The organism is Saezia sanguinis, assembly GCF_963921665.1.
Lineage (GTDB): Bacteria > Pseudomonadota > Gammaproteobacteria > Burkholderiales > Burkholderiaceae_C > Saezia > Saezia sanguinis.
Genome location: NZ_CAWUGC010000018.1, coordinates 1 through 115,343, shown reverse-complemented (window position 1 = coordinate 115,343; position 115,343 = coordinate 1). Strand labels below are relative to the sequence as shown.

General features: G+C 50.8%; 110 protein-coding genes, 1 tRNA gene, 1 other RNA gene and 1 pseudogene (1 of these 113 running past the window's edge). 25 read left to right on the top strand and 88 right to left on the bottom strand.

Going from position 1 to position 115,343, the window contains the following annotated elements:
* The 12 genes from lpxD to rpsB all read right to left on the bottom strand — a co-directional run.
* On the bottom strand, nucleotides 1-6 hold the 5' end (the start) of the coding sequence (gene lpxD / locus AACY98_RS13250; RefSeq protein WP_423817576.1) for a UDP-3-O-(3-hydroxymyristoyl)glucosamine N-acyltransferase. The gene continues 1,053 nt to the left of window position 1, outside the view; 6 of the gene's 1,059 nt are visible here — the first part of the coding sequence; its start codon is at nucleotides 4-6; its stop codon lies beyond the left edge, outside the window.
* A gap of 40 nt (nucleotides 7-46) precedes the next feature.
* On the bottom strand, nucleotides 47-550 hold the full coding sequence (locus tag AACY98_RS13245; protein ID WP_126977828.1) for an OmpH family outer membrane protein: 504 nt from the start codon (nucleotides 548-550) through the stop codon (nucleotides 47-49).
* A 15-nt stretch (nucleotides 551-565) separates the two neighbouring features.
* Nucleotides 566-2,923, bottom strand: coding sequence for an outer membrane protein assembly factor BamA (gene bamA / locus AACY98_RS13240; RefSeq protein WP_126977830.1), 2,358 nt, complete (start codon nucleotides 2,921-2,923; stop codon nucleotides 566-568).
* Nucleotides 2,924-2,962: 39 nt separating this feature from the next.
* Complete coding sequence (rseP, locus tag AACY98_RS13235) at nucleotides 2,963-4,318, bottom strand: RIP metalloprotease RseP (protein ID WP_339805737.1); 1,356 nt, start codon at nucleotides 4,316-4,318, stop codon at nucleotides 2,963-2,965.
* A gap of 35 nt (nucleotides 4,319-4,353) precedes the next feature.
* On the bottom strand, nucleotides 4,354-5,532 hold the full coding sequence (ispC, locus tag AACY98_RS13230; RefSeq protein WP_339805735.1) for a 1-deoxy-D-xylulose-5-phosphate reductoisomerase: 1,179 nt from the start codon (nucleotides 5,530-5,532) through the stop codon (nucleotides 4,354-4,356).
* A gap of 86 nt (nucleotides 5,533-5,618) precedes the next feature.
* Complete coding sequence (locus tag AACY98_RS13225) at nucleotides 5,619-6,482, bottom strand: phosphatidate cytidylyltransferase (RefSeq protein ID WP_339805733.1); 864 nt, start codon at nucleotides 6,480-6,482, stop codon at nucleotides 5,619-5,621.
* A gap of 12 nt (nucleotides 6,483-6,494) precedes the next feature.
* The gene (uppS, locus tag AACY98_RS13220; protein WP_339805730.1) at nucleotides 6,495-7,205 is read right to left on the bottom strand and encodes a polyprenyl diphosphate synthase; all 711 of its coding nucleotides are present in this window, start codon (nucleotides 7,203-7,205) and stop codon (nucleotides 6,495-6,497) included.
* A 114-nt stretch (nucleotides 7,206-7,319) separates the two neighbouring features.
* Nucleotides 7,320-7,799, bottom strand: a complete 480-nt coding sequence (locus tag AACY98_RS13215; protein WP_339805728.1) for a hypothetical protein — start codon at nucleotides 7,797-7,799, stop codon at nucleotides 7,320-7,322.
* 88 nt (nucleotides 7,800-7,887) lie between these two features.
* Nucleotides 7,888-8,451, bottom strand: coding sequence for a ribosome recycling factor (frr, locus tag AACY98_RS13210; protein ID WP_339805726.1), 564 nt, complete (start codon nucleotides 8,449-8,451; stop codon nucleotides 7,888-7,890).
* A 14-nt stretch (nucleotides 8,452-8,465) separates the two neighbouring features.
* Nucleotides 8,466-9,176, bottom strand: a complete 711-nt coding sequence (gene pyrH / locus AACY98_RS13205) for a UMP kinase (protein WP_126977844.1) — start codon at nucleotides 9,174-9,176, stop codon at nucleotides 8,466-8,468.
* A 187-nt stretch (nucleotides 9,177-9,363) separates the two neighbouring features.
* Nucleotides 9,364-10,254, bottom strand: coding sequence for a translation elongation factor Ts (gene tsf / locus AACY98_RS13200; protein ID WP_126977846.1), 891 nt, complete (start codon nucleotides 10,252-10,254; stop codon nucleotides 9,364-9,366).
* A gap of 109 nt (nucleotides 10,255-10,363) precedes the next feature.
* Nucleotides 10,364-11,128: a 30S ribosomal protein S2 gene (gene rpsB, locus AACY98_RS13195; RefSeq protein WP_339805721.1), complete on the bottom strand. Its 765-nt coding sequence runs from the start codon at nucleotides 11,126-11,128 to the stop codon at nucleotides 10,364-10,366.
* 440 nt (nucleotides 11,129-11,568) lie between these two features.
* On the opposite strand from rpsB, the gene msrB reads away from it, so the two are divergent.
* The 8 genes from msrB to AACY98_RS13155 all read left to right on the top strand — a co-directional run bounded on the left by msrB (nucleotide 11,569) and on the right by AACY98_RS13155 (nucleotide 16,529).
* Nucleotides 11,569-11,979 carry a peptide-methionine (R)-S-oxide reductase MsrB gene (gene msrB, locus AACY98_RS13190; protein ID WP_126977850.1) on the top strand — a complete coding sequence of 137 codons (411 nt, stop codon included), beginning with the start codon at nucleotides 11,569-11,571 and terminating at the stop codon, nucleotides 11,977-11,979.
* A gap of 11 nt (nucleotides 11,980-11,990) precedes the next feature.
* Nucleotides 11,991-12,554, top strand: coding sequence for a septation protein A (locus AACY98_RS13185; protein WP_339805719.1), 564 nt, complete (start codon nucleotides 11,991-11,993; stop codon nucleotides 12,552-12,554).
* Nucleotides 12,555-12,566: 12 nt separating this feature from the next.
* Entirely contained in the window at nucleotides 12,567-12,836 is a 270-nt protein-coding gene (locus AACY98_RS13180; protein WP_339805717.1) for a BolA family protein, read from the top strand.
* Between the two features lie 77 nt (nucleotides 12,837-12,913).
* The gene (locus tag AACY98_RS13175) at nucleotides 12,914-13,702 is read left to right on the top strand and encodes a peptidylprolyl isomerase (protein ID WP_339805715.1); all 789 of its coding nucleotides are present in this window, start codon (nucleotides 12,914-12,916) and stop codon (nucleotides 13,700-13,702) included.
* Nucleotides 13,703-13,784: 82 nt separating this feature from the next.
* A complete protein-coding gene (locus tag AACY98_RS13170) occupies nucleotides 13,785-14,186 on the top strand; it encodes a YgiW/YdeI family stress tolerance OB fold protein (RefSeq protein ID WP_339805713.1) in 402 nt (133 codons plus the stop codon).
* 165 nt (nucleotides 14,187-14,351) lie between these two features.
* Nucleotides 14,352-14,735 carry an Mth938-like domain-containing protein gene (locus AACY98_RS13165; protein WP_126977860.1) on the top strand — a complete coding sequence of 128 codons (384 nt, stop codon included), beginning with the start codon at nucleotides 14,352-14,354 and terminating at the stop codon, nucleotides 14,733-14,735.
* Between the two features lie 119 nt (nucleotides 14,736-14,854).
* A complete protein-coding gene (locus AACY98_RS13160) occupies nucleotides 14,855-15,343 on the top strand; it encodes a peroxiredoxin (protein WP_126977862.1) in 489 nt (162 codons plus the stop codon).
* A 214-nt stretch (nucleotides 15,344-15,557) separates the two neighbouring features.
* Nucleotides 15,558-16,529: a DUF808 domain-containing protein gene (locus AACY98_RS13155; RefSeq protein WP_339805710.1), complete on the top strand. Its 972-nt coding sequence runs from the start codon at nucleotides 15,558-15,560 to the stop codon at nucleotides 16,527-16,529.
* 21 nt (nucleotides 16,530-16,550) lie between these two features.
* Here AACY98_RS13155 and miaA read toward each other — a convergent pair whose 3' ends face one another.
* From miaA to AACY98_RS13015, 28 genes are all read right to left on the bottom strand, one after another.
* Nucleotides 16,551-17,513 (bottom strand): tRNA (adenosine(37)-N6)-dimethylallyltransferase MiaA, encoded by a 963-nt coding sequence (miaA, locus tag AACY98_RS13150; protein WP_339805708.1) that lies wholly within the window; start codon nucleotides 17,511-17,513, stop codon nucleotides 16,551-16,553.
* Between the two features lie 86 nt (nucleotides 17,514-17,599).
* Nucleotides 17,600-18,457: an alpha/beta hydrolase gene (locus AACY98_RS13145; protein WP_339805706.1), complete on the bottom strand. Its 858-nt coding sequence runs from the start codon at nucleotides 18,455-18,457 to the stop codon at nucleotides 17,600-17,602.
* A gap of 159 nt (nucleotides 18,458-18,616) precedes the next feature.
* On the bottom strand, nucleotides 18,617-19,549 hold the full coding sequence (locus tag AACY98_RS13140; protein WP_339805704.1) for an electron transfer flavoprotein subunit alpha/FixB family protein: 933 nt from the start codon (nucleotides 19,547-19,549) through the stop codon (nucleotides 18,617-18,619).
* 16 nt (nucleotides 19,550-19,565) lie between these two features.
* Nucleotides 19,566-20,318: an electron transfer flavoprotein subunit beta/FixA family protein gene (locus tag AACY98_RS13135; RefSeq protein ID WP_339805701.1), complete on the bottom strand. Its 753-nt coding sequence runs from the start codon at nucleotides 20,316-20,318 to the stop codon at nucleotides 19,566-19,568.
* Nucleotides 20,319-20,623: 305 nt separating this feature from the next.
* The gene (locus AACY98_RS13130) at nucleotides 20,624-21,100 is read right to left on the bottom strand and encodes a DUF1178 family protein (protein ID WP_126977874.1); all 477 of its coding nucleotides are present in this window, start codon (nucleotides 21,098-21,100) and stop codon (nucleotides 20,624-20,626) included.
* 74 nt (nucleotides 21,101-21,174) lie between these two features.
* Nucleotides 21,175-21,738 (bottom strand): NUDIX hydrolase, encoded by a 564-nt coding sequence (locus AACY98_RS13125; RefSeq protein ID WP_339805699.1) that lies wholly within the window; start codon nucleotides 21,736-21,738, stop codon nucleotides 21,175-21,177.
* 155 nt (nucleotides 21,739-21,893) lie between these two features.
* The gene (nuoN, locus tag AACY98_RS13120; RefSeq protein WP_339805697.1) at nucleotides 21,894-23,402 is read right to left on the bottom strand and encodes an NADH-quinone oxidoreductase subunit NuoN; all 1,509 of its coding nucleotides are present in this window, start codon (nucleotides 23,400-23,402) and stop codon (nucleotides 21,894-21,896) included.
* A 15-nt stretch (nucleotides 23,403-23,417) separates the two neighbouring features.
* Nucleotides 23,418-24,905 carry an NADH-quinone oxidoreductase subunit M gene (locus AACY98_RS13115; RefSeq protein ID WP_339805695.1) on the bottom strand — a complete coding sequence of 496 codons (1,488 nt, stop codon included), beginning with the start codon at nucleotides 24,903-24,905 and terminating at the stop codon, nucleotides 23,418-23,420.
* A gap of 19 nt (nucleotides 24,906-24,924) precedes the next feature.
* Nucleotides 24,925-26,910: an NADH-quinone oxidoreductase subunit L gene (gene nuoL, locus AACY98_RS13110; RefSeq protein WP_339805692.1), complete on the bottom strand. Its 1,986-nt coding sequence runs from the start codon at nucleotides 26,908-26,910 to the stop codon at nucleotides 24,925-24,927.
* A 20-nt stretch (nucleotides 26,911-26,930) separates the two neighbouring features.
* The gene (gene nuoK / locus AACY98_RS13105; RefSeq protein ID WP_126977884.1) at nucleotides 26,931-27,239 is read right to left on the bottom strand and encodes an NADH-quinone oxidoreductase subunit NuoK; all 309 of its coding nucleotides are present in this window, start codon (nucleotides 27,237-27,239) and stop codon (nucleotides 26,931-26,933) included.
* Nucleotides 27,236-27,916: an NADH-quinone oxidoreductase subunit J gene (locus tag AACY98_RS13100; RefSeq protein ID WP_339805689.1), complete on the bottom strand. Its 681-nt coding sequence runs from the start codon at nucleotides 27,914-27,916 to the stop codon at nucleotides 27,236-27,238. Before AACY98_RS13100 ends, nuoK begins: the two co-directional genes overlap by 4 nt.
* Before the next feature lie 24 nt (nucleotides 27,917-27,940).
* Nucleotides 27,941-28,429 (bottom strand): NADH-quinone oxidoreductase subunit NuoI, encoded by a 489-nt coding sequence (gene nuoI / locus AACY98_RS13095; protein ID WP_126977888.1) that lies wholly within the window; start codon nucleotides 28,427-28,429, stop codon nucleotides 27,941-27,943.
* 27 nt (nucleotides 28,430-28,456) lie between these two features.
* Entirely contained in the window at nucleotides 28,457-29,527 is a 1,071-nt protein-coding gene (gene nuoH / locus AACY98_RS13090) for an NADH-quinone oxidoreductase subunit NuoH (protein WP_126977890.1), read from the bottom strand.
* A gap of 33 nt (nucleotides 29,528-29,560) precedes the next feature.
* On the bottom strand, nucleotides 29,561-31,906 hold the full coding sequence (nuoG, locus tag AACY98_RS13085; RefSeq protein WP_339805686.1) for an NADH-quinone oxidoreductase subunit NuoG: 2,346 nt from the start codon (nucleotides 31,904-31,906) through the stop codon (nucleotides 29,561-29,563).
* Entirely contained in the window at nucleotides 31,899-33,278 is a 1,380-nt protein-coding gene (gene nuoF / locus AACY98_RS13080; protein ID WP_126977894.1) for an NADH-quinone oxidoreductase subunit NuoF, read from the bottom strand. Before nuoF ends, nuoG begins: the two co-directional genes overlap by 8 nt.
* The gene (nuoE, locus tag AACY98_RS13075) at nucleotides 33,275-33,766 is read right to left on the bottom strand and encodes an NADH-quinone oxidoreductase subunit NuoE (protein ID WP_339805682.1); all 492 of its coding nucleotides are present in this window, start codon (nucleotides 33,764-33,766) and stop codon (nucleotides 33,275-33,277) included. The genes nuoF and nuoE overlap by 4 nt, the downstream gene beginning before the upstream one ends.
* On the bottom strand, nucleotides 33,763-35,016 hold the full coding sequence (locus tag AACY98_RS13070; protein ID WP_126977898.1) for an NADH-quinone oxidoreductase subunit D: 1,254 nt from the start codon (nucleotides 35,014-35,016) through the stop codon (nucleotides 33,763-33,765). Before AACY98_RS13070 ends, nuoE begins: the two co-directional genes overlap by 4 nt.
* Nucleotides 35,017-35,071: 55 nt before the next feature.
* Nucleotides 35,072-35,671: an NADH-quinone oxidoreductase subunit C gene (locus AACY98_RS13065; protein WP_339805680.1), complete on the bottom strand. Its 600-nt coding sequence runs from the start codon at nucleotides 35,669-35,671 to the stop codon at nucleotides 35,072-35,074.
* Between the two features lie 3 nt (nucleotides 35,672-35,674).
* Complete coding sequence (locus tag AACY98_RS13060; protein ID WP_126977902.1) at nucleotides 35,675-36,157, bottom strand: NuoB/complex I 20 kDa subunit family protein; 483 nt, start codon at nucleotides 36,155-36,157, stop codon at nucleotides 35,675-35,677.
* A gap of 6 nt (nucleotides 36,158-36,163) precedes the next feature.
* The gene (gene ndhC, locus AACY98_RS13055; RefSeq protein WP_126978532.1) at nucleotides 36,164-36,523 is read right to left on the bottom strand and encodes an NADH-quinone oxidoreductase subunit A; all 360 of its coding nucleotides are present in this window, start codon (nucleotides 36,521-36,523) and stop codon (nucleotides 36,164-36,166) included.
* Between the two features lie 127 nt (nucleotides 36,524-36,650).
* Nucleotides 36,651-36,735 (bottom strand) — tRNA-Leu (locus tag AACY98_RS13050).
* An 84-nt stretch (nucleotides 36,736-36,819) separates the two neighbouring features.
* Nucleotides 36,820-37,224: a preprotein translocase subunit SecG gene (gene secG / locus AACY98_RS13045; RefSeq protein ID WP_339805677.1), complete on the bottom strand. Its 405-nt coding sequence runs from the start codon at nucleotides 37,222-37,224 to the stop codon at nucleotides 36,820-36,822.
* A gap of 59 nt (nucleotides 37,225-37,283) precedes the next feature.
* Nucleotides 37,284-38,027: a triose-phosphate isomerase gene (tpiA, locus tag AACY98_RS13040; RefSeq protein WP_339805675.1), complete on the bottom strand. Its 744-nt coding sequence runs from the start codon at nucleotides 38,025-38,027 to the stop codon at nucleotides 37,284-37,286.
* A gap of 36 nt (nucleotides 38,028-38,063) precedes the next feature.
* The gene (locus AACY98_RS13035; protein WP_339805673.1) at nucleotides 38,064-39,065 is read right to left on the bottom strand and encodes an NAD(P)H-quinone oxidoreductase; all 1,002 of its coding nucleotides are present in this window, start codon (nucleotides 39,063-39,065) and stop codon (nucleotides 38,064-38,066) included.
* Between the two features lie 49 nt (nucleotides 39,066-39,114).
* Nucleotides 39,115-41,274 (bottom strand): polyribonucleotide nucleotidyltransferase, encoded by a 2,160-nt coding sequence (pnp, locus tag AACY98_RS13030; protein ID WP_423817572.1) that lies wholly within the window; start codon nucleotides 41,272-41,274, stop codon nucleotides 39,115-39,117.
* Nucleotides 41,275-41,501: 227 nt separating this feature from the next.
* Nucleotides 41,502-41,771 (bottom strand): 30S ribosomal protein S15, encoded by a 270-nt coding sequence (gene rpsO, locus AACY98_RS13025; RefSeq protein WP_126977910.1) that lies wholly within the window; start codon nucleotides 41,769-41,771, stop codon nucleotides 41,502-41,504.
* Between the two features lie 195 nt (nucleotides 41,772-41,966).
* Nucleotides 41,967-42,290, bottom strand: a complete 324-nt coding sequence (locus tag AACY98_RS13020) for a hypothetical protein (RefSeq protein WP_339805671.1) — start codon at nucleotides 42,288-42,290, stop codon at nucleotides 41,967-41,969.
* 46 nt (nucleotides 42,291-42,336) lie between these two features.
* On the bottom strand, nucleotides 42,337-43,653 hold the full coding sequence (locus AACY98_RS13015) for a branched-chain amino acid ABC transporter substrate-binding protein (protein WP_339805669.1): 1,317 nt from the start codon (nucleotides 43,651-43,653) through the stop codon (nucleotides 42,337-42,339).
* A 125-nt stretch (nucleotides 43,654-43,778) separates the two neighbouring features.
* Here AACY98_RS13015 and AACY98_RS13010 point away from each other — a divergent pair, with 125 nt between their 5' ends.
* Nucleotides 43,779-44,162, top strand: a complete 384-nt coding sequence (locus tag AACY98_RS13010) for an Hsp20/alpha crystallin family protein (protein ID WP_126977916.1) — start codon at nucleotides 43,779-43,781, stop codon at nucleotides 44,160-44,162.
* Nucleotides 44,163-44,311: 149 nt separating this feature from the next.
* A complete protein-coding gene (locus AACY98_RS13005) occupies nucleotides 44,312-45,295 on the top strand; it encodes a 2-dehydropantoate 2-reductase (protein ID WP_339805666.1) in 984 nt (327 codons plus the stop codon).
* Between the two features lie 29 nt (nucleotides 45,296-45,324).
* Here AACY98_RS13005 and tsaD read toward each other — a convergent pair whose 3' ends face one another.
* Nucleotides 45,325-46,362 carry a tRNA (adenosine(37)-N6)-threonylcarbamoyltransferase complex transferase subunit TsaD gene (gene tsaD / locus AACY98_RS13000; RefSeq protein ID WP_339805665.1) on the bottom strand — a complete coding sequence of 346 codons (1,038 nt, stop codon included), beginning with the start codon at nucleotides 46,360-46,362 and terminating at the stop codon, nucleotides 45,325-45,327.
* A 279-nt stretch (nucleotides 46,363-46,641) separates the two neighbouring features.
* On the opposite strand from tsaD, the gene AACY98_RS12995 reads away from it, so the two are divergent.
* A complete protein-coding gene (locus AACY98_RS12995) occupies nucleotides 46,642-47,124 on the top strand; it encodes a MarR family winged helix-turn-helix transcriptional regulator (RefSeq protein ID WP_126977920.1) in 483 nt (160 codons plus the stop codon).
* A 2-nt stretch (nucleotides 47,125-47,126) separates the two neighbouring features.
* On the opposite strand, the gene AACY98_RS12990 is transcribed toward AACY98_RS12995, so the two are convergent.
* A complete protein-coding gene (locus AACY98_RS12990; RefSeq protein WP_339805663.1) occupies nucleotides 47,127-48,335 on the bottom strand; it encodes an MFS transporter in 1,209 nt (402 codons plus the stop codon).
* 329 nt (nucleotides 48,336-48,664) lie between these two features.
* Here AACY98_RS12990 and rpsU point away from each other — a divergent pair, with 329 nt between their 5' ends.
* Nucleotides 48,665-48,877: a 30S ribosomal protein S21 gene (rpsU, locus tag AACY98_RS12985; RefSeq protein WP_126977924.1), complete on the top strand. Its 213-nt coding sequence runs from the start codon at nucleotides 48,665-48,667 to the stop codon at nucleotides 48,875-48,877.
* 171 nt (nucleotides 48,878-49,048) lie between these two features.
* On the top strand, nucleotides 49,049-49,498 hold the full coding sequence (locus AACY98_RS12980) for a GatB/YqeY domain-containing protein (protein WP_339805661.1): 450 nt from the start codon (nucleotides 49,049-49,051) through the stop codon (nucleotides 49,496-49,498).
* A 139-nt stretch (nucleotides 49,499-49,637) separates the two neighbouring features.
* Here the strand turns inward: AACY98_RS12980 and AACY98_RS12975 are convergent, their stop codons facing one another.
* The 9 genes from AACY98_RS12975 to ispD all read right to left on the bottom strand — a co-directional run bounded on the left by AACY98_RS12975 (nucleotide 49,638) and on the right by ispD (nucleotide 59,261).
* Nucleotides 49,638-50,060 carry a PaaI family thioesterase gene (locus tag AACY98_RS12975; protein WP_126977928.1) on the bottom strand — a complete coding sequence of 141 codons (423 nt, stop codon included), beginning with the start codon at nucleotides 50,058-50,060 and terminating at the stop codon, nucleotides 49,638-49,640.
* A 54-nt stretch (nucleotides 50,061-50,114) separates the two neighbouring features.
* The gene (locus AACY98_RS12970; RefSeq protein ID WP_339805658.1) at nucleotides 50,115-50,978 is read right to left on the bottom strand and encodes a 23S rRNA (adenine(2030)-N(6))-methyltransferase RlmJ; all 864 of its coding nucleotides are present in this window, start codon (nucleotides 50,976-50,978) and stop codon (nucleotides 50,115-50,117) included.
* Between the two features lie 50 nt (nucleotides 50,979-51,028).
* Nucleotides 51,029-51,787: a polysaccharide deacetylase family protein gene (locus tag AACY98_RS12965; protein ID WP_339805656.1), complete on the bottom strand. Its 759-nt coding sequence runs from the start codon at nucleotides 51,785-51,787 to the stop codon at nucleotides 51,029-51,031.
* On the bottom strand, nucleotides 51,784-52,890 hold the full coding sequence (locus AACY98_RS12960) for a glycosyltransferase (protein WP_339805654.1): 1,107 nt from the start codon (nucleotides 52,888-52,890) through the stop codon (nucleotides 51,784-51,786). The genes AACY98_RS12965 and AACY98_RS12960 overlap by 4 nt, the downstream gene beginning before the upstream one ends.
* A 33-nt stretch (nucleotides 52,891-52,923) precedes the next feature.
* The gene (locus tag AACY98_RS12955) at nucleotides 52,924-55,272 is read right to left on the bottom strand and encodes a Tex family protein (RefSeq protein WP_339805652.1); all 2,349 of its coding nucleotides are present in this window, start codon (nucleotides 55,270-55,272) and stop codon (nucleotides 52,924-52,926) included.
* A gap of 246 nt (nucleotides 55,273-55,518) precedes the next feature.
* Nucleotides 55,519-56,751 (bottom strand): hypothetical protein, encoded by a 1,233-nt coding sequence (locus tag AACY98_RS12950; RefSeq protein WP_339805650.1) that lies wholly within the window; start codon nucleotides 56,749-56,751, stop codon nucleotides 55,519-55,521.
* A 375-nt stretch (nucleotides 56,752-57,126) separates the two neighbouring features.
* Entirely contained in the window at nucleotides 57,127-57,918 is a 792-nt protein-coding gene (locus AACY98_RS12945) for a hypothetical protein (RefSeq protein WP_339805648.1), read from the bottom strand.
* Nucleotides 57,919-58,024: 106 nt separating this feature from the next.
* Complete coding sequence (gene ispF, locus AACY98_RS12940) at nucleotides 58,025-58,504, bottom strand: 2-C-methyl-D-erythritol 2,4-cyclodiphosphate synthase (protein WP_339805846.1); 480 nt, start codon at nucleotides 58,502-58,504, stop codon at nucleotides 58,025-58,027.
* 16 nt (nucleotides 58,505-58,520) lie between these two features.
* Nucleotides 58,521-59,261 (bottom strand): 2-C-methyl-D-erythritol 4-phosphate cytidylyltransferase, encoded by a 741-nt coding sequence (gene ispD, locus AACY98_RS12935; RefSeq protein ID WP_339805646.1) that lies wholly within the window; start codon nucleotides 59,259-59,261, stop codon nucleotides 58,521-58,523.
* 219 nt (nucleotides 59,262-59,480) lie between these two features.
* On the opposite strand from ispD, the gene mfd reads away from it, so the two are divergent.
* A complete protein-coding gene (gene mfd, locus AACY98_RS12930) occupies nucleotides 59,481-62,972 on the top strand; it encodes a transcription-repair coupling factor (RefSeq protein ID WP_339805644.1) in 3,492 nt (1,163 codons plus the stop codon).
* Nucleotides 62,972-63,559, top strand: a complete 588-nt coding sequence (locus AACY98_RS12925) for a DUF4291 domain-containing protein (RefSeq protein ID WP_339805642.1) — start codon at nucleotides 62,972-62,974, stop codon at nucleotides 63,557-63,559. Before mfd ends, AACY98_RS12925 begins: the two co-directional genes overlap by 1 nt.
* Before the next feature lie 112 nt (nucleotides 63,560-63,671).
* Here AACY98_RS12925 and AACY98_RS12920 read toward each other — a convergent pair whose 3' ends face one another.
* Nucleotides 63,672-64,628 carry a tetratricopeptide repeat protein gene (locus tag AACY98_RS12920; protein WP_339805640.1) on the bottom strand — a complete coding sequence of 319 codons (957 nt, stop codon included), beginning with the start codon at nucleotides 64,626-64,628 and terminating at the stop codon, nucleotides 63,672-63,674.
* A gap of 156 nt (nucleotides 64,629-64,784) precedes the next feature.
* On the opposite strand from AACY98_RS12920, the gene serB reads away from it, so the two are divergent.
* Entirely contained in the window at nucleotides 64,785-65,501 is a 717-nt protein-coding gene (gene serB / locus AACY98_RS12915) for a phosphoserine phosphatase SerB (RefSeq protein ID WP_126977945.1), read from the top strand.
* 126 nt (nucleotides 65,502-65,627) lie between these two features.
* On the opposite strand, the gene AACY98_RS12910 is transcribed toward serB, so the two are convergent.
* From AACY98_RS12910 to dnaE, 3 genes are all read right to left on the bottom strand, one after another.
* Nucleotides 65,628-66,983 (bottom strand): anaerobic C4-dicarboxylate transporter, encoded by a 1,356-nt coding sequence (locus AACY98_RS12910; protein WP_339805637.1) that lies wholly within the window; start codon nucleotides 66,981-66,983, stop codon nucleotides 65,628-65,630.
* A gap of 151 nt (nucleotides 66,984-67,134) precedes the next feature.
* A complete protein-coding gene (gene aspA, locus AACY98_RS12905) occupies nucleotides 67,135-68,538 on the bottom strand; it encodes an aspartate ammonia-lyase (protein WP_339805635.1) in 1,404 nt (467 codons plus the stop codon).
* A gap of 451 nt (nucleotides 68,539-68,989) precedes the next feature.
* Nucleotides 68,990-72,460 carry a DNA polymerase III subunit alpha gene (gene dnaE, locus AACY98_RS12900; protein WP_339805633.1) on the bottom strand — a complete coding sequence of 1,157 codons (3,471 nt, stop codon included), beginning with the start codon at nucleotides 72,458-72,460 and terminating at the stop codon, nucleotides 68,990-68,992.
* Between the two features lie 294 nt (nucleotides 72,461-72,754).
* Here dnaE and AACY98_RS12895 point away from each other — a divergent pair, with 294 nt between their 5' ends.
* Nucleotides 72,755-74,155 carry an RtcB family protein gene (locus AACY98_RS12895; RefSeq protein WP_339805630.1) on the top strand — a complete coding sequence of 467 codons (1,401 nt, stop codon included), beginning with the start codon at nucleotides 72,755-72,757 and terminating at the stop codon, nucleotides 74,153-74,155.
* 100 nt (nucleotides 74,156-74,255) lie between these two features.
* On the opposite strand, the gene AACY98_RS12890 is transcribed toward AACY98_RS12895, so the two are convergent.
* From AACY98_RS12890 to gyrA, 11 genes are all read right to left on the bottom strand, one after another.
* Nucleotides 74,256-74,942, bottom strand: coding sequence for a hypothetical protein (locus tag AACY98_RS12890; RefSeq protein WP_339805627.1), 687 nt, complete (start codon nucleotides 74,940-74,942; stop codon nucleotides 74,256-74,258).
* A gap of 122 nt (nucleotides 74,943-75,064) precedes the next feature.
* Entirely contained in the window at nucleotides 75,065-76,252 is a 1,188-nt protein-coding gene (gene lapB / locus AACY98_RS12885; protein ID WP_126977957.1) for a lipopolysaccharide assembly protein LapB, read from the bottom strand.
* A 22-nt stretch (nucleotides 76,253-76,274) separates the two neighbouring features.
* The gene (locus AACY98_RS12880; RefSeq protein WP_126977959.1) at nucleotides 76,275-76,550 is read right to left on the bottom strand and encodes a LapA family protein; all 276 of its coding nucleotides are present in this window, start codon (nucleotides 76,548-76,550) and stop codon (nucleotides 76,275-76,277) included.
* Nucleotides 76,551-76,881: 331 nt separating this feature from the next.
* Entirely contained in the window at nucleotides 76,882-77,190 is a 309-nt protein-coding gene (locus AACY98_RS12875) for an integration host factor subunit beta (RefSeq protein WP_126977961.1), read from the bottom strand.
* A gap of 26 nt (nucleotides 77,191-77,216) precedes the next feature.
* Nucleotides 77,217-78,929: a 30S ribosomal protein S1 gene (rpsA, locus tag AACY98_RS12870; protein WP_126977963.1), complete on the bottom strand. Its 1,713-nt coding sequence runs from the start codon at nucleotides 78,927-78,929 to the stop codon at nucleotides 77,217-77,219.
* Between the two features lie 234 nt (nucleotides 78,930-79,163).
* The gene (locus AACY98_RS12865; RefSeq protein WP_339805623.1) at nucleotides 79,164-81,173 is read right to left on the bottom strand and encodes a bifunctional 3-phosphoshikimate 1-carboxyvinyltransferase/cytidylate kinase; all 2,010 of its coding nucleotides are present in this window, start codon (nucleotides 81,171-81,173) and stop codon (nucleotides 79,164-79,166) included.
* Between the two features lie 26 nt (nucleotides 81,174-81,199).
* A complete protein-coding gene (locus AACY98_RS12860; protein ID WP_339805621.1) occupies nucleotides 81,200-82,171 on the bottom strand; it encodes a prephenate dehydrogenase in 972 nt (323 codons plus the stop codon).
* Complete coding sequence (gene pheA / locus AACY98_RS12855; protein WP_339805619.1) at nucleotides 82,168-83,259, bottom strand: prephenate dehydratase; 1,092 nt, start codon at nucleotides 83,257-83,259, stop codon at nucleotides 82,168-82,170. Before pheA ends, AACY98_RS12860 begins: the two co-directional genes overlap by 4 nt.
* Nucleotides 83,252-84,388, bottom strand: a complete 1,137-nt coding sequence (gene serC / locus AACY98_RS12850) for a 3-phosphoserine/phosphohydroxythreonine transaminase (protein ID WP_339805617.1) — start codon at nucleotides 84,386-84,388, stop codon at nucleotides 83,252-83,254. The genes pheA and serC overlap by 8 nt, the downstream gene beginning before the upstream one ends.
* A gap of 117 nt (nucleotides 84,389-84,505) precedes the next feature.
* Nucleotides 84,506-85,051 carry a DUF2059 domain-containing protein gene (locus AACY98_RS12845; RefSeq protein ID WP_339805615.1) on the bottom strand — a complete coding sequence of 182 codons (546 nt, stop codon included), beginning with the start codon at nucleotides 85,049-85,051 and terminating at the stop codon, nucleotides 84,506-84,508.
* A gap of 105 nt (nucleotides 85,052-85,156) precedes the next feature.
* Complete coding sequence (gene gyrA / locus AACY98_RS12840; RefSeq protein ID WP_339805613.1) at nucleotides 85,157-87,814, bottom strand: DNA gyrase subunit A; 2,658 nt, start codon at nucleotides 87,812-87,814, stop codon at nucleotides 85,157-85,159.
* A gap of 236 nt (nucleotides 87,815-88,050) precedes the next feature.
* Here gyrA and ompA point away from each other — a divergent pair, with 236 nt between their 5' ends.
* The 5 genes from ompA to AACY98_RS12815 all read left to right on the top strand — a co-directional run bounded on the left by ompA (nucleotide 88,051) and on the right by AACY98_RS12815 (nucleotide 91,469).
* A complete protein-coding gene (gene ompA, locus AACY98_RS12835) occupies nucleotides 88,051-88,662 on the top strand; it encodes an outer membrane protein OmpA (protein WP_339805611.1) in 612 nt (203 codons plus the stop codon).
* 205 nt (nucleotides 88,663-88,867) lie between these two features.
* A complete protein-coding gene (gene ubiG / locus AACY98_RS12830; RefSeq protein ID WP_126977977.1) occupies nucleotides 88,868-89,581 on the top strand; it encodes a bifunctional 2-polyprenyl-6-hydroxyphenol methylase/3-demethylubiquinol 3-O-methyltransferase UbiG in 714 nt (237 codons plus the stop codon).
* Nucleotides 89,582-89,607: 26 nt separating this feature from the next.
* A complete protein-coding gene (locus AACY98_RS12825; RefSeq protein WP_339805609.1) occupies nucleotides 89,608-90,261 on the top strand; it encodes an HAD family hydrolase in 654 nt (217 codons plus the stop codon).
* Nucleotides 90,262-90,280: 19 nt separating this feature from the next.
* Nucleotides 90,281-90,644: a transfer-messenger RNA gene (gene ssrA, locus AACY98_RS12820) on the top strand.
* Between the two features lie 462 nt (nucleotides 90,645-91,106).
* Nucleotides 91,107-91,469 carry a hypothetical protein gene (locus AACY98_RS12815; protein ID WP_339805607.1) on the top strand — a complete coding sequence of 121 codons (363 nt, stop codon included), beginning with the start codon at nucleotides 91,107-91,109 and terminating at the stop codon, nucleotides 91,467-91,469.
* Between the two features lie 443 nt (nucleotides 91,470-91,912).
* Here the strand turns inward: AACY98_RS12815 and AACY98_RS12810 are convergent, their stop codons facing one another.
* Entirely contained in the window at nucleotides 91,913-92,554 is a 642-nt protein-coding gene (locus AACY98_RS12810) for a hypothetical protein (protein ID WP_339805604.1), read from the bottom strand.
* A gap of 374 nt (nucleotides 92,555-92,928) precedes the next feature.
* Here AACY98_RS12810 and AACY98_RS12805 point away from each other — a divergent pair, with 374 nt between their 5' ends.
* Nucleotides 92,929-95,328 (top strand): phosphoketolase family protein, encoded by a 2,400-nt coding sequence (locus AACY98_RS12805; protein ID WP_339805602.1) that lies wholly within the window; start codon nucleotides 92,929-92,931, stop codon nucleotides 95,326-95,328.
* 151 nt (nucleotides 95,329-95,479) lie between these two features.
* Here the strand turns inward: AACY98_RS12805 and AACY98_RS12800 are convergent, their stop codons facing one another.
* The 20 genes from AACY98_RS12800 to AACY98_RS12705 all read right to left on the bottom strand — a co-directional run bounded on the left by AACY98_RS12800 (nucleotide 95,480) and on the right by AACY98_RS12705 (nucleotide 112,251).
* Nucleotides 95,480-97,117: an amidase gene (locus tag AACY98_RS12800; RefSeq protein WP_339805600.1), complete on the bottom strand. Its 1,638-nt coding sequence runs from the start codon at nucleotides 97,115-97,117 to the stop codon at nucleotides 95,480-95,482.
* Between the two features lie 249 nt (nucleotides 97,118-97,366).
* Nucleotides 97,367-97,603 (bottom strand): hypothetical protein, encoded by a 237-nt coding sequence (locus AACY98_RS12795; RefSeq protein ID WP_126978007.1) that lies wholly within the window; start codon nucleotides 97,601-97,603, stop codon nucleotides 97,367-97,369.
* 126 nt (nucleotides 97,604-97,729) lie between these two features.
* Nucleotides 97,730-98,284, bottom strand: coding sequence for a biotin transporter BioY (locus tag AACY98_RS12790; protein ID WP_339805597.1), 555 nt, complete (start codon nucleotides 98,282-98,284; stop codon nucleotides 97,730-97,732).
* 218 nt (nucleotides 98,285-98,502) lie between these two features.
* Nucleotides 98,503-99,279, bottom strand: coding sequence for a malonate transporter subunit MadM (gene madM, locus AACY98_RS12785; RefSeq protein WP_339805595.1), 777 nt, complete (start codon nucleotides 99,277-99,279; stop codon nucleotides 98,503-98,505).
* Between the two features lie 12 nt (nucleotides 99,280-99,291).
* Nucleotides 99,292-99,696: a malonate transporter subunit MadL gene (gene madL / locus AACY98_RS12780; protein ID WP_339805593.1), complete on the bottom strand. Its 405-nt coding sequence runs from the start codon at nucleotides 99,694-99,696 to the stop codon at nucleotides 99,292-99,294.
* A 64-nt stretch (nucleotides 99,697-99,760) separates the two neighbouring features.
* Nucleotides 99,761-99,973: a biotin/lipoyl-containing protein gene (locus AACY98_RS12775; RefSeq protein ID WP_339805590.1), complete on the bottom strand. Its 213-nt coding sequence runs from the start codon at nucleotides 99,971-99,973 to the stop codon at nucleotides 99,761-99,763.
* A gap of 18 nt (nucleotides 99,974-99,991) precedes the next feature.
* The gene (locus AACY98_RS12770; protein WP_339805588.1) at nucleotides 99,992-100,795 is read right to left on the bottom strand and encodes a malonate decarboxylase holo-[acyl-carrier-protein] synthase; all 804 of its coding nucleotides are present in this window, start codon (nucleotides 100,793-100,795) and stop codon (nucleotides 99,992-99,994) included.
* Between the two features lies 1 nt (nucleotide 100,796).
* Nucleotides 100,797-101,897, bottom strand: coding sequence for a hypothetical protein (locus AACY98_RS12765; RefSeq protein ID WP_339805586.1), 1,101 nt, complete (start codon nucleotides 101,895-101,897; stop codon nucleotides 100,797-100,799).
* A 65-nt stretch (nucleotides 101,898-101,962) separates the two neighbouring features.
* Nucleotides 101,963-102,832, bottom strand: coding sequence for a biotin-independent malonate decarboxylase subunit gamma (gene mdcE, locus AACY98_RS12760; protein WP_339805584.1), 870 nt, complete (start codon nucleotides 102,830-102,832; stop codon nucleotides 101,963-101,965).
* Between the two features lie 24 nt (nucleotides 102,833-102,856).
* Nucleotides 102,857-103,837 (bottom strand): biotin-independent malonate decarboxylase subunit beta, encoded by a 981-nt coding sequence (locus tag AACY98_RS12755; protein WP_339805582.1) that lies wholly within the window; start codon nucleotides 103,835-103,837, stop codon nucleotides 102,857-102,859.
* An 11-nt stretch (nucleotides 103,838-103,848) separates the two neighbouring features.
* Entirely contained in the window at nucleotides 103,849-104,184 is a 336-nt protein-coding gene (gene mdcC, locus AACY98_RS12750) for a malonate decarboxylase acyl carrier protein (RefSeq protein WP_339805580.1), read from the bottom strand.
* A gap of 20 nt (nucleotides 104,185-104,204) precedes the next feature.
* Complete coding sequence (gene mdcA / locus AACY98_RS12745) at nucleotides 104,205-105,869, bottom strand: malonate decarboxylase subunit alpha (protein ID WP_339805578.1); 1,665 nt, start codon at nucleotides 105,867-105,869, stop codon at nucleotides 104,205-104,207.
* Nucleotides 105,870-105,890: 21 nt separating this feature from the next.
* On the bottom strand, nucleotides 105,891-106,691 hold the full coding sequence (locus tag AACY98_RS12740; protein ID WP_339805576.1) for a biotin--[acetyl-CoA-carboxylase] ligase: 801 nt from the start codon (nucleotides 106,689-106,691) through the stop codon (nucleotides 105,891-105,893).
* Between the two features lie 55 nt (nucleotides 106,692-106,746).
* Nucleotides 106,747-107,955 carry a Na+-transporting malonate decarboxylase, carboxybiotin decarboxylase subunit gene (gene madB / locus AACY98_RS12735; RefSeq protein WP_126978031.1) on the bottom strand — a complete coding sequence of 403 codons (1,209 nt, stop codon included), beginning with the start codon at nucleotides 107,953-107,955 and terminating at the stop codon, nucleotides 106,747-106,749.
* 1 nt (nucleotide 107,956) lies between these two features.
* Entirely contained in the window at nucleotides 107,957-108,094 is a 138-nt protein-coding gene (locus tag AACY98_RS12730) for a hypothetical protein (protein ID WP_204250803.1), read from the bottom strand.
* A 350-nt stretch (nucleotides 108,095-108,444) separates the two neighbouring features.
* On the bottom strand, nucleotides 108,445-108,873 hold the full coding sequence (locus AACY98_RS12725) for a HutP family protein (protein WP_339805573.1): 429 nt from the start codon (nucleotides 108,871-108,873) through the stop codon (nucleotides 108,445-108,447).
* Nucleotides 108,874-108,896: 23 nt separating this feature from the next.
* Nucleotides 108,897-109,805, bottom strand: coding sequence for a triphosphoribosyl-dephospho-CoA synthase CitG (gene citG / locus AACY98_RS12720; protein ID WP_339805571.1), 909 nt, complete (start codon nucleotides 109,803-109,805; stop codon nucleotides 108,897-108,899).
* Nucleotides 109,806-109,919: 114 nt separating this feature from the next.
* Nucleotides 109,920-110,369, bottom strand: a complete 450-nt coding sequence (locus AACY98_RS12715; RefSeq protein ID WP_339805569.1) for a hypothetical protein — start codon at nucleotides 110,367-110,369, stop codon at nucleotides 109,920-109,922.
* A 355-nt stretch (nucleotides 110,370-110,724) separates the two neighbouring features.
* On the bottom strand, nucleotides 110,725-111,279 hold the full coding sequence (locus AACY98_RS12710) for a zf-TFIIB domain-containing protein (protein WP_339805567.1): 555 nt from the start codon (nucleotides 111,277-111,279) through the stop codon (nucleotides 110,725-110,727).
* Between the two features lie 102 nt (nucleotides 111,280-111,381).
* Nucleotides 111,382-112,251, bottom strand: a complete 870-nt coding sequence (locus AACY98_RS12705; RefSeq protein WP_339805564.1) for a D-amino-acid transaminase — start codon at nucleotides 112,249-112,251, stop codon at nucleotides 111,382-111,384.
* 392 nt (nucleotides 112,252-112,643) lie between these two features.
* Between AACY98_RS12705 and AACY98_RS12700 the strand changes: the two genes are divergently transcribed.
* A complete protein-coding gene (locus AACY98_RS12700) occupies nucleotides 112,644-114,329 on the top strand; it encodes a SulP family inorganic anion transporter (protein ID WP_339805562.1) in 1,686 nt (561 codons plus the stop codon).
* A gap of 50 nt (nucleotides 114,330-114,379) precedes the next feature.
* Here the strand turns inward: AACY98_RS12700 and AACY98_RS12695 are convergent, their stop codons facing one another.
* On the bottom strand, nucleotides 114,380-115,066 hold the full coding sequence (locus AACY98_RS12695) for a FadR/GntR family transcriptional regulator (RefSeq protein ID WP_126978045.1): 687 nt from the start codon (nucleotides 115,064-115,066) through the stop codon (nucleotides 114,380-114,382).
* A gap of 193 nt (nucleotides 115,067-115,259) precedes the next feature.
* On the opposite strand from AACY98_RS12695, the pseudogene AACY98_RS12690 reads away from it, so the two are divergent.
* Nucleotides 115,260-115,343, top strand: a pseudogene (locus AACY98_RS12690) (IS5/IS1182 family transposase); the annotation flags it as partial.

The following is a 115,343-nucleotide window of genomic DNA, read 5'->3' as shown; positions in this document are numbered from 1 at the left end:
TCGAATGGGTTGGTCAAGCGCTTTCACAACAGACTTACAGCCAGTATTACTTGTTCAAAATAGCCAAAACCTTATCTGTGATATCCAGTTCAGGTTTGACAAAGGCTGCTTCAGTCAGAATCAGGTCGAATTTCTCATTTGCAGCAATTTGACGCACAGCCGTATTGGCACGATCCAGCAATATCTGCAACTCCTGGTTACGGCGTGTGTTCAGATCACGCTGAAACTCGTCGCGCATTCTGTCAAATTTTTCAATCTCTTGTTGAATCTGTGCCTGGCGAGTTGCTTTGTTGGATTCTGACAAGGTGGGTGCATCTTTCGTGAAGGTATCAACCATGCCCTGCACTTTGGTTCCCTGCGCCTCCAAATCACGCTGACGAGCGGCAAACTCCTGCTCCAGCTTGGTCTGCGAAGCTCTGGCCATATTGGACTCAGACAAAATGCGCTCGGTATTCACAACCCCGACGCGGCTGCTTTGGGCATAGCTCAGCGCCGGAGCAGCAAGAAGGGAAACAGCAATACTGATGGAAATAAGGAATTGTTTCAACATAAAAGTCTTTATTTGTTAAAAAGAAGTACCTATCTGGAACTGGAATCTTTCGATTTTATCATCATCATTCTTCTTGATAGGAATCGCGTAACTGAATTTTAGCGGCCCTAATGGAGAAATCCAGCTAAAGCCAAAGCCGACTGACATACGCGCGTCACTGAACTGCCAGCCACTGCGCTTGGAATCAACATACTCGTAGTTTACGATTGAAGTCTCATAATCTGTCGCTACGTTACCATAATCCAGGAATGCAGACAGGCGCAAGGTCCGGTCGCTACCAGAACCAGGAAACGGTGCATACAGTTCCAGGTTGACATTATACGAGCGGGCCCCGCCGCTGTATGTATCAGTCGCTATATCATAGCGGCCAAAAGTGCCTGACTCAAAGCCACGTACAAAACCTTGCCCGCCACCATAAAAATTCTTAAACACAGGGAAATCCTTGCTCCCTATGCCTCTGCCATAACCAATTTCACCATTAAAGGCAAATGTGAAGTCACGACCAAGAGGAATCCAGCGCTGATACTGGTATGTGCCTTTGAAATAATGGGTATCACCCAGCAGGCTCAGCTCACCGTTCAAGCGGTGCAGTGTGCCCTTCGTTGGCACCAGCGAACTGTCACGCGAGTCCCTGCCCCAGCCGATTGTCAAGGGGAAATAGGTCGACCTTTCACCATACTGCTCAATATATTGCTCGTAAGCGCGCGGCAATTCCCAACCGGGTTTAATGCGTGTGGTTTCACCTCCCAGACCAAAGTAAACCTTATCCACTTCGCTGAATGGCACACCGAACCGGAAAGCCGCCCCTGCTGTTTCAATTGAATAATACTGGCTGCTGCTGGTACTGGAGTATGGACGGGTTGTCGTGTAGTACAAATCAAACCCTCTGGAAACCCCCTCCTGCGTGAAGTACGGATTCAGCGTACTCAAACGGAACTGCCTGTTGTATTTACTGCTGCTGATACCCAGGCCCAGATAGTTCCCGGTACCGAACACGTTTTCCTGGGAAATACCGGCATTCACAGACACCTTGTCATCACTGGAGAAACCTGCTCCCAGGGTCAGAGAGCCTGTAGGTTTCTCTGTCACCTGCATGGTGATATCAACCTGGTCATCGGTATTAGGTACCGGAGATGTTTCCAGATTCACCTCAGTAAAGAAACCCAGGCGGTCAACGCGGTCACGTGAGAGCTGGATCTTGTCCCAGTCATACCAGGCACTTTCAAACTGCCTGAACTCACGCCGGATCACTTCATCACGTGTTCTGTCATTTCCTCTGATATTCACGTGTCTGACATAAACACGCCTTTGCGGTCTGGAAACCACCCGCAGTGCAACGGTGCCGTTTTCTCTGTCAATGCTAGGCTGCGGCTGGATTTGTGCAAATGCAAAGCCGTAGGAACCGAATTTTTCAGAGAAAGACTTTACCAGCGCAGAGACTTCAGAAGCGTTATAGGGCTTGCCGATGCTCAGGTCAATGATGGACTTGAACTCATCTTCACGCCCCAGGTAATCCCCTTCCAGCTCAACAGAGGACAATATATACTGCGGCCCCTCAGTCAGGTCCACAATCAGGGCAATACTCTCTTTATCTGGCGTGATTTCAACCTGAGTTGAATTGATCTGGAAGTCCAGATAACCACGATTCAGATAATATGAACGGATTTTTTCCAGATCGGCATTCAGCTTCTCGCGCGAATAGCGGTCGTTTTTCGTATACCAGGTCAGCCAGCCGCCCGATGTCAACGACATCTCGCTCAGCAAACGGGAGGTGGAGACATCATGATTGCCGATGATGCGAATTTCGTTGATCTTCGCAACACTGCCTTCAGTGATGATAAAGTTCACATTCACCCGGTTATTTTCAATCGGTGTCGATGTGATCTCCACCGCGGCTGAATAATAGCTCTGGCTCAGATACTGGCGCTTGATTTCCTGCTCGGCCTGATCAGCCAGCGCTTTATCAAAAGGACGCCCTTCAGCAATACCTACGCTGCGCAAGGCAGATATCAGCGCCTGGTTATCAAAAGCCTTGGCACCGGTAAACGACAGCGAGGCAATGGTCGGGCGCTCCTGCACCGAAATAACCAGCACCCCGTTATATGTACTCAGGCGCACATCTGAAAACAGGCCTGTGGCATACAGCGATTGAATGGCCGTCGTACCTTTGTCATCATCGTACACCTCGCCAATCCTGAATGGCAGGCTGGCAAAAACCGTCCCTGGCTCTGCATGCTGCAAACCTTCAACGCGAATGTCTTGCAAGGTAAATGGCTCAACGGCTCGTGCCGGCAGGCTTAATGCCCCTAATAAAGCAACGGCAGCAACGGTGATAGACCGTTTTTTAAAGCATAGGCTCAGGGTAGATCGCATGTATAGACAAATAAAGGTTAAAAAATAAACTCAGATATTCTAACGCAACCACAGCCGCGTAATGTCATTGAATGTGGCCACAAACATCATGAGCAACAATAAAAAAATGCCAGCACGCTGCAGATTGAGCATCCACGCCTCTGAGACCGGTTTTCCACGAACGGCTTCATAAAGATAGTACATCAAATGTCCGCCATCCAGAATGGGTAATGGTAACAGATTCAGAACGCCTAAACTTAAACTTATCAATGCCAAATATCCCAGATATGGAATCCAGCCACTGCGCAACGAATCCCCTGCCACATCGGCAATGGTAATCGGTCCGCTCAAATTTTTGATATTTGCCTGGCCTACCAGCATTTTGCCAATTAATTTCAACGTCAGCCAAGAATGAGTCCAAGTCTGATTCAGCCCGTAATTTAAACTGTCTAAAATACCGTAGCGTATTGTAACCATTTCTGCCGCAGATCCAATACCTGCACCAATCTTTCCAACCCATGATCCCTGTTCCTCTACCCGGTCAGGCTGGACATTCAACTGCATTATCGTACCATTACGGTCAATTTCCCATGCAGATGGTTTTTCAGCGTTGGACTGGCGAATTAACCTGAGTAAAGCATTTCTATCTGTGACTGGGCGACCATCAACCGACATCACCAAATCACCAACCTGCATACCCGCCCGCTGCGCGGCTCCATCCGCAAGCACCTGCGTGATGACAGGAGGGGCGAGAACCCCGCTATAACCAATCTGAGCGAAAAACTCAGGGCCGACATTTTTGGAGCCGACCTGACTTAAAGGCAGTGAAACCAAACGGGTGCCTGCGCTTTGAGAACGAAGCTGTAATTGAACGTCTTTTTCAGAAAGGGCTGCTTCAATCAGTTTCAGGCGAAGATCCGAGGCCAATACAATCGGCCTGAGCTCGCCTTGCCCAACGATCATGCCCGTGACCTCATCACCGGACTGTATGCCGGCTTGCTGCATCACCGAGTTTTCGGCCGGCGCAGCCAGAATGGCCCGCGGCTCATCAAACCCCACAAAAGCAATGGCCGCAAAAAACAGCACTGCCAAAATAAGGTTCATGACCGGCCCGGCGGCCACAATCAGCGCCCGTGAGCGCAACGGCTGCCGGTTAAATGCACGGTGGACCTCAGCTTCATCAACAGGTGCCTCCCGTTCATCCAGCATACGCACATAGCCCCCAAAAGGAATAGGGGCAATGGCAAATTCAGTGCGATCCGGCCCATAACGCCACGTCAACAACGGCTTGCCAAAGCCGAGGGAAAAACGGAGAACTTTCACGCCACATGCCACAGCAACCCGGTAGTGCCCGTACTCATGCACAACAATCAATATGCTCAAAGCAACGATAAATGCCAGAATGGTCAATAACATGATGGATTCTTCATTTTATGTTTGCCCGCACAGGATCAGAGTGGCCCGATCCGCTGAATGAGGCTCAATGCGCCACTTCTGGCCTGCATGTCCAGGTCAAACAGATCATCCAGCGTTTTAGCCGCAGCAGAGCATGTGACATGCTCCAGCATCTCTGAAACCACATGATAAATCTGATCAAAACGCAATTGTTTATGCAAAAAAGCCTCCACAGCAACCTCATTTGCGGCATTCAGCACTGCGGTTGTCCCTTCCGGCGCCGTCAGGGCCTGCCATGCCAGTGGCAAACAGGGAAACCGCTTGTTGTCAGCAGCCTCAAACGTCAGCTCAGATAAGTGAGTAAAGTCCAGCCGTTGCGCGCCTGATTCCACGCGCTCAGGCCAGGCCAGGCTGACAGCAATCGGAACCCGCATATCCGGTACACCCATTTGTGCCATGACAGAGCCGTCAACGCACTGGATCATCGAATGAACCACACTCTGCGGATGGATAACCGCTTCAATGCGCTCTGGCTGCGTATCAAATAACCAGCGAGCTTCAATCACCTCCAGCGCCTTGTTCATCATGGTGGCCGAATCAACCGAAATTTTGCGCCCCATGCGCCAGTTCGGATGAGCACACGCTTCTTCAGGGGTTACGCTGGACAATGTTGACGGATCCCTGGTACGAAAAGGCCCTCCGGAAGCAGTCAAAATGATTTTCTCAATCACCTGTCCCCATTTTTGCCGATCCTGCGGCAAACACTGGAATACGGCAGAATGTTCACTGTCCACCGGAAAAAGCCCTGCCTTGCCTTGTTCAACCGTTCTCATGAACAACGCCCCGGCAACAACCAGCGCCTCCTTGTTTGCCAGCAGCAAACGCTTGCCTGCTGCCGCAGCGGCCAATGCAGGTTTCAGGCCAGCAGCCCCCACAATCGCGGCCATCACCGCATCGGCCTCTGGCGCACATGCAACCTCTTCCAAAGCATGCGCTCCGCCAAGTACTTCCGTTGTACTGCCCTTTGTCTGTAACAAAACCCGTAACCGTGCTGCTGCAGCCTCATCCGGCATGACCGCATAGCGTGGTTTGAACTGAATGCATTGCTCGGCCAGCAAATCGACCTGGCTGGCTGCCGTCAGGGCAAATACCTCATACCGCTCAGGGTGCTGTGAAAGCACATTTAAAGTATTGCGGCCAATAGAGCCTGTTGAGCCAAGAACTGTGATACGCAAACTACACCTCTTCTCTCAGAAATGAACTGCCTAAATAGTTCAATGGCATAGAAATAAATCCCCGTACCGTGGGTTTCATCATCCAACTAGATCAATGCGCTGAACTGCACCAATGCCATGCTCAATGGCAACACCGGCAACAACGCATCGGTACGATCCAGTATACCGCCATGTCCTGGCAATATCTGGCTGCTGTCTTTGATACCTACGCTGCGTTTCATCAAAGACTCCGTCAAATCGCCGACCACGCTCATTACCGTCAAAAAAATCACGGCAATCAATAAGCCCCACCACGACCAGTTCTGCAATAGCATCGTATACAAACTACCAGCCCCGGTCATCGGATAAGCGGCCAGATACCAGCGATCAAAATAAATCCACAGCGCAGCAACCAGCATGACAGCCAGCAGCCCCCCGATAGCGCCTTCCCAGCTCTTTCCAGGGCTGATCGAGGGAGCCAGTTTATGCTTGCCAAAAGCTTTGCCGCTGAAATAAGCGCCACTGTCGGCTACCCAGACCAAAACCAGCGCTGAAAGCAGGAAATTATTGCCAATCAACTTGGCTTTCCAAATTGCAGCCCACGCCATGCATAAAACAAATATGCCCAAAACCCAGCGTACCGTCTTGGGAATAGCCAGCCATGTTGAAGCGCCGCCCCGCAACACAATGGGAGCGCCAACAACCCAGACAACCGCAACGCCGATCCAGACCCAGCCATTCAGGTACACAATCCATCCGCCAAACCACAAAGCTGCGCAAAGCAGCGCCACCAGCAAAGCCAGCACATACGCACCGGCACCTGGGATACCATTTAACCGAGACCATTCCCAGCCACCGATAGCGACAAAAACCAACGTCAGCGCACCAAAAAACTCGGCACGGGGTGCCAGCAAAGCCGCTACAAAAACAATCAGCAGCACAATAGCGGTAATCAGACGTTGCTTGAGCATGGGTGTTCCTACTTAATCTAATGACAAGGCGCCAAAACGCCTTTCACGTTGAGCATAATCGCGCAATGCTTCCAGTAAATCCGCTTCAGAAAAATCAGGCCATAAGCGCTCGGTAAAATACAACTCTGCATAGGCAGCCTGCCACAGCAGAAAATTACTGATCCTCAGTTCTCCTCCGGTACGGATAATCAGATCCGGATCCGGGCCGCACACTGCTGTTGCCATACGCTCGGCCAGGGCTTGTTCCGTTATGTCCAGTCCGGCTTCAGCCAGTTGGCGAGCGGCTTGCATGATATCCCAGCGACCACCGTAATTCATTGCAATAATCAGGGTCAGCTTATTACTCTGAACATTCAACTGTTCGCCCTCTTTCATCGCCTGCAGCACATCGGAAGGCAAGCCCTGCTTGTCACCAATAAAACGCAGATTCACGCCGTTGCGATGCAACTCGGCCAGTTCCGTCTGGATCGCCTGCACAAACAAGGCCATGATGCCATTGACCTCATCAGCCGGCCGGCGCCAGTTTTCAGACGAAAACGCAAACACCGTCAGATAACGTATGCCGTATTTGACACATGCTTCAACACAGCGCCGCAATGCCTTGACACCTGCACTGTGCCCTATCAGCCTGGGCTGGCCATGCTCCTGTGCCCAGCGGCCATTGCCATCCATCACAATGGCAATATGCTGCGGCAAATCTTCAACCGGTATCAATGGCTCCATCTCTCTATTCATTCTCTGTTGTGCTCACTGGGTAGGTCAGCGCGGTGTTTCATGTTATTCATATGAGAAAGATAGATGTTTATTGTGAAAAAAGTATGAAGTCATTCAAAATAATCACATATCAGGATAAAACAGCAAATTATAGACAATATTGTTATGCTCAGTATCGATAAAATCGCTTGTTATGCTGATCGGAAGCTTCGTTTGCAGTATTTCGTCAGACAGTATTGTCACTCCCGCTTGCTGCAGATCCACCTGAAGCGCCGCCTCAAGCTCACAAGCCCGGGCATGATGCGCCTGATTTCTTTTCCAATGGTTAGACCGCCACGCCCCCAGCGTGGCATAAGGCCCGACCAGTGAAAGACATAACCCCCACCTTAACGCCTTGCTGTGTAATTCATAAGACAGGCACACATCATGATTCAGGTCTGTCACATCCTTCAGCTCAACATACTGCTCTATTTTTTGCAGGACAGGCTGATACAACCCGCATCGCACCCGGTCTGACACAAAGTAAAAACTGGGGTGCTGTTCGTCCAGATAACTGGCTTTGATGTGCTCGCAAATAGCCTGAATCAGCGGCTTATCACGCATGCAAGCCCTCCATTAAAAATGCATCTGTACCTGAAATTGTGGTATACAGATGCATCCTTTTAAGCCTGATTCAGAACCAGCGAGCAGCTTAAACCGCCATGACTTCCTGTTCTTTGGTCTGAGTCAGCTTGTCAATCTCCGCAACAAATTTATCGGTAGATTTCTGAATGCTGTCCTGCGCACGGCGCTCATCGTCTTCAGATATCTCTTTGTTTTTGAGCAGTTTTTTGACGCCTTCATTCGCGTCACGACGTAAATTACGCACGGCAACCTTCGCGTTTTCACTTTCGGAGCGGACCACTTTGGTCAGTTCACGGCGACGCTCTTCCGTCAAGGCCGGCATCGGCACGCGAATCAACTCCCCCTGGCTCGACGGATTCAACCCCAGGTCAGACTCCCTGATGGCTTTCTCAATTTTGGCTGCCATCGGTTTTTCCCACGGCTGCACACTGATGGTTCTGCTGTCGATCAGCGAAACGTTGGCCACCTGTCCGATCGGCACCATGGAACCATAATATTCAACCTGAACATGATCCAATATGCCTGTATGCGCGCGTCCGGTCCGGATTTTTGACAGGTTGTTTTTAAAAGCCTCAATCGACTGCGTCATTTTTTGTTCGGCTTGTTTTTCAATTTCAGCAATACTTGTCATTCCCACGTATCTCCTCAGACATGGACCAGGGTGCCTTCATCCTTGCCCATAACGACATTTTTGAGCGCACCGGTTTTAAAAATATTGAATACACGAATCGGCAACCCCTGGTCACGGCACAGCGCGAACGCTGTCGCATCCATGACTTTCAGGCGCTTGATAATCGCTTCGTCAAACGTTACTGTACTGTAACGCGTGGCATCCGGATTTTTAACCGGATCCGCATTGTATACGCCATCCACCTTGGTTGCCTTGAGCACCACCTCAGCGCCGATTTCAGCGCCTCTCAATGCTGCTGCGGTATCGGTTGTGAAAAACGGGTTTCCCGTACCACAGGCAAAAACCACCACCTTGCCCTCATCCAGGTACTGCAAGGCCTTCGGACGCACATAAGGCTCAACCACCTGTTCAATGTTGATTGCGCTCATGACACGCGCCGTCACCCCGGCCCGGTTCATCGCATCAGCCAGCGCCAGGCAGTTAATGCAGGTCGCAAGCATGCCCATATAGTCGGCCGTGGAACGGTCCATCCCCTGGGCGCCAGGCGCAACCCCTCTGAAAATATTGCCGCCGCCAATGACGACAGCAACCTGTACACCCAGATCGACAACACCGCGAATTTCTTGCACCATGGCGTCGAGTGTTTCGCGGTTAATGCCAAAGGCATCCTGCCCCATAAGGGCTTCACCCGACAGTTTAAGCAAAATACGCTTGTAAACAAGCACAGAAAACTCCCCATATCAACAATGGAAATCAAACATTGGCAAGTGTAACGGACATTGACAATTCTTGTTTCAAAAAATACTTAATTTGAGCAAAATACCTGCCTCAAAGTTAAGCAGATACAAAAAAACCGGGTGGTTCCTGCCAAAGCTGGCAGGATACCCTCCCGGTCTTCCAAGACCGTAAAAATCAGGCCTTTTGTGCTGCAGCCACCTGTGCGGCTACTTCTGCTGCAAAATCGTCAGATTTCTTTTCAACGCCTTCACCAACCACATACAAAGTGAATGCTTTAATTGACGTATTCGATTTCTTAAGCATTTCAGAAACAGTCAATTTGTCGTCTTTCACAAAAACCTGATCCAGCAAAGACACCTCTTTGAGGAATTTTTTCACTGAACCTTCCACCATTTTGGTCAGAATATCAGCCGGACGACCGGATTCAGCGGCTTTCTGCTCAGCAATGCGGCGCTCCTGCTCAACCAGTTCTGCCGGCACCAGGTCAGCAGACAGCGCCTTCGGTTTCATCGCTGCAATCTGCATCGCCACATCGGCAGCAGCCTGCTCATCACCTTCAAACTCCACAATGGCGCCAATGCGGGTGCCGTGCAGATATTTGGCCAGCTTGGTACCGCCATCATGGCGTTGGAAGCGGCGGATGCTCATGTTTTCGCCAATCTTGCCGATCAGGCCTTTACGTACATCTTCAACCGTCGGGCCAAATGTATCCATCGCCAAAGGCAAAGCGCTCAATGCAGCCACGTCAGCCGGGTTCTTCTCGACCACCAATTTGGCCAGACTTTCAGCAAATTGAATGAAAGACTCATTTTTAGACACGAAGTCGGTTTCACAATTCAGCTCGACAATCGCACCAACAGAACCTGCAGTGTAGGCAGAAACAACACCTTCAGCGGTAATACGCTCGGCGGCTTTACCAGCTTTGTTACCTAGCTTGACACGCAGAATTTCTTCGGCTTTAACGGCATCCCCATCAGCCTCGATCAAGGCTTTTTTACATTCCATCATGGGTGCATCGGTTTTTTCACGCAGTTCTTTCACCATGCCAGCAGTAATATTTGCCATATCCATTTTCTCCACTATGTCTGAATGCATCACAATGCTCGTGCATTCAAAAAATACCAGTTACAAAAAAGGGGCTTCAAGCGCCCCTTTTAACCATTAACGTCAAAAATCAGGCGCGCTCGGCTGATTCCTGTATCTCAACAAACTCTTCACTGCCTTCTGCATCCGGTGCAATGGCAGCAACCAGATCGTTCACAGCATTGGCTTTGCCTTCCAGAACGGCATCGGCAATTGCACGTGCATACAGCACCACAGCCTTGGCCGAGTCGTCATTCCCAGGAATGACATAATCAATACCTTCAGGCGTATGGTTGGAGTCCACGATGCCGATCACAGGAATGCCCAGCTTCTGAGCTTCTGCAATGGCAATCTTATGGTAACCCACGTCAATCACGAACAAGGCATCGGGCAAGCCGGCCATATCCTGAATACCGCCGATATCACGTTCCAGCTTGGCCAGTTCGCGCTCAGCCATCAGGGCTTCTTTTTTGCTCATCTGTTCAGTACCGGCTTCCACTTTAGCCTGCATATCCTTGAGCTTCTTGATAGACCCCTTCACTGTTTTGAAGTTGGTCAGCATGCCGCCCAGCCAGCGCTGGTTCACAAAAGGCATACCGGCACGTGAAGCCTCTTCAGCGATAACATCGCGGGATTGGCGCTTGGTGCCTACAAATAAGATGGTGCCGCGGTTGGCAGACAGATTACGCACAAACTTGGTTGCATCCTGCAGCAAAGGCAGGGTTTTTTCCAAGTTGATGATATGGATTTTATTACGCTGGCCAAAAATATAAGGGGCCATTTTGGGGTTCCAGAAGCGGGTTTGGTGGCCAAAGTGGACACCAGCTTCCAGCAATTCACGCATTGTCACTGACATGCTTTTACACTCCGTCGGTTAAATCTAAATACTGGCTTAAATCATATGGGGCAATTAACCCTATGACACCTCAGGCGAGCCAGATGCTTGTTACGTCCTTACAAAACCACGCGTGCGGCCTTGTTGAGCGGACTTCGATTCTCTTGCGTACTCTTCCTTCTTTATTCCCAGGCAATCCGAGTTTCTGAAAAACATCCTGTTGCCAGTAGACTCTCTAAAAAGGAATCCATACGAAAAAGACTGTCAATTATAGCACAAATCAACTCCCTGTGGAACTGCCTCCACTCCCCCGCTCTTCGCTACCCGTAAAGCACACAAGGCACGTCCCTGGCATTAATAAAGACGATACGGTATGACCATGCTCCCCCATGTCCGTAAGCACACATTAAAGTAACAATTTACAATAAACGCATCCCCTCCTCTGAAAGAGCAACTTTGACATGAGTGACGACTATCCGGTCCACAAGACTGAAGAACAATGGCGTTCTGAACTGACGCCAACTCAATACGCTGTCACCCGTCAGGGTGCCACGGAGCCACCGTTCAGTGGTGCCTACTGGGACACAGAACAGCCCGGCATTTACCGCTGCATTTGCTGCCACGCCGTTTTATTTGATTCGCAAACCAAATTTGATGCGGGCTGCGGCTGGCCCAGCTATTATGCGCCGATTGACGAAGAGCGCATCGAGCGCCGTATGGACTACAGCCATGGCATGGTCCGCGTAGAAATTCGTTGCAAGAACTGCGGCGCCCACTTGGGCCATGTTTTTGAAGATGGCCCCGAGCCTACCGGACTGCGGTACTGCATCAATTCAGCTTCTTTAGATTTTGAAGCATCCGATAACCCATAAGATATCCCTGCATGAAACTTTTATTTGATTTTCTCCCCATTATTCTGTTTTTTGCCGCATATAAGCTGGCAGGCATTTTTGTAGCGACCGGAGTCGCCATCGCTGCTTCATTGCTGCTGATCGGTTTCATCTATCTGAAAGGACGAAAACCCGACATCATGCAATGGGTCAGCATTGGCGTGATTGTCGTGTTCGGTGGCGCCACAATCCTGCTGCATAATGAAACCTTCATTAAGTGGAAACCCACGGTGCTCTATCTGCTCATGGGTCTGGCACTGGCAGGCGCCCAGTTGCTGTTCAAGCGTAATCTGCTGAAACTGCTCATGGGAGAACAAATCGCACTGCCTGAACCTATCTGGATCAGGCTGAACTGGATGTGGGTTGGATTTTTCATGTTCATGGCCGCGCTTAACCTGATTGTCGCTTACCAGTTCTCTACCGATATCTGGGTTAATTTCAAACTTTTTGGCGGTATTGGACTGATGATCGTATTTGTCATTGCGCAGTCCCTCTACCTGTCGCGCTACATACAGGAAGACAGTCCGGCAGTTAAAACATCATCCGATGAATCATGACTCACCACCAGCATGAACGCTCAACTCACTCCTGATCAAATGCGTGCGGTGCTGCAACAGACTTTTGCCCCTACCCTGCTGGAAATCATTGATGATGAAAAGCAGCATGCCTCACATGCGCACCATGGCGCCGGGCATTTCCGGCTGATGATCCGCAGCCCAGCCTTTCAGGGCAAAACTCGGATACAGATGCACCGCATGATCTATGCCGCATTGGAACCTTATTTAGGTAATGGAATCCATGCATTATCGATTGATGCCAAAGGCAGCTCTGACGCATAACCGCAGTCGCGCGTACACCTCTGTTGCCCAGACCATCATTCATTTTTTAACTTTCTTACACACATACAACCATGAACATGAAAAAAACCGCCCTCTCCATCCTTTTGGCCGCTGCCATGGTCGCACCAGCAATGGCACAAAACATTGCAACCGTTAACGGCAAACCCATTCCGTCTGCACGCGAGCGTGTATTGGTTGAGCAGTTGCAAAGGGCCAACCCCGGAAGCACCATTGATGAAAACCAGGTGAAAGATAACCTCATTACCCAGGAAGTGCTGTCGCAGGAAGCCATCAAACTGGGGCTGGATAAAACCGAGACTTACCGTGAACAGGTTGAAATGATGCGCCGCAGCCTTCTGATTGCCGCACTTTATGAAAACTATGTTGCCAAGCATCCCATATCCGACAAAGACATTTCGGCCGAATATGAACGCATGAAAACGCTGATGTCCACAGAGTATCAGGCCCGTCATATTCTGGTCGCCACAGAAGAGCAGGCCAAGGACATCATCAACCAGATTAACCAGGGCGCCAAATTTGCAGACCTGGCTACCCAGTATTCTTTAGACAAAGGAACCGCATCTGAAGGCGGCCTGCTGGACTGGTCGCCCGCCACCACCTATGTGCCCCAGTTTGCCCAGGCACTGCAGGACCTGAAAAAAGGCCAACTGACTGCCGCCCCGATTCAAACACAATACGGCTGGCATGTCATCAAGCTGGAAGACGTCAGACAGAATAACGCGGCAGACTTTCCTGCTCTGAACGATAACATCAAAGCCCAGTTGCGCGACCAGATGGAACAGAGAGGATTTCTGGAATATCAGGAAAAACTCATCCAAAACGCTGACATTAAACCCGTGCAGTAAAGTGCATTGGTACTTTCCCCATGCATCTCATCTGTTATTGTTTTAACATCCTCAGATAAACATCACAGCAAAGGGATAAATTATGCGTAAACCTATCGTTATTGCATCATTGATCTGCATGGCTTGCCTGGGCACTACCGCGTATGCGCAGTCATCTGCAGGCGGTTTTTCAGGCCCGAGCGCAGTCAGCAGCCAGGGCGGTTTTGTTGGCCCAAGTACTGCAAACAACGTCACCACTGTGGAACAGGCTAAAAACCTGCGTGACGATGCTCGCGTCGTCATGCGTGGCAACATTGTTCAGCACCTGGGTGGTGACAACTACCTGTTTAAAGATGCCACAGGCACCATCACTGTTGATATCGACGCCCATAAATGGGATGGCCAAACCGTGAAGCCTGAAGACCAGGTGGAAATACGGGGCGAAGTAGATAAAGACTGGAACTCTATTGAAATAGATGTGAAGTCAATCCGCATCATCCAGTAGCAGCGACCAAGGCAGGCCTGATACTGATACCCAGGCCTGCCAGCTAACTTCTTCGGGGGAATATTGATGAAAAAGGCTGCTTATTTCCCTTCCACCAAATCCAGTGTATTGATACCTGCACACCGCGCCATGCCGCGCTGCAAGCATATAATGGCTTTCTAGATTATGGACTTTCAATCTGATACCGCTTTTCAGCATCGCATCACAGCGTACGGCCCCGGCTGGATCGAGGTTGATGGTGAGCGCCAGAACAGCAGCCTGCTGCTCAGCTCCAAAACCGGCATATTGTCATGGCCATATCCCCGTTTTGACACGTTGGACGAACAGGCATTTTCCCAGTTGTTGCAGTATCGGCCTCAGATCATTGTATTTGGCAGTGGCAGCCAGTTGCGATTTCCTCGCCCGACCTGGATCAAAGCGCTGATTCAGCAGCAGATCGGCGTGGAAACCATGGATTTATACGCTGCCTGCAGAACCTATAACATCCTGGCAAGCGAAGGCAGAAACACCATTTTTGCCGCACTGATTGAATCTCCTGATACGCCCTAAAAAAGCCTATCTTGGACTATAACATCGTCATCTGCTGGGCTATCATAGCCAAAAATAGGTAATTTAGATTAAAATAGAGCTTTGCACGCCAATACAACTCTAAAACCTAAAGCAGACACATGGCCATTGTTTTAAATAAACCCCTTCCCGAGTTTGAAGCGCTCGCGACTGGTGGTATCAAGTTTTCACCGCAAAACTACCTTGGCAAAACCGTTGTCCTGTACTTCTACCCCAAAGACAACACGCCAGGCTGTACAACAGAAGCTTTACAGTTTCGCGACAAACACAAAGAGCTGGCTAAAGCCGGAGCTGTTGTGTTTGGTGTATCGCGAGACAACATGCAGTCTCATGAAGCCTTTAAGAAAAAACTGGGACTGCCGTTTGACCTGATTGCAGATACAGAAGAAAAACTGTGCCATATGTTTGGCGTGGTTAAAAATAAAATCATGTATGGCAAAAAAGTCAAAGGCATACAGCGCAGCACCTTTCTGATTGATACAGAAGGCATTCTGCGTGAAGAATGGCGCGGCCTGAAGGTACCGGGTCATGTGGATGAAGTGTTGAAAGCCATCAAGGCCATTAACAAAGAAGCCAAAAGCGCTGCCTGAAAACGTCATGCGTTCCGACTAAAAAGCATATCTTGTCATGGTATGCTTTTTTTATGCTGCTTTGCTGTCAGTACGCTGAAAAAGCACGTTGATTATTTTGCATGCATATCGATACGCCGGGATACCATCGGTCATAATCCTGTGCTAGGATTGCGCTGCTTTGCAAGCAAAGCAATGCGCTTACACCACCCCCATTACAAAGGACAGAACAACCATGGCAGGAGCAAGTCTGCTGGCTTTACTGGATGACATCACAACGCTTCTGGATGATGTCGCTACCATGACCAAAATCGCCGCCCGCAAAACGGCAGGCGTACTCAGTGACGACCTGGCTTTAAATGCCCAGCAGGTTGCCGGCGTCAGCGCCAAACGCGAGCTGCCTGTGGTATGGGCCGTTGCCAAAGGCTCCATGCTCAATAAGGCGTTCCTGATCCCTGTCGCATTGTTAATCAGTGAGTTTTTACCATGGCTGATTGTTCTGCTGCTCATGATCGGCGGAGCCTACCTGTGCTACGAAGGCGTGGAAAAACTGCTTCACAGTTACCAGCACTGGAAACAGAAAAAACGAGGTCAGCACTCAGAAGATGCCAGCGCACTGGCCAATACTTCAGTCAGTGCAGAAGACATTGCAGCGCTGGAAAAAAGAAAAATCCGCGGGGCCATCCGCACCGATTTTATTTTGTCAGCAGAAATCATCGTGATTGCACTCAATGTGGTACAGAACCAAACGCTGATGATGAAATTTCTGGTACTGGCCGCTATTGCTGTGCTAATTACCGTAGGTGTTTATGGCATAGTCGCAGCCATTGTCAAACTGGATGACATCGGTTACTGGATGGTTCGCGACAGTGAAGAAACCGCCCTTCGCCGCAAGCTGGGTATGCTGCTGGTCAACGCCGCACCTCACCTGATGCGCTTTTTATCCATTGTGGGAACCATTGCCATGTTTTTAGTGGGCGGCGGTATCATCATGCACAATGTGGCAGCTCTGCACCATATGGAGCTTGACGTTGCCAATTGGATAGCGACAACACCTGCTGTAGGCGAACTGTTTCAGGCCATTACCCCTTCCATCATGAGCCTGGTATTGGGATTAATCGTCGGCGCTGTGGTGCTGGCAGTTGTTAGTGGTATAGAGCACTTTTTCAGCAAAACAAACAAAGCGGATAAACCATCTGCCAGTTAAAACAGCTTGCACAGACCCGCTTCAGCCTTTTGCAAGCTGCGTTTCAAACCAGTGCTGCGCCTGCACCGTGGCTTCAGGCGCATCCGCATAGACAATATGCCTTTGCGGCATCGAGCGCAGCCAGGTGATCTGGCGTTTGGCCAACTGACGTGTCGCAGCCACGCCTGTCAGCATCAATTCCGCTTTGATGCGCTCATCATCATCGCCACTCAAGGCCGTGTTTTCCAAAGCAGCCCAGGCCTGCCGGTAGCCAACTGAACGTATGGCGGGCAAATCGGCATTCAGATCGCCTCTTTGCATCAAAGCCCGCACCTCATCCAGAAAACCCATTTGCAGCATTTGTGCAAAACGCTGCTCAATGCGCTGGTGCAGCCAGGCACGCTCCTGTGGCTCCAAAGAAAGCAGCGGCGGAAATGGCCTATTGCCCTTTGCTGTGAAAAAAGATGAAAGTGGTTGCCCACTGACCAGCCAGACCTCCAGCGCCCGTTGAATGCGTTGAGAATCGTTTGGCGCTAAACGTGCTGCGGTCACAGGATCAACCAGGCTCAGACGTTTATGCAGCGCTGGCCAGCCTAGTTCCGCCGCTTCAGCCTCCAGGCCTGCACGTACCTCAGGCGTTGCCACAGGCAGGTCATCCAGCCCGTCAATCAATGCCTTAAAGTACAGCATGGTGCCCCCCACCAGCAACGGTATTTTGTTGCGCAGATGGATTTCACTGATCAGCCTGGATGCATCTTTGACAAAATCTGCCGCGGAGTAAGGGGCGTAAGGTTCACGGATATCGATCAAATGGTGCGTTACCTCTGCCCGCTCCTGCACAGAAGGCTTGGCACTGCCAATATCCAGCCCGCGATAGACCAGTGCTGAATCCACACTGATAATCTCCACCGGCCAGCGGCGCGCAATTTCCAGTGCAACCGCCGTTTTCCCTGAGGCGGTCGGGCCAGCAATACATAAATAATGAGGTAAAGTATTGGTGCTCATAGACTTGTTGATTGTCCCATGAAGCGCTCATCTGATGTGGCGGGCTCACAGCAATGCCCGCATGGCAATCTGTGTGATGAAAACAATCAGTGAAAATCCATTAACTGCTGTAACGTCGCGCGCAAATCTCCGGCAGGAATGTTCATCATGGCATTGTGATGCGTACCATTTATCACCGGCAAATAGCGTTTCGGCTCGGCGGCCTGGTCAAACAGCCTTTGCCCCAGGTGAGAGGCAATCGTCTTATCCGCACTGCCATGGATAACCAGAACAGGAGAGCCGATGGATGCAATTTTGCTCCCCGCATCAAAACGCTGCGTCAGCAACGGCCAGACCGGTATCCGGCCCCATTTAGGCAATGTCACAAAGACTTCATACGTGGACGGGAAAGTTGCCTCCAGAATAACACCCTGCTCATCCTGCACCCTGGCCGCCAGATCGACAGCAATGGTTCCTCCCAATGAGTGACCATATATGAAACGCTGTTGTGCCGGGTGGTGTATTTGCAGCCACTGCCAGGCCTGTGCGGCATCTTCATATGCCATGGCTTCAGACGGCATATATCCGCTGCTTTGCCCAAAACCCCGGTAATCAATCCCCAGAACAGAAAACCCCAGCTCATTTAACCTCTGCATCCGCCAGATGCCCGATAACACAGGCCAGCGAGCGCCATGCAAATACAAAACCACTGGCGCATCTGCCCGTTTTGACGGCAGCCAGACGCCATGCAAAGACTCTTGCGCATTGGTTTGATGGGAGTAAAAATCAATCCATACATCCTGATACGCTATTTGCTGAATCAAGCGTTCTGCTGCGGCCAGATTCTCATGGCCGGGACGAAATATCCAGCTCCGCTGCTTTTCATCCAGCCAGGCAAAACCTCCCAGCAACGAGATCACCAGCACCATCAGTAAACAACAGCAGAATAAACGCAGTTTGCTCATACAAATTCAAATCATGTTCATTATGGATATGATGATGGCAAACCTCTGTGAAGTTTGTATGAATTCATTGTGAACTCTTGCAATCAAATAAACGTTGATTCCACCCAAAATAAAAAGGCGTTTAAAAATAAACGCCTTTTTATTCAGAAAAGAACGTGCTTACAGCGCGTTCACCAGTTCCGGTACTGCGGTAAACAAATCGGCAACCAGGGCATAATCAGCCACAGAAAAAATAGGAGCTTCCGGGTCTTTGTTGATAGCCACAATGACTTTGGAATCCTTCATCCCTGCCAGATGCTGAATGGCGCCTGAAATACCAACGGCAATATACAGCTCCGGGGCCACAATTTTTCCTGTTTGCCCAACCTGCAGGTCATTGGGTGCATAGCCTGCATCCACCGCTGCACGGCTTGCCCCTAAAGCGGCATTGAGCTTATCAGCCAAAGGAACCAGCACTTCATTGAACTTTTCAGCACTGCCCAGCGCACGCCCACCGGACACAATGACCTTTGCGGCCGTCAGTTCAGGACGATCGCTCTTGGTCAGTTCACGCCCGACAAACTTGCTTTTCCCGCTGTCCTGCACAGCAGCGACTGATTCCACTGCCACGGCAGCAGAGCCGGTCGCAGCCGGATCAAACGCCGTTGAGCGCACCGTCACGACTTTGACCGCATCTGCACTCTGAACGGTGGCAATGGCATTGCCTGCATAAATAGGACGCTCAAAAGTATCTGCACTCACCACTTTGGTGATTTCAGAGACTTGTGCAACATCCAGTTTGGCTGCCACGCGTGGCGCCGTATTTTTACCATTGGCTGTGGCTGGGAAAAAGATATGGCTGTAGTCTGAGCTGATTTTCAAAATCTGAGCTGCCAGATTTTCTGCCAGGGCATTTTCAAGGCAAGCGTCATCAGCATGCAAAACTTTAGCAACGCCTGCAATCTGGGCTGCCTGTTGAGCAACAGCCTGAGCGTTCAGCCCGGCGACTAAAACATGCACGTCTCCACCAACCTGCTGAGCTGCAGCAACGGTATTCAACGTTGCGGCCTGCAGTGTCTGATTGTTGTGTTCGGCAATTACCAGTGTTGTCATTTTTACATTACTCCCTTCAGATCACTTTGGCTTCGTTTTTCAGTTTTTCAACCAGCGTTGCAACGTCCGGCACCACCACACCCGCTTTACGCGCAGCAGGCTCGGCCACCTTCAGTGTCTTCAGACGCGGCGCAATATCCACACCCAGATCTTCAGGTTTAACAACATCCAGTTGTTTTTTCTTGGCTTTCATGATGTTGGGCAGTGTGACATAGCGCGGCTCATTCAAACGCAAGTCAGTTGTGATGACAGCAGGCAATGTCAATGTATCTGTTTCCAGGCCGCCGTCGACTTCACGTGTCACGGTCACTGCATCAGCAGCAAGCTCTACCTTGGATGCAAATGTGGCCTGCGCACAATCGGCCAAAGCCGCCAGCATCTGTCCGGTTTGATTGGCATCATCATCAATGGCCTGTTTGCCCATGATCACCAGCCCCGGCTGTTCCTTATCCACTAACGCCTTAAGCAGCTTCGCCACAGCAAGCGGCTGCAATTCTTCGGCGGTTTCAACCAAAATGGCACGATCTGCACCAATGGCCAATGCGGTACGCAATGTTTCCTGAGATTGAGCAACCCCGCAGGATACAGCCACAATTTCGGTCACGCTGCCCCCTTTTTCCTTTAAGCGCACAGCCTCTTCAATCGCGATTTCATCGAATGGATTCATGCTCATTTTGACATTGGCAATATCCATTCCGGAACCATCTGATTTAACGCGTACTTTAACGTTATAGTCCACTACTCGTTTTACCGGGACTAAGATTTTCATGCAGCTTCTCCTCAAGCATCGTTGAAAGTTAATCGTTATTGACCATCACAAATGACAGGCATAGCTTCGGATTTCATCATTACAATGAAAAATCCAAACAAATTCCTGGGCACCGCAAAAAGTGCATCTGCCAATTCTAAACGTGAATGCATATTGCCGGGGAGAAAAACAGGCTAAACCCATGTTTTTCATAAGCTTCATTTTGCCAGGAGAAACATATATCGTGCCCCTGCCCGACAATGCCACAACCTCTCAAATACCAGATATTTTGCGGTGCTCCGGCCCAGAAACTCTGCGCAAAATAATCACTGAAGCGACCCTTTCATCGCGGCAGGCAATGGCAGCGCCATCACCTCGATACCCTCCTCCTCGAGTGTCTGAACTTCCTCCGGAGTTGTTTGTCCCCGGATACCTCTTTCAGCTACCTCACCATAATGTATACGTCTGGCTTCTTCTGCAAAACGCTCACCCACATCTTCGGTATTTTTCATCACATGATCAACAACCTTCAGCCAAAGAGACTGCATGGCATCATGTGGTAAATGTGACGCACTGCCAGCCGGAAGCGTGTTATTTAGATGATTGCCTGTGTCTGCTTCGTCAGAATGTCGTCCTGATTTGAGATTTAAGCGCGGTGCGGCAGGCAGTTTGCTGATTTGCGTACTGCCACAGAATGGGCAAGACACCAATGCATCGGCATTCTGGCTCTGATAATCATCCTCTGAGCCAAACCAGCCTTCAAAAGTGTGCCCATGTATGCACTGAAGATCAAATACTTTCATAAAACGGTAAGACAACAAAATGCAGCAGCAAAAACACTGCTATTGTCATGATAGCAGGTAATCAGTGATACAGTTCAAACCGCCTGCCAATCAGGCTGCCACTCATCATGCAGCCAGGCATTCAGCCACCGCAGTGCACACAAAGTTTTGCTGTCCGTGATGGTCCCATCCAGACTCCACTGATTGACCTGTTGTACCGGAGCTGTAAAAACATCAACAAACTCCCCCTGGTCAAGCCTTTGCGCTCCTGCACTCAATTCTGTTGCCAACCAGATGTGAATGATTTCATCAGAGTATCCAATACACGGATAAATTTTGCCCGCATACGCCCAGCGCCGCGCCGTATAACCGGTTTCTTCGCGTAACTCCCGAACCGCGCACGACAAATCTGACTCCTGCGGATCGAGTTTTCCCGCAGGAAACTCAATCATCTCCTGCTGTACAGGGTAACGGTACTGCTTCTCAAGCACCAATTGCCCGTCTGGCAACACTGGAATAACAACTGCTGCGCCAGGGTGCACACAGTATTCGCGCGTGGCCTGCTTTCCATCCGGCAACAGTACAACATCGCGCCTGATTTCAAGAAAACCGCCCCGATAAGCGACTTGAGAGTCAATCGTCTTTTCTTTTAAAGACATGGCTTATGATGACTTCCATAAAATATAGGTTGATTCAAATTCAATGCAAAAGGTATGCATGAAGAAAAAAAGCTACCGATATGCAGGTGAAAGAATTCACCTGCCCCTTTGGTAGCTTTTCTATATGAAACGCCAATCCTAGCCAAGTTGCGCTACTAAGCCCAAATCGAGCGAATAGCAAAGATACAAGCAGTCATCAAAAACCCTGGGAAAATTCCCAGCAACAGGATAGCTAAGCCATTCAGCGACAATAAATAACGCTGCTCATTCCCACCGTGGGTGACAACTTTCGGCGCATTCTCTTCGGGAGCATCAAAATACATGACTTTGACCACTCTCAGATAGTAGTAAGCACCAATCAGAGACATGATCACCGCATAAACGGCTACCGCAGTAAACCCGGCATGTACCAATGCCTGGAGCACAAACAGCTTGGCATAGAACCCTACCAGCGGCGGAATGCCTGCCAACGAAAACATTGCAATAGCCATGACAGCGGCCATCAGCGGGCTATGCTGATTCAATCCTTTCAAATCATTGATCTTGTCAAACTTTTCACCGTTACGTGACAAATACAGCAATACACCGAACGAAGCCAGAGTCGTCAATACATAGCTGATCAGATAAAACAGCCCAGACTGATAGCCCCCACCCTGCAATTGGTTACCAACACTCATGGTCCAGCCGCCACTGAGCAAATCCAGCAATACAAAACCCATTTGAGCAATGGTCGAATAAGCCAGCATACGCCGGATATTGCTTTGCATGATGGCAGCCAAATTCCCAACCAGCAACGACAATATCGCCAGAATCATCAGCATTTGCTGCCACTGTACATGCATGATAGACAGCATATCCACCAGCAGACGCACCGCCATCGCATAAGCTGCCAACTTGGGCATACTGCTCACAAACAATGTAATGACTGTGGGAGAGCCCTGGTACACATCAGGCACCCACATATGAAAAGGCACGACCCCGAGCTTAAATGCAAGGCCCGATACAATAAAAACCAAACCGAAAATCAACACACGGTTATATTCAACCCCTGCATTCTGCCCTTCATACAAAGCACTGACAATTGCACTTAATTCCAAGTTGCCGCCAGAAGCACCATAGATCAGGGACATACCATACAACATGAAGCCACTGGCCAAAGCTCCTAACACAAAGTATTTCATTGCGGCTTCAGTCGCATTTTTATCGTCCCGCCGTAATGCCACCAGAGCGTAAAGAGACAGAGACATCACTTCCAGGCCCAGATACAACATCAGCAGGTTGTTGCCCGAAATCATGACCATCGCACCCAGTAAGGAGAGCAAAGCTAAGCTGAACAACTCGCCTTTGAGCATTTGGCGCGAGATAGCATAAGACCTTCCGTACGACAAGATCAACATCACTGCAATTGTCGCACAGAATTTCAGCAGACTGGCAAGCTGATCAACCACTACCATGCCATTCCAGGCCACCACTTTATAGCCATTGATAAACTGAATCAGTTCCAGAATCGCAATAGCAAGCAAAGTTATCTGCGACAGCACATAGGGTGCCGTCTGCTTCTCTGTCCGGTCTTTACCCAAACCAATCAATGTAATGACGCAGGCCATTACTGCCAGAATTACTTCGGGGAAAATCGCGCTCCAAATCATATTTTCACCATTCATTTGTCTCGCTCCCCATTACTGTACTGACGGAATTTTTGAAGGAACATTGACGTGATTATCAAGCAATGCCTTAATCGATGGCTCCATCACATCGGTGACCGGTTTTGGAAACACCCCCAAAGCAATCACCATGGCAGCCATCACCGCCAGTATGCCAAATTCGCGGCAGCCAATATCTTTCAGCGCTTTCACCTTGTCATTGCCTACAGGCCCAAAATACACCCGCTTGTACATCCACAGAGTATAAGCAGCAGCCAGAATCAATGAAGTGGCCGCCAGCAGACCAATCCAGAAGTTGAGCTTCACTGCAGCCAGAATCACCATCCACTCACCAATAAAGCCAGAAGTGCCCGGCAAACCGCTGTTTGCCATACAGAACAGCAACGCCAATGCAGCGAACTTAGGCATGGTATTGATCACACCGCCATAATCGGCTATCTCACGCGAATGCACCCGGTCATACAGCACACCAATACACAGGAACATCGCGCCTGCAACAAACCCGTGAGAAATCATCTGCACGATCGCGCCCGAAAGCCCTAAAGGTGTAAACAAAAAGATGCCCAGTGTCACAAACCCCATGTGCGTGATGGAAGAATACGCCACCAGCTTCTTCATATCCTTTTGCACCAAGGCAACTAGCCCGACATAAATCACTGCAATCAAAGACAGTGCAATGATGACCCAAGCGTACTCTTTGCTGGCATCAGGCAAGATTGGCAGCACAAAACGCAGAAAACCATAAGCACCCAGTTTCAGCATGATCGCTGCCAGCACTACGGAACCACCGGTAGGCGCCTCCACGTGGGCATCAGGCAGCCAGGTATGTACCGGCCACATTGGAATCTTGACAGCAAACGCAGCAAAAAAAGCAATAAACAATAGCGTTTGCGCAGTCATGGTCAACGGGGTCTGATACCATTTGGTCAATGCAAAGCTTTCTCCGGAGACGTTATACATATAAATCAACGCCACCAGCATCAGCAGTGATCCTGCCAGGGTATACAGGAAAAACTTGAATGCGGCATAAACACGCCGTGGCCCACCCCACACCCCGATAATGATATACATTGGGATCAGGGTTGCCTCAAAAAACACGTAAAACAACACGGCATCCTGCGCACAGAAGACCCCAATCATCAGGCCCGAGAGAATCAGGAATGCGCCCATGTACTGATGCACGCGCTGGGTAATCACTTCCCAGCCGGCGATCACAACAATCACGGTGATAAATGCTGTCAGCAGCACAAACCAGACAGAAATGCCGTCAATCCCCAGATGGTAGTTGATATTCAGCGCAGTAATCCAGGGTGCCAACTCCTGAAACTGCATTTCTGCCGTGCCTAATTGAAAACCTGTGATCAAGGGAATGGTCACCAGAAAACTGATAACCGCCCCTATCAGCGCCAGCATGCGTGCGAACTGCGGCTGCTGGTCGCGACCAGCAATCAACAGAACCACACCAAATAAGATAGGAAGCCAGATGGCCAAGCTTAACAGCATGTGAATTTTCCTTCTTCTACTAATTGAGCCACAGGAACCAGGTCATCAGCACAAACACGCCGAACACCATCGCCAAAGCATAGTGGTAGATATAACCTGTTTGGAACCTGCGTACCAATGCTGCAATGCGGCCCACAATTTTCCAGGATCCATTGACCAGTCCTCCGTCAATGACACCCTGATCTCCGGCCTTCCACAGCAAATTCCCCAATTTAACGCCAAGTCCGGCAAAGACATTAATCCAAAGCCAGTCCATGTAATACTTGGCATCCAGAATTTTGTACAGCCATGCAAAATTCTTTTTAATCCATGCCGGAATTCCGGGCTTGACCATGTACAGGAACCAGGCAACCACCACCCCGGCCAAAGCCAGCCAGAACGGCGCGGCCATCAAACCATGTGTGGTCATCGCCCATACACCATGAAAGCCCGCTTTCATTTCTTCCATGACGGCATGATTGCTCAGTGGCTCAACAATACCGTCAAAGAAATTACCGTATAACAAAGGCCCAATGATATAGCCTGCAATAACAGATGGAATAGCCAGCGCAATCAGTGGCAATGTCATTGACAGCGGGGTTTCATGCGGCTTCCCGCTATGCCCATGGTGATCATCTGCATGCGGGTCATGCGGCGCCTGGTCATAACGTTCCTTACCGTGGAATACCAGAAAATACACACGGAAAGAATACAACGCCGTGACAAAAACACCAGCCAAAACAGCAAATGAAGCAAAACCGGAGCCATAAAGATGGCTTTCCTGAACGGCTTCAATAATACTGTCCTTCGAGTAGAAACCTGAAAACAACGGGGTGCCGATCAATGCCAGGGAACCGATCAGAAATGTGATCCAAGTGATCGGCATGTATTTGCGCACGCCGCCCATATAGCGGATGTCCTGGTTATGGTGCATGCCAATGATGACAGAACCGGCGCCCAGGAACAGCAATGCTTTAAAGAACGCATGCGTCATCAGGTGGAAAATTGCAATCGGATAGGCCGACACACCCAGTGCCACCACCATATACCCTAACTGCGAAAGCGTTGAATACGCCACCACACGTTTGATGTCGTTCTGGATAATCCCCAGAAAGCCCATGAACAAAGCCGTAATGGCACCAATGATCAGCACAAAACTCAGCGCCGTATCAGACAACTCAAACAACGGCGACATGCGGGTCACCATAAAGATACCGGCCGTCACCATGGTTGCCGCGTGGATCAGTGCCGAAATCGGTGTCGGGCCTTCCATCGAATCAGGCAGCCACACATGCAACGGAAACTGTGCCGATTTACCCATGGCGCCAATAAACAGGCAAATACAAGCCACTGTGAGCAATTGCCAGTCTGTGCCGGGGAAAGCCATGGTAGCCAGCGAATCCTTCTGGGCAAAAATGTCGTTGTAATTCAGCGAACCCGTTGCTGCAGCCAGCAAACCTATCCCTAAGATAAAACCGAAGTCACCGACGCGGTTCAGCAAAAAGGCCTTCAGGTTGGCAAAAATCGCTGTCGGGCGTGTATACCAAAAACCAATCAACAGGTAAGAAACCAGACCAACCGCTTCCCAGCCAAAGAACAGCTGGAGCATGTTATTGGCCATCACCAGCATCAGCATGGAGAATGTGAACAGGCTGATGTATGAAAAGAAACGCTGATATCCCGGATCATCGTGCATATAGCCGATGGTATAAACGTGCACCATCAGCGACACAAAAGTCACCACACACATCATCAAGGCCGTCAGGTTATCGACCATGAAGCCGATTTCCATCTTCATGCCGCCAATCATGGCCCACTCATAAATGGTGTCGTTGAACGTGGCGCCACCGAGCGTCTGGGAAAACACGATTGCTGAGCAGATGAACGAAATCAGTACCCCCAGAATCGTAACCCACTGAGCCCCTTTTCGACCGACCTGCTTACCGAATAACCCGGCGACAATACAGCCTGCCAAAGGCACCATCGGTACGGCCAGCAATAAACTTTGTGAAATAGTTGTCGTCATAGTGTTCACTTGCTGGATGGTTACCCTTTAAGGGAATCAAGTTCGTCAGCATTAATTGACGAACGGTTACGGAATAGCAGAACCAGAATCGCCAGACCGATAGCAGACTCTGCCGCAGCGACCGTCAGGATAAAAAACACAAAAATCTGTCCGTTCAGATCGCCAAGGAAATGCGAAAACGCGACAAAGTTCATGTTAACCGCCAACAGCATCAGCTCAATGGCCATCAGCAGCACAATCAGATTCTTGCGGTTCATGAAAATACCCACGACAGACAGCGCAAACAAAATTGCACCCAGCGTCAGAAAGTGTCCCAGTGTCAATGTCATGCTTTTTCTCCTCCCTGTGCTGCGGGCGTCTCGCCCGATGCAGCAGCATCAGGTGCATCTTCTGCCGCTGCTTCAGCGCCGCGGTTCACCGCTTCAAGCTTCACAACCTTCAGGCGATCCGCCTTGTTCGCCTTCAACTGCTCAGATACTTCTATCGCCTTGTTGTTAGCCCTGCGGGGCCGGAATGTCAAAGCAATGGCAGCAATCATCCCCACCAGCAGCAATATGGCAGCAATTTCAAACGGATACAGGTAATCGGTATAAAGCTTCTGCCCGATATCTGCTGCATTACCTCTGGCAGAAACCTCGCTCGTCACACTCGCCAGCGTTTCAGAGCCAAACCCGCCCATCAACACAATCCCTGCTTCAACAATAATTACCACAGCAATCATCAGCCCAACCGGGAAATACTTCCAGAAGTCGCGACGCAATGTATCAATGTTGATATCCAGCATCATCACAATAAACAGGAACAGCACCATCACCGCGCCCACATAGACCAGCACCAGCACAATAGCCAGAAACTCAGCCCTGAGCAGCATCCAGATTCCTGCAGCATTAAAAAATGCCAGAATTAAATAAAGCACTGCATAAACCGGATTACGCGCTGTAACAACCCGAAACCCCGAAAACACCAGAAGTGCTGCGAAAAAATAAAAGAAAGCGGTTATGACCATGCTTGTTTGCCTTGCATCATGTTACTAGCGGTAACGTGCATCAGCCTCCTTATTGGCGGCTATCTCTTTTTCGTACCGGTCACCAATAGCTAAGAGCATATCCTTGGTGAAATACAGATCCCCTTTTTTCTCTCCGTGGTAGTCGAAAATATGCGTTTCCACAATGGAGTCCACCGGGCAGCTTTCTTCGCAAAAACCACAGAAAATACATTTGGCCAAATCAATGTCGTAACGCGTTGTGCGGCGGGAGCCATCTTCGCGCTCGGCACTTTCAATCGAAATGGCCAGTGCCGGACAAACGGCCTCACACAGTTTGCATGCAATGCAACGCTCTTCACCGTTTTCATAACGCCTGAGTGCATGCAAGCCACGAAAACGCGGAGACAGTGGTGTTTGTTCTTCCGGGTAATACACGGTAATGGTCGGAGACCAGAAGTGGCGCCCCGTTACCATGAGCCCCTGGAGAAGCTCCTTGAGCAAAAAGGTGTTAAAGAAATTTTTGATCGCAGACATTGCTGTCGTCCTTTGTCAACTGCGGGATCAACCCGTATAAGTCCAGATGTTCCATGGTGACATGATCCATATCCCTACCAGTACCAGCCAAACCAGCGTGACAGGAATAAACACCTTCCAGCCCAAACGCATGATCTGGTCATAGCGATAGCGCGGGAAAGTGGCACGTACCCACAGGAACATGGTTACAACGCAGAATGTTTTTATGCCCAGCCAGATCCAGCCCGGAATAAAGCTCAGGAAAGCAAACGGTGCATCCCATCCACCCAGGAAGAACGTGACGGTCAGGATGGAAACCAGGATCATGTTGGCATATTCGGCCAGGAAGAAAATAGCAAACCCCATGCCTGAATATTCAATCATGTGCCCGGCCACAATTTCCGATTCACCTTCGACAACGTCAAACGGGTGACGGTTACATTCGGCCAGGCCCGAGGTGAAATAAATCACAAAAATAGGCAGCAAGGGCAGCCAGTTCCATGACAGAAAATTCAGCCCCCAGCTGGCAAACATGCCCTGCTGCTGCCCCACCACAATCGTGGACATATTCAGGCTGCCGGAAACCATCAGAATGATCACGGCACAAAAACCCATGGCCAGTTCATACGAAATCATCTGTGCAGAAGCACGCATGGCACCGAGGAACGCATACTTGGAGTTAGATGCCCAGCCGGCAATGATAATGCCGTAAATTTCCAGTGAGGTAATCGACAGCAGCAACAACAAACCGGCGTTGACATTGGCCACTGCCATATCCGGCCCGAACGGAATCACCACCCAAGCAGCCAGTGATGCCCCCATGGTAATGGCCGGCGCCATATAAAACAGCACCTTATTGGCTTTGGCCGGCGTAATCACTTCCTTAAAAATCAGCTTGGTCGCATCAGCAATCGGTGTCAGCAAACCCCAGGGGCCCACACGGTTCGGACCGGGACGAATCTGTGTATGCCCAATCCCGACACGCTCCCACATGGTCAGATAGGCTACCAGGGTCAATAACGGAGCCAGCACAACGGCAATTTTGATCACTGTCCAAATCAGTGTCCAAAAGGAGTATCCAAAAACCCCTAATCCCCAGTTGTAAATGAAATCGATCATTTTTTATCCAGTCTTTCTCATCATGGCCCTGGCTCAGACCTTCACAATTGTCAGTGGACCAAACGCATTTCCCAGCGTTGCAGTCAATGGATGACCAACGGGAACACGTAACGTACCGTTTGCCTGTGCTGGTGCATGCACAGCTTGCAAAACAGCATGGGCTTCACCCTGCTGAACACGAACCTGATCGCCATCCTGCAACCCCATATCCTTCCAGATATGCGTAGGTACGCCCACAACCGGAGGCTTGGCGTCTCTGGTAGCCTGCAGTGCAGGTGCCCTGCGAACAAGTGCGTCTGCCGCATAAATCGGCACTTCTGCAACACGCTCATACTCGCCTGCACCCAGGTTCAAAGAGAATTCGGCGGGCACTGCTGCTTCGCTCTGGTTGGACAAGCCAGACTTCAAAAGCCCGGTTTCATCTGTTGCCAGATTCATCAATGCGGCTTCACGAACCTCCTGCGCGCTGTTGTATGCAAGGCCTGATAACCCCAGCATATCAGCCAGAACACGCAGCACCTTCCATGCCGGACGCGTCTCACCCAAAGGTGTTGTCACACCGTGGAACGACTGCACACGCCCTTCTGCATTGATGAACGTACCTGCTGTTTCCGTAAACGGCGCGATTGGCAGCAAAGCATCTGCATAGTCCATTGCTTTTTCGCTCTTGAACGCAGACATGCATATCACTGTGTCAGCGCCTTTGAGCGAAGTATAGGCACGTGCAGGGTTGGCCATATCCAGTTCAGGCTCGGTTGCCAGCAGAATATAAGCACGCAAAGATTTTTCCAGCATCTGCGCTGCATTTAAACCGCTGTTTTGAGGCATTGCCTTCACCAGTTGTGCGCCAACTGTGTTGGCGTCTTCCGTCAAATACCCAACGGTTGCGCCGGTTTGCTCGGCAATCCAGTTAGCGGCTGTCAGCAACTGAGAAGCGCGGGGGTGCTGTGCAGCCATATTTCCCAGCAGAATGGCTTTACTCTGGCCGGAAATCAGTGACTTGGCAATGGCTGTTGAAACCTCGTCAGCAGTACCGGCAAATGGCGACTGTGTTCCTTTTTCCTGTGCAACAGCCTGTGCCACATTGCACAGTGCTTTCAGCCACTGGGATGGTGCCACCACCACTTCACCAGCAATTGGCAAACGCCAATCGTCGGCCACCGCGTGGATACGGAACACCTCTGCGCCCTGCTTGTTGCAGGCCTGGCGGATACGCTGTGCAAACAGCGGATGATCCTTATTCAAGAAAGAGCCTACCACCAATGCACTGTTCAACGTGGACAGCGATGCAATGCTGGTTCCCAGCCAATGTGCGCCATGGCCTTGTACAAATTCTGAATGACGCAACCGGAAATCCACATTATCGGAACCGTACTCACGCATCAGGCTGGAGAGCAGATACAACTCCTCCACCGTAGAATGGCCTGTCGCCAAAGCCCCCACGCTGTCAGCACCATGCGTTTGGGCAACATCTTTCAGAGCACGAGCCACATAATCCAGCGCGGTCGGCCAGTCCACTTCATGCCAGCGCCCATCCTGCTTGAGCATCGGTTTGGTCAAGCGCTGGTCACTGTTCAGTGCTTCGTAGGAAAAACGATCACGGTCAGCTATCCAGCATTCGTTCACATCTTCATTTTCCAGCGGTACCACACGCATGACCTGCGCCCCCTTCACCTGCACCACCAGATTGGCACCGGTGGAATCATGCGGGCTGACGCTTTTGCGCCTGGAAAGCTCCCAGGTACGAGCTGAATAGCGGAAAGGCTTGCTGGTTAACGCACCGACCGGGCAAATGTCAATCATGTTGCCGGAAATCTCGGAGTCCACGGTTGAACCCAAAAATGTCGTGATTTCTGCGTGCTCGCCCCGGTTCACCATGCCCAGTTCCATAATACCGGCAATTTCCTGCCCGAAGCGCACACAGCGGGTACATTGAATACAGCGGCTCATTTCCTCCATGGAAATCAGCGGACCTACATTTTTATGGAACACCACCCGTTTTTCTTCGGTATAGCGCGAGCCGTCACTGCCATAACCCACAGCCAGATCCTGCAGCAAACACTCACCACCCTGGTCACAGATCGGGCAATCCAGCGGATGGTTAATCAGTAAAAATTCCATCACCGATTGCTGTGCTGCAACGGCTTTTTCACTCTTGGTATGAACAACCATACCCTGCGTCACAGGCGTGGCACATGCAGGTACCGGCTTAGGTGCCTTTTCAACGTCCACCAGACACATGCGGCAGTTGGCCGCAATGGAGAGTTTTTTGTGATAGCAAAAATGAGGAATGAACGTACCGGCCTTCTCAGCAGCCTGCATCACCATGCTGCCTTCTGTGACCTCAACCTTACGACCATCAAGTTCTATTTCAACCATGGAGTGCATCCTGCTGACGAGACGAGTGCGCACCAACCTTACAGGTCTTGTGCTCAATGTGATAGGCGAATTCATCGCGGAAATGCTTCAGGAATGCCTGTACCGGCATGGCAGCGGCTTCCCCAAGCGCACAGATGGTTCGGCCTTTGATATTAAACGCCACCGAATCCAGTAAATCCAAATCTTCAGGCTTGCCCTGCCCATGCTCAATGCGGTGAATAATGCGCCACAACCAGCCGGTACCTTCACGGCAAGGTGTGCACTGGCCACACGATTCGTGCATGTAAAAATAAGACAAGCGCAGCAAACTGTTAACCATGCAACGTGTTTCGTCCATCACAATCACCGCACCAGACCCCATCATCGAACCGGCCTTGGCCAGATCGTCATAGTCCATCGTGGTATTCATGATGATTTCTGCCGGCAACACCGGAGCCGATGAACCGCCTGGAATTACCGCCTTGAGCTTATGCCCATGGCGTACGCCACCCGCCAGCCCCAGCAATTGAGAAAACGGAATGCCCATGGGCACTTCATAATTCCCCGGAAACTCCACATCCCCTGAGATGGAGAAAATCTTGGTGCCGCCATTGTTTGGCTTGCCGCAAGCCAGATATGCCTCACCGCCATTGAGAATAATCCACGGCACCGCGGCTAGTGTTTCCACATTGTTAATGGTAGTCGGCTTGCCATAAATACCAAAACTGGCAGGAAATGGCGGTTTAAAACGGGGTTGCCCTTTTTTACCTTCAATGGACTCCAGCAACGCCGTTTCTTCACCACAGATGTATGCCCCAAAACCATGGTGTGCATGCAACTGAAAGCTGAATCCCGAGCCTAAAATGTTATCTCCCAAATACCCCGCTGCTCTGGCTTCCTCTATCGCCTGCTCAAATCGTTCGTAAACTTCGAAAATCTCGCCGTGAATATAATTAAACCCGACACTGGCGCCCATGGTGTAGCCGCCAATCAGCATGCCCTCAATCACCATATGCGGGTTGAACATCAGAATATCGCGGTCTTTACACGTGCCCGGCTCGCCTTCGTCAGCGTTACACACCAGGTATTTCTGGCCCGGAAACGCGCGCGGCATGAAACTCCATTTCAAACCGGTTGGAAAACCAGCACCGCCACGACCACGCAGGGCTGATGTTTTGAGCGTGGCAATGATCTCATCCTGAGACATGCCGCTGCCGCCATCTTTACCCAGCACTTTGCGCAGTGCCTGATAGCCGCCGCGCGCTTCATAGTCTTTCAACCCCCAGTTCGTGCCATCGATACCGGCATAAATCTGCGGGTTAATGTGGCGGCCATGAAAACAGGTTTCTTTGCCTGTTGCTGCAAACTGGGCCAGAACGTCTTGTACCTTCATTGCGCGTCCTCCGCTGACTTCAGGCCGTCAATGAGCTGATCCAGTTTGTCATTGTCCATAAAGCTGCACATGTTACGGTCATTCACCAGCATCACCGGCGTGTCGGCACATGCGCCCAGACATTCACATTCCTGCACAGTGAACAGGCCGTCCGCCGTCGTTTCGCCGACATTCACGTTCAGTTTTTTGCACAGATGCTCTACCGCTTCTTTACCGCCACGCAACTGGCAAGACAGGTTGGTGCATACATTCAGTTTGTATTTGCCAACCGGTTTTTGGTTGTACATGTTGTAAAAGCTGGTCACCTCGCGCACGGCAATCGCTGGCATCTCTAAATACTCTGCGACCTGCGCCTCAGCCTCGGGTGATATCCACCCCTGCTCCTGTTGCACAATGGCCAGACAAGCCATCACCGCAGACTGTTTTTGATCTGCCGGGTACTTTTCCAGTTCGCGTGCAAATCGCTGTTTGGTTGCTTCAGATATCATCGGTCAACATCTCCAAACACAATATCCATCGTGCCAATAATCGCCACCACGTCAGCAAGCATGTGCCCTTTGGCCATGACATCCATTGCTGAAAGGTGTACAAAACCTGGTGAACGCAGCCTGAACCGGTATGGTTTGTTGGCCCCGTCACTGATCAGATAAACACCCAGTTCACCCTTCGGATGTTCAATCCCCGCATACGCCTCCCCTTCAGGAGCACTCATCCCTTCAGAAAACAGTTTGAAGTGATGAATCAGCGACTCCATGGAGGTTTTCATTTCCACGCGCGAAGGTGGCGCCACTTTATGATCATCCGTAATCACCGGCCCCGGATTCACACGCAGCCAGTCCACACACTGTTTGATGATGCGTACGGACTGACGCATTTCCTCGACACGCACCAGATAGCGGTCATAACAATCGCCGTTGGTACCGATAGGAACATCAAAATCCATGCGGTCATACACTTCGTAGGGTTGATGTTTACGCAGGTCCCACAATATGCCGGAGCCCCGCAGCATCGGCCCTGTGAACCCAAGCTGCTTGGCCTCTTCAGGGCTGACCACACCAATACCCACCGTGCGTTGCTTCCAGATGCGGTTTTCTGTCAGCAGGGTTTCGTAATCATCCAGATTTTTGTGATAACGCCCGGCAAACTCATCAATGAAGTCCAGCAAACTGCCTTCACGTGGCTTGTTGCGGCGTTTGGTCGATTTGGCATTGTGAATTTTCGACTCTTTATACAAAGCCATGGAATCCGGCAAATCGCGGTATACACCACCTGGCCGGAAATAAGCCGCATGCATACGGGCACCGGAAACCGCTTCGTACATATCAAAAATATCTTCACGGTCACGCATGCCATAAATCATCATGTTCATGGCACCACAGTCAAGCCCGTGCGAACCTAAGAACATCAAATGATTCGCCAGACGCGTAATCTCAGAAAACATGACACGGATATACTGCGCACGAATAGGCACTTTGATGCCCAGCAGCTTTTCCACCGCCAGACAGTAGGCGTGCTCATTGCACATCATGGACACATAGTCCAAACGGTCCATGTAAGGCAGATTCTGAAGATAAGTACGGGTTTCTGCAAGTTTTTCCGTACCCCGGTGTAACAAACCAATGTGCGGGTCAGCCCGCTCTACCACCTCACCATCAAGCTCAAGCACCAAACGCAGCACACCGTGTGCTGCCGGATGCTGTGGGCCAAAGTTAAGTGTGTAATTCTTGATTTCTGCCATGGCTTACCTTGTGTATCTGCTACTAGCGGTTTGTACCTACTTTGGTTATCTGAAGTTAATGCCTGACGCCACCGTAACCATCTTCACGAATCACTCTGGGAATGATCTCTCGCGGCTCAATCGTGACAGGCTGGTACACCACCCTTTGCTGCTTTTCGTCGTAGATCATTTCGACATGACCAGAGATCGGAAAATCTTTGCGCTGCGGGTGTCCGATAAAACCATAATCTGTGAGAATTCTGCGCAAATCCGGATGACCTTCAAAGACAACACCGTACATGTCAAACACTTCGCGTTCAAACCAATTGGTGTTCGGCCAAACGTTAACCAGCGAAGGCAAAACCGGCATTTCATCATCGGCACAGGCCACTTTCACGCGGATACGCTGGTTCTGTGCAATGGAGAGCAACTGCAATACAACGTAGTAACGCGGCCCATCGTATTCGCCTTCACGGTAGGTTGAATAGTCAACGCCGCACAGGTCAATCAGTATTTCAAATTTACAGGCACTGTCGTCACGCAGTTTTTGACAGGCAGCCAGATAATTTTCCGGGCTGACTTCAAGCACCAGATCACCTCTGATAATCTGTGCCTTTTTGAGCAGAGATCCTAAAACTGTTTCGACGGTGGATTGAAAAGTTTCAACATAGCTCATCGCTCAATACCTCGCTATGGAATTAGTTCGGCGAATTTTTTTATGCAACTGCAAAATGCCGTATGCCAGCGCTTCAGCCGTTGGCGGGCAACCAGGCACGTACACATCCACCGGCACAATGCGGTCGCAGCCTCTAACCACTGAATAGCTGTAGTGGTAATAACCACCGCCATTGGCGCAAGAGCCCATGGAGATAACCCAGCGCGGTTCAGCCATCTGGTCATACACCTTGCGCAAAGCCATAGCCATCTTGTTGCACAAAGTGCCTGAGACAATCATCAGGTCTGACTGTCTGGGGCTTGGCCGGAACAGCATGCCAAAGCGGTCGGCATCATAACGTGCGCCGCCAAAATGCATCATTTCCATGGCACAGCATGCCAGACCAAAAGTCATCGGCCACAACGAACCGGTTTTAGACCAGTTCATCAAGGCATCCACCTTGGTTACTATAAAACCATCTTTTTTGATGTTATCGCCATCAGCCATGTGCGATTACTCCCAATTGAGCGCGCCTTTTTTCCATTCGTAGGCAAAACCCACGACCAGAATCGCCAGAAAAATCATCACTGCAATGAAACCCGTCATTCCCACATCGCGCATCACAATGGCCCATGGGAACAAAAACGCAATTTCAAGATCGAACAAAATGAAAAGGATGGCGACGAGGTAGTAACGCACGTCGAATTTGATACGAGCGTCTTCAAAAGCTTCGAAACCGCATTCGTATGCGGACCGCTTTTCTGCGTCTGGATGTTTCGGACCAACCAGATAACCCAGAAGTGGCAAACCTCCGCCAATTCCCAGTCCGATTGCAATGAAAATAATGACGGCAAGATACGGTTCTAAATTCATCGAGGTTTCTCCGTTAAGCCTTTTTATTTTATGCTGCGATGCAAAGTGTACCTTATTGGTGTAACACTTTCCACCATCAGCCTTCGTCTCCAGTACAGGATATAACTCCACCTGTACACTCTTTATTTGGTGCCGACGGCGAGACTTGAACTCGCACGACTTTCGCCACTACCCCCTCAAGATAGCGTGTCTACCAATTCCACCACGTCGGCTTTATTTTTTACCCGACACAGCATGCAACTGCTGCATCTGAAATTCATATCAAATGAAAGGAATAATTGTAACTGAAATTAAAGTCAGTTTGCAGGTATCTGATTCACTCCCTGGGTTGGGGTTGACTCTGGGTTCGGTTGTGTCGTAGTTGCCGCAGGAGCCTCATCTGCCGGGGTGCTTGTCACCGCTGCCGGCACTGCTGCAGGAGGCATCTGAGGATTGTCAAAAACGCTGCCGGAACCGCCTGTCGTTTTAAATCCAATATACGTCAAAGCCAATGTGGCGACGAAAAAAATCGTCACTGCTGTTGAGGTCATTCTGGAAAGAAAATTAGCACTTCCGCTGGAGCCGAATAGACTCCCGGCGCTGCCGCTGCCAAACGCAGCCCCCATATCGGCACCTTTACCATGCTGCAATAAAACCAGACAAATGATCGCAATTGCAGCAATGATTTGAATGACCAGAAGGACAATGGAAAATCCACTCATACCCATAATATACGCCTAACTCCGTCAACAATTCACAATAAACATGTCCGCAGCAAAACTTAAACTTCAATTGCTGCTTGAATAATCGCTAAAAAATCTTCTGATTTTAACGAAGCCCCGCCAATAAGGCCACCGTCAATATCAGATTCACCGAATAACTCGCGTGCATTATCTGCTTTTACACTGCCACCGTACAGAATTGGCACATCGCCCGCCCCTGATCCGATCAACTGTGCACGCAATTGTGCGTGAACCGCCTGCGCCTGCGCTGGCGTCGCGTTTTTACCTGTGCCAATCGCCCATACCGGCTCATATGCCAGAACAATGGACGTTGTATCACCGGCCAGCAGATCAATCACCGCTCCAAGTTGCCTTGATACAACAGCATGTGTCAGCCCGGATTCCTGCTCGTCTGCAGTCTCTCCCACACAGACAATCGGCGTTATACCGGCATTCAGTGCCTGCCTGGCTTTCTGTGCCACAACCTCATCGCTTTCACCATGCAGGGCACGGCGCTCTGAGTGACCCACAATCACATATTGACAGCCAAAATCAACCAGCATGGAAGCCGATACATCGCCCGTAAAAGCGCCTGCATCATGCTCAGAAACATCCTGCGCGCCCCATGCCATGCACGAAGTGTCCAGCACCTGCTGGCACTGCGCCAGATAAGGGAATGGCGCACACACGGCAACCGTCACCTTTTCAGCAATGCAAGCCGTTGATAATGACTGCAGCAGCACTTCGTTTTGTGCCTTATCGCCATTCATCTTCCAGTTACCAACAACCAAATTTTTTCTCATACTTCATTCCTTCGTGCACAGGGCTGCGGGCAGATGTTAATCAGCAAGCAACTGCCAGTCCAACACCAGCTTCCCCACATGTGCCCGGCTTTCCATACGGGTATGAGCCTGTACCACATCTTGTGGGGCAAATACCTGATCAACCACCGGTTGAATATCTCCGCGTTCAATCATCGGCCAGACTTTTGCCTTCAGTTCAGCAGCAATCTGGCCTTTAAAGGCAATTGGCCTGGGGCGCAGCGTTGAGCCAGTAATCACCAGGCGTCGGCGCAAAACCTTGCCTGCATCAAACTCCGAGGCAATTCCGCCTTGTACGGCAATAATCACCAACCGGCCATCCTCAGCCAGGCAATTGACCTCGCGTGCAACATAGCCGCCTGCCACCATATCCAAAATGACATCGGCCCCTTTGCCGTTGGTCACCTGCATGACCACTTTTTCGAAGTCCTGCGTTTTGTAGTTGATTGCCGTATCAGCGCCCAATTTCAAGCAGGCATCACATTTTTCATCACTGCCTGCCGTCACGATGACATAGGCGCCAAACTGCTTGGCCAGCATGATGGAAGTCACACCAATGCCGCTGGTGCCACCCTGTACCAGCAAAACCTCGCCAGACTGCAGGCGGCCACGCTGAAACACATTCGACCATACGGTGAAAAATGTTTCCGGCAAAGCCGCTGCCTGCACCCAGGTTAAGTTAGCCGGCATGGGCAGACACTGTAAAACAGGTGCAACGCACAGTTCCGCATAGCCGCCGCCAGCAACCAGTGCACACACTTTGTCGCCAACAGAAAAGCCTGCGGCCTGCATTGCCTGTGCATCACCACTGACAATTTCACCCGCCACTTCCAGCCCCGGGAGCTCCGATGCCCCTGGAGGCACCGGATAATGCCCTTTGCGCTGCAGCACATCAGGGCGGTTAATGCCCGATGCCTTCACCCGAATCAGCACCTCCCCCTGAGCAGGAGTCGGATCAGGCTCCGTCACCAGATGCAAAACATCCGGGGGGCCATACTGCGTGATTTTAATGGCGCGCATCCGTACTCTCCTTTACCTTTTGCTCAGAAGTCCGTGCTTTCAGAACACATCAGTTCTGCTGGTCTGACTCAGAAGAACCTTCCTGGGCCTGAGGCTGTTGTGCAGGCTTTTCGATCAATGCCTTCATGGAAAGCTTGATACGGCCTTTGTCATCCACATCCAGTGCTTTCACCTTCACAATCTGACCTTCGCTCAGATAGTCGGTAACCTTGTTCACGTGCTCATGTGCAATCTGGCTGATGTGCAGCAGGCCATCCTTGCCGGGCATGATGTTAACCAGTGCGCCAAAATCCAGCAGCTTCGTGATCGGGCCTTCATAGACCTTGCCCACTTCCACTTCGGCAGTGATGGCTTCAATGCGCTTGATCGCATCCTGCGCTTTGGCAGCGTCGTTGCTGGCTACGGTCACTGTGCCGTCGTCAGCAATATTGATCTGGGCGCCGGTTTCTTCGGTCAGCGCACGGATCACTGCTCCTCCCTTACCAATCACATCACGGATCTTTTCCGGGTTGATCTTGAGCGTATACAAACGGGGCGCAAACTCTGAAACATCGTCGCGAGAGCCATCCAGTGCTGCGGTCATCTTGCCCAGAATGTGCATCCGCGCTTCTTTGGCCTGTGCCAGAGCCACCTGCATGATTTCTTTGGTGATACCCTGGATTTTGATATCCATCTGCAATGCCGTAATACCAGCAGAGGTTCCTGCCACCTTGAAGTCCATGTCGCCCAGGTGATCTTCATCGCCCAGAATATCGGTCAACACGGCAAAACGGTTGTCCTCTTTGATCAGCCCCATGGCAATACCTGCCACGTGCGCTTTCAACGGAACACCAGCGTCCATCAGGCTCAGACAGCCGCCGCAGACCGAAGCCATTGAAGAAGAACCGTTGGATTCAAAAATTTCAGAAACCGTACGGATGGTGTAAGGAAACTCGGAAACAGAAGGCAGCACCGCTACCAGCGCACGTTTAGCCAGGCGGCCATGGCCGATTTCGCGGCGCTTCGGGCTGCCGACACGGCCGGTTTCTCCCGTTGCAAATGGCGGCATGTTGTAGTGGAAAATGAAATTGTCACGGAACTCGCCATCCAGCGCATCAATCAACTGCGAATCCTGTTCAGTACCCAGTGTCGTTGCAACCATGGCCTGTGTTTCGCCGCGGGTGAAAAGCGCCGAACCGTGGGTGCGCGGCAGTACAGAAGTGCGGATTTCAATCGGGCGCACTGTACGGGTATCACGGCCATCAATACGGGGTTCACCAGCCAGAATCTGCGAGCGCACAATACGAGCTTCAATGTCAAACATCAGCTGTTCAACCTTGACTTCGTCGAACTCTACTTCCTGTGCGGTTAAAGCGTCTTTCACTGCGGCATAAGCTTCACGCAGGGCCTGTGTACGGGGCTGTTTGGAGCGAATTTGATAGGCTGCACGCAGCTTGTCCTCAGCCAGACGGGTCACCTTGCCAATGAACTCCTCGTCTTTGACAGGAGGCACCCATGTACCAGCCTGCAGCCAGTCAGGCTTGCCTGCTTCGCGTACCAGATCATTGATGGCTGCAATCGCCACTTTACCCTGCTCATGGCCATAAACCACAGCGCCCAGCATCACTTCTTCGGTCAACTGACTGGCTTCTGATTCCACCATCAGCACAGCAGAATCAGTACCGGCCACTACCAGATTCATCTGAGAATTTTTCAGCTCTGACGGACCGGGGTTCAGCACATACTCGCCATTCACATAACCGACCCGTGCAGCGCCAATCGGGCCATCAAACGGAATGCCGGAAATAGACAGTGCGGCGCTGGAAGCGATCAATGCAGCAATATCTGCTGACACCTCAGGATTCAATGACATCACATGAATCACCAGTTGCACTTCATTGTAAAAACCTTCCGGGAACAGCGGCCGGATCGGGCGGTCAATCAGGCGCGATGTCAGCGTTTCATGTTCGCTGGGTTTGGCTTCGCGCTTGAAAAAGCTACCGGGAATGCGGCCTGCCGCATACGTTTTTTCAATATAGTCGACGGTCAGCGGAAAAAAATCCTGCCCTTCTTTCGCCGTTTTGGCAGCCACCACAGTGGCCAGCACCACAGTGTCATCTATGTTCACCAAAACCGCCCCAGTCGCCTGGCGCGCAATTTCACCGGTTTCCATGGTAACCGTATGTGAACCCCACTGGAATGTTTTGGTCACTTTATTGAACATGGTCATTATTTTGATCTCCTTCATGGCTTGTACCAGACGTTAACGCCCGCCAAGCATTTAGACAAATTCCGAAGTCCATGTTTTGCTGCAAGATGCCATTCCGAAGCGGCTCGATTGCCGGCTGCAAACCGCCTCGGAATGACACATCACACAAGAAAACCCTCAAAACTTCAGAAAACAAAAAGCCTGTGTGAGCGATTGATTTCACACAGGCTTTGCATCATTGACTTAACTTACTTACGTAAGCCCAGTTTGGCAATCAGAGCAGTATAACGGTCAGCATCTTTGCGCTTCAGGTAATCCAGCAGCTTACGGCGGCGGCTCACCATTTTCAGCAACCCACGGCGACCATGGTGGTCCTTGGCATGGGTTTTGAAATGGGGCGTCAGCTCGTTAATGCGAGCCGTCAGCAATGCGACCTGCACTTCGGGAGAGCCAGTATCGGCTGCACCGCGTGCGTTATCCTTGATAATTTCAGCTTTGTTGATATTTGCAACAGACATTTGATTTCCTTCAATATTGATAAACCCGCGAACACCGGTGGAATCAACCAGTGCCGTGACATTACAGCGCTTTGAACCAAGCGCCGCACTCAAACAGCCCCATGCACCAAAATATGGCACATGAAACCAAGACTTGGAATTATACACCAAGAAATTGGCTTAGGCGAGCCGCCCCCTGTAATATGCTCATAGCCATCATTTAATACCAATTTTCTCCCCTTCTTGCAAAAGCTGTTTCGCTCGAAGAAGCTCGTCATTCAGCACGTCGTCATAACGTTCCTCAAAATCCTCAACATCCTGCCCCAGAGTCAACACTCGCCGCAGGTGCTGTACTGCCTCTTTTTCTCGGCTGCTTTGCATGAGAAGGTCTCCCAGGCAGACCAATGCTTGGGCCAGTAAGACGACATCGCCCTCAGCCTTTGCCTGGCAGATCACATCGTTCAGCGCAGCTTCTCCACCTTCAATATTTTGTTGATCCAATAAAAGCAGCGCTTTTTGAAAATGTTGACGTGCATCCATTAATTATGACTTTCTGACTCTGCTCACCCTGTGTCTTACCAAACCATTAACCTGCAGGCCGCTGCATCTGGCAATAAGAAGGCATTTCCACCTGATCCGGCGTCAGCCGCAACACAGTGCGAAAACCGTATGCGCTGCCCTCATTGGTAAACCTGATACCTGGTGTACCGGCTTTCTCCATGCGCATCACCGTCAACATCTGCTGGAACTGGTGGTCCTGCGCCCGCATCACCCCCGAATGAAACGCATTCTGGTAATGCATGCCCTCAAGTGCCTGTGCAATCCATTGCGCATCCACAACTTCTGCCTGCGCCACGGCACGGGCCAGCATCTCCAGCATCACATGGATACGCAGCCGGATGAAGTCCTCATTGGGTTTGGAAAAACGCTTGCGAAACGCCAGATAAAACGCGTCGGACGCTTCCCCGGCCTTGCCTCCCAGCTCTACCCCCACATTCGGGTGCCACTCAATTACCGCCATGGCACGCCCAACCCCGGCATCTCCCATGGCTGTGGGGGTACCCAGGTCGTTGGCATAAAAGGTATAAAAACTGGCGTCCAGCCCCACATCGCGCACCGCACGCACCAGCAGACTCAGGTCGTTGCCATAATTACCCGTCACAATCGCCTGCGCACCGCTGGCCTTGATCTGGGTCGCGTAAGGAATAAAGTCTTTGACCTGCCCGGTAGGATGCAATACCTGCCCGACCACTTCAATATCCGGCCGGACTTCAGGAATCATCTGGCGCGCCCGCTCCACCACATACCGGCCAAAGCTGTAATCCTGCCCGACCAGGTACACTTTGGAAACATTCTGGTCGCCCTTGAGCACTTCAAACAGCGCCTTCAGGCGCATGTCGGCATGGGTATCAAAACGAAAATGCCAGAAACTGCAACGCTCGTTGGTCAAAGCGGTTTCCACTGCCGAATAATTCAAAAACAGCAGCCGTTGCGCCGGGTTACGTGCATTGTGCTTGTTGATGGCATCCAGTAACGCGCCAGCAACGGCGGAACTGTTACCCTGCGCAACGATACGGATCTTTTTATCCACCACCGCTTTCAGCATCGAAAGCGCCCCCTGCACAGAGCCCTGGGAATCAAAACGCTCCACCACCAGCCGGTGCGGAACGCCTTTGATCACAATGCCGCCTGCTGCATTGATTGCCCCACTGGCAAACAGGAAATTGCGGTAAATACCTTCCCCGGCATTGCCGAATGCCCCCGAAAACCCCTCAACCAGTGCCACTTTCACCTCAGGCCAACTCTGCTGCTCCTGCGCCCAGGCACTTGCGGCCCCTGCACTGCCCCATAACGCCAGAGGCAAACCAAGTAATTGGCGTCTTTTCCATAAATTCTGTGTCATATCAGCTCTTGAAAATAAATGGAGTGATCTTAAATATCCGTCAACGGGCCAGTAAATCGTGTCTGCAACAGCCAATTCACAAACATGTTCTGCTGGCCAAAATCAAATTCAAGGAGGTTTATTGTATGTTTCTCGTTCCTACATTGCGTCGCGCTTATTCACAAGACAGTGCAAACTCTGCGATTAATGGCTTTGAAAACGAACTGGCACGCTGGTTTGGCCGCGCTGTTGAGCCAGGGTTCAGCACGTTGACAGAAAAAGATGGTGTATGGGAAGTTTCTCTGGATATTCCCGGTGTCAGCCGCGAACAGCTGAGCATTGATATTGACGGCCGCAAGGTCAAAATTCAAACCCAAGAAGGTGCCCCGCGCCAGTACGCCAGCGCGTTTGTACTGCCGGCAGAAGTTGATCCGGCCGCATCAGAAGCCAAACTGGAAAACGGCGTTCTGACGCTGAAACTGGCTCGCAAGGTTGAAGAAAAGACAAGTACACAATTGACCATCAATTGATTCTCCTCTCCTGCTATGGCCGCATGCAACCGTGTCATTGCATCGTGGTAACCAGGACTACCCGCATGAATCAAATCATGCGGGTATTTTTTTGCCGCTTAACGCCATGCCAGAGTCCCGATTGACTACAATAAGCCAAGGAGGTTGAAATGAAAGTATGCATATATGGCGCAGGCGCTATCGGGGGCCTGTTTGCTGCCCGCCTTGCGGCTCAGGGACATGATGTCAGCGCCGTTGCGCGCGGGAAAACATTGGCCGCTTTGCAGGCCAATGGCATCGGGCTGCAAAATGCACAGGGAACCCGTTTTTATCCGCTCAATGTGCAGGAAAACCCGGCACAGCTTGCACCCCAGGATCTGGTGGTGATTGCCGTCAAGCAGCCTGCGTTGTCTGCTGTGGCACGCTCTGTGGCGCCTTTGCTTGCCCCTCACACCAAAGTGCTGCTGGCGATGAATGGTGTCCCGTGGTGGTTTTTTGACGGTATGCCAGGCCCCATGGCTGGCGCTACACTGCACAGCATTGACCCCGACGGCGAACTACGCACGTTGATTCCAACCAGCCATATTATCGGCTGTGTGGTCCATATCTCCTGCGTCAACCAGGCTCCCGGCATCACAGAACACCGTTTTGGCGACACGCTCATTCTGGGTGATCCAGCCAGTTCAGGGCAGCCTCCTGCGCAAGCAACACAGGCCATGGCACACATGCTCGGCCAAGCCGGGTTTGATATTCAACTGTCGTCATTCATTCAGCAGGACATCTGGTTCAAACTCTGGGGCAATATGACCATGAACCCAGTTTCTGCCATAACAGGGGCCACCACAGACCTGATTCTGGACGATGAGTTGGTGCGCTCGTTCTGCTCGGCAATCATGCAGGAAGCCGCAGCCATTGGTGAGGCCATCGGCTGCCCGGTTACACAAACAACAGAACAGCGCCATGCCATCACACGCAAACTGGGGGCCATGAAAACCTCCATGCTACAGGATGTGCAGGCTGGCCGCACACTGGAAATTGACGCGCTGCTGACGGTTGTGCATGAAATTGCCAGCCGCTGCAATGTTCCGGCGCCAAACACCGCTGCACTGCTGGGGCTCACGCGGCTGTTTGCACAGGTCAGGGAGTTACGCTGATATTCACCACGGTGATTTTTGTCTGGTACTCATTGCATTTCGAGCGCCCATCGCGGATGCACCTTGAACGAATAGTCAAATTCGGGCTTTGCCACACCGGCCTGTATGCGCAAACCTGCCGCCAGTGCAATCATGGCACCGTTGTCTGTACACAATGACAACTCCGGATAATGCACGCGGATATGACGGCGTGCGCATGCATCATTTAACTGGGAACGCAAGGCCTGGTTTGCGCCCACACCTCCGGCGACCACCAGGCGTTTGAGCCCGGTCTGCTTCAGTGCTTTCAGGCTCTTTTTAACCAGCACCTCCACAATAGCCGCCTGTGTGGCAGCCGCCAGGTCAGCCCGCTGCTCTGAGGACACCTCGCCCGCTGCTTCCAGCTTTTTCTGCTGTGTCAGCACGGCTGTTTTCAGCCCGGCAAACGAAAAATTCAGATCCTTGCTGTGCAGCAAAGGCCGCGGCAAATCAAATGCCAGCGGGTTTCCGCTCTGTGCCATTCTGGCCAGTTCAGGGCCTCCTGGATATGGCAGGCCCAGCAGTTTGGCCGACTTGTCAAACGCTTCTCCTGCTGCATCGTCAATGGTTTCTCCCAGCAGCACATATTGCCCGATGCCGTTAACCTGCATCAACTGGGTGTGCCCGCCAGACACCAGCAAAGCCACAAAAGGAAACACAGGCGGATCAGCACTTAAAAAGGGCGACAGCAAATGCCCCTCCAGGTGGTGCACGCGCAATACAGGCTTGTTCAGCGCAGCCGCCAGCGCACAGGCGTATCCGGAGCCTACCAGCAGCGCACCAGCCAGCCCGGGGCCTTGTGTGAAAGCCACCACATCAATCTGCTCGAGCGAGAGCCTGGCCTGCTCCAATACCATGTGCGTTAATGGCACAACACGGCGGATATGGTCGCGTGAAGCCAGTTCGGGCACAACACCGCCATATGCCTGGTGCATTTGAATCTGGCTGTGCAACGCTTGCCCCAGCAGCGCGGGCACAGGCAAAACACCGGTATCGACCACGGCAACACCGGTTTCATCACAAGAAGATTCAATTCCTAAAACATACATGGCAAAAAACGGCAAAAAATCTGCACCCGTTATTATCAACCATAAACTATTTTGACGAACCCCTGTGGTTACACCGAAACGACATGGCAGCAGCCTCTGAAAACACTTTTTTAACTAGCACAACAACGCTGTTCACAGCAATTCACAGCAAATCTGTCCAAAAATGCGTGCTGAATGTGCTGAGATAGTGGTATGCTCTCAACTGTATGCATGCAACATATTGATGATGTCACCGCCAGTGTGATCGTCAACAGGTATTTCAAGGTGGTTTAATTCATTATGGATTTTGAAAAACGGCTTCAAAACTATCTGCAAAAATACCCTGATGCGCCAGGCGATGTTTTGCTGATTTCGCAATTGCTATTGCGCTCAGCGCAGATGCTCGAACAGCATATCAATGACCTGCTGCAAGCGCAGGACATCAGTCTGCACGAATATCTGGTATTGGCGCTGGTCAGCAGTGAAAACGGCCCATTGCGCCCGACGGAGCTCAGCGAAACACTGGGCATTTCCCGCCCTCAGATTACACGCCTGCTGGACGCGCTTGAAAAACGCGGCTGGATCATCCGCAAACACAGTACGGTTGACCGCCGCTCCCTTTTTTTGCGACTGACAGACAAAGGCCAGGAGCGCTTTGAATCCGCAGCATCTGCCGTTCACAATGCCCATGCCGACAGCTGGCGCAACAACATGAAGCAGTTGCCACTTTTACTCAGTGAGTTCCGGTTACTTTACGATACACTGAAATATAAAAACGGCTAGCGTCAGGGGTCCTGCCGGGGCGGATTCAGCGCCTTCTTCGCCAAGCAGGCCTGCGCCAGAGCACACGCCGCAACCAGAAACAACGCTATCGTCAGGGTACTGGCATGGGCCACAAAACCGATCAAAGCCGGCCCTCCCATCAAACCGGCATACCCTACGGCTGATACCGCCGCAATTGCCTGTGCTGCACTGATGCTGGGCACTTTGATCGCTGCACTGAACAAAATCGGCACCACATTGGCCAACCCGACACCTGACAGCGCAAAACAGACCAGCGCCACGTAAGGATTGCCTGCCAGCAGCATCACCACCATGGCAACCACAACCAAAGAGGCACAAGCGCGCAGCAATGCCGCAGACTCATAACGTGCCCGCAGGCGGTCTCCGACAAATCGGGTTGCCGCCATCGCTGCGGAAAAAAATGCATAGGCCAGCGCAGCCTGATCAACCGGGCTGCCCAACTCCTGCTTCATGTAAAGCGTACTCCAGTCGTACATCGCACCTTCAGCCAGAAAACCCAGCGCGGCCAGCATGCCCAAAAGCAGCACCGCACGCGGAAACAGCAAATGCCGCCTGCCCAGTGGGGTCTGAATCGTTTGCTCCATCATGCCAAAATCGCGCGGCTTCATCCGGTAAGAAACAATGACAGAAAGCACAATCAATGCAGCCATGCATATCAGATGCCATTGTGCCGACATTTGCAACGCCAGCAAACCGGCCCCTAACCCTGCGCCCACCATACCACCCAGGCTGAACATGCCGTGACATGTGCTCATCAATGTTCGCTGGCTTCGCAGCTCCAGCTCCGCAGCCTCCGCATTGATAGCCACATCGGCCAATGTTCCCAGAAACCCAAAACAGATCAGCACACCGATCAGCCCGGGTAACGATGAAAAAACAAACAAAAACACCATCACCAGTGCGGCAGATGCCTGCGTGCACGAAAGCACAAGGCTGGCACCCCAGCGGGCAATCACCCGCCCGGCCATTGATAACGCAAACAAGGCGCCAATACCCGCCCCAAGCAGCAACAGGCCCAAATCGGCCTCGCTGATACCGTAATGCGTCTTCACATTGGGAATTTCGATACCCCAGGCGGCAAACAGGAACCCGCCCATAAAGAAGTGCAGCCAGACCACCCATCTGGCGCGTTTGAACTCTGCCAGATCCCATGTTGGCTTAGCCCCGGCACTGGTTAAATCATTGGTCATTTCTATTGTTTTTCAAATCGGCCATTCTCTAGCCATTCTCAGTTTCAAATCTGCCCCACATGAACAGCACCATTTTACGGCTCAGCCACAAACATTGAAGTTACTTCATGGTGGTTTCAAGTCAAAAACCTGCCATTCTCACCAGAGAACAGCCACACAGACTTTACCGATCTTGCCCGTAGCATTTTTGCACACAGGCCACATTGTATACACAAAATAAAAATGCTATAATGCCGGTTTGCTAGCAATTTGCAGATAAGCAGGAATATGTAAATTCAGTGCTTACTGCATTATTTTTTAAGAATTTCAGTCAGGAATCTATAGATCATATGACCACTATCCGAGTCAAAGAAAACGAACCGTTTGATGTCGCCATGCGACGCTTTAAGCGCACCATCGAAAAGCTGGGCCTGCTCACAGACCTTCGCGCTCGCGAATTCTATGAGAAACCCACCGCTGAGCGTAAGCGCAAAAAAGCTGCCGCAGTCAAGCGTCACTACAAGCGCGTTCGCAGCATGCAACTGCCAAAAAGGCTTTACTGATCTGGTGAAATACCAGCAAGCCTGATGGCCATGCTGCCAAGCCCGCTGCAGGGGACGCCCGAGCGGGCTTTTTCATTGCCGGATCGTTTTTTCTATTTTCAGCGCTCGCCTTATTTCTCACTTCAAAAACCGAAAACAGGCCTGCCACTTTTTATTTGAAGGATAACCATCATGAGCCTCAAAGAACAAATCACCAGTGAAATGAAAGACGCCATGCGTGCCCATGATTCCGAGCGCCTGTCTACCATTCGCATGCTGCTGGCGGCCATCAAACAAAAAGAAGTCGATGAACGCATCACGGTGGATGACGCCATGGTGGTTGTCATTGTGGACAAACTCATTAAACAGCGCAAAGACTCTGTCGCTGCCTATGAGCAGGCGGGACGTTCAGACATGGCCGAAAAAGAAAACAACGAAATCAAGGTATTGCAAACCTATCTGCCGCAAAGAATGTCTGAGCAGGAAGTTGCAGCAGCTGTTGCCAAAATTGTGGCTGACCTGAGTGCCAGCGGCCCTGGCGATATGGGCAAGGTCATGGGTGCCGTCAAACAGCAACTGGCCGGCAAAGCCGATATGGGCATGGTATCAGCCCAAGTGAAAAAAGCCCTGACAGGCGCTTAAAAAGAGAGAAAGAGCGCGCATCCGCTGCGCTCCGCTCTTCACTTCTGTGCATACAGGCCCGGTGAGCCTTATATAGCTTATGTCATGTATGTAAGGCATATACCGGGCTTTTCCATGGCTGCACCTTGTCACAGGGCCATCAGGCATCCTTTTTACGCATGTATTTGAATGTGCCGGTCGCATGTGCCAGTCGCGCGCCTTCAGTGTCACACACCCAGCCTTCGGTAAATGCCAGCGAATGGGTCGCCTGTATCACTCTGCCATGCGCGGTCAGCTTGCCAAGCAACGCCGGTTTCAGGAAACTGGTTTTCATCTCCACCGTCATCACACTGCGCCCTTTTTCGCCCGGTATCGCATGTGGGTCTGCCCGGTGAGCAGCCTGCCCCATGGCCACATCCATCATGGTCATGCTGACACCTCCATGGGCAACCCCGAATATATTCAGCAGTTCCGGGCGCAATTCCAGTTCAACACACGTTTCCCCGTCTTCAAGCTCTCTGAGCTCAAGACCGACCAGTTTAATAAACGGGCTGTTAAGGGTGTATTTGGTGCCGCTTGCCATTTGCTTCTATCTCCTTTTTGATTCTTGTCCTGCTTTTTCCGCAAAAATTTCCTGTTATTTGCCGTCCTGAACATCCAGTGTGTAATGCGCGCCTTTATCCTGCGCCAGATATTTCATCAGCACAGGCAGTGCTTCTTTGAGCTTGCTTTGCAAAATAAACGGCGGATTGATCACAAACATACCACTGGCCACCATGCCCCTGCCTTCTGATGAGGGATTGCGCACCTTGAGCGTGGTATGCAGCCAGCCGCGCCCATGTGTTTCAGCCAGTCGCCTGAGCTTGCCAGGCAACTGATGTGCCAGCGGCTGCGGCACAATCGGATACCAGATCAGGTAAACACCGGTGGCAAAACGCTTGAGCGCATCTGCCATACATTCATGCACCCGCTGATAATCACTTTTCACCTCATACGAAGGGTCCATCAGTATCAGCCCGCGGCGTGAAGGCGGCGGCAGCAGGCTTTTCAGTCCGGCAAAGCCATCTGCAATATTCACCTTGACCTGCCGGTTGTGCTCCAGTTGCCTGACATTACTTTGCAGCAGGCGCTGGTCTGTAGGATGCAGCTCAAACAACTGCAACTGGTCCTGCGCGCGCAAGTTATTCCAGATCAGCATCGGGGAACCCGGATAGGTCTGCAATGGCCCGGCAGGGTTAAAAGCGCGAATTTCCTGCACATAATCAGCGAGCGCCGCTGGCAATTGCGGTGCGTCCCAAAGCCGGGCAATGCCATCCTGCGCTTCCATGCTTTTCTGCGCAAATTCATCATCCAACTGATACAAACCCGTGCCTGCATGGGTGTCCACCACCAGCAAAGCGGTATCTTTGCTGAAAAGGTATTTCAGCGTCTGCAGCAACACCACGTGTTTAAGCACATCGGCATGGTTACCTGCATGAAATCCGTGTCTGTAGCTGAACATAAATAAGGTTTTCCGGCTATGCCATTCTTCAAATGAAAATCAGGGACTGGTCAGGGTTTAGTGTGATGCCCGGCGCGAAAAAGCATCTTTTCCTTCGGCGCATCTTTGTTGTACAGCTTCCACGTGAAGCCCAGTACATTGTCCCCATACGAAATGGCTTTACGCGGCAAAGCCAGCAGATCAAAAGCCGGTGTAGCAGCCCCTCGGTCACAGGTCATCCCGGTCAGGTAGCCGGCACGTTCAGCCGCCAGCATGGTCGTCAGGTTATACGAGCCATAGGGGTAACAGACATGTTCAACCTCCTGCCCCAGTTCCTGTTGCAGGCGCTCTTTGCTCACAGTCAGTTCATGAAACTGTTCCTGCTCAGAAAGTTGCGCCAGATGCACGTGCGAATTGGCGTGGCTGCCAATTGCCACGCCCCGCCTGGCGATTTCACGCAACTGCGCATAATCCATCAGCGGTGGCGTCGGGTGGTTTTCCGCCGCCAGCCACTGGGCCTCTCCCCCCACCATGCCCGCAATCACGTACACGATGGCCGGATAGCCGAATTCTTCCAGAATAGGCAGTGCATTGTCGTAGAAATTGGCACACCCGTCGTCAAACGTCAATACAGCTGCACGTTTAGGCATCGGTATCTGCCCGTTCAATGCCTGCATCATCTCGTGCATGGAAAGCACTTTGATGCCCAGCGCCCGCAGCACTTTCATCTGTGCGCGAAACCTGTCCACATCGCAATAACTGGCACGGTGTGTTTTCATCGGCGCAAACTTGCCGACCTGGTGGTACATGAAAACTGAAATACCACTCATGCTGCACCCCGTCCCTGGCGTGCGGCCATCGCCTGCCTGTACACAGCAACTGTTTTTCCACACATGGCTTCAATGGTGAATTCACGCTCATAGTAGGCGCGTGCCGCTTTGCCACAGGCCATGCGTTTGTGCGGATCACTCATCTGCTCAATGCCATCAGCCAAGGCGTGCACATCTTCACTGGGCACCAGAATACCGGTTTCGCCATCCAGAACCACTTCAGGAATGCCCCCCACACGAGAAGCCACAGCAGGCCGTGCCGAAGCAGCGGCCTCAATCAGGCTCAAACTCAACGCCTCGCGCCGCGAAGGTGCCAGCAACACATCAAACCCGTTCATCAGGTCGGCAATGTCATTGCGCAACCCTAAAAACTTCACTTTCCCCTCAACGCCGCATTCAGAAGCCAAGCGCCCCATATACTCTGCCCAGCCGGTATCATCAGCCCCCACAATCGACAGTTCCATCGGCAACTGGCACCGGTCCCTCAAAATAGCCATGGCCCGTATAGCCAGGTCATGGCCTTTGACATGCTCCACCCGTGAAACCATGCCCATCCGCAGCGGCCTCTCAGGGGTAATGGCTTCATCAGCAGGCCAGATCACTTCAGGCACATCGGTCACCCCCAGATGCACCATATGAACCTGCTGTTCTGACAAGCCCTGTCCCAGCAGAAAGTCTTTGACCGCCTGTGCCACAGCAATCACATGAACACGGCTTTTAAACCATTTGCTGGAGGTGGTTGAGTGCGCCGTCGCCACCGCCGGCAGTTTCAGCCACCAGGCCGCCCAGTCGGCATACCTGCCACCACGCTGCGAATGGCCGTGCATGACAGAAGCCCTGAACTGTTTGGCAAACCGCACAACGCGCCATAAAGAAACAGGATCATACATGCCATTGAGCGGTGCATGGCAGCACGGATAACCTGCCGCCTGCATCTGTTCTCCCAGCCAGCCGTCCATCGGTCCGGCATAGGCAACCGCATGGCCATGCTCAACCAATGCTTTGGACAGCGCTACGACGTGGCGCTCCATCCCGCCCAGTTGATGGCTATGCGCGGTCATGACAATGCGCAGTGGTGATTCCGACGGCTGCTGATTTGACATTTCTTTGTTCAGTGAACCTCTTGCCTGTACATTTTACCGTTTACCCTGCTGCAATTTGGCAAATGCAGCCGCCATAGCCGATTGCGGCGCGCCGGACTGCTGAGAGGATCTTCCTTTCGGTGCATTGGCCTGCCCGTTCGGGTGGTGCCCGCTACGTGCGGCAGTCCCCTGCGGTCTTTTTTGCGCCGGCTCGCTCAGTTTCATCGTCAGGCTGATGCGTTTACGCGCCATATCCACTTCCAGCACCTTGACCCTGACCACATCACCGGTTTTTACCACTTCACGCGCATCCTGCACAAACCGCTCAGAAAGCTGACTCACATGCACCAGGCCATCCTGGTGCACACCCAGATCAACAAAAGCGCCAAATGCGGCCACATTGCTGACTGTACCCTCCAGAACCATGCCTTCTTTCAGGTCGGCAATATCCTCCACGCCTTCGCTGTAGCGCGCCACCTTGAAGTCAGGACGCGGATCGCGGCCGGGTTTTTCCAGTTCACCCAGAATATCCTTGACCGTAATCACACCAAAATGCTCGTCTGCAAACAGCTCGGGTTTGAGCGTTTTTAACACGTCTGAACGCCCCATGACCTCGGTAATCGGCTGATTCAGGCTGGAAAGAATCTTCTCCACCACCGGATAGGTTTCCGGGTGTACGCCCGAAAAGTCCAGCGGATTATCGCCTCCCCTGATGCGCAGAAAACCGGCCGCCTGTTCAAATGTTTTGGCCCCCAGGCCGGATACCTTCATCAACTGCTTGCGGTTCTGGAAAGCGCCGTGCTCATCGCGCCATGCCACAATCTTGCCTGCTACCGTGCCAGAAAGCCCTGAAACACGTGCCAGCAATGGCGCTGACGCCGTATTCAAATCCACCCCAACCCGGTTCACACAGTCTTCCACCACAGCGTCCAGGCTGCGCGCCATTTCGGTCTGGTTCACATCGTGCTGGTACTGTCCCACGCCAATGCTTTTAGGTTCAATTTTGACCAGTTCCGCCAGCGGGTCCTGCAAGCGCCGTGCGATACTGACAGCACCGCGCAGGCTAACATCCAGTTCTGGCAACTCTTTGCTGGCATATTCGCTGGCCGAGTAAACCGAAGCACCAGCTTCGCTGACCACCACCTTGTCAATCTGTGCCTGCGGGGCTATTTGTTTCAGGCGTTTAATCAGGTCGGCAGCCAGCTTGTCCGTTTCACGGCTGGCAGTACCGTTGCCAATGGCAATCAGGTTCACACCATGCGCCGCGCACAAGCGTGCCAGCGTATGCAGCGAACCCTCCCAGTCACGCTTGGGCTCATGCGGGTAGACCGTTGCCGTTTCCAGCACCTTGCCGGTATCACTGACCACCGCCACCTTGACCCCGGTGCGAATCCCCGGGTCCAGTCCCATCACCACACGCCTGCCTGCAGGCGCGGCTAGCAGCAAATCACGCAGGTTTTCGGCAAATACCCTGATGGCCACCTTTTCAGCCTCTTCGCGCAGGCGGGCAAACAGATCGCGTTCCAAGCTTAATGACAGCTTAACCTTCCATGCCCAGGTAACACACTTGCGCAGCAGGTCATCGGCAGCCCGCTCCTGGTGGCTCCAGCCCAACACACGCGCAATGTGACCTTCAGCCATAGAAAGTTGCCCCGGCTGCGGCTCTTCTGGTTGCACCAGTTTGGCATCCAGAATATCCAGCGACCTGCCCCGGAAAACAGCCAGCGCCCGGTGTGAAGGTACTTTATGGATTGGCTCTTCATAATCAAAATAATCACGGAATTTCGCCGTTTCCGGATCATTTTCATTTTTGCCGCTCAGCAACTGGCTTTTCAGCAGGCCGTTATCCCACAGCCATTCACGCAGTTGCCCCACCAGCGCTGCATCTTCAGACCAGCGCTCGGCCAGAATATCGCGCACACCGTCCAGCACTGCCTGGGCATCAGCAAAACCGGCATCTGCATTGATGAAGCCAGCAGCTTCCTCCTGCGGATTCAAAGCCGGGTTCTGCCAGAGCTTGTCCGCCAAAGGCTCAATCCCAGCTTCACGGGCAATCATCGCTTTGGTACGGCGCTTGGGTTTATAGGGCAGATACAGGTCTTCCAGCTCCTGCTTGGTCGGCGCGGCTTCAATCGCTGCACGCAGCTCATCGGTCAGCTTACCCTGCTCTTCAATGCTCTTGAGCACGGCGGCACGCCGCTCCTCCAGTTCACGCAGGTAGCCTAAGCGGCTTTCCAGATCACGCAGTTGTGTATCGTCCAGCCCGTCTGTTGCCTCTTTACGGTAACGGGCGATAAAAGGTACTGTTGCGCCTCCATCAAGCAGCCCTACGGCTGCCACCACCTGAGCCTGGCGCACCTTCAGTTCAGCGGCAAGCTGTGTCAAAATTTTCTGATCAATCATGTAATCCGTTACAAATAGAATACCCTGTCACAACGGACAGAAAAGGGCTATTCTACCTGCCCAGACGCAAGAATGCACATCCTCTTGAACACCGGCCCAATGAAAAGGCACGCATTTTCACAATAGACTTTATTTGACTGCGCATGCATGCAACAAGGCCCAAATTCTTTTAAATTCTGTAGCTTAACACGGTACATTGAATATCAGCCAACATTATCACATGTAACAAATCAATGAGATGAGTCTTCAGCTTTTAAAACCTTCATTTTTTAAAAGCCAAAAATTTTTAAATCCAAATATCCGGCGGAATTGACGCTGGCTGTGATGATTAGGCTGCAACGCCAGTTGCTGGCGCAGTGTTTCATTTTCAAAATCCAGCAACCGCAGTTGCTGCTCCAGCCGCTTAATCTTTTTAGCGGACTCTTCACATATATCGGCTGAACGCAACACATATTGCATTTTTTGTGGCTGCCCGCTGGACGCTCGTTCAAACTGAAAATGCCCTAAACACCATTCAATTTTGCGTGAAATGGCCTCGATATCATCATAACGGATCCAATAGCGGGTCAACAGATAAGCAATGACCTGCTGTTGATAAAGGGTCTGACCGGGCTGGTCAAATGCAAATGCAGCTTCAAGCTCGTCCAAGAAATTCACCTGAATGCACGCCTGCTGCCATTCATTCTGCCCCATTGCATAAACCGGTTTTCCAGCAATCAGGGCCTCCAGCCCGACGCCAGAATTGAATACCAAAACAGATTGACACTTTTGAATCAGATGCTGCACATTCGCATCGATTATTTTGACGTAAGGATTATCAAAAAATATGGTTTGCAGTTGATTTATCTTTGTTTCCAGATTCTTCGTGCGGGGATGAATCTTGAGCACGAGGTGCGTTTTGCACTTTTGTGCATAAAAGGCGGCTTTTTTAATGCTTTCAAGCAAATCAAAACGGTAAAACTGGGTCACCGAATCATCAACCAGTTGTAACGGGAAAAAAACAAAGCGGGCTGGCAACTCTGCCTGATGAGCAGGCTGCTCATATTTTGAAATCTGGCAACCAAAAATCTGCTGCTGAAACCGGGCAATTGACGCCTGTGCAACATCCGGTGTGATGGCCCTGATAGCCTCTTCATACTTTTGGGGATGCTGCGCAATGTCTGCTGCCCCGGAATATCCACAGGGGTCAATCGCAAAAAGCGAAACCACCGGCGCCTCCTTCACACTCCAGACATTGGGGTTGCCTTTTTGAATGGCATGGTGTGCAAAAACAATTTCCCCCGGCTCAGGAAATCTGGGGCAACTGTATGAATCCGCATTAACCTTGAAAAACTCAATCGGCACCGCTGACTTGCATGTCAGAACACTGACAAAATTGAAAAAAAACGCATAAAACGGCGAATTGTCTTTTTGTTGTTGTGCTGAATAAAGGTATGCAGGGAATTCAAGCCTGATTTTTGAAATTTTGGAACTTTTCATCACAACTTATATGCCCAATTGAGTTGGTGGATTGGCTGTCTCATAATTCTTGAATGTGCTTATAACGAATGGCAAAACAACGCTCAGCACACTGGGCAGATTTTGAGCCTTCACATATATTCAATTTGTGTTTTTTGTGTAAAGTTTTGTAAAGCTGCGAGACACGCAAAGTTCACTTACAAGAGCATAAAGACAAGGTTTACAGTATCAGCAAAAAAACCTCCCCTGCCCGGAAATACACGTGGGTGCACCTAAGAAAAACACATTGCAGATTTCAAGCCCTGCAGGCAGACCTGAAACAGAATGAAGTATTTTTATTGTCAAACCTATATTTATGAATCACTTTAACTATTTTATATATCAAATTGAAATATATTAATAATTAATAAATAAATTTTCTTCTGAAGCACTCATCCATGCCTGTCTTAGCAGGTCAAAATCCGGATCCTGTGCCTTCAAGGACAACTCGGAAATAGCAGCCCTGGCATCATTTATCTGCCATCCGGGTGAATTCAAAATCCTCCAGGATCCAGCCAGGTCCTCTTTTTTCAGATGCGATGCAAAAACTTCTTTTAAAAACGCCGATCTGCCTGAGCTTCGATTTTTCTCAAAACTGGCAAAATCGCAATCAAATTCACTGTCTGGAGTGATGTATTTTTGACCGAAATGCCCATCGTACATCATAGGGTCAGCCTTGCACGCAATCAAAGGTGGGTTACATGTAAAGCTGGAGAGTTTTAGCAACCCCGCTGGATCATCTCCACTTTCATTGGTCAATTCATCTAATTCAGTAAGGTGATCAACTGTTATAAATTCCGCAAAATCCTCAATCTCTTTAGTCACACCGTCCTGTTCCGTTATGGCATTGACAAGGATATAGTCGAAAAATTGTTCATCTGTGCGTGCTATTTCATAAGCTTGCATTACTTCTACATACAGCAGCACAAAACCGGGCTCGCACTTTGTAAACCAGTGCTTCCACAGCCCCAAATAAGCTGGACTGCCCCCGTCTGCAGCAATCGGAATTAGCGCAGGCGGGAAAAGGTACCACTCCGCAGGGCTTTTCCACGTTGCCAAAGGCAACTGAACCCGCCCTATGGCGCAATTTATAACCCTCTGATCGATACACAACCGTTTCATCAGTTGTTCATACAGCGAATGAACCAATATACTTTCCTTCAAAGGACAGAATCAAGCAGATGCACGCCCCATCAACGACCTGCTTCGACTGATAAACACTCTAACCAGTGCGTTGCGACAAAATAAGGCCGATTCATAACTGACAAAGTAAGCAGACCGCACGCGCCTCCATACTCAATCCCTCGCCAACAGGCCCCAGCTTTTCAGCCGTTTTGGCTTTGACATTCACCTGCACTTCATCGCACTCAAGTATTTGTGCAAGCTGTGTACGAATCAGCGGCATATACCCTGCGAGCTTAGGAGCCTGGGCCACGATAGTTGAATCCACATTCACCAGATACCATCCCTGTTCCCTGACTTTTTTCAGCGCTTCGTGTAACAGCAGCGCAGAGTCGGCCCCCTGATATTGCGGATCGGTATCTGAAAAATGGCGCCCAATATCCCCCAATCCAGCGGCCCCCAGCAGCGCATCAGTAATGGCATGCAACAGCACGTCGGCATCTGAGTGGCCCAACAGCCCTTTATCGTACTCGATGCGAACCCCACCCAGTATCAACGGGCGCCCCTCCACCAGGCGGTGCGTATCCCAGCCTTCCCCTATACGAAGATTCACCATGCTTTACTCCCTTTTACCCTTTTTCTGCACCCGTATGCAGACCAGACTTTTTGAGGCGGCGCATATGAAAAATGGCTTCAGCGCGTTCAAAGTCCTGCGGATAAGTCAGTTTAAAGTTATCCGCACTGCACGCAACCAGCCTAGGCTTGAGACCCAGCGCTTCCACCGCGCTGGCTTCATCGGTCACCTCCAGCCCCTTGGCCTCAGTGTCATCCAGCGCCTGCTCCAAAAGGCCTATTCTGAACATCTGCGGCGTTTGAGCCAGCCATTTATCCTGCCGGCTCACGGTCGCCACGCTGTGGCCATCATGACCTTGTTTCAATGTATCCGGTACCGGCTGGGCCAGAAGGCCACCCACATCGTCATCTTTACAGGCATCAATCAGCATTTGCACCCATTCGGGCAATATCAGGCAACGTGCGGCATCGTGTACCAGAACCCAGTCCCGATCTGCCGCACCATGCGCCCGTAATGCGCTCAAGCCGGCCCGGACACTTTCAGCCCTGGTTTTTCCACCGGTGGGGGTCACAATTCCCTGAAAACCTGCCGGCGCATAACTGCCAAACAACTGGTCAGAAGGTGCAATCACAACTGAAATCGCCTCTACGCCTTGCACCTGCATCAGTGCCTGCAACGTGTGCGCAATCAGAGGCTGGCCTGCCACCGGCATATATTGCTTGGGCAACTGGGCACCAGAGCGTGAACCCGATCCGGCACAGGGCATCACAATCCATATTTTACTTGAAGTATTCACTATATTTATATGATTTTAAATATATTTACAAATTTTTATAAACAAACTAACCAGGCCATTGGCATGTTCAACACATCACACAGATCCGGTTTAAAATGTATTTGATTCTTTGTTGAAAATCCCTGCTGTCAAAATACCCTGCAAGGACTTTGACATGCTGAACACCCCCCGGTCAAACCGACACGGGGGTATACGCGCTATTGTAAAGACAAAACTTTCATGCAGTTACCCAACCTTACACCAGGACACCGTTTCACTCTGCCGCAACCTCCTGCAAGCAGCGATTCGGCATTGCTTGCCACATTGGCATTGCAGCAAAAGCAGTATCAGCAACGACTGGCAATCGTCACGGCCGACCCCATCAATACGCAGCGGATTGCCGATGAACTGATTTTTTTTGCACCGGAACTGCATGTGAGCATTTTCCCCGACTGGGAAACACTGCCTTATGACAATTTTTCACCACATCAGGAGCTGATTTCCGAACGCCTGTCCACTTTGTGGCAAATCAGCCAGAGCCAGGCCGATGTTGTACTGATTCCTGCCACAACGGCACTTTACCGTCTGGCTCCCCCATCATTCCTTGCTGCATATACCTTTTCTTTTGAAAAGGGGCAAAAACTCGATGAAGCCAAACTCAAGGCACAATTAACGCTGGCCGGTTACGAACACGTCAGCCAGGTGGTCTCACCTGGAGAATACACGGTGCGCGGCGGGCTGATAGACCTCTTTCCCATGGGGTCGACCGTCCCCTACCGGGTTGACCTGTTTGATGACGAGGTCGACTCCATCCGAACCTTTGACCCCGACACCCAGCGCAGCCTGGACATGGTGCCAGCCGTCAGGCTGCTGCCTGGACGTGAATTTCCGATGGATGAGCCTGCGCGGCTGCATTTTCGTTCACGCTGGCGTGAAAAGATGGAAGGTGATCCGACCAAAAGCCGTATTTATAAAGACATGGGCGAAGGCATTGCCAGTGCCGGTATTGAATACTACCTCCCGTTGTTCTTTGACCAAACAGCAACGGTGTTTGACTACCTGGGCACGCAGACCACACTGGCCCTGCAAGGCGACCTGGAAAGTGCGTTCATCCGCTTTTGGCAAGACACACGCGAGCGTTACCACCTGCTGCAAGGCGACCGTGACCGGCCCGTGCTGCCGCCCGAAGAACTGTTCCTGAAATCAGAGCAGTTCTACCAGCTTGCCAACCAGCACCGGCAACTGGCCCTGAGACCGGCAGAAAAAAGCGCGGCAGAACCAGCTGAACATGCATCGTGGGTACAGGGCTTGCCCAATTTGAGTGCGCAGCGCGGCGCGGAAAAACCGCTCAAGCCACTGATACAGCATATAGAGGCCTCTCAGCAACGCTGCCTGATTGTGGCCGAATCAGCCGGACGGCGTGAAAGTCTGCTGGAAATGCTCTATGACCACCGCCTGGCCCCAGTCAATGTGGAAAGCCTGAGCGAGTTTGAAAGCCGCCCGGACCAGGTCGGCATTGTGATTGCCCCACTTGCGCAAGGATTTTCATGGCTGGAAACCGGCATTGACCTGATTACCGAAAACGAAATTTTCAGCAGCAGCGGTGGTGTGGGTGTGCGCCGCCGCAGGCGCAAAGGCCAGAGCAGCAACGTTGACAACATGGTGCGCGACCTGGCTGAACTGCAACCTGGCGACCCGGTGGTACATGCTGCACACGGCATCGGGCGGTATCAGGGCCTTATCACCATGGACATGGGCGACGGCCCGGCCGAGTTTCTACACCTGACCTACGCTGACGATGCCACATTGTACGTTCCAGTTGCACAGCTGCACCTGATTGGCCGCTACAGCGGCGTCAGCCCGGAACAGGCGCCGTTGCACCGGCTGGGCTCCAACCAGTGGGAGAAAGCCAAACGCAAAGCCGCCGAGCAGGTGCGCGACACTGCCGCTGAACTGCTGGCGCTTTATGCACAGCGCAGCGCCCGGGAAGGCTTTGCCTTCCGTTTTTCTCCCGCAGACTATGAAGCCTTTGCAGCCAGCTTTGGCTTTGAGGAAACCCCCGACCAGCACGACGCCATTCACGCCATCATACAGGATATGGTCAGCCCGCAGCCAATGGACCGGCTCGTGTGTGGTGATGTGGGCTTTGGTAAAACAGAAGTCGCATTGCGCGCGGCATTTCTTGCCGTCAGCAATAACAAACAGGTTGCCTTCCTGGCACCGACCACCCTGCTGGCAGAACAGCATTTCCAGACGCTGAGCGACCGTTTTGCCGACTGGCCGGTCAAAGTCACCCAGCTTTCGCGCTTTCGCACTGGCAAGGAAACCAGCGCCGCGCTCAAAGGCCTGGCTGAAGGCAGCATCGATATTGTGGTGGGAACGCACAAACTGCTGTCTCCCGATGTGCAGTTTAGCAACCTGGGGCTGCTGATTATTGACGAAGAGCACCGTTTTGGCGTTCGGCAAAAAGAAAAAATGAAAGCCATGCGGGCTGAAGTTGATGTGCTGACACTGACGGCCACCCCCATTCCACGCACACTGGGCATGGCGCTGGAAGGCATACGCGACCTGAGTGTGATCGCCACAGCACCACAACGGCGGCTTTCCATTAAAACCTTTGTACGCACCGAAGGCCCCGGCATCATTCGTGAAGCGTTGCTGCGCGAGCTCAAGCGCGGCGGACAAGCCTACTTTTTGCACAACGACGTTCAAAGCATCGAAGGCCGCAAAAACATGCTGGAGCGGCTGGTGCCCGAAGCACGTATTGCCATTGCCCACGGGCAAATGCACGAACGTGAACTGGAACGTGTAATGCGCGACTTTGTGGCGCAGCGCTACAACGTGCTGCTGTGCTCCACCATCATTGAAACCGGCATTGATGTGCCCACGGCCAATACCATTGTCATCAGCCGGGCCGACCGCTTTGGCCTGGCGCAACTGCACCAGTTGCGCGGGCGTGTCGGGCGCTCCTACCACCAGGCCTATGCCTACCTGATGGTCAACGAGATGGAATCCCTCACCCGCCAGGCACACCAGCGGCTGGAAGCCATTCAACAGATGGAAGACCTGGGATCGGGATTTTACCTGGCCATGCACGACCTTGAAATACGCGGTGCTGGCGAAATACTCGGTGAGCACCAGAGCGGCAACATGACCGAAGTCGGTTTCCAGATGTATAACGACATGCTGGCCGAAGCAGTACGGGCGCTTAAAGCCGGTGAAGAACCAGACCTGCTCTCGCCCTTATCCGTGACCACGGAAATCAACCTGCACACCCCCGCACTGCTGCCTGACGAATATTGCAGCGATGTGCATGCACGGCTTTCCATTTATAAACGCCTGTCCAATGCCGGTACGTTTGACCAGGTCGACGCCATCATGGAAGAAATTGCCGACCGTTTCGGCAAACTCCCGCCACCAGTTTATGCACTAATCGATACGCACCGCCTGCGCATCCTCAGCAAAGCCTACGGCATCACCCGCATAGACGCTGGGCCGGAAACCATCTCCATCCAGTTCAGACCCAATCCACCGATAGATGCTGCCAGAATCATCCATCTGATTCAAAACAACCGGCACATCAAACTGGCCGGACAGGACAAACTGCGCATCACCCAGAAAACCGAAGACGCACACGAACGGATGCAGGTGGTGCGGGATTTGTTGAAACAACTGGGAACACCTTTGAAACTGAACACAAAGACTTTGGAAAAAACAACAGGATCAGCATAATGCCCAATGAACCTACCCCATACCGCCAGATACGGGCTGTTTTCAATGATACAACCATCCGCGTGTATCAGGCCTATTCAGACCCGATTGCAGATTCCGCACTGAAGCACGGCACATTCGTTGCCCCACCATTCAAAATGGAGCGCATGACCTGGATAAAACCTTCATTTCTGTGGATGATGTACCGTGCCGGCTGGGGATTAAAAGATGAAAACCAGAAACGCATACTGGCGATTGATATCACACGCGAAGGTTTTGAATGGGCCTTGCAGCACAGTTGCCTGAGCCACCCCGAAGAAAATATGAGTCCACAAGAGTGGGAACAGATGAAAGAAGAGAACCCCGTCCGTATTCAGTGGGACCCGGAACGCAACCTGATGCTTGAAGCATTGACATACCGGTCTATCCAGATCGGGTTAAGCAAAGAAGCCGTACCGCTTTACGCGCGCGAGTGGATACAAAAAATCACTGAAGTCACACCGCTAGCCCATACCATCCGCACACTCGTACAGGCAGGCCGACTTCAGGAAGCCAAGGGAGCATTGCCGCCAGAACAGCCCTATCCAGTACAACCGTTTATGGACTGAACTCCACCTGCAAATGTCTGTCCATGCACACTGATTGCTTTTGAGCCTGTTTCAGCTCAATCCCATAGGTCGAATCCCCTGCGTTATTAGGCTTCCATACGCTGACAAACATTCAATAACAACGTTCAGAGAAATTACGCATGCACTCGACAACCAGGGCCTGGGCATCTTTATGCGCTGCACCCATCATCTCAAACACCCTATCTCTCATGATCAGTGTTTTCATTGGCTCCAGATCAGGCATATGGACAAACTCTGTTGTTGAAACCAGCGACATCGACATCAGTACAAAAGCTTTCTCCAGATTGCGCGGCTCTTTTTTATCAACATAAAATATGCCCAAAAGCACCATTTCAGCCGCACTGGTCTCATGCAGCTCAACCCGCCTGCGTAAACTCTGGATCACGCTTTCATCTGTCACGTTGCCCAAATCCAGCAGTTTATCCAAAGCCAGTACAGCCAACTGATTTCCCTGATCTGCCGACTGCTGCCACCAGTATGCCGCTTTTTCCCGGTCCTGCTCAACACCTTCACCCGATCTGTAATACGCACCCACTTTAAACTGCGCCCATTCATCACCCTGCTGAGCTGCGCGCTCGTAAGCTGCAAAAATCTGCTCTTGCCATTGGCTCTTGAGTTGCTCCGCCTCGTTGTAAGGCATTTCTCCAAAACAGTTGCTGTTGGCGTAGTCAACCAGATTTTCCTGTGCCTGGGTGTTGCCATTTTGTGCAGCCGCCATTAAAGATGCACCCCACTGCGGTTCATCAAGCTCACTGCACAACAGCAGCATCGCGTCGACGTGTCCTTGCGTTGCAGCCTCAACCAGCCATTTTTTAGCCGTATCAACATCCTGCTTGACCAGGGTGTTTGTCAGATAAAGGTAGCCAACGTTGAACTGTGCCTCCACGTTACCCTGCTGCGCCAGGGCAATACGCTCATCCAGTGGCATTTGTACCCAGTTGTATGTTGCCGGTATGTTCTCACCAGATGATGAGGACGCCGCAACAGCATTCAGCGTAAAAACAGCGCAGGCAGCCAGCAAAATACCCGCGCCCAGTTTTCGTAGCATGTTATACAGGCTCATATAATATTTCAATCCAACACAAAAGTTTATAGTTTAATGCAATTTAAAATATGTAAAATTGAAAAAGATTCCCGACCTACAGCACAGATTTCATACTGCGGTAAAAATGTAATGTTTACCGTATTCAATCCATATACCGTCATGACTACATCCACTGAATACCTCCCTGGCATTGTCATTCAGCAGATTCAGCCTCCTTTGTACCTGAAAGACTTCGCCCTGATCGCATTTGATATGGACTCCACCCTGATCGATATGGAAACGGTTGATGAAATTGCTGCGGCTGTAGGAAAAAAAGCCGAAGTTTCTGCCATCACTGAAGCGGCAATGCGTGGCGAAATCAGCGATTACAAAGAAAGCCTGAGACGACGGGTTGCATTGTTAAAAGGCGTTCCATTCAGTGCCTTGGAGAAAGTCCGCGATCAGCGCATGCGGCTCAACCCGGGCGCAGAACAGTTGATACGAACCGCGCAGGCAGCCGGACTGAAGACCATGCTGGTATCCGGTGGGTTTACTGTTTATACCGATGAACTGCAACGCTGTTTAGGGCTAGACTATACACGCTCCAATGTGCTCGAAATTGCAGACGGAAAACTGACTGGGCGACTGCTGGACCAGCCCTGGGGCGATATATGTGACGGGGAAGAAAAAAAACGCATGCTGCTGACCACCTGCGCCTCATTGAATATAGACCCGAAGAAAACCATCGCGATGGGAGATGGTGCCAATGACCTGCCGATGATGAGCGTAGCCGGCTTATCTGTGGCTTACCATGCCAAACCTGTTGTTCGCTCACAGGCCAAAATCGCCATCAATGAAGGCGGGCTGAACCGCCTGCTGGAAATAGTGCTGCCCTGAAAACACGCAACTATCCGGCAGTTTTCCTTCTCATAAAGTCCATTCAGCAACCACACTGAATCACTTACCGCATAAAAATGCGGTTCAGTTACCTGAACCGCATCGGTTTCACTCGTTAAACTGAAATCAGCTTAACAGAATTCCACCCCAGATAAAGCCAAACACAACCGACAATACAATACACACCGTTCCAGGAATCAGGAATGGGTGGTTAAACACATATTTGCCAATACGGGTTGAGCCGGTATCGTCCATTTCCACCGCAGCCAGCAGAGTCGGATAAGTCGGCAAAATGAACAGCGCAGACACCGCAGCAAAAGAACCTACCAAGGTAATTGCCGCCGATTGCTCTGAAATACCACCTGCCGCAACACTTGCCATAAGCACAGCAATCGCTGCAGGCCAAATCGCCTTGGCGGTTGATGCCTGTGAATAAAGCAACATGGAAGCAAAGAAGTAAGCCACAGCCAGCAACCAGGGCTGACTCGAGACCAGGTCTGTTGCCAAGCGGGTAATGTCTTGCGTATGCGCATCAACAAAGGTAGTTCCCAACCAGGCTACCCCCAGAATACACACACTCGCACTCATACCTGATTTAAAAGTCTGTGCGGTCAGGATTTTGCTGATATCAATCTTGCAGAAAAGAACAATCAACGTGGCTGCTGTCAGCATAAACGTGATGATAGCGCTATCGCGGGTAATCGTTGGTTTTTCGATAATGCCCAGGTTGTTGCTGATCAGCACGGCATAGATCATAACGGCAACAATGGCAATCACAAAAATCATCACCGAGCGCTTGGCCGTTGGCAATATGGGAATATTGCTCACACCGCGCATTTGCACCAGGCCTTTCGCCAGACGTTCCTGGTAAACAGGATCATCTTTAAGGTCTTTGCCCAGATGATTCGCAATAAAGGCTGTAATCATCACAGCAAGAAAAGTGGTTGGAATACAAATCGCAAGGAAAGTCAGATAACCCACATTAAAGTTCTTCTCAAGCTCACCCGCATAGAAAACAACCGCCGCCGAAATGGGAGACGCCGTAATAGCGACCTGAGAAGAAACCACAGCAATAGAGAGCGGCCGAGAGGGACGAATACCCTCTTCCTTCGCCACTTCAGCAATCACAGGGAGCGTGGAAAATGCCGTATGACCGGTTCCGGCCATCACAGTCATCAGATAGGTGACGATCGGCGCCAGGTAAGTGATATAGCGTGGATGCTTACGCAACAAGCGCTCGGTCACAACCACCAGCCAGTCAACACCGCCGGCCACCTGCATGGCGGCAATCGCACAGATCACCGACATGATGATCAGCATCACATCAACCGGAATGCGGCCAAAGTTAACCGGAACCTGGAAAATAGCTAAAGCCAAGACGCCTAGGCCACCCGCAAAGCCAATACCTATGCTTCCCATTCGGGCACCCAGGTAAATTGCTCCTAGCACAATGGCGAGTTGAAGGATAACACTGAAATCCATAACACTCTCCTCTATCGCTGAATTATCAAAACTCCCTGCAAAGCAGAAGCCTCTATATATAAATCATATAAATGCTTCTGCTTATATTAGGTATATTTAAAATACATCATTTAATATTATTAAATTATCTGAAATAGCCTCACTTATTTAATTAGCTCTTAATGAAATGCGGGTGGATCAAATTTTCAAAAGAGAATACTTCGTCCCATTTCTCTTGCGTAATGAGTTTTTTCTCCAAAACCACAATATCATGAATTGATTTATTTTCTTTATACCCTTCACGCGCAATTTCTGCGCACTGCTTATAGCCCAAAATCGGGCTCAATTGCGTCACAATGCCCAACGCCCCCATCACCATGGCTGCGGTGCGCTCGGCATTTGCGGTGATACCTTTGATGCAGTTGTCCGTCAGACTTTTCACTGCATTTTGCATGGCACTGATCGAACTGAAAAGTGCGAAACCAATCACCGGTTCCATCACGTTGAGCTGCAACTGCCCTGCCGAAGCTGCCAATGTCACCGTTAAATCCATCCCGATCACAAAAAAGCTGGTCTGATTCACCACTTCAGGAATAACCGGATTGACCTTGCCGGGCATAATTGAAGAGCCAGGCTGGAGCTGCGGCAGGTTAATTTCATTCAAACCACAGCGCGGCCCGGAAGACAGCAAACGCAAATCGTTACAGATCTTGGTCAACTTGACCGCTGTGCGCTTCAGCACGCCCGAGAGCTGAACGTAAGCCCCTGTATCAGAAGTAGCCTCAACCAGGTCACTTGCCAGAACAAACTCAATACCGGTGATTTTGCTCAGGTTCAAAGTGGCCAGTTCCGGATAACCTTCGGGTGCATTGACCGAGGTGCCAATGGCAGTGGCCCCCAGATTGACCTCACGCAGCAACAGGTTCGACTCTGCAATGCGCTGAATCTCTTCGCCAATGGTTGTGGCAAAACCATGGAATTCAGCCCCCATTGACATCGGCACCGCATCCTGCAAATGGGTACGCCCCATTTTCAGTACGTGGTCAAACTCAACGCTCTTTTTAGACAAAGCGTCCTGCAGTCCTTCCAGCGTCTTCATATACTCACGCAACCGCATGATCAGGGCCAGACGAAATGCCGTTGGATAGGCGTCATTGGTTGACTGCGAGCAGTTGACATGGTCGTTGGGGCTGACGATCGAATATTCGCCCTTTGGTTTACCCATGATTTCAAGCGCCACATTGGCGATGACTTCATTGGTATTCATATTAAAGGAGGTACCTGCCCCCCCTTGTATCGAGTCTGTAATAAACTGATCCAGGTACTGCCCTGCAATCAAACGGTCACACGCCTGAACGATGGCATCGGCTACTGTTTTATCTAACACCCCTAATTGGCAGTTTGTCATGGCCGCAGCCTTCTTGACATAGGCAAATGCCTTAATCAGATTGGGCTCCGTTGACATAGGGATTCCGGTAATGTAGAAGTTTTCTTTAGCACGAAGTGTTTGAACACCATAATAAACATCATCCGGGACTTCTTTTTCACCCAAAAAATCTTTTTCAATTCGAGCCATTTTCTTCCCTTCCATATTCTTAAAACAAATTGCCCACTAATTAATTCTCCAATTAATTAATGGGCCCAGATATTTCACATACCACAAAATTGTGATTGATTGACTAACAAATAAGAAGTTGAATAAATTTATATTAATTTCAGTTGCACTTTAAATTTATGTTTTTCATTCTATCTGCAAAAAAATAAATTTCATTGACGCATGTTAATTTATAGCATCTCTTTTTATTTATTTCAAACCCGCCCTATGTTATAATTATTAGCTGTGTGTGTAAAAAATTCCCTCTTCGAAAAGAGGGAATACTTTTGTTACACTTTCTGTTTTTTCAGCCATTCGTGCTGGGGCTTGCCACAGCCACAAGAAGTACAACACCGCCTTGGCATGCAGGCACGCCAAAAGCAACCCATCAGGCTGATTGGTGAAAAGATAAAAGCTTTTGACAGGCCCGGGCCTAGCCGGCGTAAATGATCTCTGCCTGCCCCTGGTCGGCCTGCATCCGCCAGCGCGCTATGGCAGCATCACTTGGGAAAAATCGGGAATACTCGCCCAAATCAATTTCTGCATAAAACCCATCGCGGTGCAACGCCACCCGAACTTTCACACCCTGCCGCAATTCATCACCATCATCAGTGATGACGGTCTGCGCAGGAAAAGCCTGAATCAGCGACGCAACATCAGGCGTTTGGCCATTGACTGCAATTTTCAGAAACTGCCCAAAACGGCAGCGTGCCGCTGGCAGATCCCACAGTTGTATGACATTGGCACGCAAACCTCCCGAAAAACGATCCGGTGCCAGTTTGCATTGCGCCACCAGCAATTCATCGTCTTTCAGTGCATCGCGCCATTGTGATGCGATTTCCTCGTTAGCAACCGCTTCAATACTGCCTGATTTGTCTTCCAGGCTGAAAATCGTTACTTTCCCACGCTGCCCATTCACGGTGCGCACATTCGTCACCATACCGGCAAGCAGTTGTGGTTCGCGGCTATCCACCAGGTCTGCAATGCGTGTTTTGGCAAACCGGCGCACTTCACGTTCATATTCATCAAAAAGATGCCCTGACAGAAAAAAGCCGATGGCCTCCTTCTCTCGCATCAATTGTTCCTTGATCGACCATGGCGCTGTCTGTGCCAGTGCCGGTTCTTCATCAGAGGCCGCCTCTCCCAGCGTATCAAAAAGCCCGCACTGGTTGATATTCTGCGCCTGCTGTTCAGCATATTCAAACGCCAGATCGACGCTGGCTGCCATCGCCGCACGATTCCGCTGAATCGTGTCAAATGCACCCGCTTTGATCAACGCCTCTACCGTGCGTTTGTTGACACGGCTGCGGTCAACCCGGTTACAGAAGTCAAACAGCGTCGTGAACGGCCCTCCGGCATGGCGTGCTTGCACAATTGCTTCGATCGCACCCTCTCCTGTTCCTTTGATCGCACCCAGACCATAACGTACGCATTGCGAAGAAACAGGATCAAACCCATACGTTCCCCGGTTCACATCTGGCGCTTCAAACACTATGCCCATTTCAACGGCATCGTCATAAAACACCTTCAGCTTATCGGTATCGTCAATCGAAACCGTCATGTTGCCGGCAGCAAATTCGGCGGTATAGTGCACTTTTGCCCAGGCAGTGTAATACGACAGCAAGGCATAAGCTGCTGCGTGTGACTTGTTAAAGCCATACCCGGCAAACTTTTCCATCAAGTCAAAAATTTCATCTGCCTTGGCCTGGGAAATATTATTTTTAGCAGCACCTTCGGCAAAAATGGCACGGTGCTTAGCCATTTCTTCAACTTTTTTCTTCCCCATGGCCCGACGCAACAAATCGGCGCCTCCAAGTGAGTAGCCCCCAAGCCGCTGTGCAACCTGCATCACCTGTTCCTGATAGATCATGATGCCATACGTTTCGCGCAGCACCGGCTCCATCAGCGGATGCGCATACTCAACCGCTTCACGGCCATGCTTACGCGCACAGAAAGAAGGTATCAGATCCATTGGCCCCGGGCGGTACAGCGCCACCAAAGCAATCACATCCTCAAACACACTGGGGCGTGCATCACGCAACATGCCCTGCATGCCGCGACTTTCAAGCTGGAACACGGAAACCGTTTTCCCTTCGCTCATCAACTGGTAGGTTGCCTTGTCATCCAGCGACAGGTGCGAAAAGTCAAAGTCACGCATATCCGCATGATTGCGGCTGATGAATTGACGCGTCTGCTCCAGAATGGTCAGCGTTGCAAGCCCCAGAAAGTCAAACTTCACCAGGCCAATGGCTTCAACATCATCCTTGTCAAACTGGCTGACGGCAGCATCGCTGCCTGGCTGCATATACAGCGGGCAAAAATCAATCAGCGGCCCCGGGGCAATCAGCACACCACCGGCATGCATCCCCACATTGCGTGTCAGTCCTTCAAGCTTTTGCGCCATTTCCAGCAACTGATGTACTTCTTCTTCATTGGCATCACGCTCAGCCAGCAAAGGCTCATCACGCAAGGCCGATTCAATCGTCACATGCGCGCCCGGTTTATTCGGAATCAGCTTGGATATGCCGTCACAAAAGTTGTAGCCATAATCCATCACCCGGCCCACATCCCGCACCACACCGCGTGCAGCCATGGTACCGAATGTGGCAATCTGGCTGACCGACGCCCGCCCATAACGCTCTTTCACATATTCAATCACACGGTCCCGGTTCCCCTGGCAAAAGTCCACGTCAAAGTCAGGCATGGAAACACGCTCAGGGTTCAGAAAACGTTCGAACAGCAGGTTATAGCGCAGCGGATCAAGATCGGTAATTTTAAGCGCATACGCCACCAGGGAACCCGCACCTGAACCACGTCCCGGCCCGACCGGACACTCATTATTTTTAGCCCAGTTGATGAAGTCTGCCACAATCAGAAAGTAGCCTGGAAAATCCATTTTCAGGATAATGTCCAGTTCGAAATCAAGCCTTTGTTCATATACCGGACGGTGCTGCTCACGCTCGGCTTCGTCGGGATATAAAAATGCCAGCCGTTCTTGCAAACCGGCAAAAGACAACTGCCGGAAGTAGTCCCCAACCGGCATAGGCACGCCGTCAACCTCAGGCGTTGGAAAATGCGGCAACTGGGGCTTGCCCAATACCAGGCTCAGGCTGCAGCGCTTGGCAATTTCAACCGTATTCGCCACAGCAGAAGGCAGATCGGCAAAAAGCGCCTGCATTTCCTGCTGCGACTTAAAGTACTGGTCTTTCGTGAAATGACGCACCCGCCGCGGATTGGCCAGTGTTTCACCTTCGGAAATACAGACACGGGCCTCGTGCGCCTCAAAATCCTCTTCCCGCAAAAACTGGGTTGGATGTGTGGCCACCAAAGGCAGGTTCAGCCGAGCCGCCAACTGCGCGGTGGCCGTCAGCAATGCCTCGCCAGACGCCCCGGTACGTTGTACCTCCAGATAAAGCCGGTGCGGAAACATCCGCGCCAGCTCCAGCGTAACGTGAGAAACACGTTTCTCATCGTTTTGCAGCAATGCGCTTGCCAGCGGGCCTGCTGCCGCACCGGTTAAAAGAATCAGCCCATCGCTCAATTTATCAAGCCAGTCCCATTTAACCTGTGCCTGGTCACGCACCACATTCTCCACCCAGGCCCGGCTCAGCAGATCACACAGGTTATGGTAGCCCTGCTGGTTCTGCACCAGCAAAATTACGCGCGAGGCCTGATGAATACCTAAAGCCTCATTTTCAGCCAGCCAGACCTCTGCGCCCAAAATCGGTTTGATGCCCGCTTTACGTGCAGCCTTGTACATCTTCAACGCGCCAAACAGATTGCCCAGATCGGTCAGGGCCAGGGCAGCCTGCCCGTCATCTGCTGCGGCTTTCACAACCTCGTCAATACGGATGGAGCTGTCAACGATAGAAAATTCAGAGTGGAGGCGAAGGTGAACAAACATGCGTTTTATCAAAATGAAAGATTCGTGTGCGACACGAAAGATTGTATGCGATTTCAGCTTCTCCATATGTTGATCGCACACCATGGATACCATCGCACTTCATTTTTGACAGGCCAGGTTGACCCGCATTCAAACCTGAAAAAACAACACTTTATGTAAGCTCTGCTTGATCAGCCAGGCAAAATTCAATAGAATTCAGTTTTCTTCTTTTCTTGAAAAGCTGCTGCAGAAAAGAAAAACACACTCTGGATATGCATCCAGGGCGCATTTATGTGTTTTTCTAGGTAGCATTTCATGTCAAATTTCCATCGTTTACAAAAACACCTGTCTAAACAAGGCATACAGGTTGGGTATAACAACCGCATTTACCGTTTACAAAGCGAACATTCCCAGGCAACGGTCCTGCTGCCCGAGTCGTTCAAGCTCGAACAAAAAGCAGTTCAGCAGTTACTCAATTTTGCCGCCGTCCAGGTTCCTGGTCATGCTTCGCACGTGTGCAAGGCCTGCGCAACGCCGGACTTTCATACCGGCTCTATTGCGCCTGTAGGCAGCATTGTTGCGACCACACCGGATCTGGTGATTCCCGCAGCCATTGGTACCGACATCAATTGCGGTATGCGTCTGATGACCACAGGTCTAACGCTTGATCACGTGATTGATAAACAAAAGCTGCTGGAGCATATGCTCAGCATGGTCTTGCTGCATGACCAGCGTGATGTCCCTATTCCGGGCCACTCGTTTTCAGTGCTGTTTGACGACAGCCCGGCGGCATGGCTGGGGAGCCTAAAACCAGCCGGGATCTGGCAGCAGGTTGATTTCCAGCGTTTGCAGCATGAACTTCATGCCGCACTCTGCCTGCCTTCTCTGCACGCTGATAACCGCTATGCACCGCAAGCATTTTCCGACACGCGCGAACTGATTCGCCCGGCCAGCCTGGGCACCACAGGCTCGGGCAACCACTTTGTTGAGTTGCAGGTGGTAGACAAGGTATTGGACCGCCATGCCGCTTACGCAGCCGGTTTAAAAGCCGGGCAGGTTGTGATCATGATTCACAGCGGGTCACGTGATGTGGGCTTTTATGTCGGGCAGCGCTGGATGGACCGGGCGAAAGCCGCCTGGCCTGCAGGTGTCAAACATCCGCAATCAGGGCTGTATGGTTTAAGCGGCCCGCTGGCAGACGAATACATGCTGGCCATGGGTGTTGCAGCGCGCTACGCCTGGGCCAACCGGGTTGTGCTGGCAGAACTGATCCGGCAAGTATGGTCGCAGGTCTTTGCACAAGACAACACACAACTGGTTGTGGATATTCCTCACAATATTGTGATACGTGAACACGGTATGAATATCCATCGCAAAGGCGCAACCCCGGCATATGAAAACAAACTTGCACTCATTCCAGGCTCCATGGGCGATTACTCCTATGTGGTCTCCGGTCTGGGCAATGAAGAATGGCTGTGGTCCTGCTCGCACGGGGCTGGACGCACAGTTCGCCGGCAGCAGATGCGCGCCCAGAAACCGGCGTCCATACATGATGATCACCTGCCCTGGCATTGTGTGACACTGAACGAATCCAGAAAACTGGAAGAAGCCCCGCAGGCTTATAAACCTGTGGGTCCGGTGATCGAAGCGCAGGAACAGGCCGGTATGATTCAGGCTGTTGCGCGGCTGCGCCCCTGGATGACGTTCAAAGCATGATGAAGTCTGCTGCAATCACCCTTAAAATGAGGCCCCTACCTTTGCAGGTAGGGGCTCATCTGCTTACATACAGCTCACATGCTGCTCAAGAAAAATTACATCAACCCAGCAACAAGAACAGATAGTTTTTGTTGGCCATCATGACAATAACCTGAATAACGACGTTCAGCGGCCAAAACCAGAACATCCAGCGCATGTTGACATCGCCAAAAAGATTGTCATGCACATAGTCATCAATTTTGCCATGCAGCAGTTGAGCTGCATCAGCCTGGTCACCGCGCACAATCACATCCTTGACGCCAAGCACAAAACCGCCGAAAGGCACCCGCTCTAATACCAGTTGGATCACTTTACGCGCGGCTTCCGGCACTTTCTCTGTATACGACTGGCTTAACATTGCATCTATCTCAAATGCTTTCTGCAGTTTATCGGCATCCATTTTGAAATAATCACCGGATAGCCTGGCGGCCTGCGCGACGGTCTGTTCACAAAAGCCATATACCAGACTCTCGGAACCGTCGTACACCGTATTCAGCCCCTTGAAAATCAGGTACCGATAAACACGCAATGCTGCCCAGATAACCATCCCAAAACCAATCACCCATGTGATCAACACCGATGCCCAGTAAACCGTTTGATTGCTTGTATCGTAATAAAACAGGCTAATCACACCAAACAGAAGGTTGGTTGGAATAAACAGCAGTGCGATCAAACCAACGGCTTTAAGCCCCTGTATGCCAAACTTTTTGGAGTGACCCAAAGCGCTCGAAAGCAATTGGCTGGCCATTTTGAGATGATTCTTCTGAAACCGCATCCGGTAAGCCCCTTTTTAACACTCAACAGGTATTGTGCTTTGATCAGTTGTTATTGTTTATTTCAAGCATCTTGCCATGCGCCTTCACATGGCAACTAAAACTCCTCAACCCTTCTGGGCGGATAACTGTCCCAGCTCTGGCAACCCGGGCACTGCCAGAAATAATGTGTTGACTCAAACCCACAGGCAGCGCAACGGTAACGGTCCATCGGTTTGGCAGCCCGTTCCAGGGTACGCCTGATGGCCACAGTTTCCTTGCTTTGATCTTCTGTCTGCATGGTATTCAATAACTCGGCCGCGGCCACCACAGAAGGGTGATGCTCCAGATATGCCAGCAAGCGTGCGTGGCGTTTTTGATGGTCGGTTTCTATATCCACCTGCGCGGTCAGAATATCAAGCGATGCCTGATGCGCATAAGCACCGTCCAGCAGGTCCAACGCCATTTGCCGCCAGCGCTCCTGCTGCTGTGCAGAAAACTGGTCCGAACTTTCCATGCCCTGAATAAACTGGGCGACTTCAGGAGCAATCAGTGGAACAGCCTGTGCAGCCACACGAGCCAATTCCGCCCAGTTTTTGAAAGCAGCGTCCACATCGCCCCGTTTCAGATGGTAACGCGCCAGTTCAATCAAAGGCCGGGGGCTGTCAGGCGAATCATGGTGCGCCAGTGTCAGCTCATGCAAGACCGTGGCATAGTCTCCCGAAACCTGTGCAACAGCGGCCAATTCACAGTGGTAATGCGCACGTCTGGGCGCGAAGTTACCCGCTTTCTGATCTTCCAGCGCATTGGCCACATCAATCGCGTTCGGCCAGTCATGCGCACGCTCATACAGCGTCAGCAAAGCCATGCGCGATTCCCGGGAGTAAGCAGGAATATTTTCAAGCACCCGAAAGGATTGCTCAGCACGGTCCAGAAGTCCGGCTTTCAGATAATCCTGTGCCAACGCATACTGGGCGCGGTCGCGCTCAGCGGTGGGAAGATCAGCGCGCCCTAACAAATGCTGGTGCACCCGCACAGCACGCTCATACTCTCCTCTGCGGCGAAACAGATTTCCCAGTGCAAAATGCAATTCAGATGTATTGGGGTCGTACTGTACGGCTTCAATGAACGCATCAATGGCTTTATCCTGCTGTTCATTCAGCAGAAAATTCAGGCCTTTAAAATATGCGCGCGGCGCGTCAAGCTGCTCCTGGCGCCACTGGCGTATATCAAAGCGGGAAGCGCCCCACCCCAGTGCAAAAACAGCAGGGATAATCAGAAACAGCCACCAAAGTTCAAAATCCATATGCGTTGATCACTCTGCTGAATCAGGCTTGAGATGCCGGTGCTGTATCCGTTGTTTTGGCCATTGCCTTGGTGGCATTTTTGATCTGCTTGCGGCGGCGCCATGCAAAAGGCAACATTGCCAGCATGCCGAAAACACAGCCTGCGGCAAATACAATCAGCACCAGCACAATCATGGGCACTGTAATGGACATGCCGCCAAAGAAATTCAGCGTGGTCTGATCCAGGTTATTCAGAGAAAAAACCAACAACAAAATAAAAATAAGGGCACTGATCACCCAAGCAATGATTTTAAACATCTGCACCTTTCTGCCAAGATCAGCAGTTGCTATCTTGCTCTCGAAAATATTCGCACTGATCTGCACGCCAGTACGCCATTGCACACGGCAGCAGATACACAGGTTGGAAACCCATCATCAACCTGCATCGAGGTGATTTTAGCGCTTTATTGAGAATCGATTGGATTACCGTGCCAACCAGCATGCCTATAACCGGCTTCTCTTGATGCCATAAAAATACCCTTGCCAATTTAATTGACAAGGGCATCATATTGATCAGCGATGCTCACATCAACAGTTCAGGCAAAAATATGGCCTCAACCATCGCAGGCACGGCTAAACACAGCAACAATTATTGAGCCGATGATTTGTCGTTTGACAAAATATCAACCGCTTCGCGCAGTGCTTTTCCAGCCTTGAAATGAGGAACACGCTTTTCCGGCACAATCACCTGTTCGCCTGAACGGGGGTTACGCCCCACCCGAGGCGGGCGGCGTGTGACTGAAAAGCTGCCAAAACCCCGAATCTCAATGCGATGGCCTTTGGCAAGCGCCTCGGTCATCGCATCCAGAATCGTTTTGACCGCAAGCTCGGCATCCCGTTGAGACAATTGCTCAAATTTGGATGCCAGCTCACTGACCAGATCGCTTCTTGTTGTCATCGTAATATTTCAGACAAGTCTATTGATTAAGACTGATCATCACTGCTTTGATCCAGTTTGGCCCGCAGCAATGCACCCAGGTTGGTTGTACCGGCAGCTTCACGAGAAGAATTGAGCTGTTGCAATGCTTCTTGCTGATCTGCAGCGTCTTTTGCCTTGATAGACAGCTGAATATTACGCGCTTTGCGGTCAATGTTGGTGATCACCGCAGTAACTTCATCACCTTCTTTGAGCACATTGCGGGCATCTTCCACGCGCTCGCGTGAAATTTCAGAAGCGCGCAGATAGCCGGTCACATCTTCAGCCAGCTGAATTTCAGCACCCTTGGCATCCACGGTCTTCACAGTACCTGTGACGGTCTGACCACGGTCATTGATACCAACATAGGCAGTAAACGGATCGCTATCGAGCTGTTTGATGCCCAAAGAGATGCGTTCACGTTCAACGTCGATCGCCAGTACCACGGCTTCAACTTCCTGACCTTTTTTGTAGTTGCGAACTGCGGCTTCGCCGGGTTCGTTCCAGGACAGGTCAGACAGATGCACCAAGCCATCAATGCCGGAGGTCAGGCCCACAAACACGCCAAAATCGGTAATGGACTTGATCGGGCCGGAAACCTTGTCGCCACGGTTGTAGTTCTGTGCGAACTCTTCCCAGGGATTGGGTTTGCACTGTTTCATGCCCAGACTGATGCGGCGCTTGTCTTCGTCAATATCCAGCACCATCACTTCAACTTCGTCACCCAGGGTCACAACCTTGCTGGGCGCCACGTTCTTGTTGGTCCAGTCCATTTCAGAAACGTGCACCAGGCCTTCAATGCCAGGCTCCAGTTCCACAAATGCACCATAATCAGCAATGTTGGTCACCTTGCCAAACAGGCGGGTACCAGCCGGATAACGGCGTGCCACGCCATTCCAGGGGTCATCACCCATTTGTTTCAGGCCCAGAGAAACACGGTTTTTCTCGGAATCAAACTTGAGCACTTTGGCATCCAGTTCCTGACCGATCTGAACCACTTCGCTGGGATGACGCACACGGCGCCATGCCATGTCGGTGATGTGCAGCAGGCCATCGATACCGCCCAGGTCCACGAATGCACCGTAGTCGGTGATGTTTTTGACCACACCGTGAACAATGGTGCCTTCCTGCAGGTTTTCCAGCAGTTTGGCGCGCTCTTCACCCTGGCTGGCTTCCACCACAGCACGGCGAGACAGCACAACGTTATTGCGCTTGCGATCAAGTTTAATGACCTTGAATTCCATTGTTTTGCCTTCATAAGGAGACATGTCCTTGATCGGGCGGGTATCAATCAGTGAGCCCGGCAGGAAGGCACGGATGCCATTGACCATCACAGTCAGGCCGCCCTTGACCTTGCCAGATACAGTACCTTCGACAAACTCGCCGGATTCCAGCGCAGTTTCCAAAGACAACCATGACGCCAAACGCTTGGCTTTGTCACGTGACAGAATGGTGTCGCCGTAACCGTTTTCCAACGCATCAATGGCAACAGAGACGAAATCACCAGGCTGAACTTCAATTTCACCCTGGTCATTTTTAAATTCTTCAATAGGGATGTAAGCCTCAGATTTCAGGCCGGCATTCACAACGACAAAATTGTGCTCTACAGCTACAACTTCGGCGGTGATCACTTCACCGGTTTTCATTTCATGACGCTTGAGAGATTCCTCGAACAGCTCGGCAAAAGATTCTGTAGCCGGAACGGTAGCGGTTTGATTCATTGAATATTTCCTATGCTTCCTGGAGAACAACCAGGAATCTTGTTGAATGCAGCAATGCTGCAGGTTAATGTTAAACAACTTCCCAAAACTCGAAGCATGTACTGTCATGCATTCGTTTTCAGGCCTCACATTCCACCCTTGAAAGCTGTAGCAGCCCTTGTCCAAAGACAAAAAGCCTCTGCAAAGGGGCTGTACTGCGAATCAGCACAGGACCATTGCCAGAAAAAATACCGCTTACTCAAAAAGGTGTAATTTTTCCCACCAGGATAAAACCTGTTGAACCGACTGTTCTATCGTCAATGCGGAGTTATCGAGCAGATGAGCGCCTTCGGCCGGCTTCAAAGGCGCAACAGCACGGTTCATATCCTGTGCATCACGCGCTTCCAAATCAGATCGAAGGTTATCTATTTTAGCGAAAATCCCCTTTTCATTCAACTGCTTATAACGTCTTTGCGCCCTTGCGGCGGCCGTTGCAGTCAAAAATACCTTCAAAACGGCGTCCGGGAACACAACCGTTCCCATATCCCGGCCATCGGCAATCAGGCCAGGTAGGCGCCGAAATGCGCGCTGCAAAGCGAAAAGCGCTTCCCGAACCGCAGGATAAGCTGCAATCCGAGACGCCAGCATGCCAACTTTTTCAGCGCGAATGGCTTCGGTGACATTGTCACCTTCATACCACACCTGCCCCGAATGAAACGCAACAGGCAGGTTCTGGGCCAAAGCCGCCAGTGCAGGTATATCATCCGCCGAAACACTTTTTCGCATGGCCGCTAACGCGGTGACGCGGTAAAGTGCCCCAGAGTCCAGATAATGAAACCCCAGGCGTTGCGCCAACATATTGGCCAGCGTTCCTTTACCGGAAGCGGTCGGGCCGTCTATGGCAATCACCGGGACATCCTGCACCTGGCAATGGCTCAGGGCAAAAAAATCATCAAAATACCCCGGATAGGTTTTATTGACACATGCGGGATCCTGTATTCTGACCGGCACACGCCCCTGATTGAATGCCGCCAGCGAAAAACACATCGCCATGCGGTGGTCGTCATAAGTGGAAATCTGCGCTTTTTGCCACTGAACTGGGGGCGAAACCTCAATAAAATCATCCCCCAGCACCACCTGCGCGCCCAGCTTGCGTAACTCCGCAGCCATTGCATCCAGGCGGTCTGTTTCCTTCACACGCCAACTGGCAATATTGCTCAGCCGGGTTGTCCCCTGGGCATACAGAGCCATCACCGCCAGCGTCATTGCGGCATCAGGTATATGGTTGCAATCCAGATCAATGGCCTTTAAAGGCCAGCTACCACGGTAAACCTCCAGGGAATCCTCTTTGGCATGCACCACAGCGCCCATGGCACGTGCTGCCTCTATAAAGCGAATATCACCCTGGATAGAAGCGGCACCAACGCCTTCGATGATAACCGGCTCCTGCGCTGACGCAGCAATGGCACCGGCAGCAATAAAATACGAAGCCGATGATGCATCGCCCTCCACCGCATACTTCTGTGGCGATGTGTACCGGCTACCGGCAGGAATCACAAAACGCTGAAAACTTTCATCTGACTGCACCTGGATGCCAAAATCTTTCAGCAGCTTTAACGTGATTGCAATATAGGGTTTGGAGATCAGCTCTCCGATCACTTCAATGGTGATATCTGTGCGCGCCACCAGCGGCAATGCCATCAGCAAGGCGCTTAAAAACTGACTCGATACATTGCCTTTTACCTGAATCGGGCGGGACAGTTGTGCATCATTCAGTTCAGCCGGATGAATGCACAACGGAGGAAACCCCGCCACGCCTGTATAGTCAATATGGCAACCCAGTGCCTGCAACGCTTCAACCAGATCCTTGATCGGCCGCTCATGCATACGAGGCACACCGCTGAGCTCAAAATCGCCCCCAAGCAAGGCCAGCACGGCGGTCAAAGGTCGCATCACGGTCCCGGCATTCCCCAGAAACAATGCAACAGTCTGCTGCGAACGCCATACACCACCAATTCCGCGCACATGCACACCCTGCGCCACACGATCCGGATGCACCAGCTCGATACCGCACCCCAACTGCCTGAGTGCCTGCAACATCACCTGCGTGTCATCAGAATCCAGCAGCCCGGTCAGAACAGTATCCCCGGCGCTCAGACCTGCCAGCAGCAACGCCCGGTTGGAGATACTCTTTGAACCCGGAACCTTTACCTGTCCACCAGCAGATTCAAGTGGCGGGAGATCCAGATAGGCAATATGGTCCATGCACAAAAATAGGTATTCGGTGTTATTTATTTAGATGACAAGGCATCCCGGATACGGCCCCAGAACCCTGCTTTTTCAGCGGGCTCTTCAGGCGCACCGTCCGGAGGCGGTGTCATCGGTATGATGGGGGCGCGCTCTCCCACACTCCATGCGGCACGGGCAGCAGAAGCGGCGCGGATCAAGTCCAGCAAAGCGACAGGATCATTGTCCTTGATTGCTGCCTCCAGACAGTCCACCGCTTTTTTGAAATGAACCAGCTGATACTCCATCTCGCTCTTATTGGCCATGAAAACATCACGCCAGAGCGTCGCATCGCCTGCTGCAATGCGGGTAAAGTCCCTGAAGCCCACGCCGGCCAGCGACATGTAATGCTCGCCTTTTTCCTGCGAAATCAGCCCATTCATGTAACCAAATGCAATCAGATGCGGCAAATGGCTGACTGCCGCAAAAGCCGCATCGTGATCCTGGGGTGTCATCATCTGCACTTTGGAGCCCAGTGCCCGCCATACTTTGATCGCATCATCCAACTGTGCCTGACGCGTCACCTCCAGCGGAGTCAAAACCACTTTATGGTCTTCAAACAGGTTGGCCTCAGCAGCTCTAAAACCGGCAATATCCTTGCCTGCAATGGGATGCGCCGGCACAAAATTGGCAATTTTTTTATGCAGCGTTTTTTGTGCCGCTGCAATCACATCCTGCTTCGTGCTGCCGACATCCATCACCAACATCGTAGGTTCAATCAGTGACACGATGTCTGAAAAGATTTTCGGAATGGCGCCTACCGGCACTGCAATCAAAACAATGTCCGAGCCCGATACGGCATGCAGCGCCGATGGCGCGGTTTCATCCAGAATACCTGCGGCTTTGGCATTTTCAGTGGTCGTCGGTGATTTACTGTAGCCAATCACCCGTTCGACAATACCCGCCTTTTTGGCCGCCATCGCAAATGAACAGCCAATCAGGCCACAGCCAATAATTCCCAATCTGTTGAACATCATAACTCCCGACTCACAATATAGCTTCCCAGCAGCTTATAAAATGAGCATATTTCACGCACATCCTGAAGTGCCTGCGCAACTGCTGGCTGCCCGATATGGCCTGCAATGTCCATATAAAAGAAATATTCCCACTGATCAGAACGCGCCGGACGCGACTCAAACCGTGTCAAAGAAACCTCATGCGCTTTTAACGGCGCCAGCAGATCATAAACAGCCCCAGGCTTATTGGGTACCGAAACCACCACACTGGTGCACGCCGCAGCCTGATCTGAAAACTCCGGCTGTAACTCTGAATTATTAGCCAAAACAACGAATCTTGTCCGGTTGTTACTGGCATCCTGAATACCGCGCGCAACTACTTGCAGGCCAAAAATACCTGCCGCCCGCTCGCTGGAAACAGCGGCAGCCATTGGCTCGGATGCAGCCAGACGAGCCCCCTCGGCATTACTGGAAACCGCCTGTCTTCTGGCCTGGGGAACATGCGCCGTCAACCAATTCTGGCATTGCGCCAGCGCCTGCGGATGCGCATAGATCACTTCTATTTCATCCAGCTTGCCCTGTAACGACAGTAAATTGTGCCGGATACGCAGACCGACCTCGCCCACAATTTTCAAGGACGCCTGCTGCAATAAATCCAGAGAACGGGTAACCACCCCTTCCGTAGAGTTTTCGATCGGCACAATGCCAAAGCGACAGTTTTCATTACTGACCGCACGAAAAATAGCATCAATATCCGGGCAGGCCTCAAATTCAGCGCTGGAGCCAAAATACTCTAAAGCAGCCTGCTCACTGAAAGTCCCCACCGGCCCCAGAAAAGCCACCCGAATCACCTGCTCCAGCGAGCGGCAGGCCGACATGATTTCACGCCAGATCGGTGCAATCGACTGGGCTCTGAGCGGCCCTTGATTGGCCGCTACCAGCGACTGGATGACCTGTGCCTCTCTTTCCGGATGAAAAACCGGTGAACAGACCTCTTTTTTAATTTCGCCAATCTGCTGTGCAAGCCGGGCACGCCGGTTCAGCAGATCCAGCAGTTGCCGGTCCAGTTCATCTATTTCATCTCTGAGTTGAGGTATTTGATTATCCATGCTGTTGTGCAAATGACTTCATATAGTCTGCCAGAGCATATGCCCCTTCCACTGGAACCGCATTATAAATGCTCGCCCGCATTCCACCTACACTCTTGTGCCCCTTCAGATTAATCAGCCCCCGTTCTTTGGCATTGGTCAAAAACAGGTCATTCAAATTTTCGTTTTTCAGGAAAAATGTCACATTCATCCGTGAACGGCTGTCCACAGCGACCCGGTTGATATAAAAACCGTCAGACGCGTCAATACACTGGTATAACAACTTTGATTTTTCAATCGCACGACGCTCCATCTCTGCAACACCGCCCTGCGCTTTGATCCACTGAAACACCAGCCCGGCAATATAGATTGCATACGTAGGCGGCGTGTTAAACATGGAGTCTGTCTGCGCCATTACCTGATAATTCATCACTGACGGGCAAATCTCCAACGCCCGCCCCAACAAATCTTCCCGCACAAACACCAGTGTCAGGCCGGCCGGACCAATATTTTTCTGCGCCCCTGCAAACATCACCCCCACACGAGTCCAATCCACTGTGCGCGACAGAATATGCGAAGAAGCATCCGCAACCAAAGGCAGGTCGCGCCCGGCAATGGCAGCCAGATCAGGTAACTGCTGAAACTCAACACCATGAATCGTTTCATTGCTGCAAATATGCAGGTATTGCGCTTCGCGGCTGACTTGCCAGCTATCAGATGACGGCACGCCATAAAACCCGCCCAAAGATTTTTCAGCATCGGCAACAACTGTCGCCTTGCAGTATTTGCCGGCTTCCTTGGCCGACTTTTGCGACCACGCGCCCGTGACCACAAAATCAGCGGCCTTCCCTTGTGAAAGGTTTAAAGGAATTGCCGCATTTTCACCCAGCCCGCCACCTTGCAAAAACAGAATTTTAAAATGAGGCGGCACATTCAGCAGTTCACGCAAACTCTGTTGCGCCTGCTCATAAATGGAAATAAATTCTTTTCCCCTGTGACTCATCTCCATGACACTGACGCCACTGCCGTGCCAGTTGAGCATTTCAGCACTGGCTTGCGCCAGCACCGAGTCAGGCAATGCTGCCGGCCCGGGAGAAAAGTTAAAAGGTCGATCAGCTAAACGGTTTTCTGTTGCGGTATTCAACTTCATAATTTATTCATGTGGGTTTTCTACTGTTGATTCAGCCGCAACTGAATCAACCAGACAAGAGGCAAACACCGGATTTAACCCTGTGGTGCCTGCCTCTGCGCCGTTTCAGCGTTTTTGTTATTTTGCAGAATTAACAATCGTCGAAGCCTTGGCATCAAGTGCCCCCTGCCGGTCCTGAATGGCAATGCGGGAATTTTCCACCAGCCTGCTGACATAACCCTCAGCCAGCTTGGGAGACAATTCCTGATACTTCTTGAAAGCGGGTGAATTGAACAAAGCGACCAGTTCTTTTAATTCGCTTTCCGTAAATTGCTGTGCATACTGCATCACCAGATAATCCGACTCTACTTTGGGAGACTCGGCACGCAAAATTTTGAGCACATCGTTGTAAAAAATGTCCAGTTCTGCATCCAGCTTATCTGTAATCTGCGCCCGCTTTTCCTGCGGTACGCCCTGAACAATACGCTCAGCCCATTTGACACTTAAGCGTGTCGACAAACCATTGGCCAAATCCACCAGCAGCGCGTCCTGTTCCGGGCCTCGCTGCAATTCAACCATCTGGCGCGCCAGGTCCAGGCTGGCTGCACTGGGCGTTTGGGCAAAAGACAGAGGTGCAACCGCCAGCATCAAGGCCAGCGATGAAGCTTGAATCCATTTTTTCATTTCAATCTCTTTCTTGCTTTGTTTATTAAAAAAGCCAAATTGCCTGCGAAAACTCTCACATTGAACCGGCAACCGGCTCATTTCAATTACACATTATCAATCAGATCACAATTCAGGCGCGCCTTCGTCCGGCAGCACATCATCTTCTGATGCCTCATCGCCGTCCTGTGCGCTCTCGTTGGCATCATTTTCCACAATACGCTGCAAGCCGGTCAGTTTGGCACCATCATCCAGCGAAATCAGTGTCACGCCCTGTGTGGCGCGGCCCATTTCGCGTATTTCCGATACCCTGGTCCGCACCAGCACGCCTGTATCCGTAATCAGCATAATTTCATCGTTTGGCTCGACCAATGTCGCTGCAACCACATGTCCATTACGCTCACTGGTTTGAATCGCGATCATACCCTTGGTTCCGCGTCCATGGCGTGTATATTCGGAAATAGAGGTCCGCTTGCCATAGCCGTTTTCCGTGGCGGTCAACACGCTTTGCGATTCATCGCCGGCCACCAGCAGTGCAATCACGTTCTGCCCATCTTCCAGATTCATGCCGCGTACACCGCGGGCATTACGGCCCATGGGGCGTACATCATTTTCGTCAAAACGCACGGCCTTGCCAGCATCGCTGAACAGCATCACATCGTGCTGTCCATCCGTTAACGCTGCGCCAATCAGGTAGTCCCCATCATCCAGCCCCACAGCAATGATACCGGCTTTACGCGGATTGCTGAATTCATCCAGTGATGTCTTTTTTACCGTTCCATGTGACGTTGCCATGAAAACAAAATGATCTGCCGGGAAACTGCGGAACTCCCCAGTCAGCGGTAACACCACCGTGATCTTTTCATCCTCTTGTAACGGGAACATATTGACAATAGGCTTGCCACGCGAATTGCGGGACCCCTGCGGCACTTCCCAGACCTTCAGCCAGTACAGCCGGCCACGGTTGGAGAAGCACAAAATATAATCGTGCGTATTGGCGATAAACAACTGGTCAATCCAGTCGTCCTCTTTCATCTGGGTCGCCTGCTTGCCGCGTCCACCGCGTTTTTGTGCACGGTATTCAGACAGTGCCTGGCTCTTGATATAACCCGTGTGAGACAAGGTCACCACCATATCGGTTGGCGTAATCAAGTCTTCCGTACCCAACTCCTGGGCATTGTGCTCAACCACGCTGCGGCGCTGTGCCAGTTTGGTTTTGCCGTATTCATCAACCAGAACCTGCAACTCATCGGCAATGATCGTTGTCACACGCTCAGGCGTTGCCAAAATATCCAGCAGATCAGTGATCTGCGCCATGACATCCTTATATTCACCAACAATCTTGTCCTGCTCCAGCCCGGTCAGGCGTTGCAGGCGCATTTGCAGAATTTCATACGCCTGCACTTCAGACAGCCTGTACAGCCCATCTGACTGCAAGCCATACTGCTTTTCAAGCCCTTCCGGGCGGAAATCATCGGCATTGATCTTGCCGCCATCTGCTGTTGCGCGCGTCAGCATTTCACGCACCAGAGAACTGTCCCAACTGCGGGCCAATAACTCTTCCTTCGCCACAGGCGGCGTTGGCGCATTACGGATAATGGCAATAAATTCATCAATATTGGCCAACGCAACCGCCAGACCTTCCAGCACGTGCCCCCGTTCACGGGCTTTGCGCAGCTCATAAATGGTACGGCGTGTGACCACCTCGCGCCGGTGCCGCAGGAAAATCTCCAGCAGATCCTTCAGGTTGCACAGTTTGGGCTGCCCGTTCACCAATGCCACCATGTTGATGCCAAACGAATCCTGCAACTGCGTTTGCTTGTACAGGTTATTAAGCACCACTTCCGGTACTTCGCCACGCTTGAGCTCAATCACCACGCGCATGCCGGACTTGTCCGACTCATCCTGAATATGGCTGATGCCCTCTATCTTCTTCTCGTGAACCAGCTCGGCAATCCGCTCCAGCAGGCTCTTTTTATTCACCTGGTACGGAATTTCATCGACGATAATGGCCTGGCGCTGCCCCCTGTCGATATCTTCAAAATGGCACTTGGCACGCATGATCACACGGCCACGCCCGGTACGATACCCTTCACGCACACCCGACATGCCATAAATAATACCTGCGGTCGGGAAATCCGGCGCCGGGATAATCTCCATCAACTCATCCAGAGAAGCCTCAGGGTTATGCAGCAGGTGCAGACAGGCACTCACCACCTCATTGAGGTTATGCGGCGGAATATTGGTCGCCATACCCACCGCAATCCCGGCCGAACCGTTCACCAGCAGATTAGGCAGCCGTGCCGGCAGAACCGAAGGCTCCTGCTCAGAACCATCGTAGTTCGGCGTAAAGTCGACCGTTTCCTTATCAATATCGGCCAGCATTTCGTGCGCTATCTTGGTCAGCCGCACTTCGGTATAACGCATGGCTGCGGCACTGTCACCATCGACAGAGCCAAAATTCCCCTGCCCATCAATCAGCATATGACGCAGAGAAAATGGCTGTGCCATTCGTACAACAGTGTCATAAATAGCAGCATCGCCATGAGGGTGATATTTCCCCATGACATCCCCCACGATACGGGCCGACTTTCTGAACGGGCGGTTCCAGTCATTATTCTGCTCATGCATGGAATACAACACACGCCGATGCACAGGTTTCAAACCATCGCGCGCATCAGGCAGAGCACGGCCTACAATCACGCTCATGGCGTAATCCAGATACGAACGACGCATCTCTTCTTCCAGGCTGACTGGAAGAGTTTCTTTAGCAAAAGAGGTCATAAAGCTTTATTTAAAAAACAAACGGTTACGGGCTATTGTAAATTGAACTGCTCGTTGCAGGTAAACAACACTATAACCTGATTCGAATGTATTATTCCTATGAATAGTAACAGCAACTATAAAATAGCTATGGCACAATCGGAACATCGGCGTTGGCAATGCCAATGAGCTTAACGCTGTGAAGATAGACTGCAATCTAGATAATCTGGTTAGTGATATATCACGAGAGGAAAATTATGAAGAAACTGAACAAAGTGGCAATGCTGGTTGCATCTGCAACACTGGCTCTGTCAGCTGGCAGTGTATTTGCCCAGTCCAATGAAAACAACTGGTTGAATGTTGATGGCACGACATGGCGTACTGGCGACGGTACACTGTGCTGGCGCAATCCCTTCTGGACACCTGCAACTGCCAATCCAAACTGCGACGGCGCATTGACAGCTGAAGCTCCTGTTGTCACACAAGCCCCAACACAGGCTCCCACACCAGTGGGTCAACGTGTAAGCTATGCTGCTGACACCCTGTTTGACTTTGACAAAGCCGTGCTGAAACCTGCCGGCAAAGAAGTGCTGGACGAACTGGTTCGCCGTATTGGTAACGTCAACCTGGAAACCGTCATCACTGTGGGCCACACCGACTCTACCGGTCCGGAAGCTTACAACATGAAGCTCTCCCTGCGCCGTGCTGAAGCTGTGAAAGCTTACCTGGTCAGCAAGGGTGTTCCGGCTAACCGCATTTTCGTTGAAGGCAAGGGCGAAACACAGCCTGTTGCAACCAACGCTACCCGCGAAGGCCGTGCACAGAACCGTCGTGTAGAAATCGAAGTGATCGGCACAGTAATGCGCTAATCCTTTGACCTATCGTTTTTCAAAACGACCGGTTACAAAAACCCCGCTCTGGCGGGGTTTTTTCATATGGCAGCCATCACAATAAAACCCCGCTTTTCATAACACCGCAACTGCTTTGCCCATTTTGCGAATACGCCACATACAAAACAATAAAGCCCTAAAATAAACACCTACTTTGTTATAAAAACTTTACAACGCGTTTGAAATGACAACCACAACAACACACAATGTCGACCCGTCAGAAATAGAAAAATTCTCCGATTTGGCCCACCGCTGGTGGGAGCCTGAAGGAGAATTCCGCCCCCTGCATGACTTAAACCCGGTACGCCTGCAATGGATAGATGCCCAGGCACCAATCAAAGGCAAAAAAATACTGGATGTTGGCTGTGGCGGTGGTATTTTGAGCGATGCCATGGCACGTCGCGGGGCTCACGTATTAGGAATCGACCTGGCAGAAAAAGCCCTGCAAGTAGCTCAGTTACACGCACTGGAAGCCCAAACCCCGCAGATCCAATACCGGCAAATTGCCGTTGAAGACCTGGCCGCAGAACAACCCGGACAATACGACACAGTGACCTGCATGGAAATGCTGGAACATGTACCAGATCCGCAATCCGTCATCAACGCCCTGGCCCAACTGGTCAAACCCGGAGGCTGGGTATTCCTGTCGACCCTTAACAAAAACCCCAAATCCTTTTTACTGGCGATTGTCGGTGCCGAGTACATCATGAACCTGCTTCCACGCGGCACACATGAATACGCCCGCTTTATCCGTCCCAGTGAACTTGCTCGTATGGGCCGTCATGCAGGGCTTGAACTGGCCCAAGCCACGGGTGTCGAATACAACCCATTCACACATAAAGCCAAACTCACCGCCAATGCCGACATCAACTACATGCAGGCATTCCGGCGTGTTTAAAATCCGTATCCATCGCCATTCTTGTCATGTCCATAAAAGCAGTATTATTTGACCTGGACGGCACACTGGTAGACAGCGCTCCTGATCTGGGTGCTGCTGCTGACCAGATGCGAACCGACCGCGGTCTTCCCTCTTACCCTTTAGCAAAATACCGGCCACTGGCCGGTGCCGGCGCACGTGGCATGCTGGAAGTCGCCTTTGGCATGACGCCACAAGATCCTGACTACGAAACCATGCGGGAAGAATTTTTCCGCAATTACGAAATCCGCATGACCCAATCAACACACCCGTTTGATGGCATTGCGGCTATGCTGCTCGAATTAACCGCACGGCATATACCCTGGGGAATCGTCACCAACAAAATGGAACGCTTCACCCTGCCCTTTATCAAACAGGCAGCATGGGCTCAAAGCGCCCAGACCGTCATTGCCGGCGACACAACGCCCCATATGAAGCCGCACCCAGCTCCTGTGCTGGAAGCCGCAAAACAACTCCACCTGCCGCCCGAGGCATGCCTGTATGTTGGGGATGACCTGCGCGACATACAATCAGGCAATGCAGCCAACATGCTCACAGCCGCTGCCACCTGGGGTTATCTCGGCGCTAATAGCGACTACACCACATGGAATGCCGATTACATCGTTGAAAAACCGGCCGCCATCTTGAAACTCCTGAATTAAGCTACAATATAGCTTCTATGGGGCCGACCTGGTTTCGACGTGAGTGCGGAAGCAGAGCGGGGCATGCCGAGCACCAGTCCGCTCGTAAAACCACTGGAAAAAAAGTAATTGCAAACGACGAACGTTTTGCACTCGCTGCTTAATTGACTAGCGAGACTCACAACAGTTTGCCAATGGGCTGGGGCCGCAAGGCCTGTGGGTTAATACTACATTGACTGGTTTGCCGTTGGGTTACTCAACAGCAAACGAGACCTAAGTGACTGGCGACAAAGAGAGGGTGTGGGTGCCCGCTCCAGTCGCGAGAATTAAAACATTCCACTAAGCATGTAGAACTGCCTGAATATGGCTTGCGGACGGGGGTTCAATTCCCCCCGGCTCCACCAAGACACTATCCAACACCGTTTATTACAATGTAGTAAACGGTGTTTTTATTTTAAAATCAACACTGCTCTAAACAATCCCATCTAATAAGAACCAATTCAAGCTAAAATAATTGGAAGGGAGCAATAGGATTAACAATCATTAATCATGTATGATAATAAAAAAATCATCACCAACCTACAGGAATTTTTTATGCTTCAGACGAACTCTTAATATAATAAAGCTTTCTATCCCAATAATTAAAAATGCCATAGGCTATCAGATTTTAGAATTATATATTTTACTTATCACTTAATATTGGCAAGTAGTAAAAATTAACTAAAATTTAAAAAATTTATTCTAGTTATTAAAAATTAATTAATTTGATTTAATTCATAATATAAAATGGTATACAGACCATTCATAGTTTAGTTACAATTTTATATATTAAATATAATTTTTTAAATCATTTTAGGAGTTTCTATATGGGATTATTTAATTTTCTTTTAAAAGATAAAATAATTAAAATCTGGGAAAAAGATAATACAAATGTTTTGAATTTTGTAACCTCTATGGGGAAAAGAGAAATGCAAGAAATTAGAGCATCAGCAATTGCAGCTCTTGCTTTTTTCAGTTTAGACCCAGAAAATCAAAAAGATGGATCTTTGGAGTTAGCTTTAGCAATAATGGAGAGTGCAAACCTGCGACTAAACAAGCAAGAAAAAGTATTATTATCAGCATTCAATCTAAGACAAATGGAAAATCAAAAACAAGCCTATCAGTCTTCTTCTGTAATGAACAGAATGGTAGCATCTGGAATACCAATTTGGATTACTTCCATCAGATAAATTTTAGAGCCTTCTTTATTATATCAAGGCAGAAAATTGTGGTCTTTATTAGAAGCGGCAGATAAAGTAGAGGTCTCATATATTATTGAACAATTAACAATCCCTTATGATCACCACCCTATTAAAGAAATAATTATATCATTAAAGTTTTTTGAAACTCCAAATATATTTAAATCAGTTTAAATCATAAAAAAATTTAAATAATCATCCATCAATATTGATTTTGGCCAGTTCTGAAAACTCTTGACCGTATATAAATCTACCACCTAGCTTTTAGGAGTTGTCTGGACTTGTCTACGGATTCACACCGCCCACTAAAACGATCAACTATTCAAGATGCCGGCATGGCCAGACGTTTCTATGCCTGAACTGCTGCCGTGTGGCATAGGCCTCCCGACAACTCAATACCTGGCTGCGCAACCAGACTCCTTTTTTGAAGGTGCTTAAGCACTGCAGTCCAATGTGTAACGATCAATCAACCACAAGTACCAGCACCCCTCTATCTGTGTGACAGAGAATGCCAGGGTATCTGCACCTGTATTAATAATAACCCGGTAGCTATTAGCCTCTAATGCATGGATCTTATCTAAAGAAAAACCTCCAGATATTTCTTCCATAGCTTCGGGATAATCCCAAAACTCTACGAGCTGCTGGAGTAGTGTTGAAAGTAAGTTATCCTCTGTCAAATAAACGCCTACCTGTAAAGGCTGGTCCTCAAGTACATAGTGGGCATCATCCTCACAATGGCTGGTAATGGTAGTTGTGTAATGAAATTGGGCACTATTCAAAAAACGCTGAATTCCCTCCTCTGCCTTCAGTGTGACAGGCCAAAAGGTATCTCTCATTTGAGAAAGTGCATGTATATCAATATGAAATTTGTGGTCAATAACAGGGGGAATACCTATTTTATAGGGAATAAAAACACCTATCCTGGGATGAATGTAATGACTCAGCTTCTGTTGGTCTACATCATGAACAGCTAATGCAATTTCACGAACAGCATCTTCCAATGATGAATCAGGCATTGGCTGAGCGTTAACAACAGACAAAAAGCTGGCAATAAAAATAGTAAAAATAAATTTCATTTTTATTATTTTATATTACGAAACATATTTTTTAACGCTATAACATCTGTTGAAAATATTTGAGAATCCTTAATCAACCTTTAGAATTCGAGCATTGAACAAACACATTACAGGCACAGCAATACGCCCACCGACTGTTAGCGGTTTTAAGCTCCCACCCGTCCTCCCCAAAGGGCCATATGTGAATAGAACTAACAAGCGTCACCCATGAGTATCTTGATTCAACGTGCCGTATCACCACGTCCCAACTACGCTTGTCGAGTGCTTTAAATGGTTTTGAATGTAGTATGATGGAATGGTATTTAATCTGGTTGCCTTAACCTGAGGTTTTGGTACACAGCATTTATCAATTTGTCACAACAGAAATACCAGCTATGTCAGCAACTGTCTCTCAAACTCTATTGGAAAAAATGCATGCCTACTGGCAAGCCGCCAATTATTTATCGGTAGGCCAGATTTACCTGCTGGACAACCCCCTGCTTAAAACGCCTCTGGTGCTCAAAGATATCAAACCCAGGCTGCTGGGTCATTGGGGCACCACACCAGGGCTGAATTTTATTTATACGCACTTGAACCGCATCATCAATGAGCGTGAACTGAACATGATTTATGTTACCGGCCCCGGACATGGCGGCCCGGCGCTGGTAGCCAATGCGTGGATGGAAGGGACTTATTCGGAATACTACCCCAATGTATCTGAAGATGAGGAAGGCATGAAGCTGCTGTTTAAGCAGTTCTCTTTTCCCGGTGGCATCCCTTCGCATGTGGCACCTGAAACGCCTGGCTCCATGCACGAAGGCGGAGAGCTGGGCTACGCAGTCTCTCATGCATATGGTGCCGCATTTGATAATCCTGAGCAGGTGGTCATTGCCGTCGTGGGTGATGGCGAGGCTGAAACTGGCCCTTTAGCCACCAGCTGGCATTCGAACAAGTTTTTAAACCCGATTTCAGACGGTGCAGTGTTGCCCATTCTGCATCTGAACGGCTATAAGATTCAAAACCCCACCGTGCTTTCGCGCATATCACATGATGAGCTTGAAGCCTTGTTTACCGGGTACGGCTATGAGCCGCATTGGGTCGAAGTGGCTGACCCCGATGACTACATGGCTGCGCACAAACAGATGGCACAGGTGCTGGATACCTGCTTTGACCGGATTGCTGCGATTCGCGCGCATGCCCTGCAGGAGCAGTCTTCAGGCAAGCCTCTTTCGCGCCCGCGCTGGCCTATGATTATTTTGCGCAGCCCCAAAGGCTGGACCGGGCCGAAGAAAATTGACGGAAAAATCACCGAAGGTTATTGGCGAAGCCACCAGGTTCCTTTTTCCAACATGAATGAGGAACACATTCAGAATTTAAAAACATGGCTTGAAAGTTATAAACCGCAAGCGCTGTTTGATGAACACGGGTCTTTGAAAGCAGAGCTGAAAGCGCTGCACCCCCAAGGGTTCAAACGCATGAGCGCCAACCCGGTAGCGCAGGGCTCAGTAAGCCGCGATTTAAGGCTGCCGGATTATCGCAACTACGCCGTACCAGTTGAAACCCCGGGTGTTTCCATGGCAGAAGCCACCAGGGTGATGGGAAGATTCCTGCGGGACGTATTGCGTGCAAATGAAGCCCCTCGCAATTTCCGCCTGTTTGCACCGGATGAAATTGTCTCCAACCGCTGGACAGATGCACTGGATGCCAGTGGCAAGGCATGGATGGCAAATACGCTCCCCGAAGATGAAGGCAACGATACGCTGGAACAGGACGGGCGCATCATGGAGATTCTTTCTGAGCATACCTGCGTGGGCTGGCTCGAGGGTTACAACCTCACCGGACGGCATGGTTTTTTCAGTACCTATGAAGCCTTTGTGCATGTCATTGACTCGATGTTCAACCAGCATGCCAAATGGCTTAAAACCATCCGGCACATTGATTGGCGCCGCCCTATTCCGTCGATGAATATTCTGCTCACAAGCCACGTCTGGCGACAGGACCACAATGGGTTTTCACACCAGGACCCGGGTTTTATTGACCATGTGGTGAATAAAAAAGCGGAAGTGGTCCGTGTTTATTTACCGCCCGATGCCAATACGCTGCTTTCTGTCACCAACCATTGTTTGAAAAGCCGCAACTACGTTAATGTGATTGTGGCAGGCAAGCAGCCAGCGTTGCAGTACCTGAACATGGAAGATGCCATGACCCATTGCACCAAAGGCATCGGCATTTGGGAGTGGGCATCCAACGACCAGGGCGCTGAGCCTGACATTGTATTTGCCTGCGCAGGCGATACCCCCACCATGGAAGCGCTTGCCGCGACCGACCTGTTAAGGCAATACCTGCCTGAACTGAAAGTCAGGTTTGTGAATGTGGTGAACCTGATGCGGCTCCAGTCTGAACGTGAACACCCGCATGGTTTGTCAGACCGGGATTTTGATGCCATTTTCACCACAGACAAGCCGGTTATCTTTGCATTCCACGGTTATCCCTGGTTGATTCACCGCTTGACTTACAAACGCCATGGGCATGACCACATGCATGTGCGCGGCTATATTGAAGAAGGTACCACCACAACACCGTTTGACATGGTGGTGCTCAACCGCATGGACCGCTACAGCCTGGCCATAGACGCGATTGACCGTGTGCCAGGGTTAAGAGAACAAGCCACGCATATCAGGCAGAAATTCATCGACCAGTTGATTGCGCATAAACGCTATATCACCGAGCACGGCGATGATCTGCCTGAAATCAAGAACTGGAAATGGCCTTATCCGTCATCATCTTCAACATAATGACGTGAATTAACCCGCTTCAAGCTTGATTTGGCACTTGTCACTCCAACAAAACAGGCACTGCCCGCAGACAGTGCCTGTTTGTTTTTGCAGAAAAACTCTGCGGCTTGATACGATATGACTGCAATAAATATACCGTACAGGCCAGACTTTATCCTGCTAAAGCCGGGCGATGTTTCCTCACAATGTCAGTCGCCAGCTCATAAGCATAAGCCATGCGCAACACATCCCAGTCGCCCTGGGGTTTGCCAATCAACTGGATCCCCATGCTCAGACCCTTGTTGTTAAAACCAACAGGGATTGCCGCAACCGGGCAGCCGCACATCGTCCAGTGTGTGACAATTTCCATCCAGCGATGGTAGGTGTCCATCTCTTTGCCGGCAACCTCTTTGGGCCAGTGCCAGTTTTTGTCGAACGCGAACATCTGGGCCGTGGGTACAGCAATGAAGTCATACTTGTCAAAAATACCCAGCACCGTGCGGTACCAGTCACTGCGCCGCAAGCTGGCAAAATAGGTATCCTGAGCGCTGTATTTTTTGGAGCCTTCATATTCCCAGATGGCTTCGGGTTTGCTCAAAGCACGTTTTGCCGGGTCTTCCATCAGCGCCCTCATGCTCGAAGCACAAATGTGGCGATGCGGCAGCCAGACTTCGTCCCAGAACTTGGCCGGATCGGTCGGGTTATCAATCGCGTCAACCTTCACGCCCATGCCTTCAAACGCTTTCAGGCCATTCTGGCAGACTTCCAGCACATCTTTTTCCATTGCCAGATAACCATGCCAGTCACCCAGCCAGGCAATGCTTTTACCCTTGGGGTCCATCTTCAGGCGGTCACACACGTTCAGCGGTGTGAGCGCTTTCAGATTGGCATCATCGGCCAAAGACTCCGGCGCCAGCGGCGTATAGCCAGACTGCGTATTAAGCAGCAGCGCCACATCGGCAATTGAACTGCCCATCGGGCCATTGATACCAAACTGGTTAAAGAACAACTCTTTGCCAGGTGCCGGCACACGCCCCCAGGACGGGCGGTAACCAAACACATTGTTCCAGCCCGCCGGATTACGCAAAGAGCCCATGAAGTCACTGCCATCAGCCACAGGCTGCATACGTAGCGCCAGCGTTACCGCTGCGCCACCGCTGCTGCCGCCAGCCGATTTGCTCGGGTCATACGCATTACCGGTCACGCCGTAAACCGGGTTGTAGGTATGCGAACCATAGCCCCATTCAGGCGTATTGGTCTTGCCCACCACAATGATGCCAGCCGCTTTCATGCGCTGAACCATAAAGCTGTCGCTTGTGGGAACATTGTCTTTAAATACCGGGCTGCCGTAAGTGGTACGAACGCCTTTGGTATCGTCAAGGTCCTTAATCGCCTGGGGGAAACCATGCATCCAGCCATCGGTCTTGCCCTGCGCCAGCAGACGGTCTTTTTCAGCAGCCTGCTTCATCAGGTCGTCATGATCCTGCAACGCCACAATGGCGTTCACCTTATCATTGACCTTATCAATCTGTGTCAGATAGGCTTTCATCACCTCCTGGCAGGATACCTTCTTCGCATGAATCTGCGCCGACAGTTCCCAGGCAGGCATATCAATAATTTGGGTAGCGCCAGAAGAAGGCACAGAAGTACTCCCCGTTGCAGAAGCGGTTTGAGCTATGGATGTGTGCATTTTACCAAGCAGGCCTACAGCCGCCACACCGCCGACCAGATTTTTAATGGCAGTGCGCCGGTTAGGTTGCGCCTGGTCATGAGCAGAATTTTCAGAGCCTTGGGTTGATTCTTGATTCATTTATACATCTCCCATATGTTGGTTAAAAAGAAAACCCCAAAAGAAAAAAACAGTAACTAAATGGTCCTCCTTCATTTTTCATACATAGATCACTACACCTGGCCCGGTCATGCATGGTCCAGCCTTATCACACTTGATTTGCACGTATCCATCATTTTTGAAAAAGCAAAGCCCCTGCGGCCTTCAAACCGCATTTGAACTTTCAAGGAATCCTGTCAATACGCCGGTTGGATCCGGCCTTTCATCGCATCAGGGCGTAGTACGCTGAGGTACATCCCCCACGACATGGCTTTGCATCACAACCCCTGCTTGCCCAGCAGAAGACGTGGGCGCTTCGGCTGAGGGATTTTTGAAATACATGGAATAAACATAGCCCCCCAAAACCCCAACCACTAAAAACAGCAGCAGCACCTTCTTGTTTGATCTTTTAAGTGCCCTGCGCACAGGAACTTTTTCTAATGAAATAATGACTTTGTCGTCTTTCATGACACTTCCATTCATATCAAAAACAGACCACTTTTGATAGCCTGTGTTGCTGAATCCGTCCTGCCTCAAACCTTCACAAAACAGAATAAATTCATCATCACTTGCTGTGGTAACACGCCACAGGCGTTAACGTACCCAGCCCTTACCACGCATAAAACAGTACAACCCCGCAGCGGCTGCGCACAGCACAACCATGCTGGGAATAAACGGTGTAAATCCCGTTGCCAGCGCCTGAGCAAAATCCACACCGGTTGCGCCTTTGTACATCAACGACCCCAGCAGCAGCCAGATAAAATACCCCGAAAAGCACTTCATCAAAACGGATTGAAAAGAACCCGCATCACGCTGGGTATTAATGCTGCAACTCATCGCGCAGGCCACACCACCAAGCAGGTAGCCGCCATACGCCCCCGTTAAAGCAGCCATGCCGCTTTGCCCCTGCGGAAATACCGGCAGCCCCAGCAAACCCAAGCCCACATATGCAACCGCTACAAGCGGCCCCACACGCGAGCCTAAAACCAACCCTGTGAGCATAAAAAAAAGTCCCTGCAACGTCACCGCCACAGAGCCTTGTGCTGTAAAAGGAATATTCACCCACGCCGCAGCCATGATAGAAAGCATCATCAATACGAGCCACACATACAAACCCGGAAATACCGACCACTTTTTTGCAATATTCATCACTTATCTCATCATGCTCAGATCACTCATGAGTCAAGTCAACATGCTCTCTTTCTATCTCACCACACTCACTTGCCCATCAAAAAAATTCAATATATACCGCTGAGAATTTCTAGTTATTGCTATTTAACATACACACATGAGACCAAAAATGAACTTTTCAGATTCCGAACACTCCCAGTCTCATGTTGTTTCTTTTTACTTACATTGACACCAAATTACCCAAGTATCGCCTTGGTAATGAGGTACAGAACCGATGGGCACAGCAAGCACCCGAACCCGGTGTAGAACGTTGCCACCACCGCGCCATAAGGCACCAGTCGAGGATCAGTTGCAGCCATGCCGGCAGCCACACCGCTGGTCGTTCCCATCAAACCGCCATATACCATGGCTGCTTGCGGATTGGTCAGCCCGAAAGGCTTGGCTAAAATAGGCGTAAGAATCATCACAAACACTGATTTCACCACACCTGCAGCGATACTCAGGGCAATAATTTCTGAACTGGCTCCCAAAGCCGCACCGGTAACCGGCCCAACGATGAACGTGACAGCACCTGCGGCAATGGTTGCCACATCCACTGCACTGTGATAGCCAAACATATAGGCAATGACTGCTGCCACAATGTAACAACCCACAATACCAATGACCAGCGAAAGCAAACCAGCCAGACCGGCCTTGGTCAACTCACTCAGTTTGGCACCAAACGCGGTTGAGATGATGGCGTAGTCACGCAACATCGCACCACCCATAACGCCAATACCGCTGAACAGCGAAATATCCGAAAGGCCTTTGCCTCCCCCTGTAGTAGCACCTCCAATAAACGCCAATACCAAGCCAACAAAAATAGCCACTGCCGAACTGGCGATACGCCCTTTTGTCAGATACTTGGATATCAGACCGGAACCCCATAGAATGACACCCACAACCATGAATGCCATCACCAGGCCGTTTTTAGAGAATAAACTCTGAACAATACCTACAATATTTACTTCCATAATGGCACCTGTTTACTTTTTGTCAGCCAATTCTTTTGCCAGGTCTTCTTCCCAGTTTTCATTAGGCTTTGCTAATCTCGAAAGTGGTTTAATAAGAGGAAACATGACAACGCACCCGGCAATCCCGGCTACCAATGCAGTAGGCCCACCGGAAATTGCAGCGTAAACATTCTGGCTTGCCGCCATTGCCACTACAATAGGTATGTACATGGCCGACCAGAACTCAATGCCTGAGCTGGCCGCTTTTTTCATCAACCCTTTTCTATCAAGAATTTCTGTGGAGATCATCAGGAAGAGCATGGCAAAACCAACCCCACCAATGTCACCGGGGATACCGATCAGCTGTCCGATCAGGGTTCCCACAAAGACGCCGGCAAACATGCAGGCACTTAAGAGAGCTAAACCATAAATAATCATACATGGACTCCCGTGTGTGATTTTTCCGCAGAGGACATGGAGGTGTCCCCTGCGGTTTTTTTATTTACTCAATAACCACGAGGATGTCACCAGAGCTCACGCGCTGTCCCACCTCAACCTTGATTTCCTTTACTGTGCCGTCAGCCGGTGCTGGCAAAGGAGTTTTCATCTTCATGGCTTCCATGATGACAACCTGCTGATCTTTTTTCACAGCATCGCCCACTTTCACCTTGATTTCTTCAATTTTTCCAGGCATCCTGGCTTTAATTTCACTCATTTCATGACTCCTTTTCAGTTAATTGAGTGTAGTTTTAATGACATTTACCAAGTTCGGCTGCTTTTCGTTTTCAGCTACATCAAACAAAGTAAATATTTCTTTTTTAGGCAAAAGAACAACATCTGCTGGCCCTTTGGCCAAAACAGTGTGTCCATGACTAAAAAGCTCTTTGAGCGAGACTCCATACCCGTTGGGTAATGAAAGCTCGACATCAATGCGCACATGAAATTCATGCTCGCTTTGAATGACAATATCCATCCAGTCGCGCAAAATTAACGCTGCATCAACCGAATTCAACGAAGCCGGAGACGGTGTAAACAAAATATCCAGATCGGAATCCTCGCGGGTATAAAAATAGCCCGTCAGTAATTCCACCGCAGCCGAGCCCCATACCCCCAGCGAAAACAAGGCTCTGTTTTCCTGCTCCATCAGGCTGGAGAGCGCACACAGGGCGGTGGTTCTTTCACACTTCACCTGACCACGCCTTAAAGGCTCAAGAACATCCGCAGGCTGAAATACCGCAGCGATTTCACCAGGTTCCACAAAGGCCGGAATGCGCAGCTTGCTGCCATTGGGCTGTTGCCAGGAGGAAAATCCCACCGGAATCAAACCATCGCGCCCATGCCCCTCTTCCCGCCGGACAATACCCGGAATAGACACATCAGGGCCTGAACAGGCATAGCGCCCCACATCAGGCGGGCATATTTCCGGCAGCAGCACTTGTTCATAGTTCTGCTGCAACATCCCCTGCTCCTGCAGTTCACGAAAAATCCGCTCCCGCCCTTCGCGCGAAATAAAGAGGTAAGTATGGCGTGTATACATATCAGCTCTTTTTCACCCAGGTCGGGTCTGTTTTGGAGGACGACTGAAACTGCACCTGCGCTTCAACCAGCGAATCAAACAACTGCGTTTTCTCCGGCCCGCATACCGCGGCAATGGCAGAGGCAACCTCACCCGGCGGCACAATAGACGGCATATACACCAGTTCCGTTGCCGGTGCATTACAACGCAGATCGGTACTCACCTTCACCACCCGCCCTTTGATGCGCAGAATGCTTCTGGCCGCGCGTGTGATCGTTTCCGGTGTCGGGAAAGTGGTCGCTGTTACATACACATCGTATTCCGGGTTGGTACGGCGCCTTCTGTATGTGATAATGTGTCCTGCCTTGTTACATACATGACCGCTCTGACTCACAATGAAACTGTCAGCCAGCGGCATCCCGCCTACCAGCAGCTCCCGGTACTCTGCACCCGCAGGTGATGGAATCAGTGAAATATCATCGCGCAAAGGAACGCCATCCAGCGTCAGCCAGCCAAACTCCTGGCAGCCATACAAATCATGCACCTGCCAGTCATAAAGCTTGGCCACCTCCAGCAGCTCTAGATCCAGCGGAGTCCCCGCGCACAGCACCACACTGCCACGCGGAATCATGTCGGCAAACCCCAGGTTCTGGGCATCTACCAGAGTAGAGGCAATGAATGCTGACTCCCCCACCACCACTTGAGGCTGCTTTTCACACAGCGCCAGAATAAAAGCATCCCGGCTGGAGCGTTTGAGAAAACTCCAAGTCAGGCCATAGGCATTCAGCGCCTGTGCACTGAACACATTCACCAGAGGGGCATATGTAAATACCGCATGTGCCCCTGCTGGAATACCGGCAAGCGCCATCACCTTGCGCACAGCCTGTTCGCGCTGCGGCAGTTCAGGATGTGTCACACCCACAATATTTTGGAAAGCCGTCGACCCTGTGGTAAACGTCACATAGGCCAGATTAAACGGCACGTGCACTTCTTCAATCACATGCGCGGCCGTTGGCCCGGCGATGCCCTTGTCAGCCAGCGATCTTCTGGGCATTTCTTCCAGAGTCGGCGCTGTGCCAATATCATCGACGATACTGCGAAGGCTTTCCAAAATCGTGTTCATACGTTGAACCTCTTTGGTTCCGCCTGCACATGCCTTTTCACAAGCATGTGCAGGTCATATGTTGATCAAGCGTTCAGATATTTGGCTTCGACAGCTTTGAACTCTTCGTTCATCTTGTCGATCACCACTGCACGCATTTTGCGGCCACCGCGCTCAACGCCCAGTTTGCCACGCCCCCAAGGCCCCAGGTCGTCATAGCGGCCCTGTTTCTTGAGTTCAACCACTTCTTTCACATGCTTGAACACTGTGGGGCGGATGTCATCAATTGAATTGATGATCTCCTCCACACCGCCAAGCTGTTCAAAGAACTGCGGCCCAGCTGCAAACACCGGATTGTTCTTGGAGAGCTCCTCCAGATAATCCTGATCGAGTTTGGTAATACGTGCAATGGATGTAATCGGCATCACGTGAATCATGGTGCCAAACTCCGGGCTCATCGACAAAATATGATCTGCCTGCAAACCGTGACACAGGAACGCACCACTGATGGCACGACCAATCACCACCGCAATAATCGGGTGCCCGGTCTTGCGCGCTTCGGCCAAAGCCAACTGGTATGCACCCGTCGCCTTGTTCATGCCGAAAATCTCTTCCTGCTTGCCAGGCCCGTTTCCGGGGGTATCCACAATCAGCAGCAATGCACGCTTTTCATCAACCGGCAGGCTTTTATCCGCTTCAATCGAGGCGTACACTGCCAGCGCCATCTTGTAGCCTTCTTCCAGACCGATCACGCCTGCATAAACCACCGGGAAGTTGGGGTTCCCTACCATGGCGTCATTGGCAATCACGGTACAGTTTTTACCATCGAGCTTGGCTGTACCAATCACGGCACCTGGGCCGAAATCGGGATTGTCAATTTTCAACTGTCCCACCACATTTTCAGTAAATGTGCCTGGGTCGATCATCAGGTCGATCGCTGCACGACCTTGTCCCATCAAGCTTTCCATAAATACCTCCGCTTAAATTTCGTAAGTCTTCTGCTGGTCCAGATCCAACCGCTTGGCATTCTGAACAAATTCGGGCACCTTCAAATCAATGAGGTGTTCCGGATCAGCATTACCTACGGACTTCCAGACATCCATGGAGTCTTTAGGATGAAGGTCAATCGACAAACGCACGCCCTTGAGCTGTTTTTCAACCAGCGCTTTGGTACCAATACGGCGCTGTGCATTGATTTCAGCCATCGGCATTTGCAGTACCTTCTGTACCGCAGCCCTGAAGATCGACACTTTGTCATCTTCCAGGTAGTTACAGTCCGTCATGATGTATTTATGCTTGCCACCAGTGGTGCGGAACACCAGGCTGGTATCGCTTGCATCAAACTCATCTTTGCCCATTTCCTGCTCAATCACCTCAGGACCGGTCAGGCCCAGACGGCCGTACTGACTCATGATGATCACATCGGTTGCAGCACCCACAAAGCCCATGCCGCCAAAGCAGCCGACCTTACTGCCGATGAGCGCAATCACCGGGACAATATTGCGACAGTCCTGCAACTGATCCATCACCTCGGCATGAGCCAGCAGACCGGCATTGGACTCATGCAAACGCACACCGCCGGTTTCAAAAGAGATCACCACAACCGGGCCTTCGTTGTCTTTCAGGGCTGGGTTTTTCTCTTTCATTTTTTTGTAAGACTCAACCGCCAAACGAATGGTGTTGACCATCTTGGCACCGTTAACTTCACCAATAGAGCCACCAATAAAACGGCCTTCCTGTGAAATCACAAACACCGGGCGTTTGCCCACCAGGCCCACACCCGTCACAATACCGTCGTCAAAAGCCACCGCTTCGCCCAGAACCGGCAAATGCGGACTTTCCAGCTTGTCCATCGGACCAGCCAGCTCGGTAAAAGTCCCTTCATCGACAATGCCCAATGCTCTTTGGCGTGCATTGGCTGTCAGAAAACTCATATCTTGCAAACTATTCCATTTCGGCATATTCTGACCCCTTATTCATGACCGGCTGTTTTCATTTCACCCAATGCCTGATGCAGGCGCAGGTTCACAACAGCGGGTGTTGAATTGTTATCATTGATTTCAAAAAAAGCATTGCTCGCGCCGGTTTCTTCCACGAAACGTTGCAGCACTTTTTCCCACACCTTGTCAAAGCCGGTCACAGGCGTAACCACTTTGAACTTGGTCACACCATCCAGCGGTTGCTGATGAATCAACACTTCCATATCGCCCGAGCCCACCACGCCATAATGCAGTGAACGGCTCACAACGCTTTTGGGTGCAGAAGATTTGAACTCAAAGCTCAATGTATTCAGCGATTTCGTTGCCATAATTTCATATCTCCTTCAAATTACCAGTTGTGATATCTCTTGGGTGGCTGATACAAACCGCCAGACCAGTCAACGATTTCACGAATATTCTTGGCTGCCAACAGAGAGCGTGTGGCTTTGCTGCGGTCAATGCCAAGATCTTCCGGCGTCTGCAGGATGCCTTTTTCACGAAGCTGTTTGGTCACCTTGGGATCAGCCCTTAAGCCCACTTCGGTGTAGCCTGCAATACCTTCAATCGCGCGCATACGCTCATCCAGCGAACGGCACATATGCAGGTTGGCAATCCCTTCTTCAGAGATGATGTGTGTAATATCATCACCATAAGCCATCACAGGCGGCAGATCCAGGTTGGCGTTTTCAGCCAGCTTGTAGGCATCAAGCTGATCCACATAAGCGGGCGCCATTTTTTCCAGGAAGGTTTCAGCCATCTGTACCACCAGGCGTTTACCGCGCTTCATCGGGCCAATGTAATCAGCCTGCGATACAAACTCTTCACCGCATTTCAGCCAGGCATCTGTCGGGTGACGACGGCCTTTGGCATCACAACCCATGTTAGGCGCGCCACCAAAACCAGCCACACGTTTGGCAGTCGCCGTGCTGCTGTTACCGTATTTGTCAATCTGCAGCGTACCGCCAATGAACATATCCAGCGCATAGTGGCCTGCGGTTTGACAGTAAGCACGGTTGGAGCGCATCGTGCCGTCAGGACCAACAAAGTACACGTCCGGACGTGCATTACAGTACTGTTCCATACCCAGTTCACCGCCGAAGCTGTGAATGGTTTTCACCCAGCCGCTTTCAATGGCCGGAATCAGCGTGGGATGCGGATTGAGCGCAAAGTGAGAGCAGCATTTGCCTTTCAGGCCCAGCTCTTCACCATAGGTCGGCAACAACAGCTCAATGGCAGAGGTATAAAAACCAATACCATGGTTGATGGTCTGCACACCATATTTGGCATAGATGCCCTTGAGGGCAATCATCGCCATCAGCACCTGCTGGTCGGTAATCAGCGCCGGATCGCGTGTAAACAACGGTTCCAGGTAGAACGGACGGGGCGACTCAATCACTATATCCACCCAGTCACCCGGAATATCAACACGCTTCACTTTATCCACCAACTTGTTCACCTGGGCAATCACAATGCCCTGGCTGAACTTGGTCGCTTCGATCTGGATAGGCGTATCTTCGGTATTGAACCCGGTATACAGGTTTCCGCTGCTATCGCCTTCGTAGGCGCACACCAATGTGACTTGAGGAATCAGGTCAACAAAATAGCGTGCAAACAGTTCCAGATACGTATGAATTGCACCCAGTTGCAGTTTGCCTTTGTTGATGAACTCAGCAATCGGACCGCCCAAGGGGCCGCTATAAGCAAAGTCCAGTTTTTTAGCAATGCCTTTTTCAAAAATTTCCAAGAAGATCGGCAGCGACAAAGCAGACTGCACCATGTGCAGATCATGCACCTTGGTTTTATCCACTTTAGAAAGACACTCTGCCAAAAAGTCGGCCTGCTTCTGGTTGTTACCTTCCAGGTTGACCTTATCGCCAGGCTTGATCACTGCCTCAAGCAGCTTGATCACGTCTTTCGCGTCCACCACCTTGTCTTTTTTGATGAATGGCGCAGCCTGGTTCATTCGTCCAAGATACTCAGTCCTTCTGGTATCCCATTTCTTTGTTTCACCCATTGAATTCACCTTTCTATCAGATTAGGTATCTGCCAATTCAAGTTTCAAGAAAATCTCACCGGAATCCACCTCCACAACAGAACCGTCTGCCAACCGGACCTGTAACGCACCTGCTTCAGACATGCCTATCGCCAAACCGCTCTGATAAGCATCATCCGATTGGAAAGAGACTGTTCTGCCCAGGGTATGTGCGTGTTCAAGCCATAATTTGCGGATTCCTGCAAAACCTGTTTGTTGCCACTGCAAGAAAAACACATCAATGCTTTCCAACATGCAGTGCAAAAGATCTGACTGACTCACCTCACCGCACCCCAACATGGACAGTGACGTGGCCTTGCCGTTCAGCGCCGGGGAAAAATCCCCGGCGGTCTGATTCACATTCAACCCCACCCCCAACACCAGTGTGTGCAACGTCGTGTACCTGCCCATGTCGCTGGCTGTAGGAGCCATTTCAACCAGCAGACCGGCACACTTTTTTTCATCGCCCAACAGGTCATTGGGCCACTTAATCTGCAAGTCCACACCAGTTGCCTGCTTCACTGCGTTTTGCACTGAAACAGCCAATACCAGCGTGGATTGCGCAAGCTCTTCAATCCCGACATTGACATTGATGATGGCACTCACCCACAGCCCCAAGTCATTCCCAGATTCCCAGCCGTGGTCAGAGCGTCCATAACCGTTTGACTGCTCATGCGCAACGATCACCGTTTTGGAGGAAATCGGTCCGTTTTGCAGTATCCGTTTGGCCATTGCATTGGTTGAATCCACCATATCAACTTCTATGCAGTGCCAATCGTCAATCAGAGTGTCAAACTGTTTCATCAACATTCCCGGTTCATTTCAAGAGCTTCATGAGGTGAACGTTACGGCGCATATATCAGGTCATAATCCAGCCTGCAGTAGCAATCAGCACCCCGGTTTCCACCGCTGTAGTGATCACACCGCAAATATTGATCCCCATGGCAATCGGCATGATCATGCAGTACGGGTTTTCCTCCATCGCAGCCTTCTGGGCCAGCTTGGATGTTGTCGGCATACATGACACACCGGCAATCCCTACAACAGGGTTGAACTTGCCCTTGTTGATCCAGTAAAACAGCCAGCCGCCCAAAATACCACCGATACCGGAAATAGCCAGCGCCACAACACCGATCACCACCAGAATTGCAATCTTCGGATTCAACAACGTATTGGCATCACACAGCACACCCAACAGCAGTCCCATGAAGAAAGTAGCGCTGTACAAAATGGTCGTTTCCAGCAGATTCTGCAAAGGCTCAATCTCAGCTTCTTTGATCGCCACACCGATGAAGAACGACATGATCAGCGGAGATGCCACCGGCAACAGCAAGCACAGTACCGCACACAACACAATGGTCATGGTGAACTTGCTTTTTTTGGTTGCATTGGGCACTTCAAATTCAATGTCAATGCCGCGGTATTTTTTCGGCACCATCAGCTTCATCAGGTACGGATAACCCACATACGTCAGGCTCAGGTACAGATACGCAATCACTGCAATCGGCACAAACAGATCCTTGGCCAGAATCAGCGAGGCAAACAGAACCATCGGCCCATCTGCACCACCAATGATGGCCGCGGCAATCGCTTCACCGGGTAACAGCCCCATGTAGCTGCCAACAATCAACGCAGCAAACGTTCCCAGCTCACCAAACAGAGCCAGCACCAGACATGTCCAGGGGCGCACCAGAATGAAACTGATTTCACTCATCACCCCAATGCCCATGAACACCAGACACGCAATCAACGCATTGCTGAATGTCAACGTATACACCGGCTGCAAGAAGTTCACCTGCATCATGTCAACCAGCTCACTGGGATCCGAAATCAGCGGATCCAAAATGATGTTGCCAATAGAGCCATCAGCTAAAAACAAAGTACCGGCATTGATCGCAATCATGCCAAGCCCCATCGGGATCATGATCAGTGGTTCCAGCGTCTTCTTAAAGCCGTAATAAGCCAGCACCAGGCCAAAAACAATCAACAGAATTCGGGAAACCGCCAGCATCGGCGCTTGCATGAACAGAGAGGAGATGCCGGGAAAAATCTGGATTAACTGCTCCATCTCAAACTCCTTCTTCGGCCTGTTCGCTTGTGCTGGAACGGCTCATGATTTTATTGATCAGAATGATCAACGCGATTAGAAAAAAAGAAATGACCGCTGTAATGCCATAACACAGCAGTGCATAAACGATGATGTTCATAATTCAACCTTATTCATTTGTAAATTCTGAATTTCGGCTGAGCGCCCCAGATAGTGCAACGAAAAAAAGCATGCGCACGCTGTCGTTACACAGCATGCACATGCTTTTAATGAATTCTTAGAGACGTCAGTAAACAAACCGAAAGACAACATGACAATTCATGCCGGTTTGCCAGACAAATTACACTAAATCACTTTGGCGGTAGAAGAAAAATCACTGCACAGTATTTTGTGCTTTCACAGGCTTGCAAGTCACTGTTAGCAAGCTCATCACAGATGATGGAGGGAAGTGTATTCCTATTTGCCCGAAATTACAAGAATCCGAGCAATCCGTTATTACATCCCTCCGCCCTACAAATGCATCATGCCCAAACCACAACGCTCATGGTTTGTATATACCGAAAAAGCAGAGTATCCATAAGCCGCAATTGCCACCCATTTTTTATTCGATACCATGCCAATCTTCACCTTCAAACTGGTCGACACAGACGGCAGCGAAATCATCGCATGCAACGCTTCCAAACTGGCATGAATCACTGCATGCACCTGCCCTGGATGCTTGGCAATGACACCGCTTGACAGCGCTGTATTGACAATGATCTTGGCATACGACGCCGTGATTTTATTGCTCATCCCGGTGATGAATGTTGCCGCACCAGTGGTGTGATCAATGGTGTGAATAAACTCCTTGATTCTTTTTTCCTCTTCCTCACCCTCGCTCATCGCAAGTACCAGAGCCAGTTTGCCGATCGGGGTGGAATGGTTGATTCCAAGCATCATATCTCTCCTTACAGTCAACTTTTCTAAGTTCGACCATAAAACATTAAATAGAAAAACAGCGTTAACGCCAGCAAATCAGCACAGCCTCCCGGACTGAGATTGCTGCGTGTAGATACTGCACAGTAATCACGATACTGCTGGCCTGCATCCGAATGCACTTTGGCAAACAGTTCTTCAGCCCCTTTCTGTAACGCTTGCAAACCCGCTAAACCACGCCTGTGCACAACGTTGGTATCTTGCGTATGCAGAATTAAAAACAGCAGCACATGGCAACAGGCATCATTCCAGCTTTGCTGTGCCAAGGCTTTAACAAGGTGCTCAAATGCCTGCACCACATGCGGAAAACCTGCTTCCGCTTCTCCTCGAATCCCTGTAATGCCATATTGCTGATAGATATGCTCTCCAGCGGTCAACGGCCTGTCATGAATCGCAGTCACTGCATCCACCAGTTCGCGCTGAACCATTCCCTTCACCATCTGTGCGGCTTCATCACATATCGACTTGAGCAAAAGTGCAGATTGTTGACGCGGGTCAAAAGAAGATGCTTTTCTCAGCCGGACTTGTTGTGTTCCAACAGCACAACAGACAATGCCCAGAGAAAAAATCAGCCCTTTATGCGTATTGATGCCACCAGTTGCCGCATACATTTCTTTCTCCGCAGCAACGCCTGCCCGACGCAAAACAACAAAACGCTGGTCTGCAGACATATGTTCCAGAGTCTGGCCGATTTGGACACAGGTTTCAAAATAAGTATGCAAAGACAAAGCGCTGTTGATAAACGTGTGGTAGTCCATATCCGAATGCGCGCCCGGCGTGTCAGGACACACCAGACCGGGCTTGGGCGATACAGAAACCTCCAGAATGGCGGCACTGCGAGCCAGATCGGCTATCTCAGCAGCGGTATAACTCAAAAAATTTTTTTGACTGAGCATGTTAAAAATCAAACCAGATCATCATTGAAGCACGGAACACACTGCATACTTCCTGTGTTAACACAAGAAGTAGTTAAATAAAAATAACCATAGCCTGCCATGAGTTCACCTCATCTATACAAAAACATTTGTCCATTGAAACTGACCGTTAAAGCCCCACCGTTTGCTCTGCATCGTTCCTGCTGAAGATGCATTTACACCACACCCCAGCGCCTTGTGCCACATGGTTTTGATACGCAAAAAAGAAAAACAGATTTTTGCTACTGAATTGACAAGATGGAACGCAACTAACAAGGCTGGAGCCAGACAGACAACCCATACATTGATCAACCGGTAAACACTGAACGCTTTTTCATGAAGCCCGAATGGTGAACGCCATTTGCTGTTTTGCGCGTATATGCCAGATTGATTATTCATGGCTACGCTAGCAGAGCGGTGCTTCAGACACACGTATGCACGCATGCCACTGACCGGCACGTCAAGCTTTTCTTTTGAGGGAATATAGACAGGATGCTGCGACTGCTTAGCGCCAGGCCTGTACTCGTCGGTGATTGTGCGCTCCATAGCGACCCCAGAACAAAGCCAACTTAGTGTTGTTCAATTTGACGAAATCACCGTCTCACGTTGAGGAAAAACTTTCCTCTCACAGCCACAAATAAACACCTAGTTCACTTTGCGTTGCTGGGTACAACGCACACACATAATCACTTGTCGTTAGGTGATGAATACATTCTATCACCGCCAAAAATCGGTAACGTATTATGTAAGCAACACAGTTGTAAACCTGCAAATTACCCGTATTGGAGTGCACAATCAGCAGCACATAGCAGGTTATTCTGTTCATGGGTTATGCACTGGTCGGGCAAAGTTATTAGCGACCTAGCCAATAAAGCCCAGCCACACACTGCCACTCCTCACATTAGCTTGCAGACCAGGGGTCTTCAGCCATTAAAAATGCACGTAACGCATTGCGGTGAGGGTGTGCAACAAGCCATGCTCTTACTGATTTGACTTTTTCGTAATCTTCGTTGCCAAATTTTTTTCGATACATTTGTTCAAAAGTATCTTTTGCAGATTCTGATCGAACCTTGCGCTGCCATGGCGTCGTGAAAATGCTGTTCAACTGATGCGCCAGCCCTGCCTTTTTAAGGTATTCCCATTCTCCCTTATCAAGCCAAATGCCGCCAACATCTGGCGACAGATCGAGACGATGGCTGCTGTCTTTGGATATTCTGTACTTCAACATCAAGGCACCACTCACCGGGCAAACCAATGCTTGTTTTGAATCCATGGGTTCTATGTCCAGGTCTTCTGCGCTCGCTGCATCTAATGGCTCAGGCGAAGTGTCTTTCCAGCGCAGGTAATGTTCAAGCAAAATCCAGTTGCCCCCGCAATGATCACATGTTTGACACGCAAACAGGTTATCCAGATATGCTCTATTCAACTCTCCATTTGTGCAGCTCGGACACTTCATACCACACTATCCTCCAATATTTAAGATGGGCATGTGACGCTTCTGCGAGAAGCTTTACATACCCTGCCCTGCATTCCGCCATATGTCTGCCATATGTCTTAGTCAGGCCAGCCCAACAGCCTTTTTAGCTGCATCCAGATAAAGCGCCCTGAGCCTGCTTGCAATGGGGCCCGGTTTGCCATCCCCCAGCATGTGCCCATCAATGCTAACCACGGGCCAGATAAAGGCCGTCGCCGCACTGACAAAAGCTTCTTTGGCCGCCTTGGCCTCTTCAATGGTAAAAAGCCGTTCTTCCAGTTTGAAAGAGCGGTCCTGCTCAATGAGCTGGATAATGGCTTTGCGCGTGATACCGTGCAGAATATCGTTGCTCAGCGGGCGGGTCACAATGGTATTGTCATGTTGAATGATAAAGGCATTGCTGGCGCTGCCTTCAGTGACATAACCGTCTTCCACCAGGAAAGCATCATCAGCCCCCTGAGTATGCGCATATTCTTTCGCCAGGGAAGCGCATAACAACTGAACGGTTTTGATATCGCGCCGGCGCCAGCGCAGGTCTGGCACAGAAACCACCTTGATGCCTTTTTTGGCAATGGGGCAATCCAACAGGTTTTTAGCCTGGGTAAAGAGTACCAAGGTCGCTGGCGTATCGGCCGGAGGGAATGAAAAGTCACGGTCTTTATCACGACCGCGCGTCAGTTGCATATAAATGCCACCTTCGCGCAGTTGATTCTTTTCAATCAATTGCCTGTGGATCTCCAGCAACTGGTCCTGGCTTACCGGCATTTTCAACTGCAGCTCATTGCATGAACGCTTCAGCCTTGCAAGATGGCCTTCAGACTCAAGCAACCGCCCATTGATCACCGCAGTAACTTCATACACGGCGTCGGCAAATAGAAATCCCCGGTCAAAGATGGAGACTTTTGCATCGCTCTCATCAACATACTGACCATTGACATAAACAATCCGTCCCATGTATTGCTCCTTCATCGGCTTAAAGATGAATTGTGAATCTTTTCACATGTTTCACCTGAACAGAACTGCCATTTTCAACGAAAAACGCCCTTCAAAGCAACACCCGTCAGACATATGTTCATGTTCTCCTCATTTCCCCTATTGGCAACAATAAGCTCGAAATACCGCATTTATTTGTGAAATAGCCACAGTTGGCAATCAATGCACTTCAGATTAATGCCATAACACCCGGCGTATGGCACAATCAACATCGTTTGTGCATCACACAAAACAGACTGTCTGATTTTTAGGCTTCTGAGGCCTGTTTTCCGCAACATCAGCTCAGTCATGCAAAGTGCCATGCACATTTCTCCCCCTGTTCATAGGCCTATTTGTCAGTAGCAACGTTTGCCATGCCTGCCATTATCGAAGCTTATCGTGCCGGATTGCTGAACCGAAAATACTGGTTGCAAAACATCATTTCGGGTATTGTGGTTGGCGTCGTTGCCCTGCCTTTGGCCATGGCGTTTGCGATTGCCTCAGGTGCCAAACCCGAACAAGGCATTTATACGGCGATTATTGCGGGTTTTCTGGTTTCTACCTTGGGCGGCAGCCGTTTGCAAATTGCAGGCCCAACAGGCGCCTTTATCGTCATACTCTCTGGCATCACGGCCAACTACGGCATTGTCGGCCTGCAAACGGCAACGCTGATGGCCGGGCTTATTCTGCTGCTGTTAGGCATTGCCCGCATGGGCACCATCATTAAATTCATTCCTGCTCCGGTCATTGTCGGCTTTACTGCGGGAATTGGTGTGATCATCTGGGTAGGCCAGTGGGGAGATTTTTTCGGACTCCCTGCGGCAGCCGATACAAACCTGCATTTTCATGAAAAGCTATGGTATCTGCTTCAGGCCCTGCCCGAGTTGCATTTGCCAACCACGGCTCTGGCCGTCATATCGCTGCTGCTGGTCATTCATACATCTAAAATCACCTGGCTGAAACGCATTCCCGGCCCGTTGGTTGCCCTTGTGGCAGCAACTGTTTTGCAATCCATTTTTCACTTTGACGGTGTCAAAACCATCGGCTCGGCATTCGGCGGCATTCCACAAGGCCTGCCCTCATTTCAAATGCCGAACCTGTCATTCAAACAAATCATCGAGCTGATCGGCCCCGCATTCACAATTGCCATGCTGGGCGCGATTGAGTCCCTGCTTTCTGCAGTGGTCGCAGATGGCATGGCCGGTACACGCCACAACTCCAACCAGGAACTGATCGGGCAAGGCATTGCCAATATGGTTACTCCCTTGTTTGGCGGCTTTGCGGCTACAGGCGCCATTGCGCGTACGGCAACCAATATCCGCAATGGCGGCACCAGCCCTTTATCAGGCATTGTGCATTCGCTGACACTGATACTGGTCATCATGCTGCTGGCACCCCTGGCGGTCAACGTCCCGCTGGCTGCGCTAGCTGCCATTTTGTTTGTTGTGGCCTGGAACATGAGTGATATCCCGCATTTCATCAAACTAGTCCAACGGGCACCCCGTACCGATGTGACCATTCTGCTGGTCACATTCTGCCTGACGGTTTTTGCCGATCTGGTGGTGGCGGTCAATATCGGCGTTATTCTGGCTGTCTTTCAGTTTTTGCGTCGTATGGCCAGAAGCGTGGAAGTTCGCCAAGTCACGGAACAGGAACTTGACCATGAGTTTGCGCACCAGGGCATCACGCATCTGCCTCCCGGCACTCTGGTTTATACCGTTGAAGGTCCCTTCTTTTTTGGTGCGGTTGAAAACCTGGAGCGTGCTTTAGCCAACACGGCTACCGATCCGCGTATTCTGATCATCCGTTTGCGCTGGGTTCCTTTTATTGATTTCACAGGGCTTCTGACCCTGGAGGAAGCCATTCTGGATTTGCATAAGCGTGGCATTCGGGTCATGCTGACCGGTGCCAATGACAGGGTTCACGCCAAACTGGAAAAGGCCAAAATTATCAACCTGGTTGGACCGGATAATTACTTTAAAAATGTGTTACAGGCTTTGGTGGTCTGCCAGCAGTTGGCAGAGCAGGACGAGCACGAAAAAAGCACTAACAATAACTGAAAGCCCGGTCTGCTAACCCCTCTTAAGGCAATCTGTTTCCCAGGCATGCTTTACATGGATATACCAGCACGCTCCGCTGCTTTTAGTATATGGATACGCATAAAATATTCAGCATTGGTTGGCTCATGGGCCACAATGGAATCCAGAATATTCTTATGTTCTATGGTCATCTCAAGAAAACGTTTCCTCTGACCCAGCGGCCGGCTCTGCGTTTCAAGAAAAGATTTGCCGTAACTGTCATAGCAGTCAGCAAACATTCTGTTTTGAGAGAATGACATGATCAGGTGATGGAAATCATGGTCGTGTTCCGCCGCGCTCACCAAATCCTGCATCTTCAGCGCTTTGTTAAAGCTCTGCAGATTCTGCCGCAGAATTTTCACCTGTTTGTCCGAGCAGTACATTGCGGCTCTGCCTGCTGCATGGCTTTCAACAATGAATCGAAAATGGTAAATTTCTTTGGCTGAATAATCCAGCCGCCAAAGCGGCGCTGTATCGTCTGGAACGCGCCCTTCTTTGTTGACAATGATCGTGCGCTTTCTGGGCTCGGAATGTACCCAGCCCAGCATTTCGAGTGTGATCAACGCTTCCCGCAAAGAAGTACGACTGACGCCAAGCATTTGAGACAGCGCCCTTTGCGAAGGTAAGGGCTGCCCATCTGATAACGCACCACTGCGAATCAATTCCTGAATCTGTAGTGCAACCATTTTCGTTACTTTGTCATTATGTGATTGCGTCATAGCTCATGTGCCAGCATGTATTAAGTTAAGGTATGTCACACCACCCATCAAGAGACTTCAAAAACTTGCCCTGCTCCGCTGTGATGGATATGAAACCGAATACGACCTCTTACAACCAACCAAGAGATTCCCAATAGCGCCCATTCTCTCAGAACCTGTTCACGATTTTTTATAGATAGTGCATACTGTGGGTATGAAAAGGAAAACCTACCCCAGTGATATCAGCCGTGAGCGGTTTGAGAAGATACGCCCTATTTTGGAGCAAGCGCGTAAACGG

Coding starts and splice junctions, on each gene's coding strand:
- AACY98_RS12845 (WP_339805615.1), bottom strand. CDS start 85,051: ATGAAAAAATGGATTCAAGCTTCATCGCTGGCCTTGATGCTGGCGGTT.
- AACY98_RS13070 (WP_126977898.1), bottom strand. CDS start 35,016: ATGGCAGAAATCAAGAATTACACACTTAACTTTGGCCCACAGCATCCG.
- gyrA (WP_339805613.1), bottom strand. CDS start 87,814: ATGACCTCTTTTGCTAAAGAAACTCTTCCAGTCAGCCTGGAAGAAGAG.
- AACY98_RS13160 (WP_126977862.1), top strand. CDS start 14,855: ATGGCCATTGTTTTAAATAAACCCCTTCCCGAGTTTGAAGCGCTCGCG.
- AACY98_RS12890 (WP_339805627.1), bottom strand. CDS start 74,942: ATGGCCAGCCAATTGCTTTCGAGCGCTTTGGGTCACTCCAAAAAGTTT.
- AACY98_RS12955 (WP_339805652.1), bottom strand. CDS start 55,272: ATGATTGATCAGAAAATTTTGACACAGCTTGCCGCTGAACTGAAGGTG.
- nuoL (WP_339805692.1), bottom strand. CDS start 26,910: ATGACGACAACTATTTCACAAAGTTTATTGCTGGCCGTACCGATGGTG.
- AACY98_RS12740 (WP_339805576.1), bottom strand. CDS start 106,691: ATGAAACAGTTTGACACTCTGATTGACGATTGGCACTGCATAGAAGTT.
- ubiG (WP_126977977.1), top strand. CDS start 88,868: ATGACAACCACAACAACACACAATGTCGACCCGTCAGAAATAGAAAAA.
- nuoE (WP_339805682.1), bottom strand. CDS start 33,766: ATGATATCTGAAGCAACCAAACAGCGATTTGCACGCGAACTGGAAAAG.
- AACY98_RS12815 (WP_339805607.1), top strand. CDS start 91,107: ATGGGATTATTTAATTTTCTTTTAAAAGATAAAATAATTAAAATCTGG.
- miaA (WP_339805708.1), bottom strand. CDS start 17,513: ATGAGCACCAATACTTTACCTCATTATTTATGTATTGCTGGCCCGACC.
- AACY98_RS12800 (WP_339805600.1), bottom strand. CDS start 97,117: ATGAATCAAGAATCAACCCAAGGCTCTGAAAATTCTGCTCATGACCAG.
- AACY98_RS12775 (WP_339805590.1), bottom strand. CDS start 99,973: ATGAGTGAAATTAAAGCCAGGATGCCTGGAAAAATTGAAGAAATCAAG.
- AACY98_RS13130 (WP_126977874.1), bottom strand. CDS start 21,100: ATGAAAGTATTTGATCTTCAGTGCATACATGGGCACACTTTTGAAGGC.
- rpsA (WP_126977963.1), bottom strand. CDS start 78,929: ATGAATCAAACCGCTACCGTTCCGGCTACAGAATCTTTTGCCGAGCTG.
- AACY98_RS12950 (WP_339805650.1), bottom strand. CDS start 56,751: ATGAAAAGTTCCAAAATTTCAAAAATCAGGCTTGAATTCCCTGCATAC.
- AACY98_RS12765 (WP_339805586.1), bottom strand. CDS start 101,897: ATGAACACGATTTTGGAAAGCCTTCGCAGTATCGTCGATGATATTGGC.
- secG (WP_339805677.1), bottom strand. CDS start 37,224: ATGAGTGGATTTTCCATTGTCCTTCTGGTCATTCAAATCATTGCTGCA.
- AACY98_RS13065 (WP_339805680.1), bottom strand. CDS start 35,671: ATGAGCTATGTTGAAACTTTTCAATCCACCGTCGAAACAGTTTTAGGA.
- AACY98_RS12865 (WP_339805623.1), bottom strand. CDS start 81,173: ATGGACCATATTGCCTATCTGGATCTCCCGCCACTTGAATCTGCTGGT.
- tsaD (WP_339805665.1), bottom strand. CDS start 46,362: ATGTATGTTTTAGGAATTGAATCTTCTTGTGATGAAACCGGTGTTGCC.
- AACY98_RS13165 (WP_126977860.1), top strand. CDS start 14,352: ATGGACTTTCAATCTGATACCGCTTTTCAGCATCGCATCACAGCGTAC.
- AACY98_RS12925 (WP_339805642.1), top strand. CDS start 62,972: ATGCCCAATGAACCTACCCCATACCGCCAGATACGGGCTGTTTTCAAT.
- rpsO (WP_126977910.1), bottom strand. CDS start 41,771: ATGTCTGTTGCAAATATCAACAAAGCTGAAATTATCAAGGATAACGCA.
- AACY98_RS13135 (WP_339805701.1), bottom strand. CDS start 20,318: ATGAAAATCTTAGTCCCGGTAAAACGAGTAGTGGACTATAACGTTAAA.
- AACY98_RS12770 (WP_339805588.1), bottom strand. CDS start 100,795: ATGTATACACGCCATACTTACCTCTTTATTTCGCGCGAAGGGCGGGAG.
- nuoH (WP_126977890.1), bottom strand. CDS start 29,527: ATGATCGATTTCATTTACAACTGGGGATTAGGGGTTTTTGGATACTCC.
- AACY98_RS12860 (WP_339805621.1), bottom strand. CDS start 82,171: ATGATGTTCAACAGATTGGGAATTATTGGCTGTGGCCTGATTGGCTGT.
- msrB (WP_126977850.1), top strand. CDS start 11,569: ATGAGTGACGACTATCCGGTCCACAAGACTGAAGAACAATGGCGTTCT.
- AACY98_RS13115 (WP_339805695.1), bottom strand. CDS start 24,905: ATGCTGTTAAGCTTGGCCATCTGGCTTCCTATCTTATTTGGTGTGGTT.
- AACY98_RS13060 (WP_126977902.1), bottom strand. CDS start 36,157: ATGGCTGATGGCGATAACATCAAAAAAGATGGTTTTATAGTAACCAAG.
- AACY98_RS12980 (WP_339805661.1), top strand. CDS start 49,049: ATGAGCCTCAAAGAACAAATCACCAGTGAAATGAAAGACGCCATGCGT.
- serB (WP_126977945.1), top strand. CDS start 64,785: ATGACTACATCCACTGAATACCTCCCTGGCATTGTCATTCAGCAGATT.
- mdcE (WP_339805584.1), bottom strand. CDS start 102,832: ATGGGACAAGGTCGTGCAGCGATCGACCTGATGATCGACCCAGGCACA.
- AACY98_RS13245 (WP_126977828.1), bottom strand. CDS start 550: ATGTTGAAACAATTCCTTATTTCCATCAGTATTGCTGTTTCCCTTCTT.
- AACY98_RS12990 (WP_339805663.1), bottom strand. CDS start 48,335: ATGACCAATGATTTAACCAGTGCCGGGGCTAAGCCAACATGGGATCTG.
- AACY98_RS13225 (WP_339805733.1), bottom strand. CDS start 6,482: ATGCTCAAGCAACGTCTGATTACCGCTATTGTGCTGCTGATTGTTTTT.
- AACY98_RS12710 (WP_339805567.1), bottom strand. CDS start 111,279: ATGAAGTGTCCGAGCTGCACAAATGGAGAGTTGAATAGAGCATATCTG.
- madL (WP_339805593.1), bottom strand. CDS start 99,696: ATGATTATTTATGGTTTAGCTCTCTTAAGTGCCTGCATGTTTGCCGGC.
- AACY98_RS12795 (WP_126978007.1), bottom strand. CDS start 97,603: ATGAAAGACGACAAAGTCATTATTTCATTAGAAAAAGTTCCTGTGCGC.
- rpsU (WP_126977924.1), top strand. CDS start 48,665: ATGACCACTATCCGAGTCAAAGAAAACGAACCGTTTGATGTCGCCATG.
- AACY98_RS13185 (WP_339805719.1), top strand. CDS start 11,991: ATGAAACTTTTATTTGATTTTCTCCCCATTATTCTGTTTTTTGCCGCA.
- madM (WP_339805595.1), bottom strand. CDS start 99,279: ATGGAAGTAAATATTGTAGGTATTGTTCAGAGTTTATTCTCTAAAAAC.
- AACY98_RS13140 (WP_339805704.1), bottom strand. CDS start 19,549: ATGACAACACTGGTAATTGCCGAACACAACAATCAGACACTGCAGGCC.
- AACY98_RS12965 (WP_339805656.1), bottom strand. CDS start 51,787: ATGAGTGGTATTTCAGTTTTCATGTACCACCAGGTCGGCAAGTTTGCG.
- frr (WP_339805726.1), bottom strand. CDS start 8,451: ATGACAAGTATTGCTGAAATTGAAAAACAAGCCGAACAAAAAATGACG.
- AACY98_RS13145 (WP_339805706.1), bottom strand. CDS start 18,457: ATGAGCAAACTGCGTTTATTCTGCTGTTGTTTACTGATGGTGCTGGTG.
- bamA (WP_126977830.1), bottom strand. CDS start 2,923: ATGCGATCTACCCTGAGCCTATGCTTTAAAAAACGGTCTATCACCGTT.
- AACY98_RS12715 (WP_339805569.1), bottom strand. CDS start 110,369: ATGGAGCGCACAATCACCGACGAGTACAGGCCTGGCGCTAAGCAGTCG.
- nuoN (WP_339805697.1), bottom strand. CDS start 23,402: ATGAATGGTGAAAATATGATTTGGAGCGCGATTTTCCCCGAAGTAATT.
- AACY98_RS12880 (WP_126977959.1), bottom strand. CDS start 76,550: ATGTTTAAAATCATTGCTTGGGTGATCAGTGCCCTTATTTTTATTTTG.
- AACY98_RS12725 (WP_339805573.1), bottom strand. CDS start 108,873: ATGATGCTTGGAATCAACCATTCCACCCCGATCGGCAAACTGGCTCTG.
- AACY98_RS12825 (WP_339805609.1), top strand. CDS start 89,608: ATGTCCATAAAAGCAGTATTATTTGACCTGGACGGCACACTGGTAGAC.
- AACY98_RS12960 (WP_339805654.1), bottom strand. CDS start 52,890: ATGTCAAATCAGCAGCCGTCGGAATCACCACTGCGCATTGTCATGACC.
- AACY98_RS13005 (WP_339805666.1), top strand. CDS start 44,312: ATGAAAGTATGCATATATGGCGCAGGCGCTATCGGGGGCCTGTTTGCT.
- AACY98_RS13020 (WP_339805671.1), bottom strand. CDS start 42,290: ATGGATGCACGTCAACATTTTCAAAAAGCGCTGCTTTTATTGGATCAA.
- ndhC (WP_126978532.1), bottom strand. CDS start 36,523: ATGAATTTAGAACCGTATCTTGCCGTCATTATTTTCATTGCAATCGGA.
- AACY98_RS13010 (WP_126977916.1), top strand. CDS start 43,779: ATGTTTCTCGTTCCTACATTGCGTCGCGCTTATTCACAAGACAGTGCA.
- AACY98_RS13015 (WP_339805669.1), bottom strand. CDS start 43,653: ATGACACAGAATTTATGGAAAAGACGCCAATTACTTGGTTTGCCTCTG.
- nuoI (WP_126977888.1), bottom strand. CDS start 28,429: ATGTCTGCGATCAAAAATTTCTTTAACACCTTTTTGCTCAAGGAGCTT.
- ompA (WP_339805611.1), top strand. CDS start 88,051: ATGAAGAAACTGAACAAAGTGGCAATGCTGGTTGCATCTGCAACACTG.
- AACY98_RS12895 (WP_339805630.1), top strand. CDS start 72,755: ATGTCAAATTTCCATCGTTTACAAAAACACCTGTCTAAACAAGGCATA.
- madB (WP_126978031.1), bottom strand. CDS start 107,955: ATGGAGCAGTTAATCCAGATTTTTCCCGGCATCTCCTCTCTGTTCATG.
- AACY98_RS13175 (WP_339805715.1), top strand. CDS start 12,914: ATGAAAAAAACCGCCCTCTCCATCCTTTTGGCCGCTGCCATGGTCGCA.
- AACY98_RS12970 (WP_339805658.1), bottom strand. CDS start 50,978: ATGTTCAGCTACAGACACGGATTTCATGCAGGTAACCATGCCGATGTG.
- AACY98_RS12730 (WP_204250803.1), bottom strand. CDS start 108,094: ATGAACATCATCGTTTATGCACTGCTGTGTTATGGCATTACAGCGGTC.
- dnaE (WP_339805633.1), bottom strand. CDS start 72,460: ATGTTTGTTCACCTTCGCCTCCACTCTGAATTTTCTATCGTTGACAGC.
- tsf (WP_126977846.1), bottom strand. CDS start 10,254: ATGGCAAATATTACTGCTGGCATGGTGAAAGAACTGCGTGAAAAAACC.
- nuoG (WP_339805686.1), bottom strand. CDS start 31,906: ATGGTTGAAATAGAACTTGATGGTCGTAAGGTTGAGGTCACAGAAGGC.
- AACY98_RS13170 (WP_339805713.1), top strand. CDS start 13,785: ATGCGTAAACCTATCGTTATTGCATCATTGATCTGCATGGCTTGCCTG.
- mdcA (WP_339805578.1), bottom strand. CDS start 105,869: ATGGGTGAAACAAAGAAATGGGATACCAGAAGGACTGAGTATCTTGGA.
- AACY98_RS12700 (WP_339805562.1), top strand. CDS start 112,644: ATGCCTGCCATTATCGAAGCTTATCGTGCCGGATTGCTGAACCGAAAA.
- AACY98_RS13155 (WP_339805710.1), top strand. CDS start 15,558: ATGGCAGGAGCAAGTCTGCTGGCTTTACTGGATGACATCACAACGCTT.
- AACY98_RS12975 (WP_126977928.1), bottom strand. CDS start 50,060: ATGGCAAGCGGCACCAAATACACCCTTAACAGCCCGTTTATTAAACTG.
- AACY98_RS12920 (WP_339805640.1), bottom strand. CDS start 64,628: ATGCTACGAAAACTGGGCGCGGGTATTTTGCTGGCTGCCTGCGCTGTT.
- AACY98_RS12810 (WP_339805604.1), bottom strand. CDS start 92,554: ATGAAATTTATTTTTACTATTTTTATTGCCAGCTTTTTGTCTGTTGTT.
- AACY98_RS12995 (WP_126977920.1), top strand. CDS start 46,642: ATGGATTTTGAAAAACGGCTTCAAAACTATCTGCAAAAATACCCTGAT.
- pheA (WP_339805619.1), bottom strand. CDS start 83,259: ATGGATAATCAAATACCTCAACTCAGAGATGAAATAGATGAACTGGAC.
- AACY98_RS13125 (WP_339805699.1), bottom strand. CDS start 21,738: ATGTCTTTAAAAGAAAAGACGATTGACTCTCAAGTCGCTTATCGGGGC.
- AACY98_RS13035 (WP_339805673.1), bottom strand. CDS start 39,065: ATGCGCGCCATTAAAATCACGCAGTATGGCCCCCCGGATGTTTTGCAT.
- tpiA (WP_339805675.1), bottom strand. CDS start 38,027: ATGAGAAAAAATTTGGTTGTTGGTAACTGGAAGATGAATGGCGATAAG.
- AACY98_RS12805 (WP_339805602.1), top strand. CDS start 92,929: ATGTCAGCAACTGTCTCTCAAACTCTATTGGAAAAAATGCATGCCTAC.
- nuoK (WP_126977884.1), bottom strand. CDS start 27,239: ATGACATTGACACTGGGACACTTTCTGACGCTGGGTGCAATTTTGTTT.
- AACY98_RS12790 (WP_339805597.1), bottom strand. CDS start 98,284: ATGAATATTGCAAAAAAGTGGTCGGTATTTCCGGGTTTGTATGTGTGG.
- AACY98_RS13215 (WP_339805728.1), bottom strand. CDS start 7,799: ATGCGTGATAAGCCGCTGATTCAGGCTATTTGCGAGCACATCAAAGCC.
- lapB (WP_126977957.1), bottom strand. CDS start 76,252: ATGGATTTTGAACTTTGGTGGCTGTTTCTGATTATCCCTGCTGTTTTT.
- aspA (WP_339805635.1), bottom strand. CDS start 68,538: ATGGCTCGAATTGAAAAAGATTTTTTGGGTGAAAAAGAAGTCCCGGAT.
- mfd (WP_339805644.1), top strand. CDS start 59,481: ATGCAGTTACCCAACCTTACACCAGGACACCGTTTCACTCTGCCGCAA.
- AACY98_RS12755 (WP_339805582.1), bottom strand. CDS start 103,837: ATGCCGAAATGGAATAGTTTGCAAGATATGAGTTTTCTGACAGCCAAT.
- uppS (WP_339805730.1), bottom strand. CDS start 7,205: ATGGAGCCATTGATACCGGTTGAAGATTTGCCGCAGCATATTGCCATT.
- AACY98_RS13100 (WP_339805689.1), bottom strand. CDS start 27,916: ATGGTCATAACCGCTTTCTTTTATTTTTTCGCAGCACTTCTGGTGTTT.
- rpsB (WP_339805721.1), bottom strand. CDS start 11,128: ATGTCAGTGACAATGCGTGAATTGCTGGAAGCTGGTGTCCACTTTGGC.
- mdcC (WP_339805580.1), bottom strand. CDS start 104,184: ATGGCAACGAAATCGCTGAATACATTGAGCTTTGAGTTCAAATCTTCT.
- nuoF (WP_126977894.1), bottom strand. CDS start 33,278: ATGAAGGTACAAGACGTTCTGGCCCAGTTTGCAGCAACAGGCAAAGAA.
- pnp (WP_423817572.1), bottom strand. CDS start 41,274: ATGACCATGTTCAATAAAGTGACCAAAACATTCCAGTGGGGTTCACAT.
- AACY98_RS12695 (WP_126978045.1), bottom strand. CDS start 115,066: ATGACGCAATCACATAATGACAAAGTAACGAAAATGGTTGCACTACAG.
- serC (WP_339805617.1), bottom strand. CDS start 84,388: ATGAAGTTGAATACCGCAACAGAAAACCGTTTAGCTGATCGACCTTTT.
- citG (WP_339805571.1), bottom strand. CDS start 109,805: ATGCTCAGTCAAAAAAATTTTTTGAGTTATACCGCTGCTGAGATAGCC.
- AACY98_RS12910 (WP_339805637.1), bottom strand. CDS start 66,983: ATGGATTTCAGTGTTATCCTTCAACTCGCCATTGTGCTAGGAGCAATT.
- rseP (WP_339805737.1), bottom strand. CDS start 4,318: ATGTTATTGACCATTCTGGCATTTATCGTTGCTTTGAGCATATTGATT.
- AACY98_RS12705 (WP_339805564.1), bottom strand. CDS start 112,251: ATGGGACGGATTGTTTATGTCAATGGTCAGTATGTTGATGAGAGCGAT.
- AACY98_RS12875 (WP_126977961.1), bottom strand. CDS start 77,190: ATGACAACAAGAAGCGATCTGGTCAGTGAGCTGGCATCCAAATTTGAG.
- AACY98_RS13180 (WP_339805717.1), top strand. CDS start 12,567: ATGAACGCTCAACTCACTCCTGATCAAATGCGTGCGGTGCTGCAACAG.